Here is a 111,907-nt window from a genome sequence, read left to right as displayed (position 1 = left end):
CCCGGCCACCGCCTGGCTGGCCGAACCCACCGACGACGACGCCACCCTCACCCTGGCCTGGACCGGCAAGCGCCGGATCGACCGGCTCACGGTGGTCGCCCCGGAGGCGCCGTCCGCGGCCCGGCCCACGAAGCTGTCGGTCCGGGTCAACGGCAAGGTCACGGTCGCCGACGTCGGCGCGGACGGTCTGGTCACCTTCCCGTCGGCGAACACCGACCGCCTCGACGTCACCGTCATCGACGCCGAACGGGTCGTCGCCGACCCGCGCGGGCAGGGCTGGCCGGCGCCCGACGGGATCGCCGAGATCCAGGTCCCCGGCCTGACCGGGCTGCTCACCCCGATCGCCGCCACCACCCCGCTGGCCGCCGCGTGCGGCACCGGGCCGACCGTCGAGATCGGCGGCGTCGCCTACCCCACGTCGGTCGCCGGCACCCTCGCCGACGTCCTGGCCGGCCGGGACCTGCCGGTGACGATCTGCGACGACTTCGCCGTCGACGCGGTGCAACTCCCGGCGGGCGACCAGCACCTGCGGACCCGGCCGTCGGCGGCGTTCGTGATCGACACGGCCACGATCGTCCCGGACGGCGCGGCCGTCACGGCACCGGCCGCCACCCACCGGGCCGTCACCGTGGACGGCTGGGGCGCCACCGAGCGGACCGTCACGGTCGCCGCCGGTGAGGCGTCGCTGCTCGTCGTGCCGGAGAACCACAACGCCGGCTGGGCCGCGACCATGGACGGGCAGGAGCTGCGCCCGGTCCGTGTCGACGGCTGGCAGCAGGCGTTCGCGCTCCCGGCCGGCGCGGGCGGCACGGTGATCTTGCGCTTCACCCCGGACGAGCCGTACCGTACCGGCCTTGCGGCTGGTGCCGGATGCATCCTGCTGGTCGTGATCCTGGCGTTGCTGCCGGTCCGGCGGCGTGTCACCCCGGCGGGACCCTCACCTGTGCGCGGCTCCGGCCGATCCTGGTGGATGTTCGTGCCGCTGATGGTGCTCGCGGTCGTCCTCGGCGGCCCGGCGGGCGCGGCACTGCTGCTGTCGGCACTCATCGTGCGGCAGGTGCGGCCCTCCTGGCTGGCGCCGCTGGCCTTCGCGAGTGCCGCGGCGGGCATCGGGGTCGCGGTCGGCGGGCGGCTCACCGGCCACGGTCAGGAGTGGGCGTACGGCGCGGTGGTGCAGCTGGCGATGCTGGCGGCCGCGTGTGCCGTCGCGGCCGCCGCGGCACCGTCGTCGGGTAAGCCGGAGAAGGAGATCTCAGTGGACGACCAGCCGATCGTCGAGCACCGCGCCACGCTGGGCCGGTCGGTGCGGCTGTTCCGGACGTTCCTGGTCGAGCAGAGCGACCCGGACCGGTTCTACTCGATGCTCGCCGAGGACTCGGTGCGGCAGCTCGGCGCCTACGTCGACCTGAACCGTGCCCGGGTGCTCGACGTCGGCGGGGGGCCGGGATATTTCGCCTCCGAGTTCGAGAAGGCCGGCGCTTCGTACCACGGCCTCGATCCGGCTGTCGGTGACTTCGCCGACGCCGGCGCCAAGGTCGCCGGAATGGTCCGTGGCAGTGGCACCGCCCTGCCGATCCGGACCGGCTCCCTGGACGTCTGCTACTCGTCGAACGTCCTGGAGCACGTCGCCGAGCCGGAGAAGATGCTCGACGAGATGGTCCGGGTGACCCGCCCGGGTGGCACCGTCTTCGTGTCTTTCACGCCGTGGTGGTCCCCGCACGGCGGACACGAGACCGGACCCTGGCACCTGCTCGGCGGGGAGCGTGCCCGGCGCCGTTACCTGCGGAAGTTCGGCCGCGAGCCGAAGAACCGGTACATGGAGACGCTCTTCCCGGTCAGCGCGGCGCGGATGATGCGCTGGGCCCGGGCCGCCCGTCGTGCCGGCGCTGTCACGGTGGTCGATGTGATTCCCCGTTACCACCCGTGGTGGGCCCAGTGGGTGGCCTCGGTGCCGGTGCTCCGGGAGTTCGCGACGTGGAATTTCACGGTCGTGTTCCGGCGTGAAGGCGAGTCCGTTTCAACAATCGTTCAGGAAGATGTGGCAAGGGTCTCGCTTCCTGATGTGACTCAGTAGTAACCTCCTGCAAGCTCGGCATACATCTCACCTGCCGCAATTTCGTTTCCATCCTCGTGGAGGACATATGAAGTCCCGCGTCATCGGCACCGTGCTGTTCGGTTTCGGCGTCTTGGCGCTGGTGTTCGCCGGCGGCCTTGCCTTCGTCGTGGCGCCGTCAGCCGCTCAGCTCCCGTACGACATGGAGCTGACCCAGTCGGTGGCCGAGGCGTCGAACGCTCGGTTCATGCAGATCACCAACGGTTCGGTCACGGTCAACTCCGGTGACCTGCGCTCGACGGTCACCGTCCAGCCCGACGCCGGTTCGACCGCGAAGCTCAGCGGCGACCTGGACGGCACCGCCCTCGTGTGGGTGGCCGGCCAGCAGGTGCAGCGCACGGACACGTCCGAGCTGGTCAGCGCCTACAGCACCTCGCTCGCCGTGGACCGCAAGACGGGTGCCGCGCAGGACTGGGACGGCCAGTGGCTGGACACCGGTGGCGAGCGTGAGCCGGTCAAGTACGCCGGCCAGATCTACAAGTTCCCGTTCGGCACCGAGAAGAAGACCTACCAGATCTTCGACCGGGACATCCTCGCGGCCAAGGACGCGGTCTTCGAGAAGACCGAGGAGATCCAGGGCCTCGAGACCTACAAGTTCGTCCAGACCCTCACCAACGAGACCCAGCAGGTTCCGGCCGACCGGCTCTCGGTGATCCTCGGTGCGCTGCTCCCCGGCGCGACCGCGGGTGAGGTCAAGTACAGCAACACCCGTTCCTACTGGGTGGAGCCGAACACCGGCGCGTTCATCCGGGTCCAGGAGCAGCAGAAGAAGCAGCTCGTCTCCAGCGACGGCCGCTCGGTCGACATCCTCGACGCGGACTTCGCCTACACCGACGAGACCGTCACCAAGTCGGCCGACACCGCCAAGGCGAACGTCCGCTCGCTGAAGCTGGTCAGCGTCTGGGGCCCGCTGGGTCTCGCCATCCTGGGCCTGATCCTGGCGATCGCCGGTGCCCTGATGGTGGCGCGTTCCGGCAAGCCGGCGCCCGTCGCGGTGCCCGGCCAGTGGGCCGGCACGCCGCGGCACGCCGCCAAGGACGCCGACGACGCGGAGACCACGCAGGTGACCTCCGACAAGGCCTGACCGTCAAGGCCTGACGAACACGGAACAAGCCCGCGTCACCGGGAGCAACCCGGTGGCGCGGGCTTCTTCGTGCCTCACAACGCCCGGCGCGGTGAGGTGACCTTCGGGTAATCGGCGACGCACCTTCAAGTGACCACGCGGAAACCGGGGCTTTCTAGGTTTGTGGAGCGACTTTAGTGTGAAGGGGTGCCCGTGGCTGCCGATGTCACCCAGGTGCGAACCGTCTGTGGGTACTGCGGCGTCGGCTGCGGGGTGGTGCTCGACGTCGCGCGCCCGGCCGGCGGCCCGCTCAAGGTGATCAAGGCGAGCGGCGACCGGGACCACCCGGCCAACGCGGGTCGCCTCTGCACCAAGGGCGCCACCAGCGCCGACCTCCTCGCGGCGACCGGCCGGCTGGACACCGCGCTGGTCCGCTCCGACCGGGGCGCCACCCCCTCGCCGCTCGGTGTGGACGCCGCGATCAGCGAGACCGCCCGGCGGCTGCGCGCGATCGTCGACGAGCACGGCCCGGACGCCTTCGCCATGTACGTCTCCGGTCAGATGACCCTGGAGGCGCAGTACCTGGCGAACAAGCTGGTCAAGGGCTTCATCGGGACGAACAACATCGAGTCCAACTCGCGGTTGTGCATGGCCAGTGCGGGCACGGGATACAAGCTGTCGCTCGGCGCGGACGGGCCGCCCGGCTCCTACGACGACCTCGACCACGCCGACGTCTTCCTGGTCATCGGGTCGAACATGGCCGACTGCCACCCGATCCTCTTCCTGCGGATGATGGAGCGGGTCAAGGCCGGCGCCAAGCTGATCGTCGTCGACCCGCGGCGGACCGCCACCGCCGAGAAGGCCGACCTCTTCCTGCAGATCCGGCCCGGCGCCGACCTCGCGCTGCTCAACGGCCTGCTGCATCTCCTCCCGCCGGACCTGGACTTCATCGGGTCGTGGACCGAGGGCTGGGAGGTGATGCCCGAGTTCCTGGCCGACTACCCGCCGGACCGGGTCGCCGAGCTCACCGGCCTCGCCGAGGACGACATCCGGACCGCGGCGGAGTGGATCGGCGCGGCCGGGAACTGGGTCAGCCTCTGGACCATGGGACTCAACCAGAGCACCCACGGCACCTGGAACACGAACGCCCTGATCAACCTGCATCTGGCGACCGGCGCGATCTGCCGTACCGGGAGCGGCCCCTTCTCGCTCACCGGCCAGCCCAATGCGATGGGCGGCCGGGAGATGGGCTACATGGGCCCGGGACTGCCCGGCCAGCGGTCGGTGCTGGTCCCGGCCGACCGCGAGTTCGTCGAGACGGCCTGGGGCGTGCCGGCCGGCACCCTGCGCACCGACGTCGGCAAGGGCACCGTCGACATGTTCGAGCAGATGGCCGCCGGGACGATCAAAGCCTGCTGGATCATCTGCACCAACCCGGTCGCCTCGGTCGGCAACCGCAGGACCGTCATCGCCGGTCTGGAAGCCGCCGAGCTGGTGATCACGCAGGACGCGTTCGCCGAGACCGAGACCAACGCCTACGCCGACGTCGCGCTGCCCGCGGCCATGTGGTCCGAGGCCGACGGCATCATGATCAATTCGGAGCGCAACCTCACGCTCGTGCCCGCGGCGGTGGCGGCGCCGGGCGAGGCGCTGCCCGACTGGCAGATCATCGCCCGCGTCGCGGCCGAGATGGGTTACGGCCCGGCCTTCGCCTACGGTTCGGCCGCGGAGATCTTCGAGGAGATCAAGACCTTCGCCAACCCCCAGACGGGGTACGACCTCCGCGGCATCACCTACGAGCAGCTCGCCGGTGGTCCCGTCCAGTGGCCGGCGCCCCCGGGAAGCGGCCGCCGCAACCCGATCCGCTACCGCACCGGCGCCGCTCCCGCCCCTGGTGCCTCCGCCGCCTCCGTTGCCGCTGTCCCTGGTGCCTCCGCCGCCTCTGTTGCCGCTGTCCCTGGTGCCTCCGCCGCCTCACCCGGTGGTCTCCGCTTCGCCACGCCCAGTGGTAAAGCCGTCTTCCACGCGCGGCCGCACACCGACCCGGCCGAGATGCCCGACGACGACTACCCGTTCGTGCTCAACACCGGCCGCCTCCAGCACCAGTGGCACACGATGACCAAGACCGGGAAGATCGCCAAGCTGAACCGGCTCAACCCGAAGCCGTTCCTGGAGATCAACACCGCCGACGCCGAGTGGTACGAGATCGGCCCCGGCGACATGGTCGAGATCGCCTCCCGGCGCGGGCGGGCCGTCCTCCCGGCCGTCGTCACCGACCGGGTCCGGCCCGGTTCGTGCTTCGCCCCGATCCACTGGAACGACCTGTTCGGCGAGTACGTCAGCGTCAACGCCGTCACCAGCGACGCCGTCGACCCACTCTCCTTCCAGCCGGAACTCAAGGTCTGCGCGGTCTCCCTCACCCGTGTCGCCGCCGCCCCACCCGCCGTCCCCTCGACCACCTCGTCCGGCGGGCACGCCGTCTCCTCGTCGTCATCCGCCGGTGGGCACTCCGTCGCCGAGGCCGCGTTGTCGGTCGAGGCGAACGCTCTGCTGGCCCGGCTCGGGCTCGACCCGGCACCGCCGACGCTCGACGAGGACCAGCGGCGGTATCTCGCCGGGTTCCTCGCCGGCGCCACGCTGCGGCCCGGGCCGACGGCACTGCCCGCGAACGCACCCTTCGACCAGGGCACGGCCATGTGGGTCAACGGGCTGCTCGCGGGAGTGCTGTCACCCGTACCATCGCAGGGTCTTGATCTTGAACCGGCGGTGGACCGCCTGCAGGTGCTGTGGGCCTCGCAGACAGGCAACGCCGAGGATTTCGCGCGGGTCGTCGCCGGGCGGCTCGCCGAGACCGGGCGGCAGGTGAGCGTGCTCGGCATGGACGGCCCGGCCGCCGACCTGCTCGACCCCGGCGCCGACCTGCTCGTGGTGACCAGCACGTTCGGTGACGGCGACGCGCCCGACAACGGGTCGACGTTCTGGGACTCGCTGACCGGCGAGACGGCGCCGCGGCTCGACGGGCAGAGGTTCGCGGTCCTGGCGTTCGGCGACTCCAACTACGACGACTTCTGCGGTCACGGCCGCCGCCTCGACGAACGCCTCGCCGAACTGGGCGCGGTCCGCCTGGCCCCGCGCGCCGACTGCGAACCCGACTTCGCATCCACCGCCGACGGCTGGCTCTCCTCGGTCCTCAGCGCCCTGACCACCACCGCCCCGGCCTTGTCTCCTCCTGCGGCCTTGTCTCCTCCCGCGGCCTTGTCTCCTTCCCCGGCATTGTCTTCTCCCGCCGTTCCCTCTTCTCCGGCCGCGGACCTGGTCACCAAGGCTGCTCCGCTGGCCGCCGCGCTCGTCGGCAACCGGCTGCTCAGCCTGCCCGGGTCGGCCAAGGAGGTGCGGCAGTTCACCTTCGACACCGGTGGGCTGCTCGAATACCAGGCCGGTGACGCGCTCGGCGTCTGGCCGGTCAACTGCCCCGAGCTCGTCAGCGAATGGCTCACCGTCACCGGCCTGCCCGGCGACGCCGTCGTCGACCTCGACCGGATCGGTGCCCTCCCGTTCGCCGACGCGCTCAGCCGCCACCTCGACATCACGCGAGTCACCACCGACCTGCTCCGGTTCGTCGCCGAGCGCAGCGGCTCCACCCAGATCCGTACCCTGCTCCGCGCCGACAACAAGGGCGAGCTGGCCAAATGGACCTGGGGCAGGCAGGCCGCCGACGTGATCGCCGAACATCCGGTCGACGCCACCGCCCGGGACTGGGCCGGGGTCCTGAAGCGGCTCCAGCCCCGCCAGTACTCGATCAGCTCCACCCCGCTCACCGCCTCCGGACTGGTCAGCCTCACCGTCTCGGTGGTCCGTTTCGACAACCACCGGGGCCGTTCCCGCAAGGGCGTCTGCTCCACCCACCTCGCCGACGCCCCCGCCGGTGCCGCCGTGCCGGTCTACGTGCAGCGGGCCCCGCACTTCCGGCCACCGGCCGACCCCAACACGCCGATGATCATGGTGGGCCCGGGTACCGGCGTCGCGCCCTTCCTCGGCTTCCTCCAGGAGCGGCAGATCACCGGCGCACCCGGCGGCAACTGGCTGTTCTTCGGCGAACAGCGCAGCACCACCGACTTCTACTACGCCCAGGAGCTGGAGGCCCTGCGCGCCGACGGTGTCCTCAGCCGGCTCGACGTGGCGTTCTCCCGCGACCAGCGTTCGAAGGTCTACGTCCAGGACCGGATGCGCGAGAAGGGCGCCATGCTGTGGGCGTGGCTCCAGGCCGGCGCCCACTTCTACGTCTGCGGCGACGCCAGCCGGATGGCCCGCGACGTGGACCAGGCTCTGCACGACATCGCCGTCAACCACGGCCGCCTGAGCGATTCGGCGGCCACCGCCTACCTGAAGCAGCTGGCCACCGAGAAGCGCTACGTCCGAGACGTCTACTGACCAACCCGGCGCCCGGCTGGCACCGCTGATTCGACGGTGCCGGCCGGGCCGGCCGGATCAGGCCAGGCGTGTGATCGCGGCCCGTAGCCGGGCCAGGTCGCGGCGCCGCTGTTCCATGGTCGTGGCGATGCCGACCAGGAGCAGACCGCCGACCGCGAGCGGCACCCACCGTGGCAGCAGATCCCAGAACTGGACGAGTTCGTGCAGGGCGACGAGCAGCAGCGTGCCACCGCCGGTGACGACCGGGGCCTTGAGCCGCGCCCGCGCCCCGACGAGCAGCACGATCAGCGCGCCGACCCCGAGAAGGAGCCGGCGCGGGTATTGCGGTTCGTCCGCGCCGCTGCTCGCGATGACCGCCAGGCTCGGCAGGAACGCCGCGGCCAGCGCCGCACCGTAGGCGGACCAGGACGGCAGGTCCGGCCGGGTGCGCCGCGCGAACCATCCGGCGGCGAGAGCCAGCGCGGCGGCCGGAAGCGTGTAGATCTCGGTGGTCTCCACGTCCCGCGACGACAGCAGCAGCCACCAGCCGGCCAGGGCGACCGATCCGGCCGCGACGCCGTACCCGAACCGCCCCCGCCGGGTCTCACCCGGCCGCAGCGCACGCACGGTGAGCACCAGTGCCCACAGCTTGCACACCAGCGCCGCCCAGCCGAGGCTCTCCGTGAGGAAGAGCGCCACCAGCGCGGACGCGTGCCCGACGACGAACGGCGCCCACGATTCCGCGGGCCGCCGCCCGGCGAGGACCCCTTCGAGAGCGACGACCAGCGCGGCGGCGGCGAGCACGATCAGTGCCGGCCCGGCGATGCCGAGGTCGATGAGATCAGAGATGGTGTACGCCAGAACGACCACCGAGACACTCCCGGCAAGCCACCCCGCGACCCGATCGGCCTGGACGCGCCCGGCCACCCCGACGGTCACACCGCCCGCGAGCACGAGAGCGAACGCGGCGATGGTGGCCCCGTGCTCCGCCGCGGACCCGGCCACTCCGGCTGCTCCCAGCGCCCCGAACAGAACCGCGAACACACCCCCGATCGTGTGCCGAGCCGGAGCCAGCGCGACCGCCACCAGCCCGGCCAGCCCGGTGACCAGACCGGCGATCGGCACCGCGGGCCAGGCGACCCCGGCCGCGGCGAACACGAGCGGAACGAGCACCGCCACGAACGGCACCGCCGCCCAGCCGGCCACCAACCCCGCCGAAAGCCCCGGCCGGCCGGCAGCCGCAGCCCTCGGCCCAGCGGAGCCCGGCCCAGTGGAGCCCGCAACACCCGGCTCGCCGGAAGCCCCATCCTCGCCGCCCCCGCCACCCGGCTCGCCGGGTGCGGAGTGGATGCTCGCGGAGTCCGAAGTGGTCCCCGCGGAGTGCCCGCGAGCAGGCGTACGCACGACCGCGAGCGCCCCCGACCGCACCAGCAGCCACCCGGTCGAGGATGCCGCGACCATCGCCGCGACGAGGGCGGCGACATTGGCCCAGGCGACCGGCGACTGCTGCGGCGGGATGCCCGACCAGATGTGGCGGAGGGCGGTCCACGGTTCGAGGAGGACGACGGCCAGGTCGGCCGCGGTGAGAGCGAACAGCGCCATCGCCGGCAGGGCGGCGGCCGCCCCTCCGGCCGCGGTCCGGGTGCCGGGCAGCGGCAGCAGCGACACGATGAGCAGCAGCCCACCCGCCGCGTAGAGCACCACCGGATCCGTTCCGGGTGCCGCCCACACCGGCGCGAACCCCGCCACGACGAGCGCGACGCCGAGCGCCTGGAGGCCGTACCCCGGAAGCCGCCGGGCGGCACCGTGCGCCACCAGGCAGAGCAGTCCCGCGACCAGGAGCGACACCCGTACCCGGCCGGTGACCGGGACGTCCGCGGCGAACAGCGCCAGCCACACGGTGGCCGGCACCGCGAGCAGCCCCACGGTCATCGCGCCGGCGCCCACGTCGGCCCCGCGCGGGGTTCCCCGCACCGTGAGGGCGGCACCGATTCCGAGTACGGCGATCGCCCCGGCCACGGCGGCGATGACGGTGGCGTTCCCGACCCCGACGATCACGGCGTGCACCAGACCGGCGAGTGCGACCACGACCCGGTAGGCGGCTTCCCGCGCGGTCCGTGACCGTGCCGCGAACCCCAGCGCCACCGCGCCGACGACGACCCCGGTGAACGAGGCCGCCCACCACGGCAGCCCGAAGGACGTGGGAACCAGGAACCCGACGCTCACGAGAGTGGTCAGGCCCAGGTCCGTCCAGGCCCGGCGAGGCACCATGATCGCGTACGCCACCCCGGTCACGACCGCGGCGACCATCAGATCGAGTTCCACTCGTGGAACGGCCCAGTCCGCCGGGGTCCCGAAGACCGGCCGCGCCGTCGCCACACTGAGCACGGCCCCCGCGACAGAGGCCAGCAGCACAGCGAAGGCCGGCGCCGCACCCACGAGGAGGGCACCCAGCCAGGCCCCGAGCCCGACCTCCCGGGGAACCCACCCCAGCAGCCCCGAACCCCGGTGCGCCGTTCCGGCCGAACCGCCCACGGGGCCAGCGGCCGAGGAGGTCGCGGGGGCGGTGGAAGAGGTCGCGGGGGCGGTGGAGGGGGGTGCGGGGGCGGTGGAGGAGGTCGCGGGGGCGGTGGAGGGGGGTGCGGGAGTGGCGGACGGGTCCGGGGAACCGGCCCCTGGAGAACGACCGCTCACCGGAGAGCCAGGGCCCGCGGGCGGGGGCGGCGTCGTGGCGGGCGGGGCGAGCGTGGCGAAGCCGGCCGTACTGCGGGGGAGCAGGTCGACCGCTGCCGCGACGACGAGGGCCAGCAGGGCGAGCCGGGTCGCCTGCCAGCCGGCGCCGTTGACGTCGATGTTCAGGTTCCAGGCCCAGCGGCCTCCGGCGATTCCGATGGCGACGACGAGCAGTCCGGCAGCGATCGCCCGGGCGGCCGGCCGACGGTCCAGGAGTGCCCAGGTCAGCAGGAGTGCGGGCGGCAGGACGAGGGTGGCACCGGCGACCGCGGACGCCGACGGCGTGGCGGCGGCCGCGACGTCACTGAGAGCGAGCATCGCGCCGAGAATGCCGGCGGCGAGCGCGCCCACGTACGCGAGTGGTGCCGCGAACCGGAACGACCGGAGCCGCAGGACCGCGACGTCGACGGCGGCGGTGGCGGTGAACGCGAGCGACCACCCCGTGGATTCGGCGTCTAGTGCGTTCGCGACCAGCGGGAACACCGGCTGGACCATGATCAGTGCGGCAATCCGTGGCCCGCGCAGTTTCGTGGCGTACGCGTAGGCGACGGCGATTCCCGCGGTGATCGTGAGGACCGCCGCGGCGTACCCCGAAGGGTCGTGGAGCCGCACCCACAGGAAGTCGACCGCCCACGCCGCGTAGCCGTCGAGAAGGATCATGAGCAGGCCGACGGCCGCGAGGGTCTCGCCCGCGGCGGTGAGGCCGCGCCGGACCGCGAACGGCGGCACCGCGAGGACCGCGGCGGTGGCCCCGGCGAGCAGCAGCGCCCGCCCGGTGACCCCGACCTGCGCCCAGGCGACGGCGGTGAAGACGGCGGCCGCGACGACGAGCAGGAGCCCGCCCAGCGCGAAGAGGACGTTCTGCACGGTGAGGGTGCTGAGCCTGGCTTCCGCGGGCGTGCCGGAGGGCGCGGGCGGGGCCGAGAGTGCCGGAACAGGCGCCGGCCGTCCGCGGCGGGCGGCGACCCGCGCGACGTGCTGGTTGCGGGTGGCGTGCGCGTCGTGCAGGCGCTGGGTGAGGGCCGTGACGAGTCCCCGGGCGTCGTGCAGGTTCCGGTTGAGTTCGGCGATCCGCTCGTCGAGGCGGATCACTTCGGCGGCGTCGGGGTCCGGTGCGGCGCCGCAGCCGGGGCAACCGTCGGTGAGGGAGGCGGCTGCGCCGCACCGGGGGCAGGGATACGAGGTGGTCACGGCCGTTCTCGGGGTCCTTTCACGAAGAGAAGGACAGCTTCGCGCATCGACGCAAGTCCGAGGACCCCGGCGATGAACCCGGTCCCGTCCGCACCGGTACTAGAGAACGAGAACCGCCGCACGGAGGAGAGCCACGCGTGAGCGCCGACCTGATCCTGATGGCCGACCGTATCCACACCATGTCCGGCGACCGTACCCCGACCGCGATCGCGACGACCGGCGGCGTGATCACCGCGATCGGCGACCGCGACGACGTGCGTGCCTGGCGCGGCCCGCGCACCGAAGTGATCGACCTGGGGGCGGCGACGATCACCCCCGGGCTGGTGGACGGGCACTTCCACCCGGTCATGGGTATCGGCCTCACCCGTGGCGTGGATCTGTCGTCCGTCCGTACCCTCGCCGGGTTGAAGGAAGCCTTGCGGGCCGCCGACGTGGCGCCGGGCGGATGGCTGGAGGGCTGGGGTCTCGATCCGAACGCCTTCGAGGGCGCGCCCATCACCCACGCGCCGCTGGTCGATGCCGTCGGACCCGAGGTGCCGGTGTTCCTGCTGCTCTTCGACGCGCACTCGGCGCTGGTCAGCCCGAAGGCGCTGACCATGGCCGGGATCGACGGGCCGCGCCCGTTCGCGTCCGGCGCGAGCGTGGTCTGCGACGCCGGGCGCGTCCCGACCGGGCACCTGCTGGAGCTGGAGGCCCTCGACCTGGTCCGCGCCCTGCTGCCGGACGACGCGCCGGCCGAACGCCGGGCCCGGCTGTCCGATCTGATGCGGCGGATGGCGGCGTGCGGGCTGACCGCGGCGAACGCGATGGACTTCGAAGACGATTCGCTGGACCTCTTCCGCGCCCTGGAGGACGACGGTGACCTGCCGATCCGGTGGCGGTTCGCGCCGTTCGTGATGCCCGGTGCGGGCCGTGACGGGCTGGACGCGGTCGTCGCCCAGCAGTCGCTGTCGGGCCGCCGGTGGCGGGTCGAGGGCGCCAAGTTCATGATCGACGGAACGATCGACGGCGGCACCGCCTGGCTCGACGAACCGGACACCCACGGCGAGTCGACCGCCTGCTTCTGGCCCGACCCGCGCGACTACGCCTCGGCCGCCGGATTCCTCGCCGCCCGCGGGGTCCCGCTGGTCACCCACGCGATCGGCGACGCGGGCATCCGGTTCGTCCTGGACACCTACGAGTCGCTGTCGTCGCCCGCTTCCGCTCTCCCGCACGGTGCCTCTCGTGTTCCGCACGGTGCCTCTCGTGTTCCGCACGGTGCCTCTCGTGTTCCGCACCGTGTCGAGCATCTGGAGACCATGCCGTCGGAGCTGATCGGCAGGTTCGCCGCGCTGGATGTGACGGCCAGCATGCAGCCGACCCACTGCACCGGCTACACCCGCGCCGACCACACCGACAACTGGTCGACCCGGCTCGGCAAACGTCGCGCCGACCGTGCCTTCAGGGCCCGTGACCTGCGCGACCGGGGTGCCCGCCTGGCCCTCGGCTCGGACTGGCCGATCGCACCGTTCGACCCGCGGGCGATCCTGGCCGCGGCCCGGCTACGCCGCCCGGCCGGCGAACCCGGCACCGCACCGGTCCTCCCTGAACAGGCGCTGACCGCACGAATGGCCCTGGAGGGCTACACGACCGAGGCGGCCGCGGCAGCCGGCCTGTCCGGCGAGTCCGGGCGCCTGCTGCCGGGACACCGCGCCGACCTGACGGTCTTCGGTCTCGACCCGCTGACCGCGGCCCCGGACGAGTTCGCCGGTTCCCCGGTGCTCCTGACCGTCGTCGACGGCCGGATCGCCCACCGATCCGGTTAGCCCGTCCCGCGCCCACCCGGACCGATCATTCGCCGTCCGTGTGCCGGGTCTGACGGATCCGGTCGGCCTGTTCGAGCTGCATGCTCCGGCCCAGCTCCAGAAACTCCGTGACCAGCCGCAACTCCTCCACGCTGTACCGGGTCAGCAGCCGATGCCCCGCCTCGGCGATCGGACCGTAGAGCCGGTTGATCAATTCGGCGGTCTCCGTGGTGACGGTGACCACGGCCCGCCGCCGGTCGTCGGGGTCGATGTCCCGGACCAGGTGCCCGCCCGCGACCAGTCGCTGAATGGCCGCCGTGGTGGCGGCCGGGCTGAGCCGCGCGGCCCCGGCGAGCGCTCCCGCGGTCATCGCCCCGGCTGCCCCGACCAGCCCGATGATCCGCAGGTCGGTCCGGTTGACGCCGAGCACCCCGGCGACCGCCTCGTCGACCTCGTCGGTGGCGGACCCGAAGGCCGCGGCGGCGTCGGCGGCAGCCGTGAGAGGGGCCTCCACATATTCCTTCGACACTCGAAGTAATTTACCGTACCGTCGGCAAAAAGCTTCGATCGTCGAAAGGATTTGGTCATGAGCAGGTTGCCCCGCTGGCTGCCCGCCGCCAACCGGCTGGTCCGTGCCCTCAATCGGCTCGGGCTCCGGCTGGGCACCGTCCACGTGCTCACCGTCCCGGGCCGGCGCTCTGGCAAGCCACGCCCCACCCCGGTCTCTCCGCTGACCGTCGGCGGCCACCGCTACATGGTCGCCGGTCTCCCCGGGGCCGACTGGGCGCGCAACGTCCGCGCGGCCGGGCGCGGCGAGCTCGCCCGTGGCCGGCGGCACATCCCGGTCCGGCTGGTCGAGGTGACCGATGTGGGGGAGCGCCGGGCGGTGATGCGGGCGTTTCCGGCCGAGGTGCCGGGTGGGGTGCCGTTCTTCGTCAAGCTGGGCCTGGTGACCACCGGGACAGCTGACGAATTCGAGGCCGCGGCGGAACGTGTGGCCGTCTTCGAAATCGTCACTATTCCGACCTGACGTAAAAATGGTATCTAGCCTGTGGGAATGGCTTTCTCGACGTATGGAAAATTCAAGCTGCCCGTCGTCCTCGCCGTTTCCGCGGGGCTCGGCTTCTCCTCGATCGCGGGGCTGCCCGCCCCGGCGAGCGCCTCGGCACCGGTCATCGCGGGCGTGCCCGAGCCGCCGGATCGGCAGAAACAACTGAAGAAGGCGCTCATCACGCAGAAGGACGTCCCCTCCGGTTATGTCCGACAGGACATACCCGGCCTGGGAGACATCCTGGCCGAAGTGCTCCACCAGCAGGATCCGGGTGCCGATCCGTGCGAGATGCCCGATGACGTCACGTCCCTCGCGGCGACCGGGCCGATGACCCAGTCGTCCGAGCCGGCACCGTCGGAGACGCCGCCACCGTCGGAGACGCCGGCACCGTCGGAGACGCCGGCACCGTCGGAGACGCCGGCACCGTCGGAGACGCCCGCGCCATCGGAGACCCCGACGGCGCCTCCGGCCGCCCCCGAGCCGGTCAAGGCCGGTCCGCCCGTGGCCGAGCCGGTGAAGGGCTCGCCGCCCCCGCCGCCCGCGGAGGAGCCCGCGGAGGAGCCCGCGGAGGAGCCCGCTGAGGAGCCCGCGCTTCCGCCGACCGCGGAGGTCCTCTTCTCCAACGACGAGACCGGCGCCCTCGCGCTCGAGGTGCTGACCGCCACCGGCGAGGACGCGGCCCTCGGGATGATCGATCAGGTCCAGGAACTGCTGGAGGAGTGCCCGAAGATCGAGGTCGGCACCGTGAAGGTCACGGCCCGGCCGCTGTCCTGGAACCCGCCGCTCGGCGACGAGTCGATCACCGCGGCGGTGGCGCTGGAGGCCAAGTTCATGGGCATCGAGGTGGCCGTGCGCTTCAAGCTGGCCCAGGTCGCCTACCGTGACGTGGCTCTGACGGTGGGCCTGGTCGGAGCCGACGACCCGCAGGATCGCGAGTTCAAGAAGATCACCCGTGCCGCGGTGCGCAAGCTCGTCACCACTTCCGGCATTTCCACCAGCGGATCCTGAATTAGATCCGCCGACCATTTCCGGATGGGCACCCCGTGATCGGGGTGCCCATTCAGTTGTGCCAGTCGAAGACGTAACGCTTCGCCTCCCGGTCGTATGACTCGCCGATCACGCGGGGTGGCAGGCCGAATTCCGCCTCGGCCCACCGGCACATCGCGACCGGGAGCCCGTCCGGCTGGAAGTCGCACAGGGAGTAGAGGATCTCGGACACGGTGACGGTCACCGGTCCGGGTATCGCGGGTGCGACGACGGCCAGCCCGCGGGCGAGTTCCTCCCGGTCCTCGGCGCAGTGCTGGGCGGCGGGACCCTCGAACGCCAGGCGGACCGGATGGCCGGGTGACACCACGATCGCGTCCGGGTGCTCGCCGGGGGAGACGCGCGCCGTCAGCCTGATCCAGATCCCCCAGGACGTCCGGATCAACCGGTACACGTGCGTTCCCATTCGCCCTCGGCCCTTCTGGAAGGTATCCGTACTAAAAACCCCGGTGACCTGCGGCGATGCGACCGCGACACGCGAATGTGATCGCTCTCACGTTCGCTGCGAGGATGCCCTGCACCGCGCCCTGCCGCCCGCCGGCGGCGACTCCATCGGCATCGCCCGGCGTCTCTTTTACGCCAAGATACTGCGCGGCAGTCGATCGGCCGCCGGCGAATCGAGCGGGAGGAATCCGCGTGGACGGGCGTGACGGCGGGCTGCCGGTGGATCCGGCGGGCACGGAGCAGCGCCGCCCCTCACGGGCGGACAGCCTCCGGCTGACCCGCATGCCGCAGATCCCTCGTTCCGCGCCACCTCCCGGTCCGGGTCGGCTCATCCAAGATCCGCAACCCTCGGTGGTACGGCCGGAGCCGCCCGCCCCACACCGCTGGGGCTGGATCGCCGCCGGAATCGTGGTGCTGCTCGCGGTGCCGATCGTCCTGATCGGCCTCCACCGCACCGAGGAACCGCTCCCCGCCCCCGCGGCAGCGGCCGTACCCACCGAACCGGAGGCCCCGGCCACGGCCACGTCGGCCCCGGAGCCGCCCGCGCCCGCATCACCGGGCGTCACGCCCTCCGCTTCGCCCTCGGTCACGTCGACAGCCTCGCCGTCCGCCACGTCGGCACCCTCCCCGTCCGCACCGAAACCGAGCGTGACCGGTAAGGCGAACCCGTCCGGCGCGAACCTGGCACTCCAGGGCACGGCGACCGCCTCGGCGTCCGAGGGTGACCCGTGGCTGCCCGCGAACGCCATCGACGGCGACCCGGAGAGCCGCTGGTCGAGTGGCTTCTCCGACGCCCAGTGGATCCGTGTCGACCTCGGCCGCGCCTGGCAGATCTCCGAGGTGGTCCTGGTCTGGGAGCGTGCCTACGGGACCGCCTACCGGGTGGAGACGTCACTCGACGGCAAGACCTGGAAACGCGTCTATGCGACGACCACGGGAACCGGCGGCACCGTGCGGATCAGCGAACAGGCGGTGGCCCGTTTCGTCCGGATGCACGGTACGAAGCGGGTCAGTATCTACGGTTACTCGCTGCTCGAACTGGAGATCCGCTGACCCGCGGTTCTTCTCCGTTGCGGTGGGTCTCTTCCATCGCAGCAGCGACGGGAACACGCGCAACGATCACTCTGCACATATCACCGTACGTAGTGGACTGTCGCGTCCGCGTTCTCCCCACCCTGCGTGACCATCGATCGGTACCCCCGCCGCCCCCTCCCGGAATATTTTTTCGGGCTGTCGTCACACGCACTCTGAGCTGGGGTTATGGCGCCTTCCGGAGGGGCGATTCGGGACGCAATCGGACGAGTGCGTTGAACCCCTCGGCGCCCGCCGCCCGTATGGCCCCCCAACCGACGGCATGGACGTCCAACGACGAGGAGTGATTATGAGGGCGCGCTCGTACCGACGTAACAACCCGGACAACCGGCGGAAGACGATCGGCGCGGTGGTGGTCGCTGGCGTGCTTCTGGTCAGCGGCGTGGCCGGTGTCCAGTTGGCGAACGCCAGCACCGAGCAGAAGGCCGCCCCTGACCTGATCTCGGTGGACGGTAAGCAGTTCGACATCTCCCAGTGTGCCGAACTCCAGGTCAACGACGTCATCGTGATCTGTGACGGCGAAGAGCTCGCCCCCGTCGAGGAGCAGGCCCCCGAGGAGGCCGCCGCCGACTCGACGGTGGCTCTGGAGGCGGCCTGTGACACGTTCGCCGCCGACGTGGCCGCGGCCGCGGGTCAGGGTGGAGCCGAGGACGCCGCCGAAGCCGCCGAGCAGGCCGCCGAGGACCCGGCTGCCGCGAAGGCCGAGAACCGTGCCCTCGCCAAGAAGTACACCAAGATCCTGAAGGCCGCGAAGAAGGAGAAGAAGGAGAAGGCCAAGGGCAAGGGCAAGGGCGCCGCTGAGGAGGGCGCCGCCGAGGAGCAGGGTGCCGCTGAGGAGGGCGCTGCCGACGAGCAGGGCGACGCCGAGCAGCCGGCCGACCAGGCGGCCGCGGCAGCCGCCGCCGTCACCTCCGCCCAGCAGGCGTTCCTCCAGTCCTGCCTGGCTCTGGCCGACGCCAAGGCGGTCGCCGCCGCGGGTGCCGGCGCCGGTGACGCGGGTGCCGAGGAGGGCGCTGCCGAGGAGGGTGCCGCCGAAGAGGGTGCCGCTGAGGAGCAGGGCGCTGCCGAGGAAGGTGCCGCCGAGGAAGGTGCCGCCGAGGAGCAGGGCGCCGCTGACGAGGCGGCCGGTCACACGGCGAGCACCAAGCGCCGCTGAGTAGGGAGCCGGGCGGTGAGTACCAGTGCCGCTGAGCAGGAAGCAGGCGGCGACTACTGACGCCGCTGAGTAGGAAGGGCCGGGCGGCGAGCAGAAGGCGCCGCTGACCCCAGCAGGCGTGACGGTGGTGCGGGCGACGAGGCGGCGTCCGCACCACCGTCACTTGCCGTCAGAGCGTGAGCCGTCGCTGACACATGAAATGTGCGGACGTCGGCCTTCCTGAGCGACGGCTCGCGAATTCCGCAACCATCGCGGTCGGCCCGGCGGTCGCGCCGCGGTCCGGGCCGGGGACGACGTGGCGGGGGTAGCCACGGAAGCCTGCGTGGCCGTACCGATGAAGGTCCTTGGAAGCCCTGTCCAACGGCCCTACGGTGCGCTGTGCCGCGGCGGTTGACTGCTGCTGCGGCACCGGCCGGTGCCGTGGTGGTGAGGGAACAGCAGACCGCAGATGATCCCCTGCCGTGACCGGGTTGCCGTCCGGTCACGGCACACCTCTGGCGCCCGCCCCATGCTGGCATCTAACATTTCAGTTGTGGAGAGCATCGGACGCCATCTGCTGAGGGACGCCGCCTACGGGCGGTTGCGCGGCGCGATCATCGACGGCACGCTGGCACCGGGCGCCGCGCTGCGGCCCGACGAGCTGGCCGAGCGGCTGGGCCTGTCACGCGCGCCGATCCGTGACGCGATCGCCCGCCTGACCAGCGAGGGCCTGGTCGAGACGAAGCCGCAGAGCTACACCCGGGTGACCGAGGTGGTGGCCAAGGACGTCGAGGACGCCGCGGCCGTGCTCGGTGCGATGCACGATCTCGCGGTGCGCAACGTCGCCGCCACGCTCGCCGCCGACCGGGTGGCGGCGATGCGCGAGGCGAACGCCCGGTTCGCGGCGGCCGTCGCCGAGGGCGACGTCGAGGCGGCTCTCGCCGCTGACGACGAGGTGCACGCGATTCCGCTCGCCGCTTACGGCAACGCCGCGGCTTCGGGCACGGTCGAGAGATACACCTCTCTGGTACGCCGCGCCGAACGCCTCCTTTTCACGTCCCCGCAGGCGGGCCGTTCCGTCCGTCTGCACGACGACCTGATCTCCGCACTGGCCGACAACGACGTGGCCCGGGCCATCGAGGTCAACGCCGAGATCTGGGGCCACCTTCACCCGCTGACCGAGGGGCGCTCATGAGTGTTTCCGATTTTCCCCGTCACCCGCTGCTGTTCGGCCCGTCGCCGGTGCACCGGCTCGACCGTCTGACCCGTCATCTGGGCGGCGCCGAGATCTGGGCGAAGCGGGAGGACTGCAACTCCGGTATCGCGTACGGCGGTAACAAGACCCGCAAGCTGGAGTACCTGGTGGCCGACGCGATCGCGCAGGGCGCCGACACGCTGGTGTCGATCGGTGGTGTGCAGTCCAACCACACCCGCCAGGTCGCCGCGGTCGCCGCCGCGACCGGCCTCAAGTGCGTGCTCGTGCAGGAGAGCTGGGTGGACTGGCCGGACAGCGTCTACGACAAGGTCGGCAACATCCTGATCAGCCGGCTCGCCGGCGCGGACGTGCGGCTGGTGAAGGCTGGTTTCGGCATCGGTTTCAAGGAGAGCTGGGAGGCGGCTCTCGCCGACGTCGTCGCCTCCGGCGGCACGCCCTACGCGATTCCGGCGGGCGCGTCCGATCACCGTCTCGGCGGGCTGGGGTTCGCCAATTGGGCGTACGAGGTGATCGCGCAGGAGGAGCAGCTCGGGGTCTTCTTCGACACCGTCATCGTGTGTTCGGTGACCGGCAGCACCCAGGCCGGCATGATCGCCGGGTTCGCGGCGGCGGGTGGACGCCCGCGCCGGGTGATCGGGATCGACGGTTCGGCGAAACCGGCCGAGACCCACGCGCAGGTGGCCCGGATCGCCCGGAGCACGGCGGCGCTGATCGGGGCGCGGGAGCTGACCGACGACGAGATCATCCTGGACGAGCGGTACCACGCCGGTGTCTACGGCATCCCGGACGAGACGACGCTCGACGCGATGCGGCTGGCCGCCCGGACCGAGGGCATGGTCACCGACCCGGTCTACGAGGGCAAGTCGATGGCCGGCCTGATCGACATGGTGCAGCGCGGTGAGATCAGCCGGGAGTCGAAGGTGCTCTATGCGCACCTGGGCGGGCAGCCGGCGCTGAACGGGTACTCCGCACTGTTCTCCTGAGCACGCACCCGTGCACCCACGGCCCCGTCCCGGAGGACCCCGTCCTCCGCGCCGGGGCCCTCCGGCGGTGGCCGGCGGACTATGTTTGCGGGATGCCGGTTCGTCATGCGGTGCCCGGGGATGCGGTCGCTCTCGCTACGGTGCATGTCCGCACCTGGCAGGCGGCCTATGCCGGCCTGATTCCGCAGGACTATCTGGACTCGCTCGACCCGGCGCAACGCGAACCGGGGTGGCGGCAGTGGCTGGACCGGATCCGCCCGCCCGCCGCCATCCTGGTCTGGGCCGGGGACGGGGCGGCGCCGGCCGGGTTCGTGACCGTCCTGCCGAGCCGTGACCCCGGCGTGGACGTCTCGGTGACGGGGGAGATCGCCGCGATGTACCTGCTGCCGCGGCATCAGGGCACGGGCGCCGGGCGTGAGCTGATGGCGGCGGCCGTCGATCATCTGGTGGCGGCCGGGTTCCGGCGGGCGACACTGTGGGTGCTGGGGACGAATGTCCGGGCCCGCCGGTTCTACGAGGCGGCGGGCTGGCTGCCCGACGGCGCGTCGAAGGTGGACGAGTCCTGGGGTTTCCCGCTGGACGAGGTGCGTTACCAGCGGGCGCTCGTCTGATCAGGGCTTACGGCCGACCGCTCCGTAGATCGCGACCTGCTCCGCCGGCGGTCGCTGGTGGGCCGGCACCTCCGGCAGCCACTCGGAGACCGGGACGATGCCGGGGCCGATCAGGCCGAGCCCGGTGAAGAACTCGGCGAACTCGGCACGGGTGCGCGGGTGTGCGTCGGACCGGCCCTGGGCGATCATCTGCCGGGCGACCGCCGCCGTCTCCGGGCTGCTGTAGTCGAGGGTGAAGCTGGACGCGGCCAGGTAGCTGCCGGACGGCAGGGCGGCGAGCAGCTCGCGGACGACGTCGCGGGCCTGCGCGTGGTCCGGGATGAAGTGCAGCACCGCGATCAGGACCAGCCCGACCGGCCGCTCCAGATCGAGGATCTCCTTGAGCTGCCGGTGGCCGAGGATCGTCCGCGGGTCGCGCAGGTCGGCCTCGAGGTAACGGGTGGCGCCTTCGGGGCTGCTGGTGAGCAGGGCGCGGGCGTGCGCGCCGACCATCGGATCGTTGTCGACGTAGACGACCCGGCTGTGCGGGACCCGGCGCTGAGCGACCTCGTGGGTGTTGTCGGCGGTGGGCAGGCCGGTGCCGACGTCGAGGAACTGGTCGACCCGCGCCTCCTCGGCCAGGAACCGCACCGCGCGCTGCAGGAACGAGCGGTTCTCCCGGGCCGAGAGCCGGACGGTGGGGTGGGCCCGCTCGATCATGTCGCCGGACTCGCGGTCGGCCGCGAAGTGGTCCTTGCCGCCCAGCCAGTAGTTGTAGCGGCGAGCAGGATGCGCCGTCGACGTGTCCAGCCCGGCCGGCACCGTCTCGTCCACCACAGGTGCCCCCTGATCCGTGTCGATGTCCCGCGACTTTACCGTAGATCCACTTTGGAGCGGAGGTTTCTTTCTCGTTGCGGGCTGATGACTTCCGGCCTAGTGTGCCGGTATCCCCTTTATTCGACAGTCATCGATTCCCACGATCGAGTGTCGAAGCGCTTCGACATCCCCAGGGAGTATCCGTGCGCAGACTCCGTCTCACCCTGTCCGTGCTGCTCGCCGCCGTCATGCTGCTGCTCGGGCAGGCCCCCGCCCAGGCCGCCGTGTGGTGGTCGTCCGACCAGTGGGGCAACTGGACCAGTGGTGGCTACACGCTCTACAACAACATCTGGGGCAGCGGTGCCGGGCCGCAGACCATCTGGGCCAACTCGGCCAGCAACTGGGGGGTCTGGGCCAACCACCCCAACACCGGCGGCATCAAGTCCTACCCCAACGCCAGCCGCAGTGTCGGCATCAGGCTCAGCTCGCTGCGCAGCGCCACCAGCAGCTTCAACGTGACCGTGCCGACCAGCGGGGCCTACACCACCGCCTATGACATCTGGGCCAACGGTACGACGTACGAGATCATGCTCTGGATGAACAAGACCGGGGCGGTCGGGCCGCTCGGGTCGTTCCAGACCGCGGTCACGGTCGGTGGTCACAGCTGGAACGTGTACTCCGGTTCGAACGGTGCCAACCAGGTGTTCTCGTTCGTCCGCACCAGCAACACCAACGCCGGCACCGTCGACATCCGCGCGGTGATGAACTGGATCCGGGCCCGTGGCTGGTTCGGCGACGTCACGCTCAGCACGATCCAGTTCGGCTACGAGATCACCTCGGCGAGCGGTGGCAAGGACTTCGTCACCAACAGCTATTCGGCCTCCGCTAGCTGACGCACAGTTCGTCCATAGCCTCCGGTGTTTGCATGGTGGCGTAACACCCACCGAGCGGCATATCGGAGGAAAAGTGAGCTCACAGCACCACCCGACCTATCAGGGGCGTCCACTCCCCAACCCGGACGAAGAGGTCTTCGACCAGGGCCTCGGTTTCGACCTGGGCACGTTGATGGGCAGGCGGCAGATCCTGCGAGCGTTCGGCATCGGCGCGGCGTCGCTGGGCCTGGCCGCCTGCACCTCCCCGTCCTCGTCATCGTCGGCCACCTCGACGACCTCCTCCGCGGCCACCGTCTCGTCGGACGAGATTCCCGACGAGACGGCCGGTCCGTACCCCGGCGACGGTTCCAACGGTCCTGACGTGCTCGAACAGAGCGGCATCGTGCGCAGTGACATCCGGACCAGCTTCGGCGACGCCGGCGGCACCGCCGAGGGTGTGCCGATGACCCTCGAACTCACCATCAAGGACCTCGCCAACGGCGGGGCCGCGTTCGCCGGGGTGGCCGTCTACGTCTGGCACTGCGACCGGGCCGGTCTCTACTCGATGTACTCCGAGGGGGTCACCGAGGAAAACTACCTGCGGGGCGTCCAGATCGCCGACTCGGCCGGCAAGGTGACGTTCACCAGCATCTTCCCGGCCTGCTACACCGGTCGCTGGCCGCACATCCACTTCGAGGTCTACCCCGACGAGGCCAGCATCACCGACTCGACGAAGGCCATCGCCACCTCGCAGGTCGCGATCCCGAAGGAGTACTGCGACACCGTCTACCAGGAGAAGGGCTACGAGTCGTCGGTCACCAACCTGGCCCAGCTGACGCTGGCGACGGACAACGTCTTCGGCGACGACGCCGGCGTCAAGCAGCTGGCGACCGTGACCGGTGACGTGAGCGGCGGCTATGCGGTGGCGCTCAGCGTGGGCGTGGACACCGGGACCACCCCGGGTGCCGGGGCTGCCCCGCCCGGTGGCGGTCAGGGCCAGCCGGGCGGGACTCCGCCCAGTGGCGCCCCCGGCGGCGGTGGCCCGGGTGGAGGCGGTCCGGGTGGCACTCCGCCGTCGGGCCCGCCGCCCGCCTGATCACTCCACGGCCCGGGGCTGCTGCCCCGGGCCGTCGGCCGGTCCGGTGAACCCGGCCAGCCAGTCCCGCCCGGCGCGGACGAAGTCGCGGCTGACCGCGGTCTTCGGCGCCCAGGCCTCGAAGCCGTGCGGCGCGCCCGGGACGACCTCGAAGGTGACCGGCACTCCGGCGGCCCGGAGCCGCTCCGCGTAGTCGAGGTCCTCGTCGTGGAACAGGTCCACGTCACCGACGCCGATCCAGGCCGGCGGCAGGCCCGTCAGGTCGGTACGCCGTGCCGGAACCGCATGCCCCGGAGTCTGCTCGCCGCCCGGCTCGGCCCGCAGGTAGGCGCTCCACCCGTACCTGTTGTGCCGGTTGTTCCAGACGCGGTGCCCGATCTCGTCCAGTTCACGGCGGGCCGCCGTGCGGTCGTCGAGCATCGGGCAGAACAGCCACTGCGCGACCGGCTCGACAGCGCCCTCGTCGTGCAGCCGCTGGGCCAGTGCCGCGGCCAGTCCGCCCCCGGCGCTCTGCCCGCCGATGATCACCCGTCCCGGGTCGACGTCCAGGTGGGCGGCGTTGCGCAGCAGCCAGGTCCAGGCGGTGTGGCAGTCGTCGAGCGGTGTCGGGTACGGGAACTCGGGCGCCAGCCGGTAGTCGGCCGCGACCACGACGATCCCCAGCTCGGCCGCGGTGCCGCCGCACATCCGGTCGTCCATCCGCGCCGCGCCCGTGACGAGCCCGCCGCCGTGGATCCAGAGCAGCGCGGCCCGCGACCGGACCAGCTCCGGCCGGTGCACCCGGACGCCCGGCATCCCGGGGATGGCCTGCTCGATCGTCACGCCCGGGACGCCGCCCGACCTGATCAGGGGCAGGGCGAGCCGGCTCAGGCGCCGGAACCACTCCGACTCGATCGGCATGGCCGGGAAGCGCCGCACCGGCCCGCGCAGCTCCGGGGTGATCCGTGACAGCTCCATGTCAGAGGACCTTGGTGCCGTACATCTCGCCGAGCGGGTCGGCGATCAGCTCGATCCGGGCGCCGTCGGGGTCGGTGAAGTAGACGGAGACGTCGCTGTGGACGGCGTGGTCGACCGACGCCGCGGTGAGGCGCTCGACGATCTCGGCCCAGCGGCCCGGCTCCACCGAGATGGCCAGGTGGTGCAGGCCTCCGAGGACCTCGGCGTACGGGCCCAGGTCCAGCCCGGGCAGGTCGAAGAAGGCGAGCAGGTTGCCGTTGCCGATGTCGAAGAAGAAGTGCGACGAGCCGGGGTAGTCGCGGTTCTCGATCAGCTCGGTGAGTGGGAAGCCGAGCAGGTCCTGGTAGAAGCGCACGGTCGTCTCGACGTCGCTGCTGATCAGGGCGGTGTGGTGCAGGCCCCGGGCGGTGGAGGCCGGGCGCTCGGCGGGCGGGCGCAGGTGTTCCTCGCGGATCCTCCTGCGTGTGGCCTCGAGCGCGGCGAGGTCGGTACGAGTGTCACCCATCCCTGGATCTTGCCTCGTCGGGGCCGGGCCGCTCCGGGCAACGTCGGACTTGGACGGCACGTGGCAATAACGACCCCCGCATCGGGTTCCGGAAATCGTTCGGAACCTTGACAGAAGATAAACGTCGATGGATGAATGTGTTCGACCCTGTGAGATACCGTTCGATCTTGCAGGGCGGTGTGACCGTTCCCCTGAGGAGTCCGATGCGCCGATTCGTCGCCCGTACCTGCGTTGTTCTCGCCGTGGCCGCCACCGGCCTGGCCGGTGTCGCCGCACCCGCGGTGGCCGTCGTTCCGAAGACGCCCCCGCTCACCACCCCCTGGACCAGCCAGGTCTCCACCACCAACCCTCTTCCGGACTACCCGCGGCCGCAGATGACCCGGCCGGACTGGCAGTCACTGAACGGTGAATGGCAGTTCCTCAATCCGGCGACCGACTCCGCCGGCAACGTCAACCGCAACGCGGCCCCGCCGATCGGGCAGACCCTGCCGGAACGGATCCTGGTGCCCTATCCGGTCGAGTCGGCACTGTCCGGGATCATGCGCAACGACAACCGTGACCTGATGTTCTACCGGCGCACCTTCACCGTGCCGGCGGGCTGGGCCGGCCGCCGCGTCCAACTGCACTTCGGCGCGGTCGACTACGAGGCCACCGTCTGGATCAACGGCGTGCAGGTGACCACCCACAAGGGCGGTTACGACCGGTTCGAGGTGGACGTCACGCCGCAGCTCAACGGCGGGACCAACGAGATCGTCGTCCGCGTCTACGACCCCACCGACGGGCGCGGCGAGGAGCAGCCGTCCGGCAAACAGGTCAACAACCCGAGCGGCATCTTCTACACGCCGACGTCCGGCATCTGGCAGACCGTCTGGCTGGAGCCGACGGCGACGTCGTCGATCTACTCGGTCGACATCTATCCGAACATCACGGCCAACACGGCCCGGGTGCGTGTCTTCACCCGGGGGAACGTCAGCGGGCACAGTGTCCTCGCCGAGGCGCTCAACGGCTCCACGGTCGTCGGCAGTGCCACCGGCGGGTTCACCGAGTTCACCGTGCCGGTGCCGAACGCGCGCCGCTGGTCGCCGGACGACCCGTTCCTCTACGACCTGCGCGTCTCGCTGCGGAACGCGAGCGGTGCCACCGTCGACCAGGTGGTGAACTATTTCGGTATGCGTGAGGTCGGCACCAAGCTGGTCAACGGGGTGCTGCGGCCGACGCTGAACGGCGAGTTCGTCTTCCAGGCCGGCACTCTCGATCAGGGCTTCTGGCCGGACGGGCTGTACACCGCCCCCACCGACGCGGCGCTCGCCTTCGACATCCAGAAGCACAAGGACCTGGGCTTCAACATGGTGCGCAAGCACATCAAGGTGGAGCCGGCCCGTTGGTACTACCACGCCGATCGCCTCGGGCTGCTCGTCTGGCAGGACATCCCGTCCGGCGGCGACGACACCAAGTCGGCCGCGCAGATCGCCCAGTTCGAGACCGAGGCCCGGGAGATCGTCGACGAGCACCGGTTCTCGCCGGCGGTCATCACCTATGTGCCGTTCAACGAGGGCTGGGGAGAGTGGAACCTGGCCGAGACCCAGCGGGTCACCCGGGACCTGGAGAACTACGACCCGACGCGTCTGATGAACGCGCACTCCGGCTTCAACTGCTGTGCGTCGAAGGGTGACCCGGGCACCGGGGACATGATCGACTGGCACGTCTACACCGGGCCGGACGCGCCGCTGCCGTCGTCGGCCCGGGTGTCGATCCTCGGTGAGTTCGGCGGGCTCGGCCTGCGGACGCCGGGCCATGAGTACAGCCCGAACGGGCAGTTCTTCGCCTACGAGCAGATGTCGAGCAATGCGCAGCTCAACGACCGGTTCACCGGGATGATCCGGGACTCGGAACGGCTGATGACGAGCAAGGGCCTCTCCGGGTTCGTCTACACCGAGATCACCGACGTCGAGGGCGAGTACAACGGGCTGTTCACCTACGACCGGCAGATCCAGAAGGTGGACACCGGCCAGGTGCGGGCCGCGATGACGAGCCTGATCCGGGCGTCCCGGAACCAGAACGCGACGGTGCCGCTGGCCCTCGGCCACGTGCGGTCGTTCCAGGTGACCACGGCCGGGTACACCGATCGGCACCTGCGTCATGCGAACTCGGTGGCCCGGACCGATGTGATCAGTGGGGACGGTGCTCGGCAGGACGCGTCCTTCCGTACCGTCGCCGGGTTGTCCGATCCTCGCTGCTACTCCTTCGAGTCGGTCAACTTCCCGGGCCGCTACCTGCGGCACGCGAACAGCCTGGTGCGTATCGACGCCGACACGGGCGGGTCGTTCGCGGCCGACGCCACGTGGTGCTCCCGGCCGGGCCTGGCGGCCGGCGGGGTCTCCTTCGAGGCGGCGGGCCAGCCGGGGCGGTACCTGCGGCACGCCAGTGACCAGGTCCGCATCGACCCGGACACCGGTGGTTCGTTCGCCGCCGACGCCACCTGGAACGTGTCGAGCCCGGCGCTGTGGCGCAGCTCGGTGCTCCTCCCGTTCGACGTGCGGCGGTCGCTGCAGGTCACCACGTGGGGTTACACCGACCGGTACCTGCGGCACGCCGACAGTCTCGGCTGGACCGAGGCGGTCACCGCGGGCAGTGGCGCGCTGCTCAAGGCCGACGCCACGTTCACGCTCCGCCGGGGTCTCGCCGACTCGTCCTGCTACACGTTCGAGTCGGTGAACGTTCCCGGGCAGTACCTGCGGCACGCGGCCAGCCGGATCCGGCTGGCCGGCAACGACGGGTCGGCGCTGTTCGCGGCCGACGCCACGTTCTGTGCCCGGCCGGGGCTCGGCGGGACCGGGGTGACCTTCGAGTCGATCAACTTCCCGGGCCGGTACCTGCGGCACTTCGACGCCCAGGCGTGGATCGCCTCGGGCACCGGATCCGGGTTCGACCGGCCGCTGACCCTCAGCGCCGACAGCAGCTGGAACGTCGCCGGCGCCTGGGCCCCGTAGCCGGTACTCGTCCCCCACACGGCCGCCCGCGTCTCCCGCGCGGGCGGCCGTCCGGCGTCACGGACCGCCTCGCCCCGGCGGTCGCGTCGCGGTCCGGACGGGCCGCCGGCGTCGCGGGGTAGGGAACGGGGCCGGATCGTTGCGGTCGGGGACGTGTGGCCGTACCCGAACAAGAGTCTTTTCGGACTGGTCCCACGGAGGTGTCGAAGCGGTAAAATGGTCGACCATGGGAGCGCTCCCAAACTGCTTCCATGTCGGCCGGCGACCCGCCGGGCGGCTCCGACGGCGACGGGGGAGGACCCTTTGCGCTACGGGCATTTCGACGATGAGCAGCGCGAGTACGTCATCGAGCGACCGGACACACCGCTGCCGTGGATCAATTACCTCGGCACGGACGCCTACTTCGGCATCGTGTCCAACACCGCGGGTGGCTACTCGTTCTACCGTGACGCCCGTCTGCGGCGGCTGACCCGTTACCGCTACAACAACGCGCCGCTCGATGTGGGCGGCCGCTACGTCTATGTGCGCGACGACGTCAGCGGCGACTTCTGGTCGCCCTCCTGGCAACCGACGCCGGAGCGCGAGCTGGACGACTACGAGTGCCGGCACGGGTTGTCGTATACGAAGATCGGCTCGTCCCGCCGCGGCATCCGCGCCGAGACGCTGTACTTCGCGCCGCTCGGGGAGACGCTGGAGGTCTGGCGGGTCCGGGTCACCAATGAGCGGGCCGACGACGCCGAGGTGTCGCTGTTCTCCTCGGTCGAGTTCTGCCTGTGGGACGCGCAGGACGACGCCACGAACTATCAGCGCAACTTCAACACCGGCCAGGTCGAGGTCGTCGACGGGGTGATCTACCACAAGACGGAGTACCGCGAGCGCCGCGACCACTTCGCCTATTTCGCCTGCTCGGAGCCGCTCGCCGGGTTCGACACGCAGCGCGAGGCGTTCCTCGGCGCGTACCGGGGCTGGGATCGTCCGGCCGTCGTGGAGAGCGGTCTCTCGAAGGACTCGATCGCCCACGGCTGGCAGCCGATCGGCAGTCACCACGTGACACTGCGGCTCGCGGCCGGTGAGACGCGCGAGGTCGTCTTCGTCCTCGGCTACGCCGAGAATCCGAAGGACGACAAGTTCGATCCGCCGGGATCGCAGACCATCAACAAGACCCGGGTGTCGCCGGTCATCTCCCGGTGGCTGCAGTCCGAGACCGTCGAGCAGGGGTACGCCGACCTGCGCGCCTATTGGGACAAGTTGCTGGCCGGCCTGAACGTGACCACGCCGGACGGCGACACGAACCGCATGGTCAACGTGTGGAACGCCTACCAGTGCATGGCCACCTTCAACCTCAGCCGGTCGACGTCGTTCTACGAGTCGGGCATCGGCCGCGGCATGGGCTTCCGCGACTCCAATCAGGACCTGCTCGGGTTCGTGCACATGATCCCGGAGCGGGCCCGGGAGCGGATCCTGGACATCGCCGCCACGCAGAAGGAGGACGGCGGTGCCTACCACCAGTACCAGCCGCTGACCAAGCGCGGCAACAACGACATCGGCGACGGCTTCAACGACGACCCGCTGTGGCTGATCCTGGGTGTCGCGGCGTACCTGAAGGAGACCGGCGACCACACGTTCCTCGACGAGCCGGTGCCGTTCGACAACGTGCCGGGCAGTGAGGTCCCGCTCTACGAGCACCTGCGCCGGTCGCTGAAATACACCCTGGACCGGCTCGGCCCGCACGGCCTGCCGCTGATCGGCCGCGCCGACTGGAACGACTGCCTCAACCTGAACTGCTTCTCCGACACCCCGGGCGAGCCGTTCCAGACCACCGAGAACGCGTCCGGCGGGGTCGCCGAGTCGGTGTTCATCGCCGGGCTGTTCGTGCTGGCCGCCAAGGAGCTCGCGGTGATCGCCGGGCTGCGCGGTCAGGACGGCGAGGAGGTCGTCTACCGGGCGGCGGCCGAGAAGATGGCCGGCACGATCACCGAGCACGGGTGGGACGGCGCCTGGTTCCGGCGGGCGTACGACTTCCACGGCACCGTGATCGGCTCGGGCGAGAACGACGAGGGCCAGATCTTCATCGAGCCGCAGGGCATGTGCGTGCTCGGCGGTGTCGGCCTGGAGGACGGCCTGGCCGTGAAGGCGCTGGACAGCGTGGCCGACCGGCTCGCCACCCCGCACGGGATCGTGCTCCAGCAGCCGGCGTACTCCAGTTACCGCATCGAACTGGGTGAGATCTCGTCGTACCCGCCCGGGTACAAGGAGAACGCCGGCATCTTCTGCCACACCAACCCGTGGATCATGATCGCCGAGGCGATGGTGGGCCGCGGGGACCGGGCCTTCGACTACTACCGGCGGATCAACCCGTCGGCCCGCGAGGAGATCAGCGAGACACATCGCTGCGAGCCGTACGTCTACGCCCAGATGATCGCCGGCCGTGACGCACCCACCCACGGCGAGGCGAAGAACTCGTGGCTGACCGGCACCGCGGCGTGGAATTTCGTGGCGATCTCGCAGTGGATCCTGGGCATCCGGCCGGACTTCGGCGGCCTGCGCATCGACCCGGTGCTGCCGGCCGGCTGGCCCGGTTTCACCGCGACCCGCGGGTTCCGCGGCGCCACCTACGAGATCAGCGTGACCGGCAGCGGCCGGGTCACCCACCTGCTCGTCGATGGTGTCCGGGTCGAGGGCAACCTGATCCCGCCGGCCGAGCCGGGCGCGGTGGTCCGGGTGGAGGCGGTCCTGGGCTGATTCCACACGTCGGGTGACCGTTACCTTCGTGGCGGTCAAACGGCGTGTCGCGAGCCGGATGCGCACCGTACCGTGTGGAGGGTCGGACAGTGCCGTCGGCGGGTATGGAGGGGCACCCGGCTCGCGGAGGATCTCAGTGAACGAGTGGACCAGATATGGCGCGAACAGCCCGATCCCAGCCCGGTTGCGCAGCCGCCGCCGGCCGGTGATCTGGCTGTTCGTCGGCGTGATGCTGATGGTGGGTGCCATCCGGCTGATCGGTGAGCACAAGCCCGGGGCCGCCGGTGTCCTCGGATTCGCGGGCGGGGTGACGATCCTGGTCCAGACCGGCAAGCTGATCTCCCGGACCAGGACGCTGCGCGGCCGCCCGCGCCTGGCCGCCCGTCGCGGGTGGACCTACCGTGCGGAGGACGCCGCACTGCCCGCATCGACCCGGCTCGAACAGTTCCTGCGCGACGCGCCGCCCGCGTTCGCCGTCGTCTCCGGCACCGAGAACGGCGTGGAGTTCGTCGTCTTCGACCAGACCCGCGACATCGGCGGCCACGACACGTTCTACCTGGCCAGGCTGCCCCGGCCGCTGCCGGTCGGCCGGGTGTCGATCGCCGGTGGGCAGCTGATCGGCGGTGACATCGGCACGCCCGAGGTGGCCGCCCTGTTCACCCACGAGGTGCTGCGCCGGGTCGAGGAGGCCCTGCCCGGCTGCGGTTACGTCGTGACCGGCGAGTGGGTCAACACCCCGGTCACCGCCCTGCTGAGCCCGCGCCCGCGCGAGATCGAGCAGCGGATCGACGCGATGACCCTGGTCGCCGCCATCCTCTCGGACGCCGCCGACGAGCTCACGTCAGCGGGCTGACCCGGATCTCTGTCGCTATTCCTATCTTGCCTATAGGCTTTAGGGATGCCTCTCGCTGCTCGCTACGGCGATCCCGACGCCGCCGCCCCCCTCACCAATGACGTGCTCGCCGTACAGTTCGCGCACCGTTCGGTCCGCCGCTTCGGTCCCCGCGACGTCACCCCCGACGAACTGACCACGCTGATCGCGGCCGCCCAGTCGGCACCCACCTCATCGAACCTGCAGCCGTGGAGCGTCATCGCGGTCCGCGACCAGGAACGCCGCAGACGCCTCGCCGCCCTCGCCGGTGGCCAGGCCTTCATCGCGCAGGCGCCGCTCTTCCTGGTCTGGATAGCCGACCTGGGGCGGGCCCACCGCCTGGCCGCCCGTTCCGGCACCACGGTCGAGGCCACCGACTACCTGGAAACCACGCTGATCGGTTTCATCGACACCGCCCTGGCCGCCCAGAACGCCGTGGTGGCAGCCCGCTCCCTGGGCCTCGGCTCGGTCTTCGTCGGCGCCATCCGCAACCACCCCGAACAGGTGGCCGCCGAACTGAACCTGCCACCCCACGCGGTAGCGGCCTTCGGCCTGGCCGTCGGCGAACCCGACCCCTCCGAGCCGGCCGGCGTCAAACCCCGTCTGCCCCAGGCGGCGGTGCTGCATCAGGAGACCTACGACGCGGTCACCGCCGACGAACACATCGAGGTGTACGACGAGCGCCTGACCACCTACAACACCCACTACGGCCTCCCGGGGGCATGGACCGACCGAGTCCTGTCCCGCCTCCGCGGCCCCGATTCCCTGGCGGGCCGCCACGTGCTCCGATCCGTCCTGGAACGCCTGGGCCTCCCCTCCCGCTAGAAGCCTCCGAGGTCCGCGGTCGAGGTGAGTTCGCGAGCCGTCGCTCAGGCACCCCTGGAGCGGCCGATGGGGTGTCTCAGCGACGGCTCGGGATCCCGATCCCGGCCGGTGAGGTTTCCTACCGGAGGTAAACCTCAAGAGCGGAAGGGCCTCGTCGAAGAGCACCGGTATGCGCCGGCTGGGAGAAGTCCTGAACGGCCGGGGCGACAGGAGACCCCGGCCGGTGGCGGGGCGCGCCGGGCGTACCGTGTCGGCGGTCTTCGGGATCGTGGCCGTGGCTTTCGCGTTCGGATACCTGTTCGGCGGGGCCCAGATGCGGACCGGTCTGATGCTGCTCTCCGGCATGATCGCCGCCGTGGCGATCGCGGCCGGCCTGCGCCTGTACCGGGTCGCCGACCAGCGTCCCTGGATACTGGTGATCATCGCGCTGCTGATGCTGACCGTGGCGAACGCGGCATGGTTCCGGGCCGCGCTGGACGGGGTCGCGAAGCCGCCGGATCTGCTGGTCGTTCCGCCGCAGCTCGGGGGGTACGTGTTCCTGCTGGCCGCGAGCCTGATGATCGTGTTGAAGCACGCGCCCCGAGATGCGAGCGGCACGATCGACGCCGCGGTGTGGGGGATCTCGCTGGCCGCGCCGTTGTGGGAGTTCGCGTTCCGGCCGCAGATGCTGCGCATGGGGGTGGGCACGGCGGGGTTGTTCCTCGTGCTGACACAGTTGCTGGTGCTGCTCGGTATCTGCGGCGCCCTGCTGCGGGTGGCCCGGACCAGTGAGTCCGGCCGGTCCTGCCTGAACTACCTGTTCGGGTCGTTGGGCTGCACGATCCTGGGCATCGCGGTGGTCAACATGGGGCCGGTGTCGGGGGAGAACGCGTCGTTGCCGGCACTGTTCTTCGCCGTCGGCTATCTGTCGCTGGGCGCGGCCGGCCTGCATCCGAGTGTGAAGCAGCTCAGTGAGCCGGCTGCCAATCTGGCCCCGCCGACCCTGAAGCTTCAGCTCGGTGCGCTCGGCACGGCGCTTCTCCTGATCCCGGTGTGCGGCGCTGTGGGGCTGCTGATCGGGCAGCCGGCCGACGGTCTGCTGCTGACCATCGCGCCGCTGCTGAGCATCCCGCTCGTGCTGGTCCGGATCAGCCGGCTCAAGCATGCCCTGGTCTATCAGGCCACCCATGACGAGTTGACCGGCCTGGTCAACCGCCGGCAGCTGTTCACCGAGATGCACAAGGCGATCGCCGCGCACGCCGGTGGCGCGCCCGGTGACCTGGCGCTGATCTACTGCGACCTGAACGGCTTCAAGCCGGTGAACGACGAGTACGGCCACGAGGCCGGCGACGCGATCCTGCGGGCCACCGCCGTCCGGATCACCGGCGCGGCCCGTTCCGGGGACGTGGTGGCCCGCATCGGTGGCGACGAGTTCCTGATCTTCTGTGCGGAGGCGGACGACGTGACGGCGCGGGCGCTCAGTGACCGCATCGCCCGGTCGATCGCCGTGCCGGTGCGGTGGGGCGGCCATGACCTGATGGTCACGGCCGCCGTCGGCACCGTCACGTGGACCGATCGCCGTATCGTCGCCCCGGACGAGCTGCTCGCCGCGGCCGACGCCCGGATGTACGCCGACAAGCGCGACTCAGCGCAGGGCCGGCAGCACCTTCGCACCGAACGTGTCGATGAAAGCCGTGAGGTCCTGCCCGACGTGGTGCAGGTAGATCCGGTCGAAGCCGAGAGCGGCATAGCCTCGTAGCCACTCGACGTGGCGCTCGGTGTCGGCGGAGATGTTCACGACCGCCGCCACCTGCTCGGTCGTGACGTTCTCCGACACCACGTCGAACTCCTCGGCGGTCGCGAGGTCCCAGCAGACCGGCGGGACGAAGATGTTGCCGCGCCACTGGTCGTGGGCGATCGCCGCGGCCTCCTCGTCGGAGCCGGCCCAGCTCAGGTGCACCTGGAGGCAGATCGGGCCGCGGCCGCCGGCGTTCCGGTAGGCGGCGATCATGGCGCGCAGGTGTTCCTCGGGGGCGTTGACGGTGACCAGCCCGTCGGCCCACTCGGCACACCAGGCGGCGGTGGCCGTGCTGATCGCGGCGCCGATCAGCGGCGGGGTGACCTCGGGCCGGGTCCACAGCCGGGCCCGGTCGACGGTGATCAACCCGTCGCGGGACACCTCCTGCCCGTCGAGCAGGTCACGGATGACGTCGACGGACTCGCGCAGGCGGGCGTTGCGGACCTCCTTACGCGGCCATTTGTCTCCGGTGATGTGCTCGTTGCTGAACTCGCCGGAGCCCAGCGCCGCCCAGAACCGGCCCGGGAACATGCTGCCCAGGGTGCCGATCGCCTGCGCGATGATCGCGGGGTGGTACCGCTGGCCGGGCGCGTTGACCACCCCGAACGACAGGTTCGTGGCCTGCAGCGCGGCGCCCAGCCAGGACCAGGCGAAACCCGACTGGCCCTGGCGGGCGCTCCACGGCGAGAAATGGTCGGAGCACATCGCGGCGTCGAACCCGGCGCGCTCGGCCGCGATCATCGCGTCCAGGAGCGCGCCGGGTGGGATCTGCTCGTGTGAGGCGTGGATGCCGAACTCGGTCATGACGTCGCTACATACCCATTACTCCGGGGCGACGACCAGGATTCCGAGGCACATCTCGTCGCTGGTGCCCTCGCCCCACACCACATACCTCGCGGGGAGTTTCTGCAACTGCGGCAGCTGCTTGCGCAGTGTCGCGTCGTGAGTGCAGGTCACCCGGACGTTGTCGCCCTTGGCGATCTTGATGGGCTTGGCCAGCGGGACGAGCGCCTGGTTGTCGAAGTTGTACTCCGGGACGTCCAGCAGGGTCTGCGCCTTGGCCGTCCCCGGGTTGAGCTCGACCTTGATCGCCCGGCCCAGCAGGTGCATGTGCCCGGCGGCCATGTAGACCGTGCCGCCCTGCTCGATCGGCTGGTCACAGCTCTGCGTGTCGCCGGCTTTCGGCGCGGCCCCGCGGTTGCACCACTGGTTGAGCTGCTTGACCTGCTCCGCCGAGTCGGCGCCGAACCGGGTGCCGACGTCGGCGACAGCGGTCTCCCGGTCGCAGAGCGCGCCGCTCTCACCCGGCGCGCAGGGCAGCTCGATCGGGGCCATCACGAGCCCGGTCTCCAGCGGCTTGAGCCCGGCCGACGAGGAGATGCGCATCTGCATGCCGGACGCGTCGGACCCGGGGGCGCCGTCGCCCGCGCCGAGCAGGTTGTAATGCACCTGCATGACGAGCTTGCTGCCGGGCGGCATGGTGAACCCGAACCCGGACGGCATCAGGGTCTCGCCGGCGCCCGGCGCCCAGTGCGCCACCCAGGCGGTCTGCCCCTCCACGCCGGCGTCACCGAAACACGTCCAGCCCTCACCGGGGGCCGCGGCGTCCACCTGCTCGGCCGATGTCGCCTGCTCGGGACTGAGCCGGTAGAAGATCGCGTGGTGCACGATCGCCGCGTTCTGCGGGAGGAACTGACTGCCGGTCAGATAGGCGGCCTCGGTCAGCCCGGGGTCGACGATGAAGCAGCGGTACTCGTCGGTGCCGCCGTTCGGCGCGGCCGGCGTATACGGCGTCTTCAGCCCCACCTCGACGAACCGCTCACCCTCGCGCAGCGGGCTGGCCGGCGGCGCCGAACCGGAGCTGCTGTGGCCGGTGTGCGGGCTGGCCGGTGGCGTGACCGCGGCCGGCTCCGGCTCCTTGGCGCACGCGGCCAGGAACAACGTGGCGGCGAGAGCGACGGCGGTGGCGGGACGGGCGAACCTCATGCTGGCCTCCCCATGGCCGGACGACGAGACCGCCTCATCCTTTCAACCGTCACCCTCGACCGCATATCCGTGGTAACCCGGACGAGACCCTACGAATTGATCATCAGGGTCGTGTCAGGGTCCGTCGCTCGGCTCGATCGGAGTCACCTCGACAGGCGCCACATCCGGCGACGCGGGGCTGCTGTTGTCGCTGCGCGCCAGGGCGAACGCGGCGAAGCAGAAGAAGATGACGACGACGGTGATCGCCACGGCGATGCCGACCCACAGGCCGGTCCGGGAGGTGCTCCGGCCCGGCGCCGCGGGTGCTGACGGAGGAAAAGGACCGGCCGGGGGGTACGGCGAAACAGGCCCCGTGACCCGCGGGAGGTCGGTCTGGGTGTCGGCGGCGGCCACGATGCTCTCCGGGTCGCCGAGCCGGTCGAGGATCGTGCGCACCTCGGCCTCCGACTCCGCGCCCGACTCGGCCCGCGCGATCTCGATGTGCTCGCGCAGGTCGGCGATCAGCTCCTCGCGGCGCCCGGCCGGCAGGCGGCTCGCGGCCCGCTCCACCCGCGCCAGATAGGCGGCGACGAGCTCGTCGGTCTGGGTCATCATCAACTCTCCGTTCCCAGGATGCGGTCCACACCGCTGCGGAAGGTGACCCACTCGGTGCGGAAGTGGGTGAGAGCCGCCTCGCCGTCCGCCGTGAGGGTGTAGTAGCGCCGGGGTGGACCGGCCGGGGCCTCCCGCCAGGTGGTGGCGATCCGCCCGTTGCGCCGCAGGCGCGACAACAACGGATACATCGTCCCCTCGCTGGTGGTCATGCCCAGGCCGGTGCTGAGCTGCTGCACCAGCTCGACGCCGTAGAGCTCGCGCTTGTCGAGAAGCGCGAGCACGCAGTACTCGATGGTGCCGCGGCGCAGGGCCGTGGTCAGTGCCGCTTCATCTGTCACGCCCACAAGGTACCTTGCGCCGCAAGGTACTCGCAACAACGGGAGGGGCCGCCGTGGCGACCCCTCCCGGAGTACTCAGCCGGTGATGCGGAACGTGGCGTCGGCCTTCTCGGTGGTGGTGCTGATCGGGTCGATGCGCAGCAGGTAGTTGTAGTGCCGCAGGTAGCGGGTCGGGTAGTTGTACGACTGGAACGACGACCAGGTGCTGTCGGCGAGCCCGGCGACCTGCTTGAACGTGGCGTCCGCGGCGAACGTCGCGGTGCCGTCGTTCGCGGCGAGCTGCCCGTCGTAGGAGTAGTGCCGCAGGTAGTAGCCCGGGTAGTTGACCGACTCGAAGGACACGTAGCCCGAACTGTTCGCGAGGCCGGGGACGATCCGGAACTGCGAGTCGCGCAGCGGGCTCACGTCGGCGTCGATCCGCACGTCGAAGTTGGAGTGCCGGACATAGCGGGTCTGGTTGTTGTAGGACTGGATCCGCTTCAACGTCGTGGTGCTCGCGCCCCACTTGGCCAGCACCCGGGTCTCCTCGGCGGCGGTCAGGTTCAGGATCGAGCCGTGCCGCTTCTTGGTGGTGCCGAGGCTGTAGTCGCTGCGGGTGGCGAAGTTGGCGGTGCTGCCCAGGTTGGTGGACCGCACCGGCATGTACCCGCGGCCGGTGGCGTACTGGTCGACCCAGAGGTGCCACTCGTTCGCGCCGTTGGTCTGCGCCCACATCGGGCCCTCGACGACGTTGCCGCCGGTGGCGCCGTTGGAGATGCCGAGGTGCTGCAGGTCGCCGATCTTCGTCCAGGTGCCGAGGATGGTGTTGCTGCCCTCGACGGTGATCTGCCCGTCGGCCGACGCCCGGTAGTAGCGGTAGCCGCCCAGGCTGTTCGCCACCTCGACGATCTGGGTGTCGATGATGCCCTGGCCGGATCCCCGGTCGATGTAGAGCGTCGGGGCGGTCACGGTACGGAAGTCGCTGGTCCGGACGTACCAGATGCGGTGCTTGGTGACGCCGTTGAGAGCTGAGTTGGTGGCCCAGTAGATGACGTAGTCGTTGGTGGCCGGATTCCAGATCGCCTCCGGCGCCCACGCGTCACCGGCGCCGGAGATGCCGCCGGCCACGTTGATCAGCCGGGGCACCGACCAGTTGACCAGGTCGGTGGACTCCCAGACGACCAGGTTCTTGCTGCCCTTGCTGGACGCGTCACCCCAGGAGGTGCCGCTGGCGATCCGCAGGTCGGTCGCGATGATCCAGTACTTGTCGCCGTTGGGGGAGCGGACGATCGCGGGGTCGCGGACGCCCTTGGTGCCGACTGTGGACAGCAGCACCGGGCCGCCGGCGTTGAGGTCGGTCCAGTTGCGGCCGTCCTTGCTGTGGGCGAGGTAGATCTGCTCGCCCTGGCTGGACTCCCCGATGAAGTGGGCCATCAGGTAGCCGGTGAACGGGTCGAGGGCGCTGGCGGGGGCGGCCAGTCCCGCGACGAAGAGGACGAAAATGGCGAGGAACGCGCTGATGCGACTGAGGACTCGGGGCATCGAAACTCCGATTGTTAGCGCTAACGCACGGGGGAATGTTTCGAAGTGTTGATGCCCGTAACTTTCTTGTCAAGCAGAGGAAACCCTCAGCACTCGATGACGTTCACCGCGAGGCCGCCGCGGGAGGTCTCCTTGTACTTGTCCTTCATGTCGGCGCCGGTCTCCTTCATGGTCTTGATGACCTTGTCGAGGGAGACGTGGTGGCGGCCGTCGCCGCGCAGGGCCATCTTCGCGGCGGTGACGGCTTTGACGGCGGCCATGCCGTTGCGTTCGATGCAGGGGATCTGGACCAGGCCGCCGACCGGGTCGCAGGTGAGGCCGAGGTTGTGTTCCATGCCGATCTCGGCGGCGTTCTCGACCTGCTCGGGGGTGCCGCCGAGGACCTCGGCCAGCCCGGCCGCGGCCATCGCGCACGCCGAACCGACCTCGCCCTGACAGCCGACCTCGGCACCGGAGATGCTGGCGTTGCGCTTGAACAGCATCCCGATCGCCCCGGCCGTCAGCAGGTAACGGACCACGCCTTCCTTGTCGGCCCCGGGCACGAAATCCAGGTAGTAGCGCAGCACCGCCGGGATGATCCCGGCGGCCCCGTTGGTCGGCGCGGTCACCACCCGGCCGCCGGCCGCGTTCTCCTCGTTCACCGCCATCGCGTAGACGGTCAGCCACTCCATCGCCAGTTCGGCCCGGTCACCGGCCACCCGCAGCTGACGGGCCGTCGCCCCGGCCCGGCGGCGCACCCGCAGGCCGCCCGGCAGGACACCCTCGGCGTCCAGGCCGGCGTCCACGCAATCGCGCATGACCTGCCAGATGTCCAGCAGTCCGGAGCGGATCTCCGACTCGGTGCGGCGCACACCCTCGTTCGCCAGCATCAGACGGGAGATCGACAGCCCGGTGGCGTTCGCGTGTTTCAGCAGCTCGGCGGCCGTGCAGAAGGCGTAGGGAACGGTTGTCTGCTCCGGGCGTACCCCGGTGATCCGGTCATCCACCACGAACCCGCCGCCGACCGAGAAATAGGTCTTGCGCAGGATCTCGGCGCCGTCGGCGCCCGTCGCCGTGAAGAGCATCCCGTTGGGATGCCCCGGCAGGACCTTGCGGCGGTGCAGGACCAGGTCGAATCCCACCTCGCGCTCGCGCAGCAGCCGTAGCCGGCCGTCCGTCCGGATGCGCGCGGCGCGCGCGTCGGCGGTGATCACGTCCACCGTCTCCGGTGTATCACCTTCGAGACCGAGGAGTACGGCCTTCGGCGTGCCGTGCCCGTGCCCGGTGGCCCCGAGCGACCCGAACATCTCGGCACGAACCAGGGTGACCTGATCATTCCCGGCCAGATGACCGGCGAAGAGGCGCGCCGCCCGCATCGGCCCCACGGTGTGCGAGCTGGACGGGCCGATACCGACGGAGAACAGGTCGAAGACGGAGATGTGCTGCTCAGAGCTCACGATGCACTCCTTTGTGCGTCGACGGCCGGGGGAAGCCGACGGAGTGGGTTACGTGAGCGAGCGGTCCGCGGTTCAGCGCCTTGACCCTATGTAGAGTTACGATAGAGTGGCCGGATGCGGATCACGATACCGACGGCGCGGATTCTCGCCGCGCTGCTCGCCGAGCCCGGCGCGGACCGGTATGGTCTGGAGCTCATGCAGGCGACCGGCCTGGCCAGCGGAAGCCTCTATCCGATCCTGCATCGCCTGCAGGGCGCGGGCTGGGTCGAGGCCCGCTGGGAGGACGTCGACCCCGCCGCGGAGGGCCGTCCCGCCCGCCGCTTCTACCGCCTCACCGCCGACGGTGTCGTCAACGCCCGGCAGGCCCTCGCCGAGCTGCGCGCCCAGACAGCCGTCCCCGGCACGCCGACGCAGGTCAAGCCCGCCTGAGCCCCGGCGGCTGCTTCGTGAGGGGTCACGCCGCAGCACAGCCACCGGAGGGTGCGCTAGTCGCAGGCGCTCGACATCGGGTTCTTGCGGGCGACCACCGCCGGCAACTCGTGCCGCCGGTGGTGGCTGGCGTGCAGCCAGCGCATCAACGGATACATGACCAGCAGGAACCGGGCGGTCATCCAGGCCCGGGCGTACGACCCCCGCCGCAACCGCCCGATGTGCTGGGCATAGCCGCGTTCGGTCATCAGCAGGTAGTGCCGGAACCCGGCGAAGTCACCCTTCACCCGGCGCGACGACGTGCCCGCCACCAGACCCCGCGCATACCGCACCGAGTAGCCGCCGGCCCGCAGGTGCATGCCGAGATCCAGATCCTCGTGGAACCGCTCGTCCGCGCAGAGCGACGCCGCCACCGCCAGCCAGATCGGCCGCCGGATCGCCATGTTCGCCCCGAAGACCCAGTCCAGGCGCCCGTTCGGCACCGTCCACAGGCTGCGGATCAGCGCGTCACCCCGCGCCGCCACCCGCGGCAGTGTCACGTCGTAGTAGCGGACCGGGCCGGTCGCTGCGTCCACCGACGGATCGCCGAACGTCGCCTCCACCTCCGCGAGGTGGCCCGCCGGCAGTCGGGTGTCCGCGTCGATCCGCACGATCACGTCACCGGTCGCCGCGTTCAGACCGCGGTTGCGGGCGTGCTGCACACCCTGGCGCTCCTCGTGGAGAACGATCACATCCTCCCGGAAACCGTGCAGGATCTCCGCGGTCCGGTCGGTCGAGTTGTTGTCGACGACGATGACCTCGTCAGCGGCCCGGGACTGCGTCAGAACGGCGTCCAGGCAGGCGCCGATCATGAATTCTTCGTTGTATGCGGGAATGACGACAGAAATGCGCAGCCGCGACATCGATCCTCCGATGCTCGTATTGACGAGCATGGTTCCGCGCAGCTCATGGACGGTACAACTGCCGCAGGGCGACCAGCTGGTGGCAGTTCGATGAGCAGGCGGAAATGACCGGGCGGCGGCCGGCGAACGCGGCGCGGTCAGGCGGTGATCGGGGTCCAGGTCGCGAACTTCGGAGCGCGGTTGTCGCCCGACGAGCGGCCACGCAGACGCCGGTTGATCCACGGCAGGACGTGCTCGCCGTAATAGCGGGCCTCGCTGAGGACGCGGAACGCCGGAGCCGGCCCCGGATCGAGGGCGTGCGGCGGCGCCGGGTGGCCGAGCGCACCCAGCACCAGGGACGCGACCCGGCGGTGACCGGCCGCGTTGAGGTGCAGGCGGTCGGCCGACCAGTAGACCCGGCGGCGCAGCTCGACGTCACGGAAGCAGTCGACGAACGTCACGTCATAGCGCGGCAGCAGCTCGGACACCGCGGCGGTGAGGATCTCGCCGCGCTGACGGAACGTGCTGCCGAACGGCAGATGGTCGGAGGGGTCGGCGCCACTGAGGACGACCAGCCGCACCCCGGACTCGGCGCAGCGCCGCACGGCCTGCTCGGTGAGCTTGACCAGGCGCTCCAGCGACACGCCGCGGCGCAGCATGTCGTTGCCGCCGCCGTTGAAGGTGATCAGCGTGGGCGCGGGGGAGAGGGCCAGCGCCGCCTCGAGCTGGTCGCTGACGATCGGCTCGAGCAGGCGGCCGCGGATCGCGAGATTCGCATACTCGACCGGCCCGTCGGTGATCTCGGAGAGGCCGGCCGCGACCAGATCGGCCCAGCCACGCTCGGTGCCGTCGGGCAGGGTGTCGCCCAGACCCTCGGTGAAACTGTCGCCGATCGCCACGTACCGCGTCATGGGTTGGACGCTATCCGACCGAACGGTCGCAAACCCAGGGGTCGGGGCGGCGACCTGCGTCACGAATGCCACAGGCCGCCGTCCCGGGAAACCTAGGCGGGCCAGTCCACGCTGAGGTACTGCGTCTCCTGGAACTCGCGCAGCCCCTCCCGCGCGCCCTCCCGGCCCAGGCCGCTCTGCTTGACGCCGCCGAACGGTGCCGACGGGTCGGAGACCAGGCCGCGGTTGATGCCGACCATGCCGGCGTCGATCGCCTCACCGAGGCGCAGGGCACGGGCCAGATCGCCGGAGAAGACGTACGCGGCCAGGCCGTACTCGCTGTCGTTGACCAGCTCCAGCAGCTCGTCCTCGTCGGACCACGTGGTGATCGCCGCGACCGGCCCGAAGATCTCCTCGGCCAGGATCGGCGCGTCGGCGGGCACGTCGACGAGCACGGTCGGCGGGTAGAAGTGGCCCGGCGCGTCCGGCAGAGCCGCCCGGTGGCTGATCCGCGCGCCCGCGGCGACCGCCTCGTCCACCGTCCGGGTCACCCGGCGCAGCGCGGCCGCACTGATCAGCGGCCCGATCGCGGCCCCGTCGGAGGCCGGCCCGACGGTGAGCTTCTCGACGGCGGCACCGAACCGGGCGACGAACGCCGACGCGATCGACGTGTGCACGTAGAACCGGTTCGCCGCGGTGCACGCCTGCCCGCCGTTGCGGAACTTGGCGATCATCGCCCCGGCGACGGCCGCATCCAGGTCGGCGTCGTCGGCGACGATGAACGGCGCGTTGCCGCCCAGCTCCATCGACGAGTTGACGACCCGGTCGGCGGCGTGCCGCAGCAGCACCCGGCCGACCGCGGTGCTGCCGGTGAACGAGATCTTCCGGACCCGCTCGTCGTTGAGCCACACGCCGACCACACCGGACGAGTCGGTGGTGGTGACCACGGTGACCACACCGTCCGGCAGGCCGGCCTCGGTGAGCAGCTCGGCGATGGCCAGGGCGGTGAGCGGGGTCTCGGCGGCCGGCTTGACGACCGCGGTGCAGCCCGCCGCGAGCGCCGGGCCGATCTTGCGGGTGATCATCGCGGCCGGGAAGTTCCACGGCGTGACCAGCGCGGCGACACCGACCGGGCGGTGCGTGACGAGGGTCCGCGTCCCGCCCGCCGGTGACTCCCCGAAGTCCCCTCCGGGCCGCACCGCCTCCTCGGCGAACCAGCGGAAGAACTCGGCCGCGTACGTCACCTCGCCGGCCGCGTCGGTCAGCGACTTGCCGTTCTCCCGGCTGATCAGCTCGGCCAGGGACGCACGATCGCGGATCATCAGCTCGAAGGCGCGGTGCAGGATCTCCGAGCGGCGCCGGGGCGGGGTCCTCGACCAGGAGCGGAACGCCCCGGCCGCCGCGTCGACGGCCTTCGTCGCATCCGCAACGCCCATGTCCTCCACCGTGGCGACCACGGACAGCGTCGCCGGGTCGACAACCTCGAAAGTCATCGGATCTCCTCGAAAGCGGCGGCGATCACGTCGAACGCGTCGTTGAGCAGCGCGTCACCGATCGTCAGCGGGGGCAGGAAACGCAGCACGTTGCCGTAGGTGCCGCAGGTCAGCACGATCACGCCCTGGCTGTGCGCGGCCTTCGCGACGTCCCGGGCCAGGCGCGGGTCGGGCTCCGCTCCACCGGGACGGACGAGTTCCACGGCCAGCATGGCGCCTCTGCCCCGTACCTCCCCGATCCTGTCGTCCTTGTCCTGGATCGCCGTCAGGCGGGCCTTGACCAGCGTCTCGATCTCGCGGGCCCGCTCCACCAGCCCCTCGGCCTCGATGGTCTCGATGGCGGCGAGAGCGGCGGCGCAGGCGATCGGGTTACCGCCGTAGGTGCCGCCCAGACCGCCCTCGTGCGGCCCCGACATGATCTCCGCGCGCCCGGTGACCGCCGACAGCGGCAGCCCACCGGCGATGCCCTTGGCCGTGACGATCAGGTCCGGCACGACGCCCTCCCGCTCGCAGGCGAACAGGTCGCCGGTCCGCGCGAACCCGGTCTGCACCTCGTCGGCCACGAACACCACGCCACTGGCCCGGCACCACGCCGCCAGCGCCGGCAGGAACCCGGGGGCCGGCTCGATGAACCCGCCCTCGCCCTGCACCGGCTCGATGACCAGGGCGGCCAGGTTCTCCGCGCCGATCTGCTTCTCGATCTGGTCGATGGCCCGCGCCGCCGCGGCCGTGCCGTCGACGACACCGTCCCGGTACGGGTACGACCCGGCGACCCGGTACACCTCGGGCGCGAACGGGCCGAACGTGTGCTTGTACGGCTTGTTCTTGGCGGTCATCGCGAGGGTCAGGTTGGTCCGCCCGTGGTAGGCGTGGTCGAACACGACGACCGCGTCCCGCCCGGTCCACGCCCGCGCGATCTTGACAGCGTTCTCCACCGCCTCGGCGCCGGAGTTGAACAGGGCGCTGCGCTTGTCGTGGTCGCCCGGGGTGAGCCGGTTCAGCGCCTCGGCGACCGCCACGTAACCGTCGTAGGGCGTCACCATGAAGCAGGTGTGCGTGAACGCCGCGACCTGCTCGGTCACCGCCGCCACCACCCGGGGGTTCGCCGCGCCGACGCTGGTCACGGCGATGCCGGAGCCCAGGTCGATGAGGTGGTTGCCGTCGACGTCGACGACGATGCCGCCGTCGGCGCGGGCCGCGAAGACCGGCATCGTGGTGCCAACGCCACCGGCGACCGCCGACGTCTTGCGGGCCATCAGTTCCTGGGACCGTGGGCCGGGGAGTTCGGTGACCAGCCGGCGCTGTTGCTCAATGCTCACGCCGTCCAGTCTCGGGCCGCACCCCATGCCCGTCCATTACCGTGATGGCAGCCTGACTATGCCGGGGAGGCATGATGGAGCTCCGCCATATCCGATATTTCGTGGCAACAGCCGAAGCGGGAACCGTCAGTGGCGCCGCCGCCCGCCTGCACCTCACCCAGCCCGGCCTCTCCCGCCAGCTCCGCCAGCTGGAGAAGGATCTCGGCGTGCCGCTCTTCGACCGGTCGACCGCCCGGCTGGAGCTCTCCACGACCGGTCGTGCGCTCCTGTCGCAAGCCCGTGACCTGCTGCAACGGGCGGACGCATTGAAGGTCGCGGCATCCTTCCACGCGCTCGGCCGGCTGGAGCGGCTGACCATCGGCGCACCCACGGTGACGCTGACCGACGTGGTCGCGCCGTTCATCGCCACACTGGCCCCCGATGATCCGACTCCCGACGTGCTGGGCGCGGACGGACTGTCCCCGGCGGACACGCTGCGGCAGGGCGCTGACCTGGCGATCGGAACTATTCCGGCGTCAACCCCTTTTCATGAAATATCCCTCGCGGTGCTCCCGGTCTGGGCCTATGTCCCGGCCGGCCATCCCTGGGCCGACAACGGGACGGTGCTGCTGGCCGACCTGCTGCGGGAGCCGTTGATCCTGTTGCCGCCCGCCTTCACCGCCCGCCTGGCCTGGGAGGCGGCGGTCGAGGGGGCCCCGCACCAGAAGATCGAAGCAGCCAACGGAACCGTCGCCCAGGCCCTCGCCGCCGCCGGCCGCGGCATCGCGATCGCCTCCGACGACCCCCGCTTCGGCCTGATCCCGCTGGCCGTCGAGACGGGCGGCCGCCGGCTGTCCGTCCGGTTGCGCGCAACCTGGGACTCCCGCCACGCCGCCGCGGTCACGATCGAGGGTTTCGCCGCCCGTCTGGGCCGCTTCATCCGTGACCGCTACGACGCCCCGGCATCTTGACCTGGCGACTCCTCGCTCATGTCGTTTGGGCCCGAACAAATTTGGAGGGCCCGTGACGATCGACCCGGTCGTGCTGGAAGTCGACCGCGCCGCCGACGACGTGGCCGCCCCGCGCCTGGCCCGCCCCGGCGGCGCAGGCCTGCCCGCCCGGACCCCCGGCGCCCACATCGACCTGCACCTGGGCGGCGACCTGATCCGTCAGTACTCCCTCTGCGGCGATCCCGCCGAAACCACCGCATACCGCATCGCCGTCCTCGCCACCCCCGACAGCCGCGGCGGTTCCAAGGCCGTCCACAACCTGACCCCCCCGGCGACCGGGTCCGGGTGGGCCGCGCTGACGAAGGACAAGCGGTCATCTGCGAGGAATCAGAGGCCGGCGGCATCTGGGTGGTGCATCGAGACGGCCGGGTCGAGCTGCTCTGGGGTCCGGAGATGCCGGAAGGACAACCGGCCCGGTGAGGCCACGAGCAACCTCAGATCGGGCCCCCGGGTGCCGATTCGCTGCGGCATGGATCGCGTTGACCTGGACGGCCGTTGGTTCGGCTCGGGACACAGCACGCTGACCGACCCGGCCTCTGCCGGAGCTGAGGCGGCCGGTGCCGCGCTCGACGGCCGTACGCCCGTGGTGGTGTTCGTCTTCTGTTCGATCGGCTATCAGGTGCCGGAGCTGTTCGACGGCATCCGGGAGATGATCGGGCCGGACACGGTGATCGTCGGCTGCACGACGTCGGGGCAGCTGGGGGGTGGTGCGGTCAGCCGGGACGGGGTGGCGGTCACCGCGTGGGGCGGCAACGGGTTCGCCGTACGCACCCATGTCTCGAGAAACGTCTCGGATCGCCTGCGGGACGCCGGTGTGGAGGCCGCGTCCAGCCTCGGCGCCGTCGACCAGCCGCACCGCGCGCTGCTGATGCTCTGCGACGGGCTGACCGGCAACCAGCACGAGATCGTGCGCGGTGCCTTCTCGGTGGCCGGGGCCGTCGTGCCGCTCGTCGGCGGATGCGCCGGCGACCACCTCACCTACGTGCGTACCTACCAGTTCCACGGCAACCGCGACGGCGTCGAGATCCTCTCCGACGCGGCCGTCGGCATCGCCATCGGATCGGACTCGCCGCTCGGCGTCGGCATCGCCCACGGGTGGCGCAAGCAGGGCGACGCCATGATCGTGACCAGCAGCCGGGAGGGCCGCGTCCACGAGCTGGACGGCGAACCGGCCCTCGACGTGTTCCTGCGGCGTCTCGGAGCCGATGAGACGCTGCTCGACGACGAGGCGGCGTTCCGGCAGGCGGCGTTCCTGCACCCGCTCGGCCTGTCCCGGCGCACTGGTGAGGACATCCGCGTCATCCATTCCGGCGATCGATCCGACCGGTCGCTGATCTGTCTCGCCGATGTTCCCCAGGGCGCACTGGCCTGGGTGATGGAGAGCGACACGGACGGGCTCACCGACGCTGCCGGACAGGCCGCCGAGCAGGCCGCCGACGCCCTCGGCGGACGGCAGGCGCTCGGCACGATGGTCTTCGACTGTGCCGCCCGGCGGATCGCCATCGGTGAGGACGGCGTCGGGCCGGAACACGACGTCATCGCCAAGGCCATCCCGAACGTGCCGTTCGGCGGCTTCTACACCAACGGTGAGATCGCCCGGGTCCGCGGCGCCCTGGGCATGCACCACTTCACCGTGGTCACGCTCGCGCTGTCCTGAGGGGGTCGACGTGAACCACTGGTCCACGCATCAGCTCACCGAGTTCTTCGCCGCGGTCTGCTCGCCGCAGGACGAACGCTCCGCCATCACCGTCGCCGTCGAACGTGCCGCCGAGGTGCTGGAGGCCGAGGTCGGCGCGGTCCTGCGCGGCGACCGCGTCGAGGTGGCCCGCGGCGTCGACCGGGACCTCCTGGACGGCGCCCTGCCGTCCGGGCCCGCCTCCCAGCTGTCCCTCCCCGGACTCGACGACCTCAACATCTGGTCCGCGCGGTTCGGTGCCGAACCGCGCGGCTCCCTCCTGGTCGCCCGCGCCGGCGAACCCCTCGACCCCGAGGAACGGCAACTGCTCCAAGCCATGGCGCAGACCCTCGGCCTCGCCCTGGACAACATCGCACTGCTCACCGCCGAACGCCGGCTCCGCGAGGAACGCGAACGCGAAGCCGCCGAACGGCTCGCCCTCGTCCAGTCGCTGCGCGAGGCCCGGCACGACTCCCTGACCGGACTGCCGACCCGGGTCCTGTTCCTGGAGATCCTCGCCCAGAAACTCTGCGAGCCCGCCCCGACCAGTGTTCTCTTCGTCGACCTGGACCGGTTCAAGGCCGTCAACGACAGCCTCGGCCACCGGGCCGGCGACGACCTGCTCGGTCACGTCGCCGCCCGGATCCGTGACTGCCTGCGGCCCGTCGACACCGGCGCCCGCATCGGCGGCGACGAGTTCGCGGTGCTGCTCGACGACACCGGACCGGAACACGCGGTACCCGTCGCGTGGCGGCTCATCGAAGCCCTGCGGCGCCCGTTCCGCATCGCCGGGCGTGACGTGTTCATCGGCGCCAGCATCGGCATCGCCGCCGGGACGACCGGCTTCGACGCCGACGACCTGCTCGGCAACGCCGACGTGGCGATGTACCGGGCCAAGAAGGACGGGCCCGGCAAGGTCGTCGTCTTCGAACCGGCCATGCACGCCGAGGCGCTGGCCCGGCTCACCCTCACCGCCGACCTCAAGCATGCGCTCGCCGCCGATCAGTTCCGGTTGCTCTACCAGCCGCTCATCCACCTCGACAGCGGGCGGGCGACCGGGGTGGAGGCGCTGATCCGGTGGGCCCGGCCGGGTTCCGGGTCCCCGGCCGCCGCTTTCGCGCCGCCCGCCGGCTTCGTGCCGCCCGCCGGTTTTCTGCCGCTCGCTGAGGAGAACGGCATGATCACCGACATCGGCCGCTGGGTGCTCCGCACCGCCGGCGCGCAGGCCGCGGAGTGGCGGCGGGTCTTCCCCGAACTCACCCTCAACGTCAACGTGTCCGGCCGGCAGCTCACCGACCCGCAGTTCGCCGCCGACGTCGAGCGGACCCTCACCGACACGGGACTGCCGGCCGCGGCGATCACCCTCGAACTCACCGAGTCGGTGCTGATGAGCGATCCGCGTACGGCCGTCGCCTGCCTGGCCGACCTGCGTGACCTGGGTGTCGGCCTGGCCATCGACGACTTCGGGACCGGATACTCGTCGCTGTCCTACCTCCAGCGGCTGCCGGTCGACGAACTCAAGATCGACCGTGCGTTCATCAGCCGTGCCGAACCCACTGCCGCCGACCTCGCCGTCATCCGCACCGTCGTCGAACTGGCCCGCACCCTCAAACTCCGCACCGTGGTCGAGGGCGTCGAGACCGGCGAACAGCACGCGGCCATGCGCGAACTCGGCTGCGACCACGGTCAGGGCTACCACCTGTGCCGCCCACTGGCCCCGGAGAACATTCCGGCCGCCTTCGCGCAGCCACTGGTCGTCTGACGGCGTCCCGGCGGACGGCGCGTCATGGGCCTGCATCGATCCGGGCATCCGCGCCGCTGCTGGGACGTGTCAGACTCTCGTCCATGTCGATCAAGATCCGCCGGTCTGCCGGTTCCTTCTCACCTCTGGAGTCCTGGCTCGACCGGGCGGGCATCAAGCGCCGCGACCCGGCCCGGGATGTCGCCGACTACGGCGACGGGCAGCCGTTCAAGGTGTTCTGCATGAATTGGACCCTCGGCCAGGTCCGCCGGCGCAAGGTCGGCGCGGCGGAGATCACCGTGCCGCGCGGCGGGTGGCTGCACATCGCCCACGGTACGGAAGCCGTGTGGCACAGCTCGCCGGCACGGGAGACGGTGGTCATCCCGGCGCAGGCCGCGCTCACCCCGTCGGACCGGCAACTCCACTTCCGCAACCAGGCGGCGTTCACCATCGTGACCCCCAGCGGATCGCACGACATCGCCATCCGCAAGATCGACGAGGACCTGGTGCGGCTGGCCCTGGTCACCGCCGTCACGGCGTGACGCCCCCTGACCGGCGGTAGCGGCCGGGCGGCGTACCGAAGCGACGTTTGAAGGCCGTCGCGAAGGCGAACTCGGAACCGTATCCGACCCGGTCCGCGATGTCGCCGAGAGTCCGGTCGGTGGCCCGCAGCTGACCGGCCGCGACGGTCATCCGCCACCACGTCAGATAGGTCATCGGCGGTTGACCGAGCAGCCCGGCGAACCGGCGTGCGAACGGCGCCCGGGACAGCCCGCCCTCCGCGGCCAGCCCGGCGACAGTCCAGTCCCGACCCGGCTCCCGGTGCATGGCGTCCAGCGCGGCTCCGATCACCGGGTCGGTGAGGGCGGCCGCCCAGCCGGTCGGATGCTCACCGGCCAGGCAGGTCCGCAGCAGGTGAACGAACATGGTGTCGAGCAGCGCCGGAACCAGGGCGTCGCTGCCCGGCCCGGGTTCGATCAGCTCGGCGGCCAGATGGTCGACCACAGCGGCGAGCCGCGGATGCCGCCCAGCCGGAACACGGACCAGATCCGGTAGCCCGCGGACCAGCGGATGCACCAGTTCCGGCGCCAGCTCGTAGGCCCCGCACAGCGTGACCGTCACATCCTCCGCCGAGGCGTCGCCGGCGACCGCGAACCGTGGCAGCGCACCCATCGTCGCCGGATCACAGGCCGGCGTGACCGGGCGTGCCTCCAGCGAATCGGCGAGCGTGTGCCCGTCCCCGTGCGCCCGGAACACGATGTCACCCGGCCCGAGCGGCAGGGGCTCCGCACCGTCCCGCAGCAGCAGGCACGACCCCCGGACCATCACATGGAACCCGGCCGAACCCGGAACCGGCGCGAACTCCTGAGCCCACGACCCCCGCCACGTGACCTGCGCCGAACGGGCCCGCCCGGTCCGCATCACCGCGAGAACGTCGCTGAGCACATCCATGCCGAGACGATCGCACAGAAAATCAAGACCTTGAAGCATTCATCGTCTCGGCGTTCCTGCCTACGGTCAGGATTCATGAAGGCGATGCGCATGCATGGGTACGGCGTACCGGCGATGATCCACGAGGACGAGATCGACCGGCCGTCACCCGGTCCCGGCGAGGTCCTGCTGCGGACGGCCGCCACCACGTTCAACCCGTCCGAGGCCGGCCTGCGTCAAGGTCTGCTCCGGTCGATCATCCCGCTCGACCTGCCCTACACGATGGGACTGGACGTCGCCGGAACCGTCGTCGCCGTCGGTGATCCAGTGGTCGAGCCTCCCGGTGCCGGTGATCGGGTGGGCGCCTCCTTCGGTGTCGGTGATCGGGTGATCGGGCGGCTCGACGGTGGTGCCGCCGCCGACTTCGCGGTCGCCCCGGCGGAGGCGCTGGTCCGGGTCCCGGCCGAGGTGAACCTGGAGGAAGCGGCCGCCCTGCCGATCGCCGGGCTGACCGCCTGGCAGGCCGTCTTCGAACACGGCGCGGTGACCGCCGGACAGCGGGTGCTGGTCAACGGAACCGGCACTATCGGCCGCTACGCCGCGCAGCTGGCTGAACACGCGGGTGCACACGTCACCGTCGTCGGGCGCGGTGGCGCCCCCGGGACGGAACCGGTCGACGTGTTCCTCCATCTGGTCCCGGCCGCGCCCGGGCACACCGGCGTGATCCGGCCCGGCGGCGTCCTCGTCTCGGTGACCACGCCGGTGGATCAACTGCCACCGGGCGGCTTCCGGCCCGTGCACTTCATCGTCCGCAACGACACCGCCCAGCTGGGCGAGATGCTGAAACTGGTCGCCGCCGGCGCGATCCGTATCGACATCGCGGACCGGCGCCCGTTGGCCGACCTGGCCGCCGTCCACGAGGCGGCGGAGAGCGGCCGCCTCCCCGGCAAGACCCTGCTACTGCCCGGTCACTAGGGGCGCCCGCAGCACCCGCTGCCGGATCTGGGTCGGTCACTGCCCGCGGGAGGGCGGCAATGGTGCCCGGACCCGCTTCCGGGTGGAGCGGGTGGTGGCTGAAGCGGCCCGCACCAGTCGGCGGAACAGCGCCGGGTCGGTCTCGGCGGTCAGCGGATCCGCGAGGGCGACAAGGTCGTCATGTGGTCCGCCTCCGGCAACCGCGACGACACCGTCTTCGACGACCCCTATCGCTTCGACGTGACGAGGACCAACGTCGACCACCTGTCGTTCGGCCGCGGCGGCCCGCACCTGTGCCTCGGCAACAGCCTGGCCCGCCTGATCCAGTTTTCTGCCAGGGGGCGGCCAGGCTTCAGCGCGGGTCACATCGCCGGTGGCCGATTGCGCGTACTCCCCGACGTCATCCGCCGCCCCGGCGCGGCGGTCCCATCGGTAGGAGGATTCGATGCGCAGACCCCTGTTGATCGCGGTGACCGTGGCCGGTGTGGTGGTGCCGCTGGCGGCCGGAACCGCACTGGCGATGGCCGACGACTCGTCCCGCTCCACCGGTTCCGGATTCGAGATCGAGATCGACCCGGAACTCGACGCACAGTTCGGACCGCGCCCGGTCAACGCCGTCCAGGCGGCCGCGATCGTCACCCGGCGTTTCCCTGGCGCCCGGGTGCTCGAGGCGGAACTGGACGAGCGCGGCGGCGGCCCGATCTGGGAGGTCGAGTTCCGGCTGAACGGCGACGAGGACAAGGTCGACGTCGACGCGGTGACGGGCGCGATCCTCGGCGGCGACGACGACTGACCGGCCGGGCGGGGTCGCGACGACCGGCTTCGTCCTGGCCGGTCAGGCGGTGGCCGGCCGCTCGACGGGATCGCGCCGGTCGCCGTGACCCGTGGGCAACGGGAGGGGTGTCAGTCGAGGGTGACGGCCTGGAGGTCGATGTTGCCGCAGCTCGGGTGATAGGCGGCGGTCGCGGTCCAGGTGACGGTCAGCTTGGAGCCCGCGGCGGCCTTGTAGCGCACCTCGAACCGGTTGGTGCTGATGCCGTTGCGGTTGTCGAGCGTGGCCGAGGCGGTGGCGCCGGGGACGCTGACCGTGAGGCGTCCGGCGGCCATCCACACACCGGCGTAGACGCGCAGCGTGTGTGCCGTCGGCTCGGCCGGTGCCCGCAGGGTGAAGGTGGCGCCCTGGCCGCAGGTGTAGACGCCGGTCGGGGTGCGGGTGGCGGCCGCCGCCGGACTGCCGCCGGTCCACGTGTACAGCTGCGGGTTGTTGTCGTAGCGGCCACGGGGGGTGCCGCCGAGGTCCTCGATCACCCCGCCGCCGCGACGGCGGTTGACCGAGGTCGCGTCGGTGAGGCCCCAGTGCACCCAGTCCCGGCCGCCGTCGGCGCTCAGGTCCACGACCGCCGGGATCGACGCGGCGGTGACCGACACGGTGGGGGTCACCGGCTTCGCCGGGGTGGTGGTCCTGGTGGCCTTGGGCGGCGCCGCCGGCGACGGGGGGACGACCGGGTTGGCGACCGGAACGGACGGGATCGCCGTCGGGACGGGCGGGGCCGACGGCTCGATCGACACCGGCGGGGTCGACAGGGACCAGGGCTCCCCGGTCCACAGCGGCAACCGCGCCTCAGGGGTCTCCGCCGGGTCCGGGTCGCCGGCGCCGGCGATCTGCACCGCGAGGAACACCGCGATCACGCCGGCCACCACCGCCGCGGCGAGGCGCCACCAGCGCTGGACGGCGCGGTGCCGGCCAGTGTGCACGTGCACAGTCTCCGGCGTCTGCGATCCTTCGCCATTTGCCTGCACCGCGGCGAACCCCTCACGTCATGCGGACCGAACCCGAGAACGCCGACTAACATACGGCCTGCGTACGTATCTGTCGATCACGAGAATCCGGTGACCCGGGCCCTCGCCCCGGCGGTCGTGTTCGGTCTTGACCAGGGAAAACGTCGCGTGGTAGGCGGGGGGGCTGCGGTACCCCGTACCAATTAGTTTTTTTTATCTTTTAGGTCTTCGATGTCGGTGACGATGGTCCGCAGCGATGCCGTGAGGTCTTTCTTGCGGCGCTCGGAAAGGCCGCTGACCACGCGTGTTTCGATCGCATTGAATCGCGGGAAGATCTCTTTCATCCGGGCGGTGCCGGCCGGGGTGACGCGCAGGTCGACGAGGCGGCGATCGTCCTGCCGCTGCTGTTTGGTGAGCAGCCCGCGGGTCTCCAGCGTCTTGACGACGCCGGTCAGGGTGCCCTTGGAGATCGCGGCGGCCTCGGCGGCGTGGCGGGTCTCCAGACCGTCCCAGATCCAGACGACCCAGAGCACCACGAAACCCGTCCAGCTGAGGTCGACCGGGCGCGGGACCTCGTTGGTGACGTGCGCCCGGACGGCGTTGGCGGCCTGGTAGACGCTGGCGACGGCCTGCGCCGACTCGGCCCGAATGCCACAGGTTGATCTCGAACTGCCCGCTGGAGAACTCGTGGTGGCGGCGACCACGTCGAGGCCGTAGCCGTCGAGCTGTCGATACGGTGGGCCGCTGGGGGACGTCTCGCCCTCTTCCTGGCCGAACCGCTGCTCACCCGGCGTACCCCCGAGGTCGTCCGCAGGTGATCGCCCTGGCAAGCTTCGGCACGTGGAAGCACTGCGGCTGATTCTTCTCTTCATTCACCTGGTCGGTTTCGCCCTGCTGCTCGGCGGCGCCGTCACTCAGTTCCTGTCCGGGAAATTCCGGATCAACCCGGCGATCCTCTGGGGCTCGATCATCCAGCTCGCCAGCGGCATCGCGCTCTCCGCGCCGCTGCGTGGCGGCGGCGACCACGAGCCGGACCCGATCAAGCTCGGTGTGAAGCTGCTCTTCGCCGTGCTGATCTTCATCATGGTGTTCATCCCGCGCAAGCGCGACGAGGTCAACAAGGGCCACTTCATCGGCATCATCACGCTGACCGTGGTGAACGCCGCGGTGGCCGTCTTCTGGCACTAGGCGTCCGGCGTCAGGGGCAGTACTCCTCGGCCCCGGCCGCGAAGCCCCGGTCGAACCCGATGGTGAACCCGCGGGTGTAGTCGTTGGCCTCGAAGGTCTCAGCCCGGATCGGCTTGGCACAGTCGGTCCGGGCGGCCTCCCGGCCCCGGTCGAAACCGTCCTGGTAACCCTGCTTGAACTGGCGTCCATCGGCCGGTGAGGCGAGAGCGGGCGCCGGCGCGACCGGGCCCAGCACCGCCGTGACCAGCAGTAGCGTGATGCCGAATCGTCTCGCTTTCATGACCTTCAGAATCTACGCGCCCTGGTCATCCTCTGTGCGGCGAACGGAAGAACCCGCGAATGAGTGTGATGCGGACGGCGTGGGCGTGCACGTAGCGGCGGTCGCCGGTAGTCTCGGTCGGATTCTTGCGGGTAGGAGGCCCGCTCGATCATGCCCACGGCAGGGGCACTGGGCCGTTGCGTAGGATTTCTGGCCGCACGACCCAACCAAGGGAACCGAGGAGCACGATGCCGCTCACTCCAGCAGACATTCACAACGTGGCGTTCAAGAAGCCGCCGATCGGCAAGCGCGGTTACGACGAGGAGGAGGTCGACGCCTTCCTCGACGAGGTCGAGACCGAGCTGACCCGTCTCCTGGAGGAGAACGGCGCCCTCAAGGACCAGCTCCAGCGTGGCGGTGGCGGAGGCGGCGGCAACCCAGCCGCGACGATGGTTCTCAACAACGAGTTCGCCGACCTGGCCGCACAGCTGGAGCGGCTGCAGGAGGCACGGGCCCGGGCCGAGCAGAACGCCCGCAACGTGCAGGACCAGCTCCAGCGCGCCCGCAGCCAGGCGCCCTCCGGTGCCCTGCCGGCCCTCAACGCCGCCGACGACGACCGCAACTCGCGGGTGCTGATGATGGCGCAGCGGACCGCCGACGAGCACATGCGTGACGCGCAGCGCGAGTCCGAGACCCTGATCACCGGGGCCCAGGGCAAGGCCGACCAGCTGGTCAGCGAGGCCCAGATCAAGGCCGCGACCATCGAGTCGGACGCCCGGCGCAACCACACCGAGGCGATGGACAGCCTGGTGGAGAAGCGGTCCCAGGCGCTCGACGAGATCGAGCGGCTCGGTCAGCTCGCCACCAGCTACCAGGAGGCGCTGACCAACCACGTCCAGCAGCAGCTGATGGACCTGACCGCGGCGCCCGAGCCCGGCGGCCGCGACATCTGACGCAGTGGTATGACGGAGGGCCGCCCCGGCATCGGGGCGGCCCTCCGGTTTTTCCTGACTACTCTTCCGGGTGGTGCGGCTCGTGGCCGCCGTCGCCGGTGTTGAAGGTGCCCTGCGGCCCGGCCGGGGCCGGCAGCTTGATCGGCTTGCCGGGGACCGGCTTGCCCTTCACACCGTTCACCGACTCGGTCGAGAAGGCGTAGGTGAGGTGCGCGAACGCGATCAGGTCGCTGTTCACCTCGAGAGCCTTCAGGTCCAGATTGGTGATGGTGTCGCCGGCCTCGTGGTAGTTCGGGTCGAACGACGCGCCCGCGGTGCCGCCCCAGATCGCGGCCTGCTGCTCGGTCTTGACCACCTCGGCGCCGGTGAAGAGGCCGCCCGACGGGATGCCCGCCTCGATGAACGCCTGGTAGTCACTGCGGCCGGAGAACTCGGCGTCGTCGTACGGCTGCTTCTTCCACGTGAAGTACGACTCGAAGAGGTCCTCGAGCGCGGTCGAACCCTCCGGCACCACGACCGGCGCCGGGAACGACGACTGGTCCGCGTCGTACACCTGGAAGATGTAGTTCGGCGAGCCGACCATGTCGTAGTTCAGGTAGAGCGCGATCCTGTCCTTCTCCGCCTGCGACAGCTCCGCGACGTAGGCGGCCGAGCCGAGCAGGCCGTCCTCCTCGGCGCCCCACCAGGCGAACCGGATCGTGTTCTGCGGCTTGACCTTCGCCAGGGTCAGCGCCGTCTCCAGGATGGCGGCCGAACCCGAGCCGTTGTCGTTGATGCCGGGGCCGGCGGTCACGCTGTCCAGGTGCGAACCGGCCATCACCACGTTGTCACGGTTCTTGCCGGGCAACTCGGCGATCACGTTGACGTCGGTCCGGGTCTCGGTCGGCAGCACCCGCACGTGCGCCGTCGAACCGGCCGCCGCCAGGGCGGAACCGTCGGCGAAGCTGGCGCCCACCACCGGGATCGTGATGCCCGGGTCGTCACCGAGCGTACCGACGATCAGGGCCTCCCGGGTCGGGTCGTTGCCCTGGTTGAACAGGACCACGGCCTCGGCGCCGGCCGCCTCGGCGAGTTGCGCCTTCACCACGAAGTTGCAGGTGCCGCGCTGGACCAGGGCGATGTCGGCGGTGCCGCTGAAGTCGAGGCCGGTGAAGTCGGTGGCCTCGCAGGCGCTGCTGCTGGCCCGGTCGCCGGTCAGGTTGATGTCGACCGGGATCACCTTGCCGGTGACGTCACCGGCCGGGCTGTTGGTGAAGGCGCCGGTCTCGTACGACGCGGCGGCCGGAGTGATCTGGTCCAGCACCGCCGGGAACGCGAACTGGAACTCGAACGGGTCGAGCGTGACCTTGTAGCCGGCCTTGCGCAGCAGACCGGACACGTACTTGACGCTGTCCGCGTAGCCCTTCGTGCCGGCCGCGCGACTACCCGGGTAGATCGGGTCGGTGCTCCGGTCGGCGATCCGCTGGAACTGCTTGAGGTGCTTGAGCACCCCGTCCACGGTTACGCACTTGAGAACTTCGGCATAGGTGTCGTTGACCTGCTTGGCGCACTTGTCGGCCCCACCGTGCCCGTGCCCGTGGCCGCCGGCCGAAGCGGCGGTGGCCGGGGCGACGGTCAGCACGGTGGCGATCGCCGCCGCGCTCAGGACACGGACCGAACGGCGCCGGGTTGGCGCCACGTCGTCGTGACTCATCAAAAGCTCTCTCCTGTCCATTTCGGAGCTCGCATCACCGTAGAAGACGGCAGGTGTCGATGGCCACCGGCTGAAATCGGCCCGTCCTGATCGATATGCGGCGGACCGGAAATGCCCGAGGCTTCTTCACCCGGCGTTTGCCGGCCGCCGGCCAGCAGAGGAAGCCGGTCAGCGGTAGCAGGAAGCCGGCCACGATGCTCTCGCCGACGATATCGGTCACGACGTCGAACGGCTCCGGTCCTCGCGCGTGTCCGGTGCCGACGAGCACCCGCACGCGCTCGCCCGGGCCGAGATGGCCGTGTCCGCCGGACGGGAGTGCCGGCGCCGCATCGCCCGAGTGTGACCGATCAAGGGAAGTGTGCCGCGTTCCCGGAGATTCCCGGCACATCGCTCCCTACTGTCCGTGATGTGTCATCACCTGGTCTCTTTCGGTCACTCGGCATGGGTATCGTCCTGGCCGCCTGCTGGTCGCCGTCCGCCGCGGCCGCCCATCCCCTCGACGAGGTCGTCCAGCTGGTCCACCTCGTCCCGGGCGCCGCGACGCTCGCCGTCGAACTCGCCGTCACCCCCGGGCCACTCGTCGGCCCGGCCTTCGCCCGAACCGCCGACACCGACGGGAACTCACAGCTCAGTCCGGCGGAGACCGAAACCCTGACGGGTCGGCTGACCGCGTCCCTCGGCGTCCGGGTGGACGGTGCGGGCAGTCCGCTCACGGTCACCGGGACGGCCGTCCCGCCCTACGAGGTGCTCGCCGCGGGCGGCACGGCCACCGTCACGGCCACCGCGCCGATGCCCGCCGGGGCGGGACGGTTCGAGGTCGTCCAGGCATTCGATCCCGGACAACCCACGACCGTCGAGTTCGACGTCGTCCTTGACCGGGAGGCGGGGCGGGGTCCGGAAGAGATCACTCGCAGTGACGATGGGCGAGCGGTCACCGTGCGTCTCGGCCGCGGTGGCGATGCGGCACCCGGCAGCGGTACGGGCCGGACGATGCTCGACGCACTCCGGAAACCCCTGTCGTCCCCGTGGGCGCTGCTGCTCCTGATCGGTGCCTGCGCGGTCCTCGGCGGACTGCACGCGCTCACGCCCGGTCACGGGAAGACGATGCTCGCCGCCTACCTGGTCGGCACCCGTGGCACGCCGGGCCAGGCGCTCGCCCTGGGCGGCATCATCACGATCACCCACACCGGCTCGGTCCTCCTGCTGGGCGCCGCGGTCCTGCTGGCCGGCCACTACGTGGTCCCCGGCGTCCTGACGCCCGCACTGCAGGCCGCCACCGGCCTGATCGTCCTGGTCCTGGGCCTGCGCCTGACCCGCCGCCGCTGGTCCGACCGGCACCAGACCCACCCCGCCCACGCGCACTCCCACCACTATCATCATCATCATGGTCCGGACCGGGGGCATCTGAACGGGCACGTGGTGCAGGTTCTCGACACCGCCCCGGCCACCGCTCGGACCCGGATCCGGGAACTCGCCGTGATGGGTGCCGCCGGCGGGATGATCCCGTGCCCCGAGGCGCTCGGCGTCCTCATCCTGGCCACCGGCCTGAACCGGACCGCCCTGGGCCTCGGCATGATCGTCGCCTTCAGTGCCGGGCTCGCCGCCGTCCTGGTCGCCCTCGGCCTGGCCCTGGTCACCGCCCGGGACCGCGTCACAGTGTTCCGCCCGTCCGCCGGCGGCACACTGCTGACCCGCCTGCCCCTGCTCTCCGCCACCCTGGTGACCGCCCTGGGCGTGGCCATGACGGTCACCGGCCTGCTGGACCTCCCACCCTTCCGCTGAAAGCCGGTGTGTACCGCGACTGCGGTATGCCGGGTGCCCGCGCTGGGAGGACGACGGGGGAGGGCCCGGCGGGCAGGCTGAGCGGGTGACGTCGATCGTGGAGAGTGCCGCCCGCGGGAGGTCGCCGGTGTACCGGCGGTGGCTGCGGGCGGCACTGTTCCTGCTGGTCGGCGTCGTCGCCGTGGTGGCGCTGCGCGGCCGGCTGCCCGAACCGGGCGCGGTCGGCGGGATCCTCGCCGGGGCGGACCGGTGGTGGATGGCGGCGGCGGCCGGGGCGGCGCTGCTGTCCCAGGTGGCGTTCGCGGTGCAGCAGAGGCGGCTGCTCGGTGGGTTCGGGGTGGACCTGCCGCACGGCCGGGCGGTGGCACTGACGTTCAGCCGGTCGGCGATGAGCATGGCGCTTCCGGCCGGGTCGGCGGTGTCGGCGGCGTTCGCGTTCCGCGTCTACCGGCGGCACGGGGCCGACGGCACTGTCGCGGCGATCGTCACGGCGGTGTCCGGGATCCTGTCGGTGGCCGCGCTCGGGCTGCTCTACGGCGCGGGCTGGTTCGTCGGGCAGGCGGGAGCGGGCTGGACCGCGGTGACCGCCGGGGTGGCGTGGCTCGTGGCGAATCCCTGGGCCGTGGGCGCCGTGGCCGGTGGGGGCGCGCTGGCCGTACACCTGCTGGTGAGGGACCGTGCGCTGGGGATGATCCGCCGGTGGCCTGCCCTCGCCGCGGCGGTCGGCGGGTTGCGTGATCTGCCACGGCGCAGCTGGCTCGGCGCCCTCCGCGCGGCGGTGGCGAACTGGCTGCTCGACATGGTGTGCCTGGCCGTGGCCGCCGCCGCCTGCGGGGCGGAGCTCGGGTGGGGACGGCTCGCGCTGATCTACCTGGCCGTGCAGGTGGTGCGGCAGGTGCCGATCACACCGGGCGGTGTCGGGCTGATCGAGGCGAGCATGCTGGCCGGTCTGACCGCGGCCGGGATGCCGGAGGCCACCGGGGCGGCGGTGGTGCTGCTCTACCGCCTGGTGTCGTTCTGGATGATGCTGCCGCTCGGCCTGGCCGGCTGGCTGCGCCTGCGACGGATGCCGGGTGGCGTACCGGCCGCCGATCGATCATCATGATCGGTCATGACGGACATCGCCGGGACGGTCGCCACCACGCTGATCGTGATGATCTTCGCCTTCCTGGGCGTCAACACCGTGCAGGGGGTCGTGAAGCGGCGGCAGCTCCTGGCGGCGATGGCGGCGAACCGGGCGAGGTTCTTCCGTAACGGGATCGTCAGCGTCACCTGCCTGCTCGTGGCCGGGTCGCTCGCGGTGGCGCTGCACCCGGATCTGACGGCGGCCGATGTCGGGTGGCGGCTGCCGGAGGGCAACTGGTCGGACTATCTCTACTCCGGATATGTCCTGGTGATGCTCCTGGCCGTGTATCTGCGGACGCGGCGGGGACCGCTGGCTCCGGCGACCGCGGCGCTGCTGCCCCGCACGACCGGGGAGCGCTGGCTGGCCGGTGGGATGTCGGTCGCCTTCGGCGTGGGGGAGGAGTTCCTCTACCGGGGGCTGTTCCTGGCTGTCGGGACCGAGCTGGTGGGCCTGCCGCTGTCGGTCGCGGCGATCCTGGGCTGGGTGTTCTTCGTGGTCGCGCACGCCTATCAGGGCTGGCGCGGCATGATCATGGTCGGCGTGCTCGGGCTGATCTTCACGATGCTCTACCTGAGTTCGATGAGCCTGCTGCTGCCGATGGTGGTGCACACGCTCTGGGACGCGGTGGTGCTCCTGGCGGTCCGCCCGAGGCCCGCCGCCGTGGTGGAGACACCGGCCGTCGTCGAGGAGCAGGCGCCGGTCGTCGTGGAGGCCCCGGTGGTCGTGGAGGCGCCGGCCGTCATCGACCGGCCCCGGTTGCGGTCCGCCGCGCCGGACTGAAGTTCGGTTTGTGATCCGGAAGCGGAACGTCCGGAATGCTTCCTAGCATCGCCGGTATGGCTATCGCGCGTTTCCCCACCATCGTCATCGACTGCCCGGACCCGGCCGCGCTCGCGAAGTTCTACGGCGAGATGCTCGACTGGAAGGCCGAGATCTCCGAGGACTGGGTCGACCTCAAGGCCGACTACGGGCAGTGCATCTCGTTCCAGCAGGTCGAGAACTATCGGGCGCCGGTCTGGCCGGAGCAGGAGGTGCCGCAGCAGTTCCACCTCGACGTGGTCGTCGACGACCTGGACACGGCCGAGGCGGCGGTGGTCGCGCTCGGCGCCACCAGGCACTCCCACCAGCCGGGGACCTCGTTCCGGGTCTTCCTCGACCCGGCCGGGCACCCGTTCTGTCTCTGCCTCAACTGACAGAACGGGTGCCCGGGGTCCGGTCAGTGCTTGCGGACGAGCGTGATCCGGTAGGTGGACTGGGCGGAACCGTCCTCACTCGTGGTGACGACCGTGCGGGTGCTGCCCGAACCGGTGACCGCGACCGTCGCGTACGGGTCGGTGGTCACCGCCGTCACCTGGACACATGAGAGATCACGAACGGACACCCGCCAGTTCGGCACGGCCGGGTCGAACTTCTTGATCGGCACGCCGTCGACCAGGATCGACGTGACCGACGCCGCGGTGCCACGGCCGGGTGCCTTGGCGTACACCTGCAGCTCGGAAACGGTCAGGTAGCCGTCGGGCGTCGGGGTGAGCCGGAGGCACAGCGGGCCCGGGGTGACCGGGATGTCGACGACCGTCGAGGTGACCGCGATCGGTGATCCGCTGACCTGGCAGCCGCCGGCGGCCGGCGTGCCGGCCTGGACGGTGGCGGCGATGCCGCCGCCGGACGAGTTGTCGCGGTAGAAGTGCAGCACCGCCCGGCTCGCCGACGCCCCGGCGGGCAGGGTGGCGGTCAGTGTCTCGACCGGGTTGCGGCCGGATCCCTTCCAGTTCGACCAGGCCTTGTCGGTCAGGTTGCCGTTGGTGAGGCCGGCCGTCGAGTAGCCCGGCTCGGTGTAGGAGGCACTCACCGTGACGCCGTCGAGCAGTCCCTCGGACGGCGCGGTGACCTGCACGCGCACGCTGGCGGGCAGCGTCTGTCCGGGAACGATCGTCGCCGTCCCGGCCACCGTCACGACGCCGACGCGGCTGTAGTCGCCGGTGCCCCAGACGGCCGGGACGGTGGCGCGACCGCCGTTGCGGCCGACCGCGGTGACCGTGGCCGGCATCGCGGGCAGGCCGCCGGCGTAGGCCTTGGCCCTGGTCGGCTCGGTCGAGGTCCACACGTCGACGGTCACCTTCGCGGTCGCGGCGACCGCCTTGCCGAGCGCGTCGGTCGCGGTTCCCTTGACCAGCACCACGCCCGGTCTGCGCCATTTCGACGCGGCCGGTAGCGTCCAGGTGACCGGCAGGGCGCGGCTTTCGCCGCTGGGCAGGACGGTGGTCACCGTCGCCGGGAGCGCGGGAGCGAGTCCGGGCACGGTGTGACTCAGGGCGATCTCGGTACGGCCGACCGTCTCGTCCTTGAGCGTCCACCGCTGGTTCGTCCCCGAGGTGGGCAGGTAGGTCCCCACCGGAGACCCGTCGGCGGTCGCCTCGCCGTTGACGTCGAGCAGCCGTCGCGCCCCCACGTTGACCAGCGTGTACGTGCCGTCCCCGGTGGTCGGGAGCAGCCAGAGGGCCCCGTCGTCGACGGCACCCGCCGCCTCCGCGACGGCCCGCCCGTCCCGGGCCGCGAGCCGCTGCCCGGTGCCCGCGTTGATCAGCTGGTAGCGATCGTTGCCGGCCGGCTGGGCGGTCCACAGCTGGTTCGCGGCGGCCGTGTCGTTGGTCCGGATCACGATGTTGTCACCGGACGGGGTGAGCGAACGCCCGCTGGCCACACCCTGCAGCCGGTAGACCCGGTCGGCTCGGAGGTGAGTCGCGCCGGGGTCGGTGACCCCGCTGACCAGGAATGTGGTGACCGACTGGGCCGGCACGGTCAGGGTCGCCGTGGTGCCGCCGACCCGCACCGGCGAGCCCTTGACCAGCTTGCCGCCCGCGCTGGTGACGACCGGGGTGACCGTCGCCCGCTTCAGGTTGAAACCGGACAGATCGAGGGTGACCGCCTCCTCGGTGGCGGCCGGGTTGGCGTGCACGACGGTCGCGCCGGTCGCGGACACCGCGGCGATGCTCCGGGTGCTGTTCGTCTTGACGAGGTGGTCACCCGGCTTCACGTAGTGGGTGAAGTTCCGGATCGTGTCGAATTTGGTGTTCGTCTGGATCGGGCAGGTGGCCAGGGTGTCGGTGGCCGTGCAGTCGAACGGGACGTGGATCGAGCCCCACTGCAGGTTGCCCTCGGCGATCATGTTCTTCGCGTCCTCGACCGGCTGCCACAGCACCCACGCCGACGGCTCCAGCTCACGCAGGTCGTCGATGATCCGCTGGGCCATCCCGAGGCCCGAGTCCATGCTGGTGAAATCCTTGCCCCAGCTGCCCTCGACCTCGCTCATCCAGAGCGGCTTCTGCTCGGCCTTGGCGATGTCCCGCACGCTGGTCCGGCCGCCGGTGCCGTAGGTGTGCACGTTGATCCGGTCGACCGCGGCCCGGGCCGCCGGTGTCATGCCGTACCAGTCGGTGACCAGGGTCCCCGGGTTGGTCTCGTCGGGCGCCGCGATGGCCCGGTCCGGTGCCGCGCGGCGCAGCGCCTCGATCACCGCGGCCTGCAGCGCCGGCCCGGCGTGGGCGCCCTCCTGACGGCCGCCGGTCGGCTGGCCGTCCGCCCCCAGGGTGGTACGCCAGTAGTTCGTGTTCGGCTCGTTGAGCGGCTCGATGGTGTCGACCGTGATCCCGTGCGCCTGCTCCAGGTATGCGGTCACCCGGACCAGGTAGGTGGCGAACTCGTCGAGGGAGTCCGTCCGGATCTGATCGGTGTTCGGGTCGAAGCCGCCACTCACGTAGCCGCTCACCGTCTGGAACCACGGCGGCGAGTTGCTGAACGTCTCCCAGTGATCGACATCGGCCTTGATCCGGTCCACCCACCAGCGCTGGTTGGCGTCGGCGTCCCAGTTCCAGTGGTCCGGGTTCGCCGGGTCCCACCAGTCCTTGTCGGCCGGGGTGTAGGTGGCCGGTGCCTTCCACCAGCCCGGGACGTCGCCGCCGGGCCGCAGGTACGAGCGCACGGTCGGGGCGTTGCCGCCGCCGATGTTGTAGCGGGCGATGTTGAGGTTCAGCCCGTCCGCGCCGAACAGCAGGTCGGCGAGCCGGTTGCGGATCTCGTCGGGGTAGCCGCCGGTGACGTGCGAGAGCCAGGCGAGGCTGGTGCCCCAGCCCTCCCACTCCGGCCCCCGGTAGCTCGGGTCGATGGTGATCGTGGTGGCGGCAGCGGCGGCGGTGGCGGCCGTCGGTGCCGCGAGAGTCGAGACGGCCAGTACCCCGGCCGTGAGGAGCGCTCGAATCTTCATCGCAGTCCTTGGGATCGGTGGATGTTTACGTAAACATCTGACGATATGGATGTCAACGAGGAGCGGGCCGAGGATGACCCCGACCCGCTCCCGCCGCGTCAGGAGACGATGCCGCCGCCGTCCAGGTTCGCGTCGCTCACCTCATGGACGACCTTCCCGGTACGGGTCTGCCACACCCGCAGGTAGATCCGGTCCTTCCGCCCGTCCACCGCCGTGACCAGCACGCTGTAGCCGGAGACCCCGTTCCACGTGCCGGTGCCCAGGAGCAGCCCGGCCGGCCCGCAGACCAGTGCCGGAGTCAGGTTCGACGACTCGAAGACACCCTTCGGCGCGCTGATCCACGCCTTCCCTGAGGTCTTGCCGGACCGGGCCAGGAACGCGAAGTCCGTCGTCCCGCTCCAGCCGCTGCCCGCCACGTAACCGGCCTTCGGCTGGTAGACGTCGACGAACGGCAGCACCCCGGAGGCGGTCGCACCGTCGTCGTCGCCGACCGTCACCGACGGCCGGTAGAGGCCCGCGGCCGTGTACGTGTGACGCACCGTGCAGACGCCCGCGGCCACCACTCCGGCCGACGTCGAACCGTCGCCCCAGGTGGCCGTACAGCTGAGGGTGTCGGCGCCCGCGTCGCGGACCGGAACCTTCCGGACGATCTCGGTCTTCGTGGCGATCGGCGCGTCCGGCGCCGGGTGGCCACCCGGAACCGTGACCGTCGGAGCCGCGTTGACCACCGTGATCGTCGCCGTGTCGCTGCTGCTCCCGGCGGTCAGCGTGACCGTGTAGGAACCGTTGTCGGCGCAGGTCAGCGTGGTCGCCGCGGCGTGTGCGTCGGCGAAGGCGCAGGCGGTCGAGTTCACCGTCCACGTCGGCCGGTTGGCGCTGTTGGAGACCGTGCCGGCCAGGGCGATGGCGCTGCCCTCGGGCCCACCGGTGTCCGGCCCGGCACCGGCGACCGTCACCGGAGCGATGCTCTCCAGCGTCGGCACGACCGGCTTGATCGCCCCGTCCGCCGCGAACTCCAGCTTGTCGATCGTGGTCTCCCGGTGCGTGCCGTCACCGCCCGGGATCGCGAACCGGTGGTACGCCGTGTACCAGTCGTCGGAACCCGGGACCCGGACCACCGAGTGGTGACCGGTGCCGAGGATGCCCAGCGACGTGTCCTTCGAGAGGATCACGCCGACCCGGTCGCTCCACGGTCCGAGCGGGGACGTGCCGGTCGCGTACGCCACCCGGTAGTCGGCGCTGCGGGTGTCGTTCTCCGACCACATGAAGTAGTAGACGCCGTTGCGCTTGATGACGAAGCTGCCCTCGTTGTAGTTCGCGGGCTTGTACGTCTTCACCAGCGCGGGGTCGAACGAGATCATGTCGTCGTTCAGTGGCACCTGGTACGAGTTGCCGTTGCCCCAGTACAGGTACGACTTCCCGTCGTCGTCGGTGAACACCGCCGGGTCGATCATCTGGCCCGGGTAGGTGCCGCCCGCGACCAGCGGCTTGCCGAGCGCGTCGGCGAACGGGCCGGCCGGGGAGTCGGCCACCGCCACACCCAGATGCTTGGCCGTGTTGCCGGTGGCCAGCCCGCCGGAGAAGTAGAAGTAGTACTTGCCGTTGCGCTGCGCGATCGTCGGCGCCCAGGCGCTGTTGTCGGCCCAGGACACGTCCGGCCCGAGGTCCAGGATCACCCCGTGGTCGGTCCAGTTGACCAGGTCCTTCGACGACCAGGCATGGAACTGGGTCCCGGACCAGCCGGCGAACCCGTCGGTCGTCGCGTGGATCCAGAAGGTGTCCCCGAAGACCGAGATGTTCGGGTCGGCGTTCAGCCCCGGGAGGATCGGCGACTTCATGACCAGGGCGCTGACCACCCACGACCGTTTTGTGCCCTTACTGTCGGTCACCTCATAGGTGACCGGGCTGGTGAAGTCCTGCGGCGCTGCGGGGCTGATGCTCGAGCCCGCCGCCAGCACGAACGACGGCGCCAGCTTCGTGACGTCGGTGCCCGGCTTGACCGGCAGCTTCACCGTGCCCGCCGTGTCGTCGATGATCGCGTCGGCCTTCAGCTCCGGCAGCGTGACCCCGCCGATGCTCGTGGTGCGGCCGGCCAGCTCCAGGATCTCCGAGGCCGACAGCGCCACGTCGTAGATCCGGAAGTCGTCGACCTCACCGGCGTAGTACGGGTCCGCCGAGTACAGCGAACGCCCGACGTAGCCGCTGTAGTTCTTCGACGCGTCGTAGAGATCGGACGGCTTGACGGTGACCCCGGTGGCGGACGCGACCTTCGTGCCGTTCAGGTACATCGCCGCGTTCGACCCGTCGATGGTGACCGCGAGGTGCTGCCAGCTGCCGCCGGGCAGCGCGGCACTGTGCGACATCTGCTTCTCGGCCTGCCAGGACCCGGTGGTGATCGCCGAGAAGAGCACGTTGCTGCCGTTGCGGGGCCCGGTGAACAGGTACTTGTTGCTGTCCGGGCCGAGCGCGTAGATCCACTGGTTGATCGTGGTGGAGGCGGTCCACTTGGCCCAGACCGACACCGTCACGGCGCTCGCGCCCTTGAGCACGCCGTTCGGGATCGTGACGTACGGGGAGGTCGAGCCGCCGGACATCTTGAACGAGCCGTCCTGGACACCGGCACCCCACGCCGGAGTGCGTACGTACGTGCCGTTGAAGTCGTTGCCGGAGGTGTCCCGGGCGACGGTGCCGCTGGTCTCGTCGAACTGGTAGCGCAGCCGCAGGCCGATCGACGGGGTGGGCGGCTCCTCGTACTTCGCCGAGATCCGGTCGTACTCGGCCTTGGTGACCGGCAGGATCGTGCCGTGGCGCGGGCGTGACGGCATCGTGTACGTGGGTTCCGGCGTCCACACACCCGAGTTGAGGTCGGTGGTCGAGAACGGGACGTAACCGCGGCCGCCGTACTCGTCGATGAACAGGTACCACTTCTGCTCGGTGTTCGACTTGAACACCAGCGGGCCCTCGCCCTGGCTGAGCGCGCCCGATCCGATGCACTCGGCCTGGAAGTCCCAGTTCGTGCTGAGCAGATCGGTGGACTTCTCCTGGATCAGGAACTTGCTGCACGGCGAGTTCGACGAGTTGTTCCGCTCGTCCTTGGTGATCCGGTGGTAGACACCGTTGTTCTCGATCACCGTCGAGTCGATCACCGAGTAGCCGGGGTCCTTCCACACCTTCGGCTCGCTGAACGTGTGGAAGTCCCGCGTGGTCGCGTACATCATCTTGTTGTAGGTGCTGCCGGTGTGGTTCGGGTCGTTCTCGGCGTACAGCTTCGAGGCCCAGAACACCACGTAGGCGCCCAGTTCCTTCGAGTAGAACGCCTCCGGGGCCCAGGTGTTGCCGGCGGTGTCCGGGGAGACTTTGACCAGGCGCTGGTCGGTCCAGTTGACCAGGTCGGTGGACTCCCACACCATGATCGACTTGCTGCCGGTGCGCTGTGACGCGTCCCAGTCGCCGTTGCCGTAGATCTTCAGATCGGTGGCGATCTGGTAGAACTTGTCACCCTCCGGGGACCGGATGATGAACGGGTCGCGCAGGCCCTGCGTGCCCAGCGTCGACGTCAGCACCGGGTTCCCGTTGTTGATCTCGCGCCAGCTCAGCGGGTTGTTGCCGTTGCTGAGCGCGTTGTAGACCTGCTCGCCGTTCGAGTAGCCCTCGCCGGTGAAGTAGCTGAACAGGTAGCCCTCGAACGCCTCCTTCGCCGGCAGCGGCGGGACCTTCGCGGTGAACTCACGGGTCGCGGTGGCCGTTCCGACGGTGACCGTCGCGGTCAGCGTGACCGATTTCGACGCTTCGCCGGTGGCGGGGCGGTGGACCGTGCCGTCGGCCGCGATCGTCGCCGGGTCACTGGAGGACCAGCTCGCCGTCGTGGGGAGGGACAGGTTTCCCCGTACATCCTCGAGGTTGTGGATCGTCAAAGCCTTGACCGCGGCCTCCGCATTGGCCGCATCGTCGAACGCGGCCTTGACCGTCACCTGGAAGGTCTTGGTGCCGGTCCGGTTGCCGCGGCTCAGCGCGGCGGTCAGCGTGGCGTGCGCGTCCGGCTCACCGGCGGCCGGGCGGGTGATCTTCCCGGCGTCGCTGATCACGTCACGGTCGCTGGAGGTCCAGGTGACCTTCGAGCCGTACGGGGCGGTCGCCGGCAGATTCAGATCAGCCGTGAGGCCGCTCGTGTCGCCCAGGTCGAGTGCCGCGACGTCGGCCGTGACCGCCTCGGTGTTCGCACCCTCGGCCAGGGTCTCCACCTCGCCCGCGCTCAGCGCCCGGTCGTAGACGCGCACGTCCCGCATCCGGCCCTTGAGCAGCCGGTCGCCGGTGTAGTTCGACTTACCGAAGTAGTTCGCCGTGGTCGTGCCGCCGCCGATCGCGCTCGGCAGGACGCTGACCGCGGTGTTCGTGGCGACCGCGACACCGTCCTCGTAGAGCGTGCCGGTCGTGCCGGTCTGCGTATACGTGACCGTCTTCCAGGTGCCGCGCGCCAGGTTGTGGCCGTCGGCGGGCCGGGTGTTCTGCTCACCGGTCCAGTTGCTCAGCGAGATCGCGTTGCGGTAGCCGTTGCCGGTCGCGAACAGGTACCCGTTCCCGTAGCCGGTGGAGGTGTCGGTGTTCCCGAACCCGTAGAGGAAGTACGGGGTGCTCTGCGTCGCGTCGATCTTCACGTCGAAGGAGACGCTCACCGCGGCGAGCGACTTCAGCAGATCGTTCGGTGCCTTGACGTAGGTGTCTGTGCCGTTCAGGCCCAGACCCTGGCCGGACTCCCAGGCCGGGGTGCCGACGACCGCGCCGTCGCGCCCGTTGCCGGACGAGTCGGTGGCCACGGCGCCGGACGTCTCGTCCAGCTTGTACCAGAGTACGAGTCCGTCGGCGGCGGCCGCCTGCGACGGAACAGTCAGAGCGCCGGCCACGACGGCCAGCGCGGTGAGAGGCGTTAACACGAAAGCTCTGCGGCGCCCGGGGCGCCTGCTCATCAGCATATTTCTCCCAGCCGAGGACGACCGCGCCCACCGTCCCCAACCGACAGGCGCGTAACGGGGGTGTTGCCAGAGTGTTAGCGCTCACAGACGCGGCGTCAAGAACTTGTGAGGTCCTTTGTTTCTCCGATGTGTCCACGGCGTTCGGTCCTTCACCCGGCCGGTTCTCCCCGGCGGGTTCCCGCTCAGCCCGGGATGCCTGCCCATCGGCGCCACTGGCGGATGGCCGGCAGCAGCTCGTGCTCCCGGGCGTCGGCCATCATGCGGACCCACATCGACTGGTACGCCAGATCCAGTGCGGGGCCGGCCAGGTCGACCTCGAACAGCATGCGGGTGGCCGACGTGGCCTGACTCGCCGTCGCCATGTGGCGGGCGCCCTGCTGGGCCCGCGGATCATCGGGCCCGTCGAACGGGAACGTCACGATCAGCGCGATCAGCTCGTAGTAGTCGCCGAACGCGAGCATCCCGGTGGCGGTGGTCAGATAGCGGAGGTGGGTGGCCTCCGGGACGTCCGGTGGCTCGGCGCACATCACACCGACGGCGTGGCGCCGCATCCGGTCGGCGTGGTGCAGCTGGGTGGCGCGCAACTGCCGACCGGCGGCCGTGGTGGTGAGCCGGGTCGCGTCGGGACGGTCCACTGAGCGCAGCTGCAGCAGGTGCGGCTCGGCCAGGTCATCCAGGAGCAGGACGGCGATGCGGGCGATCTCGGCGTCGCGTGGGGCGAGGATCCCGGGGAGCGCGGGCTCCCGCCCGGCGATCACCGTCCTCAGCTCGACGAGCGCCTCGGCCCTGCCGTCCGGCCCCGCCTCGGTCAGCAGGGCTCGCAGACTCCGGCTGGTCCACAGCGCCATTTCCCCACGATACTGCCCGAAGCGTGTGAATTCGAGCGTCATCTATGTTGGCCCGTCGCCGGGTGGAGACACCGGTCCCGGCCGTATCCTCAAGCGTTGTGGCGGTGAATGACAACTCGGCAAAACTGGCCGTTCTGATCGACGCGGACAACGCGCAGGCGTCGATCGTCGAAGGGCTGCTCGCCGAGGTGGCGAAGTATGGGACGGCGCACGTCAAGCGGGCCTACGGCGACTGGACCGGCACGAGCCTGCGCGGGTGGAAGGATCAGCTGCTGGCCCAGTCGATCCAGCCGATCCAGCAGTTCTCCTACACCACCGGGAAGAACGCCACCGACGCCGCGATGATCATCGACGCGATGGACCTGCTCTACACCGAGCGCTTCGACGGGTTCTGCATCGTCTCCAGCGACAGCGACTTCACCCGGCTGGCGTCGCGGATCCGCGAATCGGGCCTGACCGTGTACGGTTTCGGCGAGCGCAAGACGCCCAAGCCGTTCGTGGCCGCCTGCGACAAGTTCATCTACACCGAGAACCTCGCCGAGCCGGAGGCCGTGGCCGCGCCCGCGCCCAGCCCCGTGTCGGCGTCCGCCCAGCTCCGCGGCGACACCAGCCTGATGAACCTGATCCGCTCCGCGGTCGAGGCCGCCTCCGGCGACGACGGCTGGGCACCGCTCGCCGCGGTCGGGCACATCATCACCAAGCAGCGTTCCGACTTCGACCCGCGCAGCTACGGCTACCCGAAACTGGGTGGGCTGGTCACCGCGATCGGCCTGTTCGAGATCGACCGGCGCGACTCCGGTGACGGCAAACCGGCGATCATCTGGATCCGGGACAAGCGCCGGCCCCGGAAGGAGGCGGCCGAATGACCGGGCGGGGCCGCCGGCGCGACGCCGAGGAGAACCGGGACCGGATCCTGCGGGCGGCACGGACCCTGCTCGCCCGGCAACCGGCCGCGAGCATGGACGACCTGGCGCAGGCTGCCGGAGTGGTCCGGCGGACGGTGTACGCCCACTTCCCGAACCGGGACGAACTGCTGGCCGGGCTGGCCGACAAGTGCTCGGGGGATCTGCTGGAGGCGCTCAGCCGTACCGACAGATCGGGTCTTGATCCTGAGGTTGCGATGGCCGATTTCGCTCTCACCCTGTGGACCGCGGGCGAGCAGTACCGGCTGTTGATCTCGCTGGCCGAGAGCAACCTCGGTATGGCCGGGCTGCGGGAGCTGCTGCACCCGATCGCGGCGCAGAGTCTCGCGCTGCTCGAACGGGCCCGCGACAGCGGCCGGTTCGCCGTCCACCTGCCGTTGCCGGTGCTCAGCGCGGCCCTCCAGGCGATGACGCTGGCCATGATGCAGGCGGCGAACGACGAGTTGTGGGCCGACGACGGCACCCGGGCCGCGACCGCCGTGCTGATCGCCGCCGGACTGCCGGCCGCCGCCGCGGAGGAGGCGATCCGGCGAGTCACGTCACAGGATGTTGCACACCGGTGAGCATGAAAATTAGCCTGCTGAAGTGAACACCGCGCTTGCCGGCATCGTCATCGTCTTCTTCGGCGTCCAGGGCATCGCCCGGCTCACCGCCTCCCCGGAGGATCAGCGAGCCGCGGCGTACCACTTCGGGGTCTCCCTGTCCGAATACCGCAAGGTGTCCGGCCTGATGATCCTCGGCGGTCTGGGGCTCACCATCGGCCTCGCCGTGCCGCCGCTCGGCGTCGCCGCGGCCGTCGGCCTCGTCCTGCTCATGGTGCTCGTGGCCGGGCTGCGACTGCTCTGCCAGGACGGCGCGCTGCGGGTGGCGCTGCCACTGGTCGTCGCCGCCCTCACCGCCGGAACCATGATGTGGTGAGAATCCCGACGGCGGCTCGGTGAACGCCATCGCGTCCAACATGGACGGCCGGGCTCTTCAAGCGGAAGGACATGCCCGGCAGCTGTCCCGGCTCAGCGGGGTGTACAGCCCCGCGTGGTCCGCGGTCGGCGGCTCCCCGACGTCCGACCACCGTCTCGTCGGGGTGGACCCGGCGATCCGCTGCTGACTGTCCGGTTTCGGCACTTCGCACCCATGACGGTCGATGAAGGGGAACCTGGATCGTCATGGACGTACTTGTGGTGGGCGGTGGCATAGCCGGCCTGGCCCTCGCCCGGGCGCTGCGCCGTCAGGACGTTCCGGTGACCGTCGCCGAACGCGGCGACGACGACAGTGGTGGCCTGGCGATCAACCTGCCCGGCAATGCGATCACGGCGTTCGCGGTGCTCGGACTCGCCGACGGCCTCAGCAAACTCGGCCGTCCGACCGAGCGCCGCGAATACCGGTCCAGCCGGGACCGGCTGCTGTTCACCGTCGACGAGGACGCCTTCTGGGGGCCGGAGGCGCGGCCGCGGTGCGTACGCCGCTCCGATCTGCTGTCCCTCCTGTCGGACGGCCTGGACGTCACCATCCGCCGATCGCTTCCGGTCACCTCGGTGCGTCCGGTGGCCGGTGGCGCCGATGTCGAGTTCGGTGACGACACCAGCCAGCGGTTCGGGTTCGTGGCCGGCGCCGACGGGGTGCGCTCGGTCGTCCGTGCCACCGCGATCGGCGCCACCGACACCACCCGGCCGGCCCTGCTCAGTGCCGCCAGCTGGCGTTTCATGGCCCCGAACCCGGGCGTCGACTGCTGGACTCTGTGGACCGGGCCGGGCGGCGCGTTCCTGCTCATCCCCGTCGACGACCAGCAGGTCTACGGGTACGCCTCGGCCACCGGTGGCGGACCGGTCTCCGCCGACGCCGCCTGGCTGCGAACCTCCTTCCGGGATTACCCGGCGCCGGTCCGCACCGTCCTCGACGCTCTCGGTTCTCCCGGCTTTCCCGGCCCGTCAGACGCTCTGGGCCCGTCAGACGCTCTGGGCCCGTCAGCGGCTCTGGGCCCGTCAGACGCTTTCGGCGCTGCTGGTGCTGCTGCTGGTGCTCCTGATGCGACGACCCGTCTGTATCACTCGCCGATCGAGGAGGTCCGCGCCCCGATCTGGTCCGCCGGCCGTTGCGTCCTCGTCGGAGACGCCGCCCACGCCACCTCTCCCGTCTGGGACCAGGGCGCGGCGCTGGCCGCCGAGGACGCGCTCGTCCTCGCCGAACTCCTGGCAACCACCGACTGGGACGACGCCGGGGCCCACTACGAACGCCTCCGCCGCGATCGGGTCAGCCACGTACAGGCCGCCACCGACCGCTTCTCCCGAGTGGCCGCCCTCCCGACCTGGCTACGCCACGCTTTGCTGCCGGCAATCGGCCCCCGAAGCTACCGCGACACCTTCGACCCACTCCGCCACCCGTTCCCCACCCCCTGATCCGATACGGTCAGCGGGACTGTCCGGTCACTCGCGGATTCATCCCGGTCGGGCCGGCGGGCGGGGACTGTCAAGACAACGTTCTTCTTGCCACTCCCGCGGGCGGCAGCGGTGATCAGTTGGGCGTGAAGAGGCCCTGGATCCCGACGATGATCGCGATGACTCCGAAGACGGCGACCAGCAGAGCGGGGCCGGCGAGGTCGGCCGGGCTGGGAGCCGGGTTAGAGTGCGCGGCCGCGGATGATGCGGGATCGGGTGTCGTCGCCCCGGGCGCGGTGGATGCCGGGACGGGAACGGCGGGGGCGAGTGGCCGCCGGCCGGTCAGCCGCTCCCAGGCGAGGATGACGCCGACCGCGATGCCGACCACCTCGAAGTGGAACAGGTGCGGCCCGGAGATCAGGTGGACGATCAGGAAGTAGCCACCGGCGACCAGGGCGACGATGCCGACCAGCCAGCGCCATGGTGCGATGCGGGCGGTCAGTCGGGCGATCACCGGGAAGCGACCGAGCAGGGGAATGGCGAGCAGCAGACCGCCGATGATGTTGGCGATGTCGAGCAGCAGAGCCATCAGCATGGGGTCCGTCCTTCAGGTCAGCGTCCCGCCGCAATCCTAACTTGGAGCGCTCCCATCCGCATCGCGGCAGGTGGGCGGCTGGGAACGCCGGCCCGCGGGGATGGCGTCGCCGCTGTGGAACAGAGGTGGCGGGGAAACGGCGGGCAAGGGGGCGGGAGCGGCGGGCAAAGAGGGCGGAGGCGGCGAGCGAAGGGTATGGGGGAGTGGCGGGCAACGGGGTGGCGGGGAACGGGTGGTCAGGCGGGGCGGCGCAGCAACGGGCGGATCCACCAGGTGGCGAGGAGAGCCACCACGCACAACACCGCCAGGCTGAGGAAACCCGCCCGGAACGAACCCGTGGCGTCCTTGACGGCGCCCAGCGCGTACACGAAGGCGAAGCTTCCCAGGTTGGCGCAGAAGTTGCCGAAACCGCTGACCAGGCCCGCATTGCGGTCGCCCAGCACCTGGAGGGGCAGAGCGAAGAGCGGGCCGAAGTAGACCTGGATGGCCAGGGAGATCAACGCCACGACCCCGATCACCCCGACCATGCCGGGTACGAACGTGAGCAGCGTCAACCCGGCGGTGAGGATGGCCAGCGAGCCGCCGATCACGGCGAGTGGCCGGTTGATCCGGTCGGACAGGTAGCCGCCGAGATAGTTGACGGGTGCGCTGATCGCCGATGCCACGGCGGCGACGAGGCCGGCCGACGCCAGGGACTGGCCGCGATCGACGACGAGGTAGGTCGGCAGCCAGAAGGTGAAGCCCTGCGCGACGGCCAGTCGGGTGAACTGGATGACGCCCGTGAGCTGGACGATCCGCGTCCGGATGAGCCCGGGCAGTTCGGTGAACCGTACCGCTGAGGATGGGGGTTTGGGGGAGGCCGGACCGGCCAGGAACCGGTAGAGGACCAGCGACAGCAACCCGAAGCCGGCGAACAGCAGGAACAGCAGTCGCCAGCCGAGCGGGCCGACGAGGAGCGGCCCGACCGCGCTGAGCAGGATGTTCGACGAGAACCCGCCCACCACGTAGAGGCCCATCGCGGAGGCGCGCCGGCCGGGTGGGAAGAGCTGGGTCATCAGCAGCATGCCGGGCGTGAAGACGAGGGCGCGGAAGAACCCGGCGAGTGCCTGATCGATCAGGAGCAGGGGGTACGAGTCGAGCACCGCGAAGAGCATGGCCAGCAGGTTCATGCCGAGCAGCCCGATCATGAACAGCCGCCGTGGGGTGAACCGGTCGGCGAGATAGCCGGACGGCACCTGCATGAGGGCGTATGTCAGGTTGCTCGCGGCGGCCAGCATGCCCGCCTCGGTGAAGGTGAGGCCCAGGTCGGTGCGGATGAGCGGCAGGAACAGGCCGATCCCGCCGAAGATCAGGCCGATGCTGCTCTGGCAGACGACCAGAACGGTGATGACCGGCCGCCGGGACCGGGTGTCGCTGATCGTCACCCGTGGATCGTAAGCGGCTAGCGTGTCCGCATGCCTGACACCATCGACGTCACCGGCTATCTGGACCGCCTCGGGCTGCCCGAGCTGGCCGGTCACGAACCGTCCGTCCCGGCGTTGCGGGCGCTGCACCGGGCGCATGCCGAGCGGGTGCCCTACGAGTGCCTGGAGATTCACCTGGACCGGCCGACCACGGTCTGCCCGGCCGAGTCGGCGCGGCGCATCGTGGCCGGCCGGGGCGGCTACTGTTTCCATCTGAACGGGGCGTTCTCGGCGTTGCTGCGGGCGCTCGGCTACCGGGTGACGCGGCATGTCGGCGGCGTGCAGGGCAACGCCGATCCGGCGGCCGGGGCCACCGGCAACCATCTGGTGCTCACCGTCTCCGGCCTGTCGTCGGCCGAGTCGCCCGGCGGCGACTGGCTCGTCGACCTCGGCATGGGTGACGGCCTTCACGGCCCGCTTCCGCTTGTCGAGGGCACGCACACCGACGGGCCTTTCCGGTACGGGCTACGCGCGTCCGAGGCGGAGCCGGGCGGCTGGCGGTTCGACCACGATCCGCGGGGCAGTTTCCTGGGGATGGATTTCCGTGCCGGGCCGGCGCGCATGTCGGAGTTCCAGGAGAAGCACGTCGAGCTGAGTACCTCACCGGAGTCGGGTTTCGTGCGGGTGGCGACGGCCGCACGCCGGGACTCGACCGGCGCCGATGTGCTGCGGGGCCTGACGCTGACCCGGATCGGCGCTGATCCGTCGCGTTCCGTGCTGGCCGATGAAGTCACCTATTTCAATGCCCTCGCCGACATTTTCGGCATCGTCCTCCCGGAGCCGGATCGGGCGTTGCTGTGGCCGCGGGTTTTCGCGGCTCACCAGCGATGGGAGCGGGAGCAGCCGGATTTGCCAACGCGAATGGATCTCTGATTAGGTAAGCCTTACCTAATCAAGTTAACGGAGGTTCAGGCGTGGGGGCACGCATGATTCGAAATGTCTGAAACTGTAAGCAAGGTCGTCCTTTCCGAGAAGGTCGACATCGATGAACTCGCCACTGTGTACCGACGGGTCCACGCCGCCGACCTGCACCTGATCGACCACAGCGAACCGTCCGTCGAGGACCGTCTCCGCTGGACCGCCGAGGCACCCGGCTTCCAGGCCGCACTCGGCTACGTGGACGGTGAGCTGGTCGGGACCGTCATGGGCTGTCCACTGCCGCCGGAGACCCTCTGGTGGCGGGACATGACCGATGTGAACGATCCCGGCCTGGCCATCGAGTGGGAGGGTCGCACGTTCGCCATCTGTGAGGCGTTCGTCGACCCCGCCCAGCAGCGGCACCGCCTCGGCGTCCGGATGGTGGCGGAGCTGCTCGACCAGCGCAAGGAGGAGCGCGTCTCGCTCGCGGTCGCCGAGACCAACACGCGGGTGTGGCACGCCTTGCAACGCCTCAGGTTCGACCACGTCGGGGATCTGGTCCCGTTCCCCGGCTGGCGCCCGCACCGGATGCTGGTGCGCGCGCTCCCGCTCAGCTCCTCACGCTGAGCCGGATCCGGCGGGTTCCTCAGGCCAGGGCTTGCGTGATCAGCAGCAGGTCCCCGGCCGGGAACCCGCCGGGCCGCCGGGGTGACGAGTCGTCGTCACAGACCAGCGCGCCGTCCACCCGGGACCATCGGGCCTCGTCGTCCAGCAGTCGCCGGGCCGTCTCGCGGGCCTCGGCGGGTGTCGCACCGGGAGCGCAGACCTCGATCAGTGCGTCGGCGAGCAGATCGACGGCCGACGGTGGGGCGTCGCGGTCGCCGATCGCCGGGTGCAGCAGGACCAGTCGTTGCGCGGGGGTGCCCAGCCGGCCCCGCTCGACCAGGCGCATCGCCTCGGGCCAGGACAGTCCCGGCCCCCAGCCGTGACCCTCGACCGAGGCCACGCTCAGGCACCGGCCCGTCCCGGCCGGGAGCACCACGTAGTCGAGGCCGCCCTCGTCGTCGTACCCATGCCATTGGATGACCGCGAGATCGGACCCGCCGGCGCCGAACCGCAGCGTCGGCCACCGGCCCGACCCGGTCAGTTCCTCCCACAGGTCCAGCGGCTCGGGGCACGCGTCGAAGACCGCACCGACCAGGTCGGTGTCGGCGAACCCGTCGAGCATCCGGGCCCAGAACTCCGGCCGGTCCAGCAGCCAGGTGCCGTCGCTCAGGACGCCGGGATCGACGGCGTCGTAACGGCCGGTGTAGTCGGCGGCCTGCTCAGCATCCAGCATCGGGCGAGCGTAGCCGGGCCCCTGGGCCGGGACGGGGCTGGATCTCCCGCTGTTTCTCGACCAGGTGCCCGTCGGTGCAGGTGACGGCGAGGTGCAGTTCGGCGCCGCAGTCGCGGTGGGCGTACTGGATGGGCGGTCCCTCGGGGTCGGCCAGGTAGCGGTTGCCCCACTCGGCGAGCGCGATCATCACCGGGTAGAGGTCGAAGCCCTTCTCGGTGAGCCGGTACTCGTGGCGCACCCGGGAGCCGGGTTCCCGATAGGGCTCGCGGCGCAGCACCCCGTTTTCGACCAGGGTGTTCAGCCGGTTGGTGAGGACCTGGCGGGGCACTCCGGTGCGCACCCGCATGTCGTCGAAGCGCCGGATCCCGGAGAACACCTCGCGCAGCACGACGAGCGACCACTTCTCACCGAGGATGCCCATCGCGCGCTCGACGGTGCAGTTGTCGACGGACCAGTTCAGGGCGGGGGGAGTGGTCATGTGAGGAAGGCTAAGTCTCGTTGACAGACTCATCAAGCCTCTGGAAGCCTGCATCCATGACGCAGACCCAGGAAGCCTCCCGGACCCGGACCTTCGGCTGGACCGACCCGGCCGAGCACGCGAGCCAGATCGGCCGCCGCAGTGGGCTGGAGCTCCTGCGGGCCATGTCGGCCGGCGACTTCCCGCCCCCGCCGATCATGCACCTGATCGACGCGCTCGGCATGCGTGTCGAGGAGGGCAGCGTCACCGTCGAGCTCGACCCGCAGGAGTTCCATTACAACCCGCTCGGCACCGTGCACGGCGGCGTCCTGTCCACGCTGCTCGACACCGCCGCCGCCTGCTCGGTGCACAGCACGCTGCCGGCCGGGGTCGGCTACACGAGCATGGACCTCAACGTGAAGTTCCTGCGCCCCGCCACCGTCGCCTCCGGCCGCCTCACCTGCACCGGCACGGTCCTGCAACGTGGCCGGCGGACCGCACTCGCCGAGGCCCGGATCACCGACGCGGCCGGCCGCCTGATCGCCCACGCGACCTCCAGCTGCATGATCTTCGAGATCCCCGCCGCCTGAGCCATCCCTGCGGCCTGAGCCATCCCTGCGGCCTGAGCTATCCCTGCGGCCTGAGCTATCCCCGCCGCCTGAGCTATCCCTGCCGCTCGCGCTGCCCTGCTGCTCGCGCCGTTTTGCCGCGTGAGCGGGTAGGCTCTGCTCGCGCCTACCCGCCGGCTGTGCCGCCCGGGTGACTCGCGCGTTAGCCTCGGTTCCGGACGATGACCTTCCGGAACCGGGGGACCGCTGATGGAGAGCCCCACCGCCCGGGCACTCATGGCGTTCGAAGCCGTTCAGGGCTGCCCCGGCATCACCGCCGACCGGCTGGCCGAGCGTCTCGGCGGCATCTCCGAGCGGGCCGCCCGCCGTTACATCGCCATCCTCCGCGAGGCCGGCATCCCGATCGAGTCGGTGCGCGGGCCCTACGGCGGTTACCGGGTCGGCCGCGGTGCCCGGCCCGCGCCGCTCATCTTCACCCAGGCCGAGGCGCTGGGGCTGGTCATGGCGGTTCTCGACGGTCATCACGCGGCCGGGGACAGCGGCGATCCGGTCGGCAGCGCCCTCGGCAAGATCGTCCGGGTGCTGCCGGAGTCGCTCGGCGCACAGGTCGAGGCGGTTCGCCGTACCGCCGCACCCGCTCCTGACCGCGCCGCGGCGCGGCCCGACCCCGAGATCACGTCCCGGTTGGTGCAGGCTTGCGCCCAGAATCAGACGGTACGGGTGAGCTACCGCTCCGAAGCCGGCAACGACTCGTCGACTCCCGCCGACCCGCTGGCGATCGTGGTCCGCCACGGCAGGTGGTACCTGCTGTGCCACGCACACCGGCCCGACGCCCGCCGTGCCTACCGGATCGACCGGGTCACCGAGGTGGAACTCCTGCCCGGCGTATTCGTCCCACCGTCCGACCTGGACCCGGTCGCCATCCTCGACGAACACCTCGCCTCCGGCTGGGAGTACCACGCCGAGATCCTCATCCACGCCGCACCCGCCGAGGTCGCGGCCACCGCCGGCACGGCTCTCGGCACACTCCGCCCCGGCCCCACCCCCGGAACGACCATCCTGACCGGCACCACCAGCGCCCCCGACTGGTACGCCCGCCAGCTCACCGCGATCCCCGTCCCCTACCGCATCGTCGGCGGCCCGGAACTGGTCGCCGCCGCCCGCCGCATCGCCACCCGCCTGCTCAACGCCACCGCGCCCGAGCCCCCACACCCGTGACCGCCGGCGTGTCCTGTCGCGCGCGCATTCGTCCCGGTCGCTGACCTGGCCCCTTGTCACCCGGCCGGTCCCGCTCGCGGACCTCTGTTCCGCTCGCGGACCTCTTCCCGGGTGGACCCGCTCGCGACGTCCTCCGCGACGTCCTCCGCGACGTCCTCCGCGACGTCCTCCGCGACGTCCTGCCCGCGACGTCCTGCCCGCGCCGTCCTGCCCGCGCCGTCCTGCCCGCGCCGTCCTCCGCGATGCCCTTCCCTGGGTGGTCCTGTTCGCGGCGTCCTTCCCCGTGCGATCTTGGTTGGTTTTCCACCGTTTCCGGTGGAAAGCGGCTCAAGATCGCTGAGGGTGGCGCTGGTCGCTGTGTTGGCCGACCGTAGTTCGCTGTCGTCTGGGTGGTCCTGTTCGCGGTGTGCTTCGCGGTGGCGTTCCTCTACGCGATCTTGGTTGGTTTTCCACCGTTTCCGGTGGAAAGCGGCTCAAGATCGCTGGAGGTCGCGCTGGTGGTTGCGTCAACCGAGACCGTTGCCCCGGGGGAGGCTCGCCGGTGAGCTGGATCAGGTGAGATCAGCGGTGGCGGTTCGGGTCGGACCCTGGCTGGGGCGCGGGTCGTGGGCGTCGTGGTGCCGGAGTGGCACGAGGTCGTGACGCGGCTTGCGGCCGTGGCGCTGCTTGGGGGTTTGCCGCGGCACGCGGGCCGGGTGTCATACGCGGGTCTGGCGTGGTGCGAGGGCCGGGGACGTTGCGGGGACCGGGCGCGCCCTTTGGCCAGGGCGCCGATCGAGGACCGGGGCTGGCTTGTGACCCGGGCGCTGTTCGGGGTCCGGGGGTGGCTTGTGACCCGGGCGCTGTTCGGGGTCCGGGGGTGGCTTGTGGCCAGGGCGCTGTTCGGGGTCCGGGGGTGGCTTGTGGCCAGGGCGCTGTTCGGGGTCCGGGGCTGGCTTGTGGCCGGGGCGCTGTTCGGGGTCCGGGGGTGGCTTGTGGCCAGGGCGCTGTTCGGGGTCCGGGGGTGGCTTGTGGCCGGGGCACCGCTCGCGGGCTGGGTGTGTTGCGTGGGCTGGCGGTGGTGCGCGGGGACGGGGCGTTGCGCGGCCATGGCGCGGTGCGCGGGAAGGGAGTGGTGTGCGGAGCGGTGTCCGGGGCGGGATGGGGGCCGGGCTGCTGGGCGGGTGGGGTGTGTGGAGCGCGGGTGGGGGTGGCCGGCTGAGGGCGGGGGCGGCGCGGGGGCAGGCCCGCGGGGCGTGGCCCCGCCGGGTGGGGTGGGGTGGAGTGGGTCAGGAGCTGGTTCAGGTCGGCGGTGTGGGAGGTCTGGTCGTGGCGGGCGGTGGCCGGACGGCGGCGGCGGCGGTCGGCGACCGGGGCACCCGGGGCGGCGAGGCGACCGCTGAACCAGGCGCCGAACGCGGCCGCGGCCAGGCCGGAGAACTCGACGGTGAGCAGGCTCGCCGATACGGTGCGTGACGGGTCGCGGACGCGCATCACGGTGACCACGGCGAAGACGATGAGCACGCCGACGTCGAGGAGCAGGGCCAGGACGAAGGTCCGGGCGACGGCCGGGCCGGTCGCCGTCACGGCGTCGAAGACGGCGGTCAGGGTGGCGAGCAGGCCGCCGCCGAGACCGGCGACCAGGTTCCAGAAGGCCACCGTGCCGATCAGCGCGGGCGCGCCGAGCAGGGTGGCGAGGTCGAAGACGAAGGCCATCCAGAAGAGGCCGAGAGGGAACATCAGCAGCAACGGCTGCATTCCGTGGCCTCCGAGTCGGAGCCGGCTCTGCATGCGACGGTCCTCCTGTCGTGGCCGCTGCGCTCCACCGTGCGGTGGAGCCGGTGTTCCCAGCCTCGGCGCAAACATCCGGAAACGGGCGGCCCCGGTCGGGTGATTCGCTGCGCCGGCGGGTGATTCACGAGAATCCAGGCCTGGCAGGTGCGAGGCGGGCGGGCGCGAGGCGGGCGGGTTTGAGGCGGCGGGTGAGTGGCGGGTGGGTGAGAGGTGGGCGAGTTGACGCGGGCGGTTGCGAGGCGGCGGGTGAGTGGCGGGCGGGTGAGTGGCGGGCGGGTGAGAGGTGGGCGGGTGAGTGGCGGGCGGGTGAGAGGTGGGCGGGTGAGTGGCGGGCGGGTGAGTGGCGGGCGGGTGAGTGGCGGGCGGGTGAGTGGCGGGCGGGTGAGAGGTGGGCGGGTGAGTGGCGCGGGCGGGTGAGTGGCGGGCGGTTGCGAGGCGGGCGGGTGAGAGGCGGGCGGGTGAGAGGTGGGCGGGTGAGTGGCGGGCGGGTGAGAGGTGGGCGGGTGGGTGAGGGGCGGGCGGGTGCGAGGCGGCGGCTGATTCAGGAAAACCTCAAGGCGGTTGGGGCGGCGCCGATGGTGCCGGGGTCGAGCTCAGCCTGGGAGGTGCCGTGTCGTGAAGCGCGATTCCCTCGGCACCGTCCAGCGGTCCCGTCGCCAGTCGTTGCGGGCGTCGGCGGCCTACGGGGCGGTTCCGGCGGTGCTGGCCGCGGCGTACGCGATCGGCACCTGGGGTCTTCCCGGCCGTCTTCCGATGCTGCTGGTGTCGGCGGTGATGGTCGGCTTCGCGGTGCTCGGCTGGACGACGGCGAGCCGGATCGCCCGGACCCGGTGGTGGATCTGGATCCAGTCGGCTGCGGCGGGTGTCAACCTCGCCGGTTCGGCGGTCCTCGGGATCATGGACGATGGTGTGGCCGGCCCGCTGGGTACGTTCATTCCACTGTCGGTGGTGCTGCTGGCGATCGTGGTGCCGCCGCGGGCGTTCCTGGTCACGGCGGGTCTGGGCGTCACGGCGTACGTCGCGTTGATGGTCTTCGGTGACACCCCGCCGGCCGGTTATCCGCTGGTCCATGGCCTGGGTTTCGCCTGCGTCGCGTATCTGTGTCTGCGGCATTCGGCGGTTCTGGCGTCGTTGCGCCGGCGGCTGGCGGACAGTTCGCGCACCGATCCGCTGACCGGTTGCCTGAACCGGCGTGGTTTCGACGAGCGGATGGCGGCCGAACTGGCCGACGCCGAGCGTGCCGGTACGCCGGTGACGCTGGTGCTGCTGGACCTGGACCATTTCAAGGAGGTCAACGACACCCACGGTCACCGGGCCGGCGATGAGCTGCTGGCCTGGACGGGGCAGGAGCTGCGGGCGGATCTGCGCGCGCACGACGCGGTGGGCCGGCAGGGTGGCGACGAGTTCGCGATGCTCCTGCCGGGCACCGACGTGGAGGCCGCGGAGGTCGTGGTGGAGCGGCTGCGTGAACGGCTGCGGGTGTGCTCGCCGGCGAGTCTGGGTGCGGCGACGTTCCCCGGCGACGCGAGCGACTTCGCGGGGCTTCTGCTCGTTGCCGACCAACGGCTCTATCAGGACAAAGCTGCCCGGGTACGCCGTGCGCCGACCGCCGAGGCGGTGGCCGGGGCGCGTGACGGGGTCCGGCCGTCGGGTCCGGTCGCGGCGGTGGAGGCGCGGGAGCGGCGGCGGCACTCGATCGCCGACCCGGGCTGGATGTCGATGACGCAGACGTGCGTGGCGCTGGTCTACGTCATGCTGGTCGCCAACGATCACGAGCATCGGGCCGGCATGGTGGCGCTGTCGCTGTGGGGTTTCTTCACCGGTCTCGCGGTGGTCGTGGGCGCCGACTGGCTGAGCCGGTCGCGCCTGGCCCGGCCGTTGATGCTGGCGTTCGCGTTCAGCGCCTTCGTGAGTTGTGCGGCGATAGCGACGCTGGACGGTGGTGTGGATCAGCCGCTCGGTATCGGTGTGCTGATCTCGATCCCGTTGTTGATGCTGGGTATGCGGCCGGAGGTGGCCGCCCCGGTGGCGATGGCGGCGGGTGGGCTCTACCTGCTGGTCGGTCTCCAGGTCGGTGACCTGTGCGGGTGGTATGTGACGTTGCAGCTGCTGGGTACGGCGGCCGCGGCGACGGCGTGCGCGTTGCAGGGCCGGGCGGCGGCCGGTCAGCGCCGGATGCTGACGCGTCTGTCGCGGGTGGACGTTCTGACGGACGTGCTGAACCGGCGGGGTTTCGCGGAGCGGTTCGCGGCGGAGGTCGCGGACAGCCGGCGGACCGGCCGTGGTGCGGCGCTGCTGGTGCTGGACCTGGACGGGTTCAAGCTGCTCAATGACGCGCAGGGGCATGCGGCGGGTGACGAGTTGCTGCGCTGGGTGGCGGCGACGCTGCGGTCCGAGGTGCATCCGCACGACATCGTGGGCCGGCTGGGTGGCGACGAGTTCGTGGTGCTGCTGACCGACGGCGACGCGTTCGACGTGGCCGACAACCTGCGGACGGTGCTGGCCGCGCGGATCGGTGCGAGCATCGGTGTCGCGGTTCTCGGGGTCGACGGCGAGGATTTCGACGGCCTGTACGCGATCGCCGACGCCCGTCTGTACCAGCACAAGAAGCCGACGCCGAGGTACGTCCGGAGCTGACCGCCGTGGCAACCGTTCCGCAACCGGTGTCCACCCGGGACAGCACCCGGCACGATCCCAGAATGGGTCATGAAGCGCCTTCTCCTTCTGCTGGCCACGGTTTCGACGCTGGTGGCTGCTCAGCCCGGGGTGGCCCTGGCGGCCGCCGGCAGTGCGAAGTCCTACGCTTTCATGAGCCAGTCGCACGGCACCGACCTGATCGCCCGCTGGAATCCGTGCGGCGGCGCCATCGACTACCGGGTCAATCTGGACCGTGCGCCGAAGGACTCGCTGGCTGAGGTGAAGACGGCGTTCAGCCGGATCTCGGCGGCCACCGGGCTGACGTTCCGCTATGCGGGGACGACCGATGTGATCCCGCAGGCGAAGTCGGGTTACAAGGGCACCTACCCGTCCGGCACCGAGATCGTGATCGCCTGGGCGACGCCGGGCAAGCAGAGCAAGTGGCTGCCGTCGGGGACCCGGGTGCTGGGTATGGGCGGTGGCTCGTGGCAGACCGCGTACACGGCGGGCGGTGGTGACGCGCTGATGATGCTGACCGGCGCGGTGGTGCTGAACGCGACGTCGGTGAAGTCGCTGGCCCGGGGTTTCGGGGCGTCCCGGAACGGCACGACCGGCGCGGTGCTGATGCACGAGATCGGTCACGCGATCGGTCTCGCGCACCCGGCGCAGGACGACCAGAACCAGATCATGTACCACACGATCACCGCGAAGAAGGCGGTGTGGGGCGCCGGTGACCTGACCGGTCTGCGCAAGCTGGGCAAGACGTCGGGTTGTCTGTATACGCAGCGCCCGGCATAGCGGGTGGCAGATTGTGAACAAGTGATTACCGTCGATACATGCGGGCCTTCTTCCTGGCAGTTCTGCTGGTGATGGCGGGTATCGTGGCGCCGGTGAAGCCGGCCGCCGCCGCGGTACCCACCGACGCCCATGGTCGCGAGATCGTTCTGCGCGGCTTCAACGTCTCGGGCAGCACGAAGCTGTACGAGAACGGACTCCTCCCCTTCCGCAGCACCGCCGACGCGGCGGCCGCGGCCACTCAGATGCGCGAGCTCACCGGCGCCAACGCGATCCGCTTCCTGATCAGCTGGGAGGGGGTGCAGCCGGCCCGGGACCGGATCGACACCGCCTACCTGGACCGGGCTGCCGACCAGATCCGCCAGTTCACCGACCGGGGTATCCGGGTGCTGCTCGACTGGCACCAGGACCTGTACTCGTCGCACCTGTTCGACCCGGACAGCTGGTACACCGGCGACGGCGCGCCGAAGTGGGTGATCGACGCCGGGACCTATCCGGACGAGTCGTGCGGTATCTGCCTGCTGTGGGGGCAGAACATGATGAACAACGGCGCGATCCGGGCCGCGATGTACGACTTCTGGCGCAACCGCTACGGGGTGCAGGACGCCTACCTCGCGCAGGCCCGCGCCGCACTCACCCACCTGCGGTCCCGTGTCGACTACTCGATGATGCTGGGTGTCGACCCGTTCAACGAGCCGTTCGACGGCGGGCTGGACGGCGCCTCCGGCACCACCTGGGAGACCACCTATCTGGTGCCGTTCTACCAGCGGTTCCGGGCCGTGATGGACGCGACCGGCTGGACGTCGCTGCCGCTCTACGCCGAGCCGCTGGTCTTCTGGAACACCGGGTTCTTCGAGCAGGGCGGGCTCTCCACGGCCGGGCAGCTCGGATCCCGGTACGTCTTCAACAGCCACTACTACGACGGCGGCCGGATGACGCTCGACCCGACGGCGGCCGGTGACGGCACCTACAACGCGGCGATGAACCGGATCCGGGACCGGGCCACCGCACTCGGGACCACCGCGTTCGTGTCCGAGTTCGGCAATGCGATGTCCGGGACGAGCAGCAGCTCCCGTACGCCGTGGATGGTCCGTTCGATGTATCAGGGCCTGGACTCACGGGTGTCCGGCGCGTCGTTCTGGAACAGTGCGGCGAGCTCCGGCCAGGTGCTGTCGTCGACCCAGTGGCATTGGGACGTCTACAGCGGGCGGCACAGCGAGCTGATGAACTTCAACCCGGACAAGGTGCAGACCACCGGGGACGCCTGGAACGGTGAGGACCACTCGGTGATCGCGAACGGGGCGCTGCGGCTGGACCGGCGGGTGCTGGACCGGCTGTTCCCGAGCGCGGTGGCCGGGACCACCGTGGCGTTCGCCTACGAGGACCTGGCCCGGGAGGGGTTCGCCGGAGCCGGCCGGCAGCAGGCGTGGCTGACCGTCCCGTCCCGGTTGCCGGGGATCGCCGGTCTGGTCGCCGGCCGGCAGTACGGCGTGCTGGTCTGGCGGGAGCCGGCGTCGCCACCGGGTGCCCCGACCGAGCTGCATCTGCCCGGGTCGTTCCCGTCCGCCCGTACCGTCGTGGTGTCCGATCTGGGGGTCGTCTCCGGGGTGCCGGCGAGCGGACCGGTCGCGGTGACCACCGAAGCGGGTGCCACCACCGCCCGCCGTCTGCTGCTCGACGCGACCGGGTCGGCGGCCGGGAAGGTGCACGTGGCGCTGGTGGTCAACGCGTCCGACGTGACGTCGGTGCCGGCCGCGACCCTGACCGCGGCCCGCACCGAATTGCTCAACTGGGCGGCCGGTTTGTGATTCGGTCTCATCTATGACATGACTTCTGCGACTGTGAGCGCACCCGGGACGGCTGGGATCCTGGTTCGATGAACGTCCAGGTCCTGCCGATCACGTCCGCCGACGTGTCCCGGGTCGCTCATTTCCTGAACGCCCATCTGAACTCCCGGCTCAGCGTCGATCTGTGGGCCCGTGCGCTCACCCCGCCGTGGAAGTCGTCCGCGCCGAACCACGGTTTCATGCTCCTCGCGGCCGGCGTGGTCGTCGGCGTCTATCTGGCCTTCTACGCGGAGCGCACGGTCGGCGGGACACGGCAGCGGTTCTGCAATCTGGGCGGCTGGTGCGTTCTTCCGCAATACCGGCTGCTGAGTGTGAAACTGCTGCGGGCCCTGCTGAGACAGGAGGGCTATCACTTCACCGATCTGACGCCGAGCGGCAGCGTCATCGCCATGAACGAGCGGCTCGGATTCCGCCATCTGGACAGCGAACTGGTGGCCGTACCCAATCTGCCGTTCGTGCCGTTGCCCGGGCGGGTGGTCACGTCGGATCCGCGGCGTATCGAGGACCTGCTCGCCGGCGACGATCTGCAGCTCTATCTGGACCATCGGGACGCGCTGGCGGCCCGGCACGTGGTCCTGGCCGACCGGTCCGGTGTCTGTCACGTGGTGTTCCGGCACGACCGTCCGCGGAATCTGCCCTGGTTCGCCTCGGTGGTGCACGTCGGTGACCCGGTGGTGTTCCGCCGGATGTTCCGGCCCTTCACCGGTCACCTGCTGGTCCGGTACCGGATTCCGGCCACGTTGCTGGAACCGCGGGTCGCCGGGTTCCGTCCGCGCGGCGCGGTCCGGGTGCCCACCGACCGGCGCCGGATGTTCCGTAGTGACACCCTGGAACCGGACCGGATCGACCTTCTTTACAGTGAGCTGGTCTGTGTGCCGTTCTGAGGTTCACCATTGTTGGCTCGGTCACCGTGTCATCCGGATTTCGGCTCCCGGACACATTTCGCGGGTACGACTTCAGGTATGACCGACCCGCGTTACGAGATCGACCGTACGAACCACCGTACGGGTTCGACCGTCCACCTTCATCTCATCGGCGCCTTCGACCGGGATGCCCACCGGGTCCTGCGCGCCGCCATGCGTGACGCCTTCGCCTCCGGCCGCCGCGGCCACGGTGTGATCGTCGACATGGCGCGGGTGGAGACGATCGGCAGCGAATGCATCGAGTTGCTGCTGATCGGCTACACCCGCGCCCTGCGGGGCGGCCACGGTTACGACATCGTCAATGCGGCCGGCCACGTGCGTCAGGCGCTGGCCCTGACCGGCCTCTGCGAGGCGGAGACCTTCTACAGCACCGTGACCGTGCCGGTGTCCAGGTCGTAACGAGCACCGACCACCTGCGCGCCACTGTGCGCGACGATCTCACTGCGGGTGACCAGAGCCGAGACCTGGGCCCGGATGTTGGCCCGGACCGCCTTCTCGACGCCGTCCGGGTCGTCGACGAACGGCTCGACGATCGGGGTCAGTGCTTCCACGATGGCCGCGATGTGCCCGGGGACCTCGGCGCCGCTCCTGATGGCGTTGATGGTGGCCGACACGGCGCCGCAGCGCTCGTGCCCGAGGACCATGATCACCGGCGGGGCGAACTCCTCGACGGCGTACTCGATGCTGCCGAGCAGCAGGTCGTCGACGATGTTGCCGGCCACCCGGTTGTCGAAGAGGTCACCGACGCCCTGGTCGAAGAGGACCTCCGGGGCGACCCGGGAGTCCGCGCAGCCGAGGATGACGGCGAACGGGTGCTGGCCGGCGGCGATCTCCCGGATCCGGGCCGGGGACTGGTGCGGGTGCCGGCCGTGGCCGGTGACGAACCGGCGGTTGCCGGCCAGGAGCTGTTCCAGGGTGGTGCCCGGGGAATGAGGGGTGCCCGCGGAGTGCGCGGCCTGGGCGGCCGGAGCGAGTGCGATCGATCCGGCGAGGGCGCCGCCGACAGCGAAGAGTGACCGTCGGCGAACCGTTGAGTCCAGCATCTTTTGCTCCAAAGAGAAGAGGGACGCGGACCATCATGCTCCGGTTGATCAAGGGCGCCCAGTGACTATCGCGATCAAGACATCCAGATGTCGCAATGGCGGCAAATCGGACGCATGACGCATTTCTCGAAAAGCTCCTGGGTTATTCCCCCGGACGCGTGACGCGAGAAAGAGCCGACGTGTCTTATCTTCTTTCAGCGGGTCATGCGGCCCGCTGCCCGGTCGCACGCGAAACCTTGCGCCGGGCTATTTTTCGTACCTGCGCGTGTTTTTGGCAATGACAATTGTCGCCGATCCGACCGCTGTTTCCGAGAAACATATTCGAAACAACTCACCGGAAAGCGGGAATCGGTGAGATCGACTTGAATGGAACGCCGCCGATCGCGATATGGTCGGCGCGCTCCATTTCTGGTGGCGTATTCCCTCATTGCTGAAAGGCGACGACCTTGGCTGCCGCCGTCATGATTCTTATTTCCGTCGTGCTCGCCACGTTCGCGGCGGTGACCCTCTGGTGGACGATGCACGCGTGGCGGACCCCGGAGACCCTGGCCGCGACCCGCTTCGCGGAGCCGGACGGTGACCACCGGCTGACCTTCTCCCTGCTCGTGCCGGCCCGGCACGAGCAGGCCGTGCTGGAGCACACCATCGACCGGCTGCTCCGCTCCACCCATCAGGGCTACGAGATCATCGTGATCGTCGGCCACGACGACCCGGACACCGCCGCGGTGGCGCACGCCGCCGCGGAGCGCACGCCCGGCCGGGTGCTCGTCGTCACCGACCACAACGAGGTGAAGAACAAGCCCCGTGCCCTCAACACCGCGCTGCCGTACGTGCGCGGCGACGTGGTCGGTGTCTTCGACGCCGAGGACCAGGTCCACCCGGATCTGCTCGAACACGTCGACCACGCGTTCCGGTCCACCGGCGCGGACGTCGTCCAGGGCGGCGTGCAGCTGATCAACTTCCACTCCAGCTGGTACAGCCTGCACAACTGCCTGGAGTACTTCTTCTGGTTCCGCAGCCGGTTGCACCTGCACGCGGACAAGGGCTTCATCCCGCTCGGCGGCAACACGGTCTTCGTCCGTACCGACGTGCTGCGCACCGCCAACGGCTGGGACGGCACCTGCCTGGCCGAGGACTGCGACCTGGGCGTGCGGCTGTCCAGCCGGGGCGCCAAGGTGGTCGTCGCCTACGAGGCGTCACTGGTCACCCGCGAGGAGACCCCGGACACCATCGGCAGCCTGCTCAAGCAGCGCACCCGCTGGAACCAGGGCTTCCTCCAGGTGCTGCGCAAGGGGGAGTGGCGGCGGCTGCCGTTGCGCCAGCGGGTACTGGCCCGGTACACCCTCACCGGCCCGTTCCTCCAGGCCTTCTCCGGTGTGGCGATCCCGATCGGCATCGCGGTCGGGGTCCTCGCCGATCTGCCGGTCGGCATCGCGCTGGCGACCTTCGTCCCGTTCGTGCCGATGGCCGCCAACATCGTCTTCCAGACCATCGGCCTCCGCGACTTCGGCAAGCAGTACCGCCTGCGGATCAGGCCGCTGCACTACGCCTGGCTGCTGATCGGCGCCCTCCCGTACGCACTGCTGCTCAGCGTCGCCGCGTTGCGCGCGGTCTGGCGCGAGTACAGCGGGCGCCGCGACTGGGAGCTGACGACGCATGTCGGGGCCCATCTCCAGAACGCCAACGCCGAGGCCGGTGCCGCATGACGACCACCAGCGAACCCCAGCAGACCACCTCGACCGCGCTCATCCCCAAGGCGCGAGGCACAGCCGTCGAGACCACCCGGCCGCGAGTGCCGGCGACCGATCACGAGCAACCCCCCTCGGCGGTACGGCGACCCGCGCTCCTCGGTGGCGAGGGCCTCCTGGCCGGCGCCCTGACCACCCTGGTGCTCACCGTCCTGGGCGTCAACATCAGCGGTTATCCGATGGTCAACGACGACGAGGGCACCTACCTCGCCCAGGCCTGGGCGGTGGCCAACGGGCACGGCCTGGCCCACTACACCTACTGGTACGACCATCCACCGCTGGCCTGGATCCAGTTGGCCGGGCTGTCCTGGATCCCCGAACTGTACGGTGCGGAGGGCTCGACGGTCGCCACCACCGGCCGGATGGCCATGCTCCCGGTGATCGCCGCCGTCGTACTGCTCGTCTACGTGATCTGCCGGCGCCTCGGGATGGCCGTCTGGTCCTCCGCCGCCGCGCTGCTCGTCTTCGGCCTGTCGCCGATCACCGTCGTCATGTACCGCGGCGTCTACCTGGACACGTTCGCGGTGGTGTGGATGCTCGCCGCCCTCGCCCTGGTGCTGTCGCCGCGGCGGAACCTGTGGCACTTCACCGGCGCCGGTGCCGCCACCGCGATCGCGGTGCTGAGCAAGGAGACCATGCTGGTGACGCTGCCCGCGGTGGTGCTGGCGCTCTGGCAGCACACCGCCCGCAGTTCCACGCGGTCCTGGGCGGTCGGCGGTTACACCAGCGGGCTGGTCCTCGTCGGCGCCTTCTACCCGCTGTACGCGCTGCTGCGCGGCGAGCTCTTCCCCGGCTCCGACCACGTGTCGCTGATCGGCGCCTGGCAGTTCCAGCTGGGCTCCCGGGCCGGCAGCGGCAGCGTCTTCACCGACGGGTCGATCGCCGCGAACCTGGTCGGGTCCTGGCTCGACCACGACCCGTACCTGCTGATCGGTGGTCTGGCCGCGACCGTCGTGTGCCTGTTCGTGCGTCGCCTGCGCCCGCCGGCCGTCGCCGGCGCGATCCTCGTGCTGATCGCCTGCCGGCCCAGCGGCCACCTGCCGGTGATGTACGTGGTCCAGGTCCTGCCGTTCTTCGCGATCGCCGTCGGCGGAGTGCTCGACCTGACGGTCCGGCTGACATCGGCCCGGCAGCGGCTGTTGCGCCTTGCGGTGCCGGCCGTGCTCGTGGTGTTCGCCGCGTCGTTCGTCGCGCCGCGCTGGTGGGCCGGCAACCAGGTGGCGCTGACCGCCGACTATCACGACGGATACGTCGCCGCCGCCCGCTTCCTGCGCGACGAGGTGCCGGACCACCCGAACACCACGATCGTGCTCGACGACGTGCTGTGGCTGGAGTGCGTCGACGCCGGTTACCAGCCGGACCGGACCATCTGGTTCTACAAACTCGACCTGGACCCGGAGGTCGCGGCCCGGCTGCCGAACGGGTGGCGCGACGTCGACTATCTGGTCTCGACACCCGCGCTGCGCGGTGACTCGAAGTCGCTGCCCCTGGTGAACACCCTGCTGACGAACTCGACGGTGGCCGCCGGCTTCGGCGAGGGCGAAGGCCGCATCGAGATCCGCCGGATCAACAAGGAGAACCCATGACCACCCAGGCACAGGGCCGGGCGGCCGTCGGAACGCCGCACCAGGCCACCGTCACGCCCGGTGAGAAGACGCTGTCGCTGGAGCGGTACCGCGGCTCCGGGCGCACCCGGGCGGTGCTGCCCGGCGAGATCGGAGTGGGCCCGCGGCCCTCCACGCTGCTGCAGAGCGTCATCGTGCCGACCTACAACGAGCGAGACAACGTCCCCGCGCTGCTGGAACGGCTCGCCGCCGCACTGCCGCACGACGACACCGAGATCGTGTTCGTCGACGACAGCACCGACGACACCCCGGCCGTGATCGAGGAGGCCGCACGGGACTTCCCGATGGCGATCACCGTCCATCACCGGGAGAACGGCGCCGGCGGGCTCGGCGGCGCCGTGGTCGAGGGCATGCGCCTCGCCCGTGGCGAATGGATCGTCGTGATGGACGCCGACCTCCAGCACCCGCCCGAGGTCGTGCCGGACCTGATCGCGGCCGGCCTGCGCGACGGTGCCGACCTGGTCGTCGGCAGCCGGTACGCGCACGGCGGCGACACCGGCGGCCTGGCCGACGGATACCGCAGACTGGTGTCCCGCGGCTCGACGCTGCTGGTCAAGACACTGTTCCGGAACAGTCTGCTGTCGGTCAGCGATCCGATGAGCGGCCTGTTCGCGATCCGCGCCAGTTCGCTTGACGCCGCCGAACTCCGGCCGCTCGGCTACAAGATCCTGCTGGAGCTGATCGTCCGTAACCGCCCCGGCCGGATCGTCGAGGTGCCCTACGGGTTCCAGGCCCGTCATGCCGGCGAGTCGAAGTCGACCGCCGCCGAGGGCATCCGGTTCCTGAAACATCTCGGCGGCCTCCGATTCGGTCCGGGGCGGCTGCGGATGCTGGCGTTCGCCCTGATCGGGATCTCCGGTCTGCTGCCCAACCAGGCCGTGCTGTGGGCACTGCTGCACCTCACCGAAGTCCACTACACGGCCGCCGCGGTGATGGCCAACGTCGTCGCGGTGATCTGGAATTTCGTCCTCACCGACACGCTGCTCTACCGCAAGCACCGCAACCGTGGCCCGCTCAGCCGATTCAGCCGGTTCTTCCTGGTGGGCAACGCCGACCTGGTCCTGCGCATCCCACTGCTGACGGTGCTGGTCAGCGGCCTGAGCCTGGGCGTCCTGGCCGGCAATCTGCTGACCCTCGTCGCCTCCTTCGTCATCCGTTTCCTCGTCTCCGACAGGCTGATCTACCTGGCCGGGAAGAAGTCATGACACCGTCACGTCCCGTGATGAGCCGGCGCAACCGGCTCCACATAGCCCAGTTGCTGGTGCTGTCGCTCCTGCTGTTCCTGGCCCTGCCGGAACGCCCGGCCTCGGCCGGCGCCAATCTGATCGCCAACCCGGGCCTGGAGTCGATGGCCCCGGACGGATTCCCGGTCTGCTGGGAGAAGTCCGGCTACGGCAACAACGGCCACACCTTCGAGATCAGCAGCGACGCGCACAGCGGAGCCCGGTCGATGTCGGTCACCCTGACGAACGCCGGTGAGGGCGATCGCAAGGCGATGATGCTCGAGGACACCTCGTGCGCGCCGAACGTCACACCGGGCCACCAGTACGACCTGTCGGCCTGGTACAAGACGTCCACGCCGAACACGGTGATGACCATGTTCCGGCACGACGTCGCCCAGGGCTGGGTGTACTGGACCGACCTGGCCGTCCTTCCGGTCGCCACGGCGTGGACCCGGCAGACCGTCCGGACCCCGCAGATCCCGGCGAACACCGACCAGATCGTGTGGGGCGTCACCATCTACGGCAACGGCACCCTGAAGACCGACGACTACACCATGGTCGACGCCACCCAGACGGTGCCGGGCACCTCGTGCAGCGCCGGCGACAAGTGTGTCAAGGGCGACTGGCAGGTCATGCCGTTCCCGTCGACGGTCCGGGCCATCCACGCCGTGGTGCTGCGCAACGGAGACGTACTACTGATCGCCGGCTCCGGCAACGACCCGGAGGCCTTCACCGCCAAGTCCTTCAAGACCGCGATCTACCGGCCCGGCTCCGGCACGTTCACCGCGGTGCCCACCCCGGACGACCTGTTCTGCGCCGGTCACGTGCAGCTCAAGGACGGCCGGATCCTGGTCATGGGCGGCAACAAGGACTACTCGGCCGCGGACGGCAGCCACGGCTACAAGGGGTTGAAGAACTCGTACATCTTCGACCCGGTCACGAACGCCTACCAGCGGGTCAACGACATGACCGGTGGCAGCTGGTACCCGTCGGCGACGATCATGGGCAACGGCGACGTGGTCAGTCTCGGCGGCCTCGGTGAGGACTCCAGCGGCACGGTGCTCACCCAGTACTTCGACGAGTCGGAGGGCCGCTGGCTCGGCGTCGGCGAGGCGAAGCAGACGTGGAGCTTCTGGGGCCTCTACCCGTCGATGATCCTGATGCAGGACGGGCGGCTCTTCTACACCGGCAGCCACGTCTTCGGCAACGGCCTGCCGGGCTCCGGCGCCTCGATCTACGACTACGACAGTGCGACCATCACCCCGGTCAACGGCCTGCGCAAGAAGGACGAGCGGGACCAGTCGATGAGCGTCCTGCTGCCGCCCGCCCAGGACCAGAAGGTCCTCACCCTGGGCGGCGGCAACAACGAGACCAACCCGGACGCGCACCGGCTCACCGACCTGATCGACCTGAAGCAGGCGACCCCGGCCTACACCGCCGGCCCGCAGATCCCGCAGGGCACGATGACCGGCGGCGTTCCGCAGACCGGAGCCCAGGGCAAGATGTACGTCTCCGCGGTCCTGCTCCCGGACGGCAAGGTCTTCGAGACCGGTGGCGCGCTGCACAACCGGGCCGATCCCGTCTACGAGGCGTCCATGTACGACCCGGCCACCAACACGTTCACCGCCGGGATGGCCACCGACCCGGTGCCGCGCGGCTACCACTCGTCGGCGTTCCTGCTGCCCGACGGCCGTGTCATGGCGGTCGGCGACAACCCCGGCAACGGCACGTTCGACATGCGGGTGTCGGTCTACTCGCCGCCGTACCTGTTCAAGGGTGCCCGGCCGCAGATCACCGGGCTGTCCACGGCGAACTGGGCCTACGGCAGCTCGAACACGATCACCGTGGACGGGCCGGTGCTCAAGGCCGAGCTGATCCGCCCGGCGGCAGTGACCCACTCCAGCGACCCGAACCAGCGGTTCGTCGACCTGCCGATGACGGTCAACGGCAACTCGATCAGCCTCAACCTGACCAGCAATCCCAACCTGGCGCCGCCGGGCTGGTACATGCTGTTCGTGGTCGGCACCAACGGCGTACCGTCGGTTGCGAAGTGGGTGAAGATCGGATGAACCGGACACGTATCGCCGCGCTGAGCCTGGCCGCCGTCTCCCTGGTGGGTGGCGTGACCTGGGCGGTCACCCAGCAGCCGGAGCCTGCCACGTTCGGCCCGGGCGCCACCGAGGTCGCCGTGCGGCAGACGCTGTCGCCCGCCCCGCCGGTCAGCCCGTCCCCCGCCGCACAGGCTCCCGGCAAGGCGGCAGCGGCTGCCCGGACCGAGGCCACGACAGCGCCCGCCAGGCCGGGGAGGCATGCCGCCCCGGCGCCGTTCGTGCAGACCTTCGCCGCGCAGCCGGGCGTGACCCGGCAGAAGGCCAAGCGCAAGCCGACGGCTCCGGTCAAGGTGCCGGCGGCGGTCGACGGCTGCGACCGTAACTACGGCACCATCGCGCACTGCATCCCGGTGCGGTTCCCGGCCGGTGTCACCGACAAGTGCGCGTGGCTGCGCGATCACGGCTACCGGGACGTCAAGGTGGTCGCCAAGGACCGGCAGGGGCTCGACCCCGACCGCAACGGCGTCATCTGCGACACGTGAGCCGGGTGCGGGGCACGCCCATCGTGCCCCGCACCCCGATATCCCGTCGCGCGCCCGCCGGGGCTGTGTGATCGTGAGCGGATGCCGCAACCTGTCCTGCGCACCGAGCGGATGCTGCTGCTCCCGCTCACGGACGACCACGTGGACCTGGAGGTCGAGCTCGACTCCGACCCCGAGGTGCTGCGTTACCTCGACGGCCGGGCCCGTACCCGCGAGGAGGTCACCGAGTTCCACGCCAAGCGGATGGAGCTGGGCCGCCGGGTCGACGGGCTCGGTTACTGGGTGGCCTTCGGCCCCGGCGGCGAGTTCATCGGGGTGATGATGCTCCCGCCCACCGAGGACGAGTCCGTCGCCGAGCTCGGTTACCGCCTGGCCCGCCGGCACTGGCGTCAGGGGTACGCCGCCGAGGCCTCCCGGGAACTGCTGCGGCACGGTTTCACGACGGCCGGCCAGACCCGGATCGTCGCGCAGACCATGACCGTGAACGCCGGTTCCCGTGCCGTGATGACCAAGGTCGGTCTCCGGTACCAGCGCACCTTCTTCCCCGACTACCCGCCCATCCCCGGTTCCGAGGAGGGCGAGGTGGAGTATGCGATCACCCGTGACGAATGGCTCGCTCTCAGCCGTACGCCCGAGGTCGGCGCGGGCTGATCTTCTGGAACACTACGTTCCCGTGTGAGCGGGCGAGTTCGGGTACGGGGTGACGATGGCAGCGGTCAAGGTCCATTTCGATCTGCCGCGCGACGGTGACGACTGGCCGCCGGTCGAGGTGGAGAGCCTCTGGGCCGACACGGTCCGCGACGGCGTCGTGCGACTGACCAATGTGCCCTGGTTCGTGCGCGGCGTCGCCAGCGGTGACCTGATCCGGGTCGAGGCCGACGCCGACGGGGTGCTCTGGGCCGCGGAGCATCTCGAGTGGTCGGGCAACTGCACGATTCGCGTCGTCCCGTTCGGCAGTGGCCCGCTGCACGGCTCCCGCCGGCGTGTCCTGGACGCCTTCGAGCCCTTCGGCGTGACCGGTGAGGACGTCCAGCAGTACGGCCTGGTCGCCCTGGAGGTGCCGCCGGGTGCCGATCTCGCCGGCGTCCAGCGGGTGCTCCGGGCCGGCGCACGCGACGGCTGGTGGGATTACGACGAGGGCTGCGTCAGCGAGGAGTGGATCGCCGCGGCCGCGTGCTCGACAAAACCGGTTCAGTGAATCGGTGTAGCGGAGCCCCGGCGCGGGAACCCATGTACGCATGTCGATTGATCGTGAGACCCCGGTGAACTGCCCCGCCCGTGTCACGCTCGACGCGGCACAACTGGCCTTCTTCGATGCGCTCCCGGCGGAGGCGCCGAGTGTGCAGTCGGAGCTGGGCTGCGAACTCGAGTTGGGCCACGAGGGCTCGCACGCGGCTCTCGGCCAGCAGGTGGACACGACGACGTGGTGGATCCAGTGGACGCTCAGCGCGTCGGAGGTCAACCCCTACACCTGGTGCCCGGGTCGTGGGGCGGCCCCCGCGGTGGACCGTGACGAGCTGGACTGCGCACTCTTCCTGGGGCATCCCGGTGAGCACTCGTCCACCACGCGTTCCCGAGAGGCCAGCGCCGCCTCCTGAAGCGATTCAGTGCCGGGTGGGCCGGCCGGAGCGCGACGTCCCCGGATGGCCCACCCGGCGCTCGGCATCCGCCGGGGTCGCGGGCGGCCGGCGCCATGCCGGTCAGGGTCACGACCGCAGGACCCTGTCCGCGAAACGGTCTCTAGCGCCTGGCGAAGAACTCGGCGAACGGCTCGACGATCTTCGGGGTCGCGCGGGCCAGGCCGTCGTGGGTGCTGCCGGCGATCTCCAGGGTGCGGGCGCCGGGTATCGCCGCGGCCAGCGCCGCGTGGATCCTCGGATAGTAGGGTGGCCCGCTCGCGCCGCAGACCAGCAGCACCTCGGCGGTGATCCCGGCCCACCGGGAGGCCGGCCCGCTGTGCTCGTTGATCGACGCCGACTCGTCCAGCGTCATGGCCACCAGCTCGCCCATCATCCGCCCGTAGGGCGTGCGCATGAACAGTCTCGTGATCGCCACCTGCACGCCGATCGGCAGCTTGCCGGCCGCCGACTGGGTGTTGAGCCCCGCGCCGACCAGCGCGAGAGCGCGGGCCGTGTCGCCGGCCTGCGCCGCCGCCCGCGCGCCCGGCAGCCAGCCGACCGGGAACAGGCCGTCGACCTGGAGCGGCACGTCGTAGACCGCGAGCCGCCGCATCGGCACCTGCTGGCGGGCCGCCTCGATGGCGACGACCGCGCCGCCGCTGTGGCCGAGCACGTCGGTCGCGCCGGTGTGCGCCAGCACCGCGGCCAGGTCGTCGATGTCATCCTGCATCGAGTAGGGCACGCTGCGCGGCGGCGCGTCGGCCCGGCCCCGGCGGTTGTAGAGGTGGACGGTGAACCGGTCGGCGAGCCGGGCGGCCAGCCGCCGGTAGATGTCGATGGTCACGCCGCCACCGTGCACCACCACCAGATCCGGCCCGCTGCCGGTGGTGTGCAGGGGGATCCTCGCCCCGTCTCTCGTCTCGATCATCTCGGTGCCTCCCGTAGGTAAACCGCGAACGCTGTTCGCAGTTTACAGTAGTGCACGTGAGCGACGCACCTCCGATCTGGTCAAGGCCCGAGCGCGGCAGCCGCGGACCGCAGCCGGGACACAGCCGGGACGAGATCGTGGCGGCCGCCGTCGCGCTGGCCGACACCGACGGGCTGGCCGCGGTCTCGATGCGCGCGGTGGCCGGCGCCCTCGGCACCGGGGCGGGCAGCCTCTACCGCTATCTGTCGTCACGGGACGATCTGCTCGACCTGATGACCGACCGGGTGATCGGCGAGCTGCGGCCCTATCCGGAGCCGGGGCCCGACCCGATGACCGCGCTGCTGGGGCTGGCCGGCCGGCAACTCGGCCTCTACCGGCGGCATCCCTGGCTGATCGATCTGCTCACCCGGCCCAGCGGTCTCGGGCCCGAGGGGCTGTCCTGGTTCGACCACTGCCTGGGGGTCCTCGCGCCGGTGCGTTGCTCCAGTGCCGCCAAGTTCGAGGCGCTGGCGATGATGACCGGGGTCGTGACGCTCTTCGTGCGTCAGGAGCGGGCCGCACCGCCTCCGGCGTTCACCGGGTTCGACCTCACGGCGTACCCCCATCTGATCGCCGCCTTCGCCGACCCGGGCGCGCCCCGCGAGGATCTCTTCGAACGGACCCTGCGGGGCCTTCTGGGCGCGCTGCTCAGCTAGCGCGTGTCCACTCGCCGCAACCGGCGGAGAGGAAGAGGGCGTCCCCGGCGCGGAGGGTGGCGGTGGCCTTGGCGCCCGGTCCGACGAACTTGCTCTCCAGGACCTTGCCGGCGCTGGACTGGCGCTCCCAGTAGCAGCCGTCCTCGTCGACGGTGGTCCAGGTGCCGGTCTTGACCAGCTTGCCGACCCGGTGTGGTCCGTCGCCGACGGCGCCGTCGGCGGTGGCCGGCCGGTCCTCGCGCTGGATGAGCTGGCGCCACTTCGCGGACAGCGGCTGGTCGGGGCAGAGGACGAGGGCGCCGACCAGTTCGCTGACCTGCTCGGAGGTCATCTGGTAGCCGGGTTTGAGGAAGTCCTCGGCCGGGTTGACGTCGGCGCAGATGGCGAACAGGCTGGAGATGTCGTCGTCGGCGTACCCACTGGCCCGCAGGGCGGTCTGCTCCCGGTCGCCGATCGGGCTGACCACCTCCTGCTGGCCGCCGCCCACCTCGACGACGTCGCAGAAGTAGCCGCTCGCCTCCCAGGTGGGGGTGAAGTCGGGTCGGCCGTTGCGGTCCGGCTTGATGGTGAAGGTCTCGCGGGGGCCGACGTTGCTGGCCAGGAAGCAGGTGACGCCGACCGTGTTGCCGGCCTCCGGCTCCGCCGCCGTGGTGATCCGGCCGGCCGGGGTGGAGACCACCGGCGGGGCGGCCGGGACCGCGGCGTTCAGGTCCAGCGGCTCGGCGGCCGTCTCCGGCTCGTCACCGCTGGTCAGAAGAAAGAAGACGGTGCCGCCGACGGCCAGCAGGGCCGCGGTCAGGGCGACCGGGAAGAGCCAGGGGGCCCGCCGGTTCGGCGGGGGAGGAGCCGGGGGCGTCGGCGCGGCGGTGTAGTACGACGGCTGATGTGACGACAAGGTCGGTCTCCCCGGGGGGCTCGGGTCTTGATCGATGCATCAGCATGTATGTCTATGTCCCGCCGGGGCCAGTGCTGCGGCATGATCGTCGGCGGAAAAGATCCGTTCGGCCGACCTGGCCCGGGGTGCAGATCATCGGAAATGGGGTCTGTAGGTTGATCCCATGGGTGATCCAGCGGAGGGACCGGTGACCGCGGCGCGGGTCGAGTGGACCGGCGCGAGGTACCGGGTTCATCTGGTGCGCGGCAGTGGCGGCGGGATCAGCGTCGTCGACGGTGGAGAGCGGCCGGCCGAGGCGATGGCGGCACTGACGGCGCGCGGAGTGCCGGCCGAGGATGCGGAGCACTGCGTCCGCGAGGTCGAGCCCGGGTTCAGAGCGAGCGGGCCGGTCCCGTAGGGCCGGCCCGCTGTCATCAGGAGTCGAAGGAGAATCCGAAGGCATTGGCCGCCTTCAGGATGAAGCCGTCCCGGCCGCCGTTGCGGTCCGAGCGGGCGATCGCGTTGCGGATCACCTGCACGGCCGGGTAGAGCACCGGCTCCGGCGGGATCGGCAGCGGCTTCTTCTTCGCCATCTTCACCCGGGTACGGACGGTGTCCTTCCCGTCCAGCAGGTCGAGCATCACCGTCGCCCCGTAGCGGGTCGCGGCCACGCCCAGCCCGGTGAAGCCGCTGCTGTAGGCGACCTTGCCACCCATCGCCCGGCCCTGGAACGCGGCCAGCTGGGTGCACATGTCGATCATGCCGCCCCAGGCGTGGCTGAACGTCACGTCACCGAGCTGCGGGAACGTCCGCAGGAAATGGTCGGCGAGCCGGGTGAAGGTCTCCGGGTTCTGGTCGTGCTCGGGCCGGATCGCGCCGCCCTTGTGGTAGACCGCGTCGTAGCCGCCCCACAGGATCCGGTTGTCCGAGGTCATCCGGTAGTAGTGGAACTGCCGCGACGTGTCCGAGATGCCGAACCGCTTGGTCCAGCCGATCTCCTCGACCTGGGCGTCGGTCAGCGGCTCGGTCATCAGCACGTAGTCGTAGATCGGCACGGTCAGCAGCCGGTTCCGCTTGAGCAGCGACGGGAAGCCGTTCGTGGCCAGCGCGACCTTACGGGCACGCACACTGCCGGCCCAGGTCGCCGCCCGTACCGTCGCGCCCTGGTCCTTGATGTCGGTGACCGGGGTGTTCTCGAAGATCCGCACGCCCAGGCGCAGGCAGGCCGCCTTGAGGCCCCAGGCCAGCTTGGCCGGGTGCACCAGCGCGGCGCCCTCGTGCTGCATCAGGCCGGCCCGGTAGAGCGGCGACTTCACCAGCGCGTCCAGCTCGGCGCCCTCGTAGAAGGTGGTGCCGTCGGTGGCCGCCTCGCGCAGCTCCTCGACCTGGTGCGGCTCGGTCGCGACGGCGAGGACGCCCTCCTTCTGGAACTCGGCGTCGATGCCGTGCCGGGTCAGCGTGGCCTCGAAACCGGCGAAGTTCTCCGCGGCCAGCGCGTCGAGGATCGGCAGCTCGTCGGCGAAGTGGCGGCGCCCGTTCTCGGTGCCGTGGGTCAGGCTGGCCTCGACGAAACCGCCGTTGCGCCCGCTGGCGGCCCAGGCGATCTCGTTGCCCTCGACCAGCACCACGTCGAGCGACGGGTCGGTCTCCTTGGCGATCAGGGCGGTCCACAGCCCGCAGTAGCCACCGCCGACGACCAGCAGGTCGGCCTCGGTCGACCCGTTCAGCGCGGGCTGGGGGGCCGGCCGACCCGGGTCCTCCAACCAGAACGGGGTGCGAGCGGCGCCGGCCAGGGCCTTGCTGATGCGCTGCTCGTCGGTGCGGATCGCCAGATCGTAAGCGGGGGGTGTGGCCGCCATGGTGAGTCCCTTCAACTCTCACGAGATCCCTGCGGTGTCGGCCGGTGGGGATCTCGTGAACAGATGAAACCGCCCCGCGCACTCTTATGTCAATGCGTTGACATAAGAGGCGTCTAGGGTGGGTGAGTGCCTGGAGTGGAACGTGTGCGCAGCGTGGGGGCCCGGCGGCGGAAGACCCGCACCGGGGTCGTGCTGACCGCCGACATGATCGTCGACACAGCTCTGCGCCTCATCGACGCGCCCGGCGGTGACAAACTGAGCGTCCGCCGGCTCGGCGCCGAGCTGGGCGCCGACCCGACCGCGGTGTACCGCTACTTCCGCGACATGGACGCGCTGCTGCTCGCCCTCGCCGACCGGCTGATCGGTGACGCGTTCGCCGAGTTCGTGCCCCGCGAGCACTGGGCCGACTCGCTGCGCGACCTGGCCGCCTCGCTGCGGCGCTCGATGCGGCTGCACCCGCGGCTGGCCCACCTGCGGGCGATCCGGGTCACCGCCGGCCCGCACGAGATGCGGGTCGTCGACACCGGGATCGGCATCATGCTGAGCGCCGGGTTCGCCCCCGCCGACGCGGTCCGCCACTACCGTGACTTCGTCGACACCGTGCTCGCGGTGGCCGCCGTCGACGCGGCCGAGCTCACCGAGGAGCAGGAGGCGGCCGAGCAGGAGGCGTGGTCCCGGGTCTACACCTCACTGCCGGCCGACGGTTACCCCAACGTGCACCTGGTGCGGGAGCATCTGCCGTCGATGTACAACTCGGCCTTCCCCGGTACCATCGACAAACTCATCGACGCCCTGATCCAGGCGGCGCCGGGACTCACTGGTAACCGAACATCTTCGCCGCCAGATCGGACATGATCTCGGTGGCGCCGGCCCCGATGCCGAGGATCCGGGTGTCCCGGTAGTTGCGCTCGACCTCCGACTCACGCATGTAACCCATGCCGCCGTGCAGCTGGACGGCCTCGTCGACGACGTGCTTGCAGGCCTCCACCGCCGCGTTCTTGGCCAGGCAGACCTCGCCGATCATCGCCTCGCCGGCCGCGTGCCGCTCGGCCACCCAGCGGGTGTACTGACGGGAGTGGTCGATCCGCATCCTCATGTCGATCAGCTTGTGGCGGACCACCTGACGGCTGATCAGTGGGCGGCCGAACGTCTCGCGGGACCGCACGTACTCCAGGGTCAGGTCGAGGGAGCGCTGCGCCACCGAGTAGGCGTGCACCGCCGCGATGATCCGCTCCGACACGAACGCCTGGCCGATCAGCGCGAACCCGAAATTCTCCGGGCCGACCAGGTTGGCCGCCGGCACCCGGCAGTCGGCGAACGACAACTCCGCGGTGTCCGAGCAGAGCCAGCCCATCTTGTCGAGCTTGCGGGACACCGTGAAACCGGGCGTGCCCTTCTCGATCACCAGCATGCTGATGCCCGACGCGCCCGGGCCGCCGGTCCGCACCGCCGCGGTGACGAAGTCGGCCCGGATGCCGGAGGTGATGAACATCTTGGCGCCGTTCACCACGTACGCGTCGCCGTCGCGGACCGCTGTGGTGCGCAGCGAGCCCACATCCGACCCGGCCTCCGGCTCGGTGATGCCGAGCGCCCCGATCATCTCCCCGGCCAGGGCCGGGCGGACGAACCGGTCGATCAGGCTCGCGTCGCCGGAGGCGATGATGTGCGGCAGCGCGATGCCGTGGGTGAAGATCGCGGCGTGCGCGCCGGAGGAGCCGCCCGCCTCCAGGAACGCCTCGGTCGCCACGACCGTGTCGACACTGTCGCCGCCGTCGCCGCCGTGCTCCTCGGCGAACCCGATGCCGTAGAGGCCGGCCTTGGCCAGCCGGGAGTGCACGTCACGGGGGATCTCGCCGGCCCGCTCCCAATCGGCCAGGTGCGGGTGGATCTCACGGGACACGAACTGCTTCATCGCGTCGGCGAGGGCGAGACGTTCCGGGGTGTCGATCATCAACTCTCCTTTGAGCGGGCACGTTCGACGAGGGTGGACGGATCACGGTGGCCCAGCAGGATCGCGGCAGCCCGCTTCCACCGGCGGATCAGCAGCTCACGGCGGCCCAGATCGCCGCTGACGATGCCGGTCATGGCGAGCCCGGTCAGCACCTCGTAGCTGAACTCGACAACGGTCGGCACCCGGGGATCGCCGGGTGAGCTCTCGCTGAGCAGCGTACGGGCCCGATCGTGCAGGACGGCGAAGATCTCCCTCTCCACCGGCAGCAGCGCGGTGCGCACCTCGTCGTCGGTGCGAGCCGCGTTCCACAACTCCAGCGCGGCCCAGAACAACGGTGAGGAGAAATGCCGCCAGATGATGTCGATCAGCGCGTCGAGACGGTCGGCCTCCGGCGGGATCGCGGCCAGCTCGGCGGTCAGGGCCTCGGCGCGCCGGCCCGCCACGTAGTGCACCGCGCCGACCAGCAGATCGGCCTTGGTCGGGAAGTGGTGCAGCAGCGTGCCGCGGGGGACGTCGGCGCGGGCCAGGACCTCGGCGGTGGTGGTCTCCGCGTAGCCGCGCTCGACCAGACACTGCAACGTGGCCTCCAGGATCTTGCCCCGGGTGGCGCCGCTGCGCTGCGCCTGCGTTCGTTTCACAGCATTTACCGTACGGCTTGACGGTTAGTTCCGTCCATACAGCGGATTCTCAGTGTTCGCCCTGCTCTTGCCGTGACCCAGGTCACCCCCTTACCGTCACCCCAGACTGTTAGGGGAGCGTCGATGCCCGCTGTTCATCTGACCCGGTTGCGTGCCGGGCTCGCCGTCGCGCGTGCCCTCGCCGGAGCCCTGCTGAGCCGGGCCCGTCCCGGGTCGTCCGCACCTTCCGGGTCGTCCACGTCCGCCCAGGCCGTCGTCGAGCCGCCTCGCCGCTTCGTTCACCCCTGCGGCGTGCAGGTGACCGCCGCAGCCGGGGCGGAGCAGGTGTTCGCGGTACTCGTCGAGCCGGCCCGGATGCCGGACTGGGTGCTCCAGCACACCGGATGGATCGACGGGCCGCCGGACGCGTTCACCGAGGGGGTCCGGTTCCGGCAGCGGATCAAGCTGATGGGGGTGCCGAGCGAGGTCCGCTGGACGGTCACCGGCGTCGTCCCGGGCCGGGCGGTCTGGTTCGAGGGCACCGCGCCGATGGGAATCTCGGTCGGTTTCTACCTGTCGGTCACCCCCGTCGACGGTGGCTCGCTGGTGCGATTCGACGGCGGGGTCGAGGGCGGCTCGGCGGAGGGTCCACTGGGCGCGATGGTCGCCCGCAACCTCGCCGACGCGATGCGCAAATCCCTGACCGAACTCGGTCATGTCGCTGAGGCGGGATCCGCCGCGGCCGCCTCTTCCGCCCCTCGCACCGCTTCCGGTTCCTCCGCTTCTCGTGCCGGATCCTCTCATTCCGCCTCAGGCTCCTCCGCGTCTCGTGCCGCTTCCTCTCGTGCCGGCTCCTCCGCGTCTCGTGCCGCGGGCGACGGCTCCGGGTCTCGTTCGGCGGCCGGTTCGTTCTCGGAGCTGCCGCCGCCCGGGCCCAAGCCGGCACCGATCATTTTCGGTCGTACCGGGGAGGAGATCGACGCCTGGACCCCGGTGATCGTCGGGGTCGGTCAGGTCTCCGACCGGTCCACCGAGCCGGAGGGCGGCGATCCGGTGTCGCTCGCCGTGCGGGCGTTGCGGCTCGCCGCCGACGACAGCCGAAACCCGGAGATTCTTCAAAAAGCAGACCTCGTGGGGTACGTCGCCAGCGTCTCGTGGCAATACCCGGACGGTGCCGCGCTGATCGCTGATCACGTCGGCGCGACCCCGGAGCAGACCGTGCAGACCACGATCTTCGGCGGCGACGGCTCGCTGCGACTGCTCAATGACGTCGCTGCTGTGATCGCTTCCGGTCACGCCTCGATCGCTCTGCTCGGTGGTGCCGAGGCCGCCTCGACTGCCGCCGCCGCCGACAAGTCCGGCCGCGAGCTGGACTGGCCGCGACAGCCCGACGGCACCGTGCCCGGCCGGGTCGTCGGCGGTGACGCACCGGCCAACAACGACCCGGAGACCGCGGCCGGCCTGGTCGCCCCGATCTACCTCTACGCCCTGATCGAATCGGCGGTCCGTGCACGGCTCGGACTCGGCCCGGCCGAACACCGGGAGCGGATCACCCGGCTCTGGTCCGGCTACTCCGAGATCGCCGCCCGCAACCCGCACGCCTGGCAGCCGGTCGCACACACCGCTGCCGAACTGGCCGCGCCGACCGCGGGCAACCGGATGATCTCCGCGCCCTACCCGAAGTTGCTCACCGCGAACGTGCAGGTCAACCAAGGCACCGGCGTCATCGTGTGCAGTGCGGCCGCCGCCCAGGAGGCCGGGATCGACCAGGACCGGTGGGTGTTCCTGCACGCCGGAGCCCACGCCACCGACGAGTGGTATGTCACCGAGCGGGCCGACCTCGCGTCCTCGCCCGCGATCAAGGCGATCGGCGCGGCCGTCCTCGGGCACAGCGGCATCGGCATCGACGACGTCGCACACCTCGACCTGTACGCCTGTTTCCCGTCCGCCGTACAGATCGCCGCCCTGGAGCTCGGCTTGCCGATCGACGACCCGGAACGGCCGCTGACGGTGACGGGCGGGCTGACCTTCGCGGGTGGCCCGGGCAACAACTACTCCAGTCACGCGATCGCCAACCTGGTGCCGCTCCTGCGATCAGAGCCGGACAGTTACGGCCTGGCGACCGCCCTCGGGTGGTACCTCACGAAGCACGCTGCGACCGTCCTGTCGGCCAGCCCGCCACGGACCGGGTTCCGTGACATCGACGCCGACCATCGACTGGTGCGGCCGCCGGCGCGCCGGGCGCTCGATTCCTGGACCGGCCCGGCGGTCCTGGAGGCCTACACCGTCCCCTACCGCCGCGACGGCGTGCCCGAGGCCACGATCGTCACGGCGATCACCCCCGACGGCGACCGCGTCGTCCTCCGCCTGACCGACCCCGCGTTCCTCCCCTCCGACTCCGTGTCCCTCCGCTCCGACTCCGCCTCCCTCCGCTCCGGCTCCGCGTCCGTCCCTTCCGGCCCCGTGTCCCTCCGCTCCGACTCCGCGTCCTTCCCCTCCGGCTCCGCGTCCGTCCCTTCCGGCCCCGTGTCCCTCCGCTCCGGCTCCGCGTCCTTCCCCTCCGGCTCCGCGTCCGTCCCTTCCGGCCCCGTGTCCCTCCGCTCCGGCTCCGCGTCCCTCCGTTCCGGCCCCGCGCTTCGCCCCGCCGACAGCGCTCCCCGTCCTCAACCCTTGGGCGACATTTCTGAAATGTCGGATCTGGCGGGTTGTTGGATCGACGTCGCGGGCACGACCCTCGCTTCCACTTCCGTCAGCGGCGTCGCTTCCAGTGACGGATCCGGCGTCGCTTCCGGGGCCGAGCCCGGCGGCGTTGCTTCCAGGGGCGGACCCGGCGTCGCTTCCGGGGCCGAGCCCGGCGGCGTCGCTTCCAGGGCTTCCGGGGCCGAGACCGGCGGCGTTGCTTCCAGGGTCGAGCTACCGGCGCCTCCCGCGCCGTCGCTGGTCGTGGAGTGGCATGGGCCGGTCACTGTCTTCCGGCTCAACCGGCCCCGGGTCCGCAACGCGATCGACCTGGCCACGGCCCGGGCCCTGGAGAAGGCGGTCGACGAGTTCGAAGCCGATCCGGACGCGCGGGTGGCGATCCTGACCGGCTCGGACACCGTCTTCAGCGCCGGCATGGACCTGAAAGCGGCCGCCCGCGGGGACTACCCGGTCACCGAGGGACGTGGCCTGCTCGGCATCACCGCCCGGCCGCCGGCCAAACCGCTGATCGCCGCCGTCGAGGGTGCCGCTCTCGCCGGCGGATGTGAACTGGCGCTGGCCGCCGACCTGATCGTCGCCGCAGAGGACGCCCTCTTCGGCATCCCCGAGGTCAAACGCGGCCTGGTGGCCGCGGCCGGCGGGGTGCTCCGTCTCGCGCGGAGCCTGCCCCGCAGCACCGCCCTGGAACTGGCCCTGACCGGAGAGCCGATGCCCGCGCGCCGGCTCCACGAACTCGGGCTGATCAACCGCGTCACGTCACCGGGCAAGGCGTTCGACACCGCGCTGCAACTCGCCCAGGACATCGCCGCGAACGCGCCCCTGGCTGTACTGCTCTCGAAACGCATCGTCGACGAACACCGCGACTGGGGCGCCGCGGAGGCCTTCGACCGTCTCTCCGACATCGCCGGTGAGGTGATCGGCTCGGCGGACGCCCAGGAGGGCATCCGTGCCTACGCCGAGAACCGGACCCCCATATGGAAGGGCTGATCGTGAGCACGCTCGAGCACCTGCATGCGGTTCTGCGGATGCATCAGATAGGCATCGTCAACCTCCTGCGCCCGGACCGGCTGATCAAGGCGGCCGGCAACAACGCGAAACTCGGCCCCCAGGCGGCCCTCACCGAGAAGGCCGCCAACGAACACCCGAACCTGCCGGCCCTCACCGACGAACGCGGCACGTGGACGTACCGCCAGTTCTTCGAGCGTTCGAACGCCCTGGCCCACGCCCTGCGCAAGGTCGACCTGCCGCCGAAGTCGGTGATCGGGGTGCTGGCCCGCGATCATCGCGGGCTGGCCCTGGCCATCACCGGTACGGCCCGCGCCGGGTTGCGGCTGGCCATGCTCAACACCGGGCTCGCCGCGTCCCAGCTGGCTGAGGTGATCAGCCGGGAGAACGTCCGGTTCCTGATGTACGACAGCGAGTTCGCCCCCGCCGTCGACCTGCTGCCGGACGACATCCCGCGATACCTGAGCTGGGCCGACGACGACTACGAGCGTCCCGAGGGGGTGCTCACCGTCGAGGAGCTGATCGCGGCGGAGCCGACGACCGTACCCCTGCCGATCCCGGAGAAGCCGGGCGGTTTCATCATCCTCACCAGCGGGACCACCGGACTGCCCAAGGGTGCGCCCCGGACCAAGGTGTCGCCGCTTGCCAGTGCCCTGATCGCGGACCGGATCGACTTCCCCCGGCAGGGTACCGCGGTGATCGCGTCGCCGCTGTTCCACAGCACCGGCTTCGGCGCGTGGACGGTCGGGCTGTCACTGTCCAACCACGCTGTCCTGCTGCGCCGGTTCAACGCCGAGAGCATCCTCGCCGCGATCGCCGAGCACCGCGCCCACATGCTGGTGGCCGTCCCGACCATGCTGAACCGCATCCTCGCCCTCGGCCCGGACGTCATCGCCAAGTACGACACGTCCTCGCTGAAGACGGTCTTCCTGGCCGGGTCGGCGCTCGCCCCGGAGCTGAGCACCCGTTTCCAGGACGTCTTCGGTGACGTGCTGTACAACGTGTACGGATCCACCGAGGTGGCGGTCGCCTCCGTGGCCCAGCCGCACGAGCTGCGCAGATCGCCCGGGACCGTGGGTAAGCCACCGGTCACCGTGCACGTCGCGCTCTACGACGCCGACGACAAGCCGGTCACCACCGTGGGGGAGAAGGGTCGGATCTTCGTCCGGACCGGCATCCCGTTCGAGGGCTACACCGACGGCCGGCACAAGCAGGTCATCGACGGCCACATGGCCACCGGCGACCAGGGGCACTTCGACGCCGAGGGCCTGCTCTACATCGACGGCCGGGACGACGACATGATCATCTCGGGCGGGGAGAACGTCTACCCGCTCGAGGTGGAGAACCTGCTGGCCGAGCGGGCGGACGTGATGGACGCCGCGGTGATCGGCGTCGACGACGCGGACTTCGGCACCCGGCTGCGGGCTTTCATCGTCCCGAGCGAGGACTCGGCCCGGGATCCGCAGGAGATCCGCGAGTTCGTCCGCGCCAACCTGGCCCGTTACAAGGTGCCGCGGGACGTCGTGTTCGTCGACGACCTGCCCCGCAACCCCACCGGCAAGCTGCTGCGCCGGGAGCTGCCGACCGGCCCGATCGACGCCGCCTGACAGATCGGCCGCGCGCGTCGGTGAGTGGCCCGGTTCGGGCCGGCTGAGAGGCCGGCCCGAACCGGACACGGATCAGCGGCGGCGGATGGCGATCGTCGCGACGATCAACGCGCCGATCCCGAGGACGCCGAAGACCGCGAGCGCGACGATCGTGGCTGGTGCATGGACGTCACCAGCGGTGAGGATTCCAATCTCCCCGGCGGCGGATCCCGCGAACGCAGCGAAGGCAATGTTAACGATCCCGTCGCCGGAGCCACCGGAGCCAGGTTGATTCGGTAGGTTGGACATGTCGTCCTCCCGTTCGTTGGGCTTGTGAGAAGGCACTGCTTGTGGGATTTGGCGACACGACGGCCCGCTGGCAGGCGGGCCGTCGCCCGTTTCGGTCGAACTTCCGTGCGGTGTGATCCGGCCGTTTCCTAGTCGTATGTGGAGTTGTCGAGAGACCATTCCTTGCGTGTCGATTGCTCCGGCCGCCGGTGTCCTATGGGGATTTCTGTAGGCCCCCTCGTGGAAGTCTAGGTCGATGTCGCTCCGCAGCTAGCGGAACGCAGGTTACAAGATATGCCCGATTCCGGGCCTCCTGCCGCAGCGTGGAAGTGCGGCCGAGGGGTCGATGAGGCGCCGCCGTCGCGGGTGCGGGAGGCCGAGATCGGGCTGTTCGTCTGCGGGCGGCCTTGCGACCGGCGCCAGTGCAGGTCGCAACATGTCGCCAAGTCCGTGGCCGGGCCGCTACGGCGCACGGATCGCGTTAACGGGAATAAGCCATTCAACCGTGATTGATTGGACCCGTTCTAATGCCTCCTTAAAGCACTAAAACGGTCAAAACTCCTTGTCTGCGTCGTGCAGATAGCGGGCTGCTGACAGGAAAGGCCAGTCTGCCTGTTGCTGACAGCCGACTTGCTGCCCACGATGGATGGCAAGGAGGGTCACATGGCACTCAAGCCGGAGATCTGGGTCATCGTCTACTACCGCGGCCCAGGCATCGTCGTCACCAGCCACTACATCGAGAACGGGGAGGGCCGGCACCGCATCCGCGACCTGCGGGCGATCCGCCGGGCCGAGGTCGCCGCCCGGTACGCGCACACGCTGGCGCTCGCCCTGGGCTCCGTCGAGGTCGGTCTCTCCGCCGGGCTCGCCGTCGCGTACAGTTCGCCGGCCGTCGTCGCGGTCGGCCTGATCGCCGCCGGGGGCCCG

General features: G+C 70.7%; 96 protein-coding genes and 1 pseudogene (1 of these 97 cut by a window edge). 60 read left to right on the top strand and 37 right to left on the bottom strand.

Going from position 1 to position 111,907, the window contains the following annotated elements:
- From ACFO0C_RS49065 to ACFO0C_RS33355, 3 genes are all read left to right on the top strand, one after another.
- A protein-coding gene (locus tag ACFO0C_RS49065) for a methyltransferase domain-containing protein (protein ID WP_449191437.1) crosses the window boundary here: on the top strand, window positions 1-2,074 show its 3' portion. Its footprint begins 20 nt before the window's first position; only the last 2,074 of its 2,094 coding nucleotides appear in the window; its start codon lies off the left edge, out of view; the stop codon is at window positions 2,072-2,074.
- Window positions 2,075-2,141: 67 nt separating this feature from the next.
- Window positions 2,142-3,197: a DUF3068 domain-containing protein gene (locus tag ACFO0C_RS33360; protein ID WP_378070727.1), complete on the top strand. Its 1,056-nt coding sequence runs from the start codon at window positions 2,142-2,144 to the stop codon at window positions 3,195-3,197.
- Window positions 3,198-3,389: 192 nt separating this feature from the next.
- Complete coding sequence (locus tag ACFO0C_RS33355) at window positions 3,390-7,607, top strand: molybdopterin-dependent oxidoreductase (RefSeq protein WP_378070726.1); 4,218 nt, start codon at window positions 3,390-3,392, stop codon at window positions 7,605-7,607.
- A 57-nt stretch (window positions 7,608-7,664) separates the two neighbouring features.
- Here the strand turns inward: ACFO0C_RS33355 and ACFO0C_RS33350 are convergent, their stop codons facing one another.
- A complete protein-coding gene (locus ACFO0C_RS33350) occupies window positions 7,665-11,510 on the bottom strand; it encodes an SCO7613 C-terminal domain-containing membrane protein (RefSeq protein ID WP_378070725.1) in 3,846 nt (1,281 codons plus the stop codon).
- Between the two features lie 137 nt (window positions 11,511-11,647).
- On the opposite strand from ACFO0C_RS33350, the gene ACFO0C_RS33345 reads away from it, so the two are divergent.
- Window positions 11,648-13,315 (top strand): amidohydrolase, encoded by a 1,668-nt coding sequence (locus ACFO0C_RS33345; protein ID WP_378070724.1) that lies wholly within the window; start codon window positions 11,648-11,650, stop codon window positions 13,313-13,315.
- A 25-nt stretch (window positions 13,316-13,340) separates the two neighbouring features.
- On the opposite strand, the gene ACFO0C_RS33340 is transcribed toward ACFO0C_RS33345, so the two are convergent.
- Entirely contained in the window at window positions 13,341-13,823 is a 483-nt protein-coding gene (locus ACFO0C_RS33340; protein ID WP_378070723.1) for a MarR family transcriptional regulator, read from the bottom strand.
- A gap of 57 nt (window positions 13,824-13,880) precedes the next feature.
- On the opposite strand from ACFO0C_RS33340, the gene ACFO0C_RS33335 reads away from it, so the two are divergent.
- Together ACFO0C_RS33335 and ACFO0C_RS33330 are read left to right on the top strand one after the other, a co-directional pair.
- Window positions 13,881-14,324, top strand: coding sequence for a nitroreductase/quinone reductase family protein (locus ACFO0C_RS33335; protein ID WP_378070722.1), 444 nt, complete (start codon window positions 13,881-13,883; stop codon window positions 14,322-14,324).
- Window positions 14,325-14,351: 27 nt separating this feature from the next.
- Complete coding sequence (locus tag ACFO0C_RS33330) at window positions 14,352-15,353, top strand: hypothetical protein (protein ID WP_378070721.1); 1,002 nt, start codon at window positions 14,352-14,354, stop codon at window positions 15,351-15,353.
- Window positions 15,354-15,405: 52 nt separating this feature from the next.
- Here ACFO0C_RS33330 and ACFO0C_RS33325 read toward each other — a convergent pair whose 3' ends face one another.
- On the bottom strand, window positions 15,406-15,795 hold the full coding sequence (locus ACFO0C_RS33325; RefSeq protein WP_378070720.1) for a hypothetical protein: 390 nt from the start codon (window positions 15,793-15,795) through the stop codon (window positions 15,406-15,408).
- Between the two features lie 230 nt (window positions 15,796-16,025).
- On the opposite strand from ACFO0C_RS33325, the gene ACFO0C_RS33320 reads away from it, so the two are divergent.
- The 5 genes from ACFO0C_RS33320 (at window position 16,026) to ACFO0C_RS33300 (ending at window position 20,870) form a co-directional block, all read left to right on the top strand.
- Window positions 16,026-16,886 carry a discoidin domain-containing protein gene (locus ACFO0C_RS33320; RefSeq protein WP_378070719.1) on the top strand — a complete coding sequence of 287 codons (861 nt, stop codon included), beginning with the start codon at window positions 16,026-16,028 and terminating at the stop codon, window positions 16,884-16,886.
- Window positions 16,887-17,214: 328 nt separating this feature from the next.
- On the top strand, window positions 17,215-18,081 hold the full coding sequence (locus tag ACFO0C_RS33315; RefSeq protein WP_378070718.1) for a hypothetical protein: 867 nt from the start codon (window positions 17,215-17,217) through the stop codon (window positions 18,079-18,081).
- Between the two features lie 532 nt (window positions 18,082-18,613).
- On the top strand, window positions 18,614-19,255 hold the full coding sequence (locus ACFO0C_RS33310; protein WP_378070717.1) for a GntR family transcriptional regulator: 642 nt from the start codon (window positions 18,614-18,616) through the stop codon (window positions 19,253-19,255).
- Complete coding sequence (locus tag ACFO0C_RS33305) at window positions 19,252-20,259, top strand: 1-aminocyclopropane-1-carboxylate deaminase (protein ID WP_378070716.1); 1,008 nt, start codon at window positions 19,252-19,254, stop codon at window positions 20,257-20,259. The genes ACFO0C_RS33310 and ACFO0C_RS33305 overlap by 4 nt, the downstream gene beginning before the upstream one ends.
- Before the next feature lie 92 nt (window positions 20,260-20,351).
- Window positions 20,352-20,870 carry a GNAT family N-acetyltransferase gene (locus ACFO0C_RS33300; RefSeq protein ID WP_378070715.1) on the top strand — a complete coding sequence of 173 codons (519 nt, stop codon included), beginning with the start codon at window positions 20,352-20,354 and terminating at the stop codon, window positions 20,868-20,870.
- Here ACFO0C_RS33300 and ACFO0C_RS33295 read toward each other — a convergent pair whose 3' ends face one another.
- Window positions 20,871-21,686, bottom strand: coding sequence for an SAM-dependent methyltransferase (locus tag ACFO0C_RS33295; protein ID WP_378070714.1), 816 nt, complete (start codon window positions 21,684-21,686; stop codon window positions 20,871-20,873).
- A gap of 182 nt (window positions 21,687-21,868) precedes the next feature.
- Here ACFO0C_RS33295 and ACFO0C_RS33290 point away from each other — a divergent pair, with 182 nt between their 5' ends.
- Both ACFO0C_RS33290 and ACFO0C_RS33285 read left to right on the top strand, forming a co-directional pair.
- Window positions 21,869-22,558 carry a GH12 family glycosyl hydrolase domain-containing protein gene (locus tag ACFO0C_RS33290; protein WP_378070713.1) on the top strand — a complete coding sequence of 230 codons (690 nt, stop codon included), beginning with the start codon at window positions 21,869-21,871 and terminating at the stop codon, window positions 22,556-22,558.
- A gap of 73 nt (window positions 22,559-22,631) precedes the next feature.
- Window positions 22,632-23,633: an intradiol ring-cleavage dioxygenase gene (locus ACFO0C_RS33285; protein WP_378070712.1), complete on the top strand. Its 1,002-nt coding sequence runs from the start codon at window positions 22,632-22,634 to the stop codon at window positions 23,631-23,633.
- Here the strand turns inward: ACFO0C_RS33285 and ACFO0C_RS33280 are convergent, their stop codons facing one another.
- Together ACFO0C_RS33280 and ACFO0C_RS33275 are read right to left on the bottom strand one after the other, a co-directional pair.
- Window positions 23,634-24,590 (bottom strand): alpha/beta hydrolase, encoded by a 957-nt coding sequence (locus tag ACFO0C_RS33280; RefSeq protein ID WP_378070711.1) that lies wholly within the window; start codon window positions 24,588-24,590, stop codon window positions 23,634-23,636.
- A gap of 1 nt (window position 24,591) precedes the next feature.
- Window positions 24,592-25,095: a VOC family protein gene (locus ACFO0C_RS33275; protein ID WP_378070710.1), complete on the bottom strand. Its 504-nt coding sequence runs from the start codon at window positions 25,093-25,095 to the stop codon at window positions 24,592-24,594.
- 203 nt (window positions 25,096-25,298) lie between these two features.
- Between ACFO0C_RS33275 and ACFO0C_RS33270 the strand changes: the two genes are divergently transcribed.
- The 5 genes from ACFO0C_RS33270 (at window position 25,299) to ACFO0C_RS33250 (ending at window position 34,261) form a co-directional block, all read left to right on the top strand.
- On the top strand, window positions 25,299-28,085 hold the full coding sequence (locus tag ACFO0C_RS33270) for an AbfB domain-containing protein (RefSeq protein WP_378070709.1): 2,787 nt from the start codon (window positions 25,299-25,301) through the stop codon (window positions 28,083-28,085).
- A gap of 303 nt (window positions 28,086-28,388) precedes the next feature.
- Window positions 28,389-30,827, top strand: a complete 2,439-nt coding sequence (locus tag ACFO0C_RS33265; RefSeq protein ID WP_378070708.1) for a GH36-type glycosyl hydrolase domain-containing protein — start codon at window positions 28,389-28,391, stop codon at window positions 30,825-30,827.
- 136 nt (window positions 30,828-30,963) lie between these two features.
- Entirely contained in the window at window positions 30,964-31,680 is a 717-nt protein-coding gene (locus tag ACFO0C_RS33260) for a hypothetical protein (protein ID WP_378070707.1), read from the top strand.
- A gap of 45 nt (window positions 31,681-31,725) precedes the next feature.
- Window positions 31,726-32,523, top strand: a complete 798-nt coding sequence (locus ACFO0C_RS33255) for an NADPH-dependent oxidoreductase (RefSeq protein WP_378070706.1) — start codon at window positions 31,726-31,728, stop codon at window positions 32,521-32,523.
- Window positions 32,524-32,692: 169 nt separating this feature from the next.
- Complete coding sequence (locus tag ACFO0C_RS33250) at window positions 32,693-34,261, top strand: GGDEF domain-containing protein (protein WP_378070705.1); 1,569 nt, start codon at window positions 32,693-32,695, stop codon at window positions 34,259-34,261.
- On the opposite strand, the gene ACFO0C_RS33245 is transcribed toward ACFO0C_RS33250, so the two are convergent.
- The 6 genes from ACFO0C_RS33245 to ACFO0C_RS33220 all read right to left on the bottom strand — a co-directional run bounded on the left by ACFO0C_RS33245 (window position 34,148) and on the right by ACFO0C_RS33220 (window position 40,175).
- Complete coding sequence (locus tag ACFO0C_RS33245; protein ID WP_378070704.1) at window positions 34,148-35,104, bottom strand: TIGR03885 family FMN-dependent LLM class oxidoreductase; 957 nt, start codon at window positions 35,102-35,104, stop codon at window positions 34,148-34,150. The genes ACFO0C_RS33250 and ACFO0C_RS33245 overlap by 114 nt on opposite strands.
- A gap of 18 nt (window positions 35,105-35,122) precedes the next feature.
- A complete protein-coding gene (locus tag ACFO0C_RS33240; protein WP_378070703.1) occupies window positions 35,123-36,286 on the bottom strand; it encodes a monooxygenase in 1,164 nt (387 codons plus the stop codon).
- Between the two features lie 114 nt (window positions 36,287-36,400).
- Window positions 36,401-36,880 carry an HAAS signaling domain-containing protein gene (locus ACFO0C_RS33235; RefSeq protein WP_378070702.1) on the bottom strand — a complete coding sequence of 160 codons (480 nt, stop codon included), beginning with the start codon at window positions 36,878-36,880 and terminating at the stop codon, window positions 36,401-36,403.
- Window positions 36,880-37,218 (bottom strand): PadR family transcriptional regulator, encoded by a 339-nt coding sequence (locus tag ACFO0C_RS33230; RefSeq protein ID WP_093621946.1) that lies wholly within the window; start codon window positions 37,216-37,218, stop codon window positions 36,880-36,882. Before ACFO0C_RS33230 ends, ACFO0C_RS33235 begins: the two co-directional genes overlap by 1 nt.
- Before the next feature lie 75 nt (window positions 37,219-37,293).
- Window positions 37,294-38,739, bottom strand: a complete 1,446-nt coding sequence (locus tag ACFO0C_RS33225) for a glycoside hydrolase family 43 protein (protein WP_378070701.1) — start codon at window positions 38,737-38,739, stop codon at window positions 37,294-37,296.
- Window positions 38,740-38,825: 86 nt separating this feature from the next.
- On the bottom strand, window positions 38,826-40,175 hold the full coding sequence (locus ACFO0C_RS33220) for an L-serine ammonia-lyase (RefSeq protein WP_378070700.1): 1,350 nt from the start codon (window positions 40,173-40,175) through the stop codon (window positions 38,826-38,828).
- 114 nt (window positions 40,176-40,289) lie between these two features.
- On the opposite strand from ACFO0C_RS33220, the gene ACFO0C_RS33215 reads away from it, so the two are divergent.
- A complete protein-coding gene (locus ACFO0C_RS33215) occupies window positions 40,290-40,604 on the top strand; it encodes a PadR family transcriptional regulator (protein ID WP_378070699.1) in 315 nt (104 codons plus the stop codon).
- 56 nt (window positions 40,605-40,660) lie between these two features.
- Here the strand turns inward: ACFO0C_RS33215 and ACFO0C_RS33210 are convergent, their stop codons facing one another.
- From ACFO0C_RS33210 to gabT, 4 genes are all read right to left on the bottom strand, one after another.
- On the bottom strand, window positions 40,661-41,506 hold the full coding sequence (locus ACFO0C_RS33210; RefSeq protein ID WP_378070698.1) for a glycosyltransferase family 2 protein: 846 nt from the start codon (window positions 41,504-41,506) through the stop codon (window positions 40,661-40,663).
- A 137-nt stretch (window positions 41,507-41,643) separates the two neighbouring features.
- The gene (locus ACFO0C_RS33205; RefSeq protein ID WP_378070697.1) at window positions 41,644-42,396 is read right to left on the bottom strand and encodes an SGNH/GDSL hydrolase family protein; all 753 of its coding nucleotides are present in this window, start codon (window positions 42,394-42,396) and stop codon (window positions 41,644-41,646) included.
- A 92-nt stretch (window positions 42,397-42,488) separates the two neighbouring features.
- Complete coding sequence (locus tag ACFO0C_RS33200; protein ID WP_378070696.1) at window positions 42,489-43,868, bottom strand: NAD-dependent succinate-semialdehyde dehydrogenase; 1,380 nt, start codon at window positions 43,866-43,868, stop codon at window positions 42,489-42,491.
- Window positions 43,865-45,124 carry a 4-aminobutyrate--2-oxoglutarate transaminase gene (gene gabT, locus ACFO0C_RS33195; RefSeq protein ID WP_378070770.1) on the bottom strand — a complete coding sequence of 420 codons (1,260 nt, stop codon included), beginning with the start codon at window positions 45,122-45,124 and terminating at the stop codon, window positions 43,865-43,867. The genes ACFO0C_RS33200 and gabT overlap by 4 nt, the downstream gene beginning before the upstream one ends.
- A 137-nt stretch (window positions 45,125-45,261) precedes the next feature.
- Here gabT and ACFO0C_RS33190 point away from each other — a divergent pair, with 137 nt between their 5' ends.
- The 4 genes from ACFO0C_RS33190 to ACFO0C_RS33175 all read left to right on the top strand — a co-directional run bounded on the left by ACFO0C_RS33190 (window position 45,262) and on the right by ACFO0C_RS33175 (window position 50,134).
- Window positions 45,262-46,137 (top strand): LysR family transcriptional regulator, encoded by an 876-nt coding sequence (locus tag ACFO0C_RS33190; RefSeq protein ID WP_378070695.1) that lies wholly within the window; start codon window positions 45,262-45,264, stop codon window positions 46,135-46,137.
- Window positions 46,138-46,189: 52 nt separating this feature from the next.
- Window positions 46,190-47,833, top strand: coding sequence for an FIST N-terminal domain-containing protein (locus tag ACFO0C_RS33185; protein ID WP_378070694.1), 1,644 nt, complete (start codon window positions 46,190-46,192; stop codon window positions 47,831-47,833).
- 10 nt (window positions 47,834-47,843) lie between these two features.
- A complete protein-coding gene (locus ACFO0C_RS33180; protein WP_378070693.1) occupies window positions 47,844-49,613 on the top strand; it encodes a putative bifunctional diguanylate cyclase/phosphodiesterase in 1,770 nt (589 codons plus the stop codon).
- A gap of 83 nt (window positions 49,614-49,696) precedes the next feature.
- Window positions 49,697-50,134: a hypothetical protein gene (locus tag ACFO0C_RS33175; protein WP_378070692.1), complete on the top strand. Its 438-nt coding sequence runs from the start codon at window positions 49,697-49,699 to the stop codon at window positions 50,132-50,134.
- Here ACFO0C_RS33175 and ACFO0C_RS33170 read toward each other — a convergent pair.
- Complete coding sequence (locus ACFO0C_RS33170) at window positions 50,124-51,044, bottom strand: AraC family transcriptional regulator (RefSeq protein ID WP_378070691.1); 921 nt, start codon at window positions 51,042-51,044, stop codon at window positions 50,124-50,126. The genes ACFO0C_RS33175 and ACFO0C_RS33170 overlap by 11 nt on opposite strands.
- 75 nt (window positions 51,045-51,119) lie before the next feature.
- Here ACFO0C_RS33170 and ACFO0C_RS33165 point away from each other — a divergent pair, with 75 nt between their 5' ends.
- The 3 genes and pseudogenes from ACFO0C_RS33165 to ACFO0C_RS33155 all read left to right on the top strand — a co-directional run bounded on the left by ACFO0C_RS33165 (window position 51,120) and on the right by ACFO0C_RS33155 (window position 52,791).
- Entirely contained in the window at window positions 51,120-51,998 is an 879-nt protein-coding gene (locus tag ACFO0C_RS33165; RefSeq protein WP_378070690.1) for an NADP-dependent oxidoreductase, read from the top strand.
- A gap of 150 nt (window positions 51,999-52,148) precedes the next feature.
- Window positions 52,149-52,307 (top strand): annotated as a pseudogene (locus ACFO0C_RS33160) (cytochrome P450); the annotation flags it as partial.
- 136 nt (window positions 52,308-52,443) lie between these two features.
- Entirely contained in the window at window positions 52,444-52,791 is a 348-nt protein-coding gene (locus ACFO0C_RS33155; protein ID WP_378070689.1) for a PepSY domain-containing protein, read from the top strand.
- 110 nt (window positions 52,792-52,901) lie between these two features.
- On the opposite strand, the gene ACFO0C_RS33150 is transcribed toward ACFO0C_RS33155, so the two are convergent.
- Window positions 52,902-53,753, bottom strand: a complete 852-nt coding sequence (locus ACFO0C_RS33150; RefSeq protein ID WP_378070688.1) for a hypothetical protein — start codon at window positions 53,751-53,753, stop codon at window positions 52,902-52,904.
- A 227-nt stretch (window positions 53,754-53,980) separates the two neighbouring features.
- Complete coding sequence (locus tag ACFO0C_RS33145) at window positions 53,981-54,607, bottom strand: MarR family winged helix-turn-helix transcriptional regulator (protein WP_378070687.1); 627 nt, start codon at window positions 54,605-54,607, stop codon at window positions 53,981-53,983.
- Between the two features lie 10 nt (window positions 54,608-54,617).
- Between ACFO0C_RS33145 and ACFO0C_RS33140 the strand changes: the two genes are divergently transcribed.
- Complete coding sequence (locus ACFO0C_RS33140) at window positions 54,618-54,965, top strand: hypothetical protein (RefSeq protein WP_378070686.1); 348 nt, start codon at window positions 54,618-54,620, stop codon at window positions 54,963-54,965.
- A gap of 10 nt (window positions 54,966-54,975) precedes the next feature.
- Here ACFO0C_RS33140 and ACFO0C_RS33135 read toward each other — a convergent pair whose 3' ends face one another.
- The gene (locus ACFO0C_RS33135; protein ID WP_378070685.1) at window positions 54,976-55,245 is read right to left on the bottom strand and encodes a hypothetical protein; all 270 of its coding nucleotides are present in this window, start codon (window positions 55,243-55,245) and stop codon (window positions 54,976-54,978) included.
- Window positions 55,246-55,472: 227 nt separating this feature from the next.
- On the opposite strand from ACFO0C_RS33135, the gene ACFO0C_RS33130 reads away from it, so the two are divergent.
- A complete protein-coding gene (locus ACFO0C_RS33130) occupies window positions 55,473-56,177 on the top strand; it encodes a DivIVA domain-containing protein (protein ID WP_378070684.1) in 705 nt (234 codons plus the stop codon).
- A 58-nt stretch (window positions 56,178-56,235) separates the two neighbouring features.
- On the opposite strand, the gene ACFO0C_RS33125 is transcribed toward ACFO0C_RS33130, so the two are convergent.
- Window positions 56,236-57,870, bottom strand: coding sequence for a M28 family metallopeptidase (locus tag ACFO0C_RS33125; RefSeq protein ID WP_378070683.1), 1,635 nt, complete (start codon window positions 57,868-57,870; stop codon window positions 56,236-56,238).
- A 34-nt stretch (window positions 57,871-57,904) separates the two neighbouring features.
- Window positions 57,905-58,144, bottom strand: coding sequence for a hypothetical protein (locus ACFO0C_RS33120; RefSeq protein ID WP_378070775.1), 240 nt, complete (start codon window positions 58,142-58,144; stop codon window positions 57,905-57,907).
- A 167-nt stretch (window positions 58,145-58,311) separates the two neighbouring features.
- Here ACFO0C_RS33120 and ACFO0C_RS33115 point away from each other — a divergent pair, with 167 nt between their 5' ends.
- The 4 genes from ACFO0C_RS33115 to ACFO0C_RS33100 all read left to right on the top strand — a co-directional run bounded on the left by ACFO0C_RS33115 (window position 58,312) and on the right by ACFO0C_RS33100 (window position 61,971).
- Window positions 58,312-59,652: a nickel/cobalt transporter gene (locus tag ACFO0C_RS33115; protein ID WP_378070682.1), complete on the top strand. Its 1,341-nt coding sequence runs from the start codon at window positions 58,312-58,314 to the stop codon at window positions 59,650-59,652.
- Window positions 59,653-59,737: 85 nt separating this feature from the next.
- Window positions 59,738-60,757 (top strand): lysylphosphatidylglycerol synthase transmembrane domain-containing protein, encoded by a 1,020-nt coding sequence (locus ACFO0C_RS33110; protein WP_378070681.1) that lies wholly within the window; start codon window positions 59,738-59,740, stop codon window positions 60,755-60,757.
- A 6-nt stretch (window positions 60,758-60,763) separates the two neighbouring features.
- Window positions 60,764-61,558, top strand: a complete 795-nt coding sequence (locus ACFO0C_RS33105) for a CPBP family intramembrane glutamic endopeptidase (protein WP_378070680.1) — start codon at window positions 60,764-60,766, stop codon at window positions 61,556-61,558.
- A 56-nt stretch (window positions 61,559-61,614) separates the two neighbouring features.
- Window positions 61,615-61,971: a VOC family protein gene (locus ACFO0C_RS33100; protein ID WP_378070679.1), complete on the top strand. Its 357-nt coding sequence runs from the start codon at window positions 61,615-61,617 to the stop codon at window positions 61,969-61,971.
- 23 nt (window positions 61,972-61,994) lie between these two features.
- Here ACFO0C_RS33100 and ACFO0C_RS33095 read toward each other — a convergent pair whose 3' ends face one another.
- The 3 genes from ACFO0C_RS33095 to ACFO0C_RS33085 all read right to left on the bottom strand — a co-directional run bounded on the left by ACFO0C_RS33095 (window position 61,995) and on the right by ACFO0C_RS33085 (window position 70,857).
- Entirely contained in the window at window positions 61,995-65,039 is a 3,045-nt protein-coding gene (locus ACFO0C_RS33095; RefSeq protein ID WP_378070678.1) for an RICIN domain-containing protein, read from the bottom strand.
- A 98-nt stretch (window positions 65,040-65,137) separates the two neighbouring features.
- Complete coding sequence (locus ACFO0C_RS33090) at window positions 65,138-69,970, bottom strand: family 43 glycosylhydrolase (RefSeq protein WP_378070677.1); 4,833 nt, start codon at window positions 69,968-69,970, stop codon at window positions 65,138-65,140.
- Window positions 69,971-70,191: 221 nt separating this feature from the next.
- Window positions 70,192-70,857 (bottom strand): hypothetical protein, encoded by a 666-nt coding sequence (locus tag ACFO0C_RS33085; protein WP_378070676.1) that lies wholly within the window; start codon window positions 70,855-70,857, stop codon window positions 70,192-70,194.
- A 104-nt stretch (window positions 70,858-70,961) separates the two neighbouring features.
- Here ACFO0C_RS33085 and ACFO0C_RS33080 point away from each other — a divergent pair, with 104 nt between their 5' ends.
- Genes ACFO0C_RS33080 through ACFO0C_RS33060 form a run of 5 tightly spaced genes read left to right on the top strand, consistent with a single transcriptional unit; the run spans window position 70,962 to window position 74,173 of the window.
- A complete protein-coding gene (locus ACFO0C_RS33080) occupies window positions 70,962-71,723 on the top strand; it encodes an NYN domain-containing protein (RefSeq protein WP_378070675.1) in 762 nt (253 codons plus the stop codon).
- Entirely contained in the window at window positions 71,720-72,343 is a 624-nt protein-coding gene (locus ACFO0C_RS33075) for a TetR/AcrR family transcriptional regulator (protein ID WP_378070674.1), read from the top strand. Before ACFO0C_RS33080 ends, ACFO0C_RS33075 begins: the two co-directional genes overlap by 4 nt.
- A gap of 22 nt (window positions 72,344-72,365) precedes the next feature.
- Window positions 72,366-72,698 carry a DoxX family protein gene (locus ACFO0C_RS33070; protein ID WP_378070673.1) on the top strand — a complete coding sequence of 111 codons (333 nt, stop codon included), beginning with the start codon at window positions 72,366-72,368 and terminating at the stop codon, window positions 72,696-72,698.
- A gap of 19 nt (window positions 72,699-72,717) precedes the next feature.
- Entirely contained in the window at window positions 72,718-72,885 is a 168-nt protein-coding gene (locus tag ACFO0C_RS33065) for a hypothetical protein (protein WP_378070672.1), read from the top strand.
- Window positions 72,886-72,943: 58 nt separating this feature from the next.
- Window positions 72,944-74,173: an FAD-dependent monooxygenase gene (locus ACFO0C_RS33060; protein WP_378070671.1), complete on the top strand. Its 1,230-nt coding sequence runs from the start codon at window positions 72,944-72,946 to the stop codon at window positions 74,171-74,173.
- 115 nt (window positions 74,174-74,288) lie between these two features.
- On the opposite strand, the gene ACFO0C_RS33055 is transcribed toward ACFO0C_RS33060, so the two are convergent.
- Together ACFO0C_RS33055 and ACFO0C_RS33050 are read right to left on the bottom strand one after the other, a co-directional pair.
- A complete protein-coding gene (locus ACFO0C_RS33055; RefSeq protein ID WP_378070670.1) occupies window positions 74,289-74,747 on the bottom strand; it encodes a hypothetical protein in 459 nt (152 codons plus the stop codon).
- A gap of 236 nt (window positions 74,748-74,983) precedes the next feature.
- The gene (locus ACFO0C_RS33050; protein WP_378070669.1) at window positions 74,984-76,171 is read right to left on the bottom strand and encodes an MFS transporter; all 1,188 of its coding nucleotides are present in this window, start codon (window positions 76,169-76,171) and stop codon (window positions 74,984-74,986) included.
- Window positions 76,172-76,201: 30 nt separating this feature from the next.
- On the opposite strand from ACFO0C_RS33050, the gene ACFO0C_RS33045 reads away from it, so the two are divergent.
- Window positions 76,202-77,083 carry an arylamine N-acetyltransferase family protein gene (locus tag ACFO0C_RS33045; protein WP_378070668.1) on the top strand — a complete coding sequence of 294 codons (882 nt, stop codon included), beginning with the start codon at window positions 76,202-76,204 and terminating at the stop codon, window positions 77,081-77,083.
- A gap of 63 nt (window positions 77,084-77,146) precedes the next feature.
- Window positions 77,147-77,695: a GNAT family N-acetyltransferase gene (locus tag ACFO0C_RS33040; RefSeq protein ID WP_378070667.1), complete on the top strand. Its 549-nt coding sequence runs from the start codon at window positions 77,147-77,149 to the stop codon at window positions 77,693-77,695.
- A 19-nt stretch (window positions 77,696-77,714) separates the two neighbouring features.
- On the opposite strand, the gene ACFO0C_RS33035 is transcribed toward ACFO0C_RS33040, so the two are convergent.
- Both ACFO0C_RS33035 and ACFO0C_RS33030 read right to left on the bottom strand, forming a co-directional pair.
- Window positions 77,715-78,407 carry a hypothetical protein gene (locus ACFO0C_RS33035; protein ID WP_378070666.1) on the bottom strand — a complete coding sequence of 231 codons (693 nt, stop codon included), beginning with the start codon at window positions 78,405-78,407 and terminating at the stop codon, window positions 77,715-77,717.
- Window positions 78,394-78,885 carry a winged helix-turn-helix transcriptional regulator gene (locus tag ACFO0C_RS33030; protein WP_378070665.1) on the bottom strand — a complete coding sequence of 164 codons (492 nt, stop codon included), beginning with the start codon at window positions 78,883-78,885 and terminating at the stop codon, window positions 78,394-78,396. The genes ACFO0C_RS33035 and ACFO0C_RS33030 overlap by 14 nt, the downstream gene beginning before the upstream one ends.
- A gap of 56 nt (window positions 78,886-78,941) precedes the next feature.
- Between ACFO0C_RS33030 and ACFO0C_RS33025 the strand changes: the two genes are divergently transcribed.
- Together ACFO0C_RS33025 and ACFO0C_RS33020 are read left to right on the top strand one after the other, a co-directional pair.
- A complete protein-coding gene (locus ACFO0C_RS33025; protein ID WP_378070664.1) occupies window positions 78,942-79,454 on the top strand; it encodes a PaaI family thioesterase in 513 nt (170 codons plus the stop codon).
- 228 nt (window positions 79,455-79,682) lie between these two features.
- Window positions 79,683-80,651 (top strand): helix-turn-helix transcriptional regulator, encoded by a 969-nt coding sequence (locus ACFO0C_RS33020; protein WP_378070663.1) that lies wholly within the window; start codon window positions 79,683-79,685, stop codon window positions 80,649-80,651.
- A 561-nt stretch (window positions 80,652-81,212) separates the two neighbouring features.
- On the opposite strand, the gene ACFO0C_RS33015 is transcribed toward ACFO0C_RS33020, so the two are convergent.
- Complete coding sequence (locus ACFO0C_RS33015; RefSeq protein WP_378070662.1) at window positions 81,213-82,421, bottom strand: DUF2231 domain-containing protein; 1,209 nt, start codon at window positions 82,419-82,421, stop codon at window positions 81,213-81,215.
- Window positions 82,422-83,039: 618 nt separating this feature from the next.
- Between ACFO0C_RS33015 and ACFO0C_RS33010 the strand changes: the two genes are divergently transcribed.
- From ACFO0C_RS33010 to ACFO0C_RS32990, 5 genes are all read left to right on the top strand, one after another.
- On the top strand, window positions 83,040-85,061 hold the full coding sequence (locus ACFO0C_RS33010; RefSeq protein WP_378070661.1) for a GGDEF domain-containing protein: 2,022 nt from the start codon (window positions 83,040-83,042) through the stop codon (window positions 85,059-85,061).
- Window positions 85,062-85,130: 69 nt separating this feature from the next.
- Window positions 85,131-85,859 carry a matrixin family metalloprotease gene (locus ACFO0C_RS33005; protein WP_378070660.1) on the top strand — a complete coding sequence of 243 codons (729 nt, stop codon included), beginning with the start codon at window positions 85,131-85,133 and terminating at the stop codon, window positions 85,857-85,859.
- Between the two features lie 38 nt (window positions 85,860-85,897).
- Complete coding sequence (locus ACFO0C_RS33000; protein ID WP_378070659.1) at window positions 85,898-87,664, top strand: cellulase family glycosylhydrolase; 1,767 nt, start codon at window positions 85,898-85,900, stop codon at window positions 87,662-87,664.
- A 68-nt stretch (window positions 87,665-87,732) separates the two neighbouring features.
- Entirely contained in the window at window positions 87,733-88,587 is an 855-nt protein-coding gene (locus ACFO0C_RS32995) for a hypothetical protein (RefSeq protein ID WP_378070658.1), read from the top strand.
- 78 nt (window positions 88,588-88,665) lie between these two features.
- Window positions 88,666-89,025, top strand: coding sequence for an STAS domain-containing protein (locus ACFO0C_RS32990; protein WP_378070657.1), 360 nt, complete (start codon window positions 88,666-88,668; stop codon window positions 89,023-89,025).
- Here ACFO0C_RS32990 and ACFO0C_RS32985 read toward each other — a convergent pair.
- Window positions 88,989-89,669 (bottom strand): carbonic anhydrase, encoded by a 681-nt coding sequence (locus tag ACFO0C_RS32985; protein WP_378070656.1) that lies wholly within the window; start codon window positions 89,667-89,669, stop codon window positions 88,989-88,991. The genes ACFO0C_RS32990 and ACFO0C_RS32985 overlap by 37 nt on opposite strands.
- 461 nt (window positions 89,670-90,130) lie before the next feature.
- On the opposite strand from ACFO0C_RS32985, the gene ACFO0C_RS32980 reads away from it, so the two are divergent.
- The 8 genes from ACFO0C_RS32980 to ACFO0C_RS32945 all read left to right on the top strand — a co-directional run bounded on the left by ACFO0C_RS32980 (window position 90,131) and on the right by ACFO0C_RS32945 (window position 98,456).
- Window positions 90,131-91,375 (top strand): glycosyltransferase, encoded by a 1,245-nt coding sequence (locus ACFO0C_RS32980; protein ID WP_378070655.1) that lies wholly within the window; start codon window positions 90,131-90,133, stop codon window positions 91,373-91,375.
- Window positions 91,372-93,003 (top strand): ArnT family glycosyltransferase, encoded by a 1,632-nt coding sequence (locus ACFO0C_RS32975; RefSeq protein ID WP_378070654.1) that lies wholly within the window; start codon window positions 91,372-91,374, stop codon window positions 93,001-93,003. The genes ACFO0C_RS32980 and ACFO0C_RS32975 overlap by 4 nt, the downstream gene beginning before the upstream one ends.
- Window positions 93,000-94,247 (top strand): glycosyltransferase, encoded by a 1,248-nt coding sequence (locus ACFO0C_RS32970; protein WP_378070653.1) that lies wholly within the window; start codon window positions 93,000-93,002, stop codon window positions 94,245-94,247. Before ACFO0C_RS32975 ends, ACFO0C_RS32970 begins: the two co-directional genes overlap by 4 nt.
- A complete protein-coding gene (locus tag ACFO0C_RS32965; RefSeq protein ID WP_378070652.1) occupies window positions 94,244-96,334 on the top strand; it encodes a galactose oxidase-like domain-containing protein in 2,091 nt (696 codons plus the stop codon). The genes ACFO0C_RS32970 and ACFO0C_RS32965 overlap by 4 nt, the downstream gene beginning before the upstream one ends.
- The gene (locus ACFO0C_RS32960; protein ID WP_378070651.1) at window positions 96,331-96,858 is read left to right on the top strand and encodes a hypothetical protein; all 528 of its coding nucleotides are present in this window, start codon (window positions 96,331-96,333) and stop codon (window positions 96,856-96,858) included. Before ACFO0C_RS32965 ends, ACFO0C_RS32960 begins: the two co-directional genes overlap by 4 nt.
- An 81-nt stretch (window positions 96,859-96,939) precedes the next feature.
- Window positions 96,940-97,509, top strand: a complete 570-nt coding sequence (locus ACFO0C_RS32955) for a GNAT family N-acetyltransferase (protein ID WP_378070650.1) — start codon at window positions 96,940-96,942, stop codon at window positions 97,507-97,509.
- 55 nt (window positions 97,510-97,564) lie between these two features.
- A complete protein-coding gene (locus tag ACFO0C_RS32950; RefSeq protein WP_378070649.1) occupies window positions 97,565-98,056 on the top strand; it encodes a DUF4265 domain-containing protein in 492 nt (163 codons plus the stop codon).
- 40 nt (window positions 98,057-98,096) lie between these two features.
- A complete protein-coding gene (locus tag ACFO0C_RS32945) occupies window positions 98,097-98,456 on the top strand; it encodes a hypothetical protein (protein WP_378070648.1) in 360 nt (119 codons plus the stop codon).
- 142 nt (window positions 98,457-98,598) lie between these two features.
- Here ACFO0C_RS32945 and ACFO0C_RS32940 read toward each other — a convergent pair whose 3' ends face one another.
- The gene (locus tag ACFO0C_RS32940; protein WP_378070647.1) at window positions 98,599-99,405 is read right to left on the bottom strand and encodes an alpha/beta fold hydrolase; all 807 of its coding nucleotides are present in this window, start codon (window positions 99,403-99,405) and stop codon (window positions 98,599-98,601) included.
- 56 nt (window positions 99,406-99,461) lie between these two features.
- Between ACFO0C_RS32940 and ACFO0C_RS32935 the strand changes: the two genes are divergently transcribed.
- The gene (locus tag ACFO0C_RS32935; protein WP_378070646.1) at window positions 99,462-100,100 is read left to right on the top strand and encodes a TetR/AcrR family transcriptional regulator; all 639 of its coding nucleotides are present in this window, start codon (window positions 99,462-99,464) and stop codon (window positions 100,098-100,100) included.
- Here ACFO0C_RS32935 and ACFO0C_RS32930 read toward each other — a convergent pair.
- Window positions 100,093-100,995: a hypothetical protein gene (locus ACFO0C_RS32930; protein ID WP_378070645.1), complete on the bottom strand. Its 903-nt coding sequence runs from the start codon at window positions 100,993-100,995 to the stop codon at window positions 100,093-100,095. The two genes, ACFO0C_RS32935 and ACFO0C_RS32930, sit on opposite strands and share 8 nt — an antisense overlap.
- 163 nt (window positions 100,996-101,158) lie before the next feature.
- Here ACFO0C_RS32930 and ACFO0C_RS32925 point away from each other — a divergent pair, with 163 nt between their 5' ends.
- Window positions 101,159-101,392: a hypothetical protein gene (locus ACFO0C_RS32925; RefSeq protein ID WP_378070644.1), complete on the top strand. Its 234-nt coding sequence runs from the start codon at window positions 101,159-101,161 to the stop codon at window positions 101,390-101,392.
- Window positions 101,393-101,408: 16 nt separating this feature from the next.
- On the opposite strand, the gene ACFO0C_RS32920 is transcribed toward ACFO0C_RS32925, so the two are convergent.
- On the bottom strand, window positions 101,409-102,833 hold the full coding sequence (locus tag ACFO0C_RS32920; RefSeq protein ID WP_378070643.1) for an NAD(P)/FAD-dependent oxidoreductase: 1,425 nt from the start codon (window positions 102,831-102,833) through the stop codon (window positions 101,409-101,411).
- 126 nt (window positions 102,834-102,959) lie between these two features.
- Here ACFO0C_RS32920 and ACFO0C_RS32915 point away from each other — a divergent pair, with 126 nt between their 5' ends.
- A complete protein-coding gene (locus ACFO0C_RS32915) occupies window positions 102,960-103,688 on the top strand; it encodes a TetR/AcrR family transcriptional regulator (RefSeq protein WP_378070642.1) in 729 nt (242 codons plus the stop codon).
- Here ACFO0C_RS32915 and ACFO0C_RS32910 read toward each other — a convergent pair.
- Both ACFO0C_RS32910 and ACFO0C_RS32905 read right to left on the bottom strand, forming a co-directional pair.
- Entirely contained in the window at window positions 103,648-104,784 is a 1,137-nt protein-coding gene (locus ACFO0C_RS32910) for an acyl-CoA dehydrogenase family protein (RefSeq protein ID WP_378070641.1), read from the bottom strand. The two genes, ACFO0C_RS32915 and ACFO0C_RS32910, sit on opposite strands and share 41 nt — an antisense overlap.
- Window positions 104,784-105,422, bottom strand: a complete 639-nt coding sequence (locus ACFO0C_RS32905) for a TetR/AcrR family transcriptional regulator (RefSeq protein ID WP_378070640.1) — start codon at window positions 105,420-105,422, stop codon at window positions 104,784-104,786. Before ACFO0C_RS32905 ends, ACFO0C_RS32910 begins: the two co-directional genes overlap by 1 nt.
- Window positions 105,423-105,545: 123 nt before the next feature.
- On the opposite strand from ACFO0C_RS32905, the gene ACFO0C_RS32900 reads away from it, so the two are divergent.
- Window positions 105,546-109,088 carry a crotonase/enoyl-CoA hydratase family protein gene (locus ACFO0C_RS32900; RefSeq protein ID WP_378070639.1) on the top strand — a complete coding sequence of 1,181 codons (3,543 nt, stop codon included), beginning with the start codon at window positions 105,546-105,548 and terminating at the stop codon, window positions 109,086-109,088.
- Between the two features lie 2 nt (window positions 109,089-109,090).
- Window positions 109,091-110,713, top strand: coding sequence for an acyl-CoA synthetase (locus ACFO0C_RS32895; RefSeq protein WP_378070638.1), 1,623 nt, complete (start codon window positions 109,091-109,093; stop codon window positions 110,711-110,713).
- 72 nt (window positions 110,714-110,785) lie between these two features.
- Here the strand turns inward: ACFO0C_RS32895 and ACFO0C_RS32890 are convergent, their stop codons facing one another.
- Window positions 110,786-111,001, bottom strand: a complete 216-nt coding sequence (locus tag ACFO0C_RS32890; RefSeq protein ID WP_378070637.1) for a hypothetical protein — start codon at window positions 110,999-111,001, stop codon at window positions 110,786-110,788.
- 642 nt (window positions 111,002-111,643) lie between these two features.
- Between ACFO0C_RS32890 and ACFO0C_RS32885 the strand changes: the two genes are divergently transcribed.
- The coding region (locus ACFO0C_RS32885) for a hypothetical protein (RefSeq protein ID WP_378070636.1) at window positions 111,644-111,907 on the top strand (264 nt) is incomplete at its 3' end.

This window comes from Actinoplanes subglobosus (genome assembly GCF_042650585.1).
Classification (GTDB): Bacteria; Actinomycetota; Actinomycetes; order Mycobacteriales; family Micromonosporaceae; genus Actinoplanes; species Actinoplanes subglobosus.
The sequence above is the reverse complement of the archived record's forward strand: the minus strand, read 5'-3'. Positions and strand labels throughout refer to the sequence as shown.

Bases quoted from the DNA above. Each gene is read 5' to 3' on its own strand.
- ACFO0C_RS33360 (WP_378070727.1), top strand. From the start codon at position 2,142: ATGAAGTCCCGCGTCATCGGCACCGTGCTGTTCGGTTTCGGCGTCTTG.
- ACFO0C_RS33335 (WP_378070722.1), top strand. From the start codon at position 13,881: ATGAGCAGGTTGCCCCGCTGGCTGCCCGCCGCCAACCGGCTGGTCCGT.
- ACFO0C_RS33330 (WP_378070721.1), top strand. From the start codon at position 14,352: ATGGCTTTCTCGACGTATGGAAAATTCAAGCTGCCCGTCGTCCTCGCC.
- ACFO0C_RS33325 (WP_378070720.1), bottom strand. From the start codon at position 15,795: ATGGGAACGCACGTGTACCGGTTGATCCGGACGTCCTGGGGGATCTGG.
- ACFO0C_RS33315 (WP_378070718.1), top strand. From the start codon at position 17,215: ATGAGGGCGCGCTCGTACCGACGTAACAACCCGGACAACCGGCGGAAG.
- ACFO0C_RS33305 (WP_378070716.1), top strand. From the start codon at position 19,252: ATGAGTGTTTCCGATTTTCCCCGTCACCCGCTGCTGTTCGGCCCGTCG.
- ACFO0C_RS33300 (WP_378070715.1), top strand. From the start codon at position 20,352: ATGCCGGTTCGTCATGCGGTGCCCGGGGATGCGGTCGCTCTCGCTACG.
- ACFO0C_RS33280 (WP_378070711.1), bottom strand. From the start codon at position 24,590: ATGGAGCTGTCACGGATCACCCCGGAGCTGCGCGGGCCGGTGCGGCGC.
- ACFO0C_RS33275 (WP_378070710.1), bottom strand. From the start codon at position 25,095: ATGGGTGACACTCGTACCGACCTCGCCGCGCTCGAGGCCACACGCAGG.
- ACFO0C_RS33270 (WP_378070709.1), top strand. From the start codon at position 25,299: ATGCGCCGATTCGTCGCCCGTACCTGCGTTGTTCTCGCCGTGGCCGCC.
- ACFO0C_RS33255 (WP_378070706.1), top strand. From the start codon at position 31,726: ATGCCTCTCGCTGCTCGCTACGGCGATCCCGACGCCGCCGCCCCCCTC.
- ACFO0C_RS33250 (WP_378070705.1), top strand. From the start codon at position 32,693: ATGCGCCGGCTGGGAGAAGTCCTGAACGGCCGGGGCGACAGGAGACCC.
- ACFO0C_RS33245 (WP_378070704.1), bottom strand. From the start codon at position 35,104: ATGACCGAGTTCGGCATCCACGCCTCACACGAGCAGATCCCACCCGGC.
- ACFO0C_RS33240 (WP_378070703.1), bottom strand. From the start codon at position 36,286: ATGAGGTTCGCCCGTCCCGCCACCGCCGTCGCTCTCGCCGCCACGTTG.
- ACFO0C_RS33235 (WP_378070702.1), bottom strand. From the start codon at position 36,880: ATGATGACCCAGACCGACGAGCTCGTCGCCGCCTATCTGGCGCGGGTG.
- ACFO0C_RS33225 (WP_378070701.1), bottom strand. From the start codon at position 38,739: ATGCCCCGAGTCCTCAGTCGCATCAGCGCGTTCCTCGCCATTTTCGTC.
- ACFO0C_RS33215 (WP_378070699.1), top strand. From the start codon at position 40,290: ATGCGGATCACGATACCGACGGCGCGGATTCTCGCCGCGCTGCTCGCC.
- ACFO0C_RS33210 (WP_378070698.1), bottom strand. From the start codon at position 41,506: ATGTCGCGGCTGCGCATTTCTGTCGTCATTCCCGCATACAACGAAGAA.
- ACFO0C_RS33205 (WP_378070697.1), bottom strand. From the start codon at position 42,396: ATGACGCGGTACGTGGCGATCGGCGACAGTTTCACCGAGGGTCTGGGC.
- ACFO0C_RS33200 (WP_378070696.1), bottom strand. From the start codon at position 43,868: ATGACTTTCGAGGTTGTCGACCCGGCGACGCTGTCCGTGGTCGCCACG.
- gabT (WP_378070770.1), bottom strand. From the start codon at position 45,124: ATGGCCCGCAAGACGTCGGCGGTCGCCGGTGGCGTTGGCACCACGATG.
- ACFO0C_RS33190 (WP_378070695.1), top strand. From the start codon at position 45,262: ATGGAGCTCCGCCATATCCGATATTTCGTGGCAACAGCCGAAGCGGGA.
- ACFO0C_RS33175 (WP_378070692.1), top strand. From the start codon at position 49,697: ATGTCGATCAAGATCCGCCGGTCTGCCGGTTCCTTCTCACCTCTGGAG.
- ACFO0C_RS33170 (WP_378070691.1), bottom strand. From the start codon at position 51,044: ATGGATGTGCTCAGCGACGTTCTCGCGGTGATGCGGACCGGGCGGGCC.
- ACFO0C_RS33165 (WP_378070690.1), top strand. From the start codon at position 51,120: ATGAAGGCGATGCGCATGCATGGGTACGGCGTACCGGCGATGATCCAC.
- ACFO0C_RS33155 (WP_378070689.1), top strand. From the start codon at position 52,444: ATGCGCAGACCCCTGTTGATCGCGGTGACCGTGGCCGGTGTGGTGGTG.
- ACFO0C_RS33135 (WP_378070685.1), bottom strand. From the start codon at position 55,245: ATGAAAGCGAGACGATTCGGCATCACGCTACTGCTGGTCACGGCGGTG.
- ACFO0C_RS33130 (WP_378070684.1), top strand. From the start codon at position 55,473: ATGCCGCTCACTCCAGCAGACATTCACAACGTGGCGTTCAAGAAGCCG.
- ACFO0C_RS33125 (WP_378070683.1), bottom strand. From the start codon at position 57,870: ATGAGTCACGACGACGTGGCGCCAACCCGGCGCCGTTCGGTCCGTGTC.
- ACFO0C_RS33115 (WP_378070682.1), top strand. From the start codon at position 58,312: ATGGGTATCGTCCTGGCCGCCTGCTGGTCGCCGTCCGCCGCGGCCGCC.
- ACFO0C_RS33105 (WP_378070680.1), top strand. From the start codon at position 60,764: ATGACGGACATCGCCGGGACGGTCGCCACCACGCTGATCGTGATGATC.
- ACFO0C_RS33100 (WP_378070679.1), top strand. From the start codon at position 61,615: ATGGCTATCGCGCGTTTCCCCACCATCGTCATCGACTGCCCGGACCCG.
- ACFO0C_RS33095 (WP_378070678.1), bottom strand. From the start codon at position 65,039: ATGAAGATTCGAGCGCTCCTCACGGCCGGGGTACTGGCCGTCTCGACT.
- ACFO0C_RS33085 (WP_378070676.1), bottom strand. From the start codon at position 70,857: ATGGCGCTGTGGACCAGCCGGAGTCTGCGAGCCCTGCTGACCGAGGCG.
- ACFO0C_RS33075 (WP_378070674.1), top strand. From the start codon at position 71,720: ATGACCGGGCGGGGCCGCCGGCGCGACGCCGAGGAGAACCGGGACCGG.
- ACFO0C_RS33060 (WP_378070671.1), top strand. From the start codon at position 72,944: ATGGACGTACTTGTGGTGGGCGGTGGCATAGCCGGCCTGGCCCTCGCC.
- ACFO0C_RS33055 (WP_378070670.1), bottom strand. From the start codon at position 74,747: ATGCTGATGGCTCTGCTGCTCGACATCGCCAACATCATCGGCGGTCTG.
- ACFO0C_RS33045 (WP_378070668.1), top strand. From the start codon at position 76,202: ATGCCTGACACCATCGACGTCACCGGCTATCTGGACCGCCTCGGGCTG.
- ACFO0C_RS33040 (WP_378070667.1), top strand. From the start codon at position 77,147: ATGTCTGAAACTGTAAGCAAGGTCGTCCTTTCCGAGAAGGTCGACATC.
- ACFO0C_RS33035 (WP_378070666.1), bottom strand. From the start codon at position 78,407: ATGCTGGATGCTGAGCAGGCCGCCGACTACACCGGCCGTTACGACGCC.
- ACFO0C_RS33030 (WP_378070665.1), bottom strand. From the start codon at position 78,885: ATGACCACTCCCCCCGCCCTGAACTGGTCCGTCGACAACTGCACCGTC.
- ACFO0C_RS33025 (WP_378070664.1), top strand. From the start codon at position 78,942: ATGACGCAGACCCAGGAAGCCTCCCGGACCCGGACCTTCGGCTGGACC.
- ACFO0C_RS33020 (WP_378070663.1), top strand. From the start codon at position 79,683: ATGGAGAGCCCCACCGCCCGGGCACTCATGGCGTTCGAAGCCGTTCAG.
- ACFO0C_RS33015 (WP_378070662.1), bottom strand. From the start codon at position 82,421: ATGCAGAGCCGGCTCCGACTCGGAGGCCACGGAATGCAGCCGTTGCTG.
- ACFO0C_RS33005 (WP_378070660.1), top strand. From the start codon at position 85,131: ATGAAGCGCCTTCTCCTTCTGCTGGCCACGGTTTCGACGCTGGTGGCT.
- ACFO0C_RS33000 (WP_378070659.1), top strand. From the start codon at position 85,898: ATGCGGGCCTTCTTCCTGGCAGTTCTGCTGGTGATGGCGGGTATCGTG.
- ACFO0C_RS32995 (WP_378070658.1), top strand. From the start codon at position 87,733: ATGAACGTCCAGGTCCTGCCGATCACGTCCGCCGACGTGTCCCGGGTC.
- ACFO0C_RS32990 (WP_378070657.1), top strand. From the start codon at position 88,666: ATGACCGACCCGCGTTACGAGATCGACCGTACGAACCACCGTACGGGT.
- ACFO0C_RS32985 (WP_378070656.1), bottom strand. From the start codon at position 89,669: ATGCTGGACTCAACGGTTCGCCGACGGTCACTCTTCGCTGTCGGCGGC.
- ACFO0C_RS32980 (WP_378070655.1), top strand. From the start codon at position 90,131: ATGATTCTTATTTCCGTCGTGCTCGCCACGTTCGCGGCGGTGACCCTC.
- ACFO0C_RS32975 (WP_378070654.1), top strand. From the start codon at position 91,372: ATGACGACCACCAGCGAACCCCAGCAGACCACCTCGACCGCGCTCATC.
- ACFO0C_RS32970 (WP_378070653.1), top strand. From the start codon at position 93,000: ATGACCACCCAGGCACAGGGCCGGGCGGCCGTCGGAACGCCGCACCAG.
- ACFO0C_RS32965 (WP_378070652.1), top strand. From the start codon at position 94,244: ATGACACCGTCACGTCCCGTGATGAGCCGGCGCAACCGGCTCCACATA.
- ACFO0C_RS32960 (WP_378070651.1), top strand. From the start codon at position 96,331: ATGAACCGGACACGTATCGCCGCGCTGAGCCTGGCCGCCGTCTCCCTG.
- ACFO0C_RS32955 (WP_378070650.1), top strand. From the start codon at position 96,940: ATGCCGCAACCTGTCCTGCGCACCGAGCGGATGCTGCTGCTCCCGCTC.
- ACFO0C_RS32950 (WP_378070649.1), top strand. From the start codon at position 97,565: ATGGCAGCGGTCAAGGTCCATTTCGATCTGCCGCGCGACGGTGACGAC.
- ACFO0C_RS32945 (WP_378070648.1), top strand. From the start codon at position 98,097: ATGTCGATTGATCGTGAGACCCCGGTGAACTGCCCCGCCCGTGTCACG.
- ACFO0C_RS32940 (WP_378070647.1), bottom strand. From the start codon at position 99,405: ATGATCGAGACGAGAGACGGGGCGAGGATCCCCCTGCACACCACCGGC.
- ACFO0C_RS32925 (WP_378070644.1), top strand. From the start codon at position 101,159: ATGGGTGATCCAGCGGAGGGACCGGTGACCGCGGCGCGGGTCGAGTGG.
- ACFO0C_RS32920 (WP_378070643.1), bottom strand. From the start codon at position 102,833: ATGGCGGCCACACCCCCCGCTTACGATCTGGCGATCCGCACCGACGAG.
- ACFO0C_RS32910 (WP_378070641.1), bottom strand. From the start codon at position 104,784: ATGATCGACACCCCGGAACGTCTCGCCCTCGCCGACGCGATGAAGCAG.
- ACFO0C_RS32900 (WP_378070639.1), top strand. From the start codon at position 105,546: ATGCCCGCTGTTCATCTGACCCGGTTGCGTGCCGGGCTCGCCGTCGCG.
- ACFO0C_RS32890 (WP_378070637.1), bottom strand. From the start codon at position 111,001: ATGTCCAACCTACCGAATCAACCTGGCTCCGGTGGCTCCGGCGACGGG.